100 protein-coding genes (2 of these 100 cut by a window edge) are annotated in these 115,343 nt (G+C 45.3%); 44 read left to right on the top strand and 56 right to left on the bottom strand.

What is annotated here, in order from left to right; all coding sequences use genetic code 11:
* Positions 1–351: the 3' portion of a GNAT family N-acetyltransferase gene (locus tag BSZ04_RS04010; protein WP_088879620.1), read on the top strand. 1,674 nt of this gene lie to the left of the window's left edge; only the last 351 of its 2,025 coding nucleotides appear in the window; its start codon lies beyond the left edge, outside the window; it ends in the stop codon at positions 349–351.
* A gap of 903 nt (positions 352–1,254) precedes the next feature.
* The gene (locus BSZ04_RS04005) at positions 1,255–2,931 is read left to right on the top strand and encodes a DUF342 domain-containing protein (RefSeq protein ID WP_088879619.1); all 1,677 of its coding nucleotides are present in this window, start codon (positions 1,255–1,257) and stop codon (positions 2,929–2,931) included.
* 321 nt (positions 2,932–3,252) lie between these two features.
* Here the strand turns inward: BSZ04_RS04005 and BSZ04_RS04000 are convergent, their stop codons facing one another.
* Positions 3,253–3,912, bottom strand: coding sequence for a CatB-related O-acetyltransferase (locus tag BSZ04_RS04000; RefSeq protein ID WP_088879618.1), 660 nt, complete (start codon positions 3,910–3,912; stop codon positions 3,253–3,255).
* A 92-nt stretch (positions 3,913–4,004) separates the two neighbouring features.
* Here BSZ04_RS04000 and BSZ04_RS03995 point away from each other — a divergent pair, with 92 nt between their 5' ends.
* The 3 genes from BSZ04_RS03995 (at position 4,005) to BSZ04_RS03985 (ending at position 6,085) form a co-directional block, all read left to right on the top strand.
* Positions 4,005–4,904: a LysR family transcriptional regulator gene (locus BSZ04_RS03995; protein WP_088879617.1), complete on the top strand. Its 900-nt coding sequence runs from the start codon at positions 4,005–4,007 to the stop codon at positions 4,902–4,904.
* A 48-nt stretch (positions 4,905–4,952) separates the two neighbouring features.
* Positions 4,953–5,288, top strand: a complete 336-nt coding sequence (locus BSZ04_RS03990; protein ID WP_231896291.1) for an outer membrane beta-barrel protein — start codon at positions 4,953–4,955, stop codon at positions 5,286–5,288.
* Positions 5,289–5,812: 524 nt separating this feature from the next.
* Entirely contained in the window at positions 5,813–6,085 is a 273-nt protein-coding gene (locus BSZ04_RS03985; protein WP_128826962.1) for a hypothetical protein, read from the top strand.
* A gap of 60 nt (positions 6,086–6,145) precedes the next feature.
* On the opposite strand, the gene BSZ04_RS03980 is transcribed toward BSZ04_RS03985, so the two are convergent.
* The 8 genes from BSZ04_RS03980 to BSZ04_RS03945 form a co-directional block, all read right to left on the bottom strand.
* A complete protein-coding gene (locus tag BSZ04_RS03980) occupies positions 6,146–6,712 on the bottom strand; it encodes a flavodoxin family protein (protein ID WP_088879616.1) in 567 nt (188 codons plus the stop codon).
* A gap of 151 nt (positions 6,713–6,863) precedes the next feature.
* Positions 6,864–7,451 (bottom strand): mechanosensitive ion channel family protein, encoded by a 588-nt coding sequence (locus BSZ04_RS03975; protein WP_010453717.1) that lies wholly within the window; start codon positions 7,449–7,451, stop codon positions 6,864–6,866.
* Positions 7,452–7,844: 393 nt separating this feature from the next.
* Positions 7,845–9,959 carry a type I secretion system permease/ATPase gene (locus BSZ04_RS03970; RefSeq protein ID WP_010453721.1) on the bottom strand — a complete coding sequence of 705 codons (2,115 nt, stop codon included), beginning with the start codon at positions 9,957–9,959 and terminating at the stop codon, positions 7,845–7,847.
* Between the two features lie 12 nt (positions 9,960–9,971).
* Positions 9,972–11,885, bottom strand: a complete 1,914-nt coding sequence (locus tag BSZ04_RS03965; RefSeq protein WP_088879615.1) for a bifunctional diguanylate cyclase/phosphodiesterase — start codon at positions 11,883–11,885, stop codon at positions 9,972–9,974.
* A gap of 5 nt (positions 11,886–11,890) precedes the next feature.
* Complete coding sequence (locus BSZ04_RS03960) at positions 11,891–12,574, bottom strand: transglutaminase-like cysteine peptidase (RefSeq protein WP_010453726.1); 684 nt, start codon at positions 12,572–12,574, stop codon at positions 11,891–11,893.
* 93 nt (positions 12,575–12,667) lie between these two features.
* On the bottom strand, positions 12,668–14,059 hold the full coding sequence (locus BSZ04_RS03955) for an HlyD family type I secretion periplasmic adaptor subunit (protein ID WP_088879614.1): 1,392 nt from the start codon (positions 14,057–14,059) through the stop codon (positions 12,668–12,670).
* Between the two features lie 99 nt (positions 14,060–14,158).
* Positions 14,159–15,382 (bottom strand): sigma-54-dependent transcriptional regulator, encoded by a 1,224-nt coding sequence (locus tag BSZ04_RS03950; protein WP_088879613.1) that lies wholly within the window; start codon positions 15,380–15,382, stop codon positions 14,159–14,161.
* A complete protein-coding gene (locus BSZ04_RS03945; RefSeq protein ID WP_088879612.1) occupies positions 15,375–17,252 on the bottom strand; it encodes a sensor histidine kinase in 1,878 nt (625 codons plus the stop codon). Before BSZ04_RS03945 ends, BSZ04_RS03950 begins: the two co-directional genes overlap by 8 nt.
* A 180-nt stretch (positions 17,253–17,432) precedes the next feature.
* On the opposite strand from BSZ04_RS03945, the gene pdxH reads away from it, so the two are divergent.
* Positions 17,433–18,068: a pyridoxamine 5'-phosphate oxidase gene (gene pdxH, locus BSZ04_RS03940; protein ID WP_088879611.1), complete on the top strand. Its 636-nt coding sequence runs from the start codon at positions 17,433–17,435 to the stop codon at positions 18,066–18,068.
* A gap of 63 nt (positions 18,069–18,131) precedes the next feature.
* Here the strand turns inward: pdxH and BSZ04_RS03935 are convergent, their stop codons facing one another.
* Positions 18,132–19,979 carry an ABC transporter ATP-binding protein gene (locus BSZ04_RS03935; protein ID WP_088879610.1) on the bottom strand — a complete coding sequence of 616 codons (1,848 nt, stop codon included), beginning with the start codon at positions 19,977–19,979 and terminating at the stop codon, positions 18,132–18,134.
* Positions 19,980–20,384: 405 nt separating this feature from the next.
* Between BSZ04_RS03935 and BSZ04_RS03930 the strand changes: the two genes are divergently transcribed.
* The gene (locus tag BSZ04_RS03930; protein WP_010453739.1) at positions 20,385–21,386 is read left to right on the top strand and encodes an arginine deiminase-related protein; all 1,002 of its coding nucleotides are present in this window, start codon (positions 20,385–20,387) and stop codon (positions 21,384–21,386) included.
* Positions 21,387–22,047: 661 nt separating this feature from the next.
* Here the strand turns inward: BSZ04_RS03930 and BSZ04_RS03925 are convergent.
* Together BSZ04_RS03925 and BSZ04_RS03920 are read right to left on the bottom strand one after the other, a co-directional pair.
* Positions 22,048–22,338: a hypothetical protein gene (locus BSZ04_RS03925; protein WP_088879609.1), complete on the bottom strand. Its 291-nt coding sequence runs from the start codon at positions 22,336–22,338 to the stop codon at positions 22,048–22,050.
* 112 nt (positions 22,339–22,450) lie between these two features.
* A complete protein-coding gene (locus BSZ04_RS03920; protein WP_088879608.1) occupies positions 22,451–23,758 on the bottom strand; it encodes an OprD family outer membrane porin in 1,308 nt (435 codons plus the stop codon).
* 369 nt (positions 23,759–24,127) lie between these two features.
* On the opposite strand from BSZ04_RS03920, the gene BSZ04_RS03915 reads away from it, so the two are divergent.
* Positions 24,128–24,937 carry an FCD domain-containing protein gene (locus BSZ04_RS03915; RefSeq protein ID WP_088879607.1) on the top strand — a complete coding sequence of 270 codons (810 nt, stop codon included), beginning with the start codon at positions 24,128–24,130 and terminating at the stop codon, positions 24,935–24,937.
* A 1-nt stretch (position 24,938) separates the two neighbouring features.
* Here BSZ04_RS03915 and BSZ04_RS03910 read toward each other — a convergent pair whose 3' ends face one another.
* Positions 24,939–25,469 (bottom strand): YgjV family protein, encoded by a 531-nt coding sequence (locus tag BSZ04_RS03910; RefSeq protein WP_088880236.1) that lies wholly within the window; start codon positions 25,467–25,469, stop codon positions 24,939–24,941.
* Positions 25,470–25,714: 245 nt separating this feature from the next.
* On the opposite strand from BSZ04_RS03910, the gene uidA reads away from it, so the two are divergent.
* The 3 genes from uidA (at position 25,715) to BSZ04_RS03895 (ending at position 29,884) form a co-directional block, all read left to right on the top strand.
* Positions 25,715–27,553 (top strand): beta-glucuronidase, encoded by a 1,839-nt coding sequence (gene uidA / locus BSZ04_RS03905; RefSeq protein ID WP_088879606.1) that lies wholly within the window; start codon positions 25,715–25,717, stop codon positions 27,551–27,553.
* Positions 27,554–27,973: 420 nt separating this feature from the next.
* Positions 27,974–29,332, top strand: a complete 1,359-nt coding sequence (locus BSZ04_RS03900; protein ID WP_088879605.1) for an MFS transporter — start codon at positions 27,974–27,976, stop codon at positions 29,330–29,332.
* Positions 29,333–29,503: 171 nt separating this feature from the next.
* On the top strand, positions 29,504–29,884 hold the full coding sequence (locus tag BSZ04_RS03895) for a hypothetical protein (protein ID WP_088880235.1): 381 nt from the start codon (positions 29,504–29,506) through the stop codon (positions 29,882–29,884).
* A 73-nt stretch (positions 29,885–29,957) separates the two neighbouring features.
* Here BSZ04_RS03895 and BSZ04_RS03890 read toward each other — a convergent pair whose 3' ends face one another.
* The 5 genes from BSZ04_RS03890 to BSZ04_RS03870 form a co-directional block, all read right to left on the bottom strand.
* Entirely contained in the window at positions 29,958–30,605 is a 648-nt protein-coding gene (locus BSZ04_RS03890; protein WP_088879604.1) for a hypothetical protein, read from the bottom strand.
* 106 nt (positions 30,606–30,711) lie between these two features.
* Positions 30,712–31,341: a bifunctional 4-hydroxy-2-oxoglutarate aldolase/2-dehydro-3-deoxy-phosphogluconate aldolase gene (locus BSZ04_RS03885; protein ID WP_088879603.1), complete on the bottom strand. Its 630-nt coding sequence runs from the start codon at positions 31,339–31,341 to the stop codon at positions 30,712–30,714.
* Between the two features lie 19 nt (positions 31,342–31,360).
* Positions 31,361–32,299: a sugar kinase gene (locus tag BSZ04_RS03880; protein ID WP_088879602.1), complete on the bottom strand. Its 939-nt coding sequence runs from the start codon at positions 32,297–32,299 to the stop codon at positions 31,361–31,363.
* Entirely contained in the window at positions 32,296–33,717 is a 1,422-nt protein-coding gene (uxaC, locus tag BSZ04_RS03875) for a glucuronate isomerase (protein ID WP_088879601.1), read from the bottom strand. The genes BSZ04_RS03880 and uxaC overlap by 4 nt, the downstream gene beginning before the upstream one ends.
* Before the next feature lie 50 nt (positions 33,718–33,767).
* Complete coding sequence (locus BSZ04_RS03870) at positions 33,768–35,228, bottom strand: fructuronate reductase (protein WP_088879600.1); 1,461 nt, start codon at positions 35,226–35,228, stop codon at positions 33,768–33,770.
* Positions 35,229–35,653: 425 nt separating this feature from the next.
* On the opposite strand from BSZ04_RS03870, the gene uxuA reads away from it, so the two are divergent.
* Positions 35,654–36,841 (top strand): mannonate dehydratase, encoded by a 1,188-nt coding sequence (gene uxuA / locus BSZ04_RS03865; protein WP_088879599.1) that lies wholly within the window; start codon positions 35,654–35,656, stop codon positions 36,839–36,841.
* A 62-nt stretch (positions 36,842–36,903) separates the two neighbouring features.
* On the opposite strand, the gene BSZ04_RS03860 is transcribed toward uxuA, so the two are convergent.
* Positions 36,904–37,794 (bottom strand): LysR family transcriptional regulator, encoded by an 891-nt coding sequence (locus BSZ04_RS03860; RefSeq protein WP_088879598.1) that lies wholly within the window; start codon positions 37,792–37,794, stop codon positions 36,904–36,906.
* A 149-nt stretch (positions 37,795–37,943) separates the two neighbouring features.
* Here BSZ04_RS03860 and BSZ04_RS03855 point away from each other — a divergent pair, with 149 nt between their 5' ends.
* The 3 genes from BSZ04_RS03855 to BSZ04_RS03845 all read left to right on the top strand — a co-directional run bounded on the left by BSZ04_RS03855 (position 37,944) and on the right by BSZ04_RS03845 (position 40,533).
* On the top strand, positions 37,944–38,480 hold the full coding sequence (locus BSZ04_RS03855) for a nuclear transport factor 2 family protein (RefSeq protein ID WP_045371379.1): 537 nt from the start codon (positions 37,944–37,946) through the stop codon (positions 38,478–38,480).
* Between the two features lie 109 nt (positions 38,481–38,589).
* Positions 38,590–39,132: a peroxiredoxin-like family protein gene (locus tag BSZ04_RS03850; protein ID WP_088879597.1), complete on the top strand. Its 543-nt coding sequence runs from the start codon at positions 38,590–38,592 to the stop codon at positions 39,130–39,132.
* A gap of 162 nt (positions 39,133–39,294) precedes the next feature.
* The gene (locus BSZ04_RS03845; protein WP_088879596.1) at positions 39,295–40,533 is read left to right on the top strand and encodes a DEAD/DEAH box helicase; all 1,239 of its coding nucleotides are present in this window, start codon (positions 39,295–39,297) and stop codon (positions 40,531–40,533) included.
* A gap of 79 nt (positions 40,534–40,612) precedes the next feature.
* On the opposite strand, the gene ompV is transcribed toward BSZ04_RS03845, so the two are convergent.
* The 3 genes from ompV to BSZ04_RS03830 form a co-directional block, all read right to left on the bottom strand.
* Positions 40,613–41,389 carry an outer membrane protein OmpV gene (gene ompV, locus BSZ04_RS03840; protein ID WP_071236364.1) on the bottom strand — a complete coding sequence of 259 codons (777 nt, stop codon included), beginning with the start codon at positions 41,387–41,389 and terminating at the stop codon, positions 40,613–40,615.
* Positions 41,390–41,677: 288 nt separating this feature from the next.
* Positions 41,678–42,370 carry an MOSC domain-containing protein gene (locus tag BSZ04_RS03835; RefSeq protein WP_088879595.1) on the bottom strand — a complete coding sequence of 231 codons (693 nt, stop codon included), beginning with the start codon at positions 42,368–42,370 and terminating at the stop codon, positions 41,678–41,680.
* 44 nt (positions 42,371–42,414) lie between these two features.
* Positions 42,415–42,657 (bottom strand): hypothetical protein, encoded by a 243-nt coding sequence (locus tag BSZ04_RS03830; RefSeq protein ID WP_010453774.1) that lies wholly within the window; start codon positions 42,655–42,657, stop codon positions 42,415–42,417.
* Positions 42,658–42,741: 84 nt separating this feature from the next.
* On the opposite strand from BSZ04_RS03830, the gene BSZ04_RS03825 reads away from it, so the two are divergent.
* Positions 42,742–43,557, top strand: coding sequence for an AraC family transcriptional regulator (locus BSZ04_RS03825; RefSeq protein ID WP_088879594.1), 816 nt, complete (start codon positions 42,742–42,744; stop codon positions 43,555–43,557).
* A 41-nt stretch (positions 43,558–43,598) separates the two neighbouring features.
* Here the strand turns inward: BSZ04_RS03825 and BSZ04_RS03820 are convergent, their stop codons facing one another.
* Positions 43,599–44,081 carry an Lrp/AsnC family transcriptional regulator gene (locus BSZ04_RS03820; RefSeq protein WP_005450000.1) on the bottom strand — a complete coding sequence of 161 codons (483 nt, stop codon included), beginning with the start codon at positions 44,079–44,081 and terminating at the stop codon, positions 43,599–43,601.
* A gap of 121 nt (positions 44,082–44,202) precedes the next feature.
* Here BSZ04_RS03820 and BSZ04_RS03815 point away from each other — a divergent pair, with 121 nt between their 5' ends.
* The 3 genes from BSZ04_RS03815 to BSZ04_RS03805 all read left to right on the top strand — a co-directional run bounded on the left by BSZ04_RS03815 (position 44,203) and on the right by BSZ04_RS03805 (position 46,918).
* Complete coding sequence (locus BSZ04_RS03815; RefSeq protein WP_088879593.1) at positions 44,203–44,802, top strand: LysE family translocator; 600 nt, start codon at positions 44,203–44,205, stop codon at positions 44,800–44,802.
* A 138-nt stretch (positions 44,803–44,940) separates the two neighbouring features.
* Positions 44,941–45,804, top strand: a complete 864-nt coding sequence (locus BSZ04_RS03810) for an AraC family transcriptional regulator (RefSeq protein ID WP_088879592.1) — start codon at positions 44,941–44,943, stop codon at positions 45,802–45,804.
* Between the two features lie 100 nt (positions 45,805–45,904).
* Entirely contained in the window at positions 45,905–46,918 is a 1,014-nt protein-coding gene (locus tag BSZ04_RS03805) for a zinc-dependent alcohol dehydrogenase family protein (protein WP_010453782.1), read from the top strand.
* A gap of 98 nt (positions 46,919–47,016) precedes the next feature.
* Here BSZ04_RS03805 and BSZ04_RS03800 read toward each other — a convergent pair whose 3' ends face one another.
* On the bottom strand, positions 47,017–48,102 hold the full coding sequence (locus BSZ04_RS03800; protein ID WP_088879591.1) for a methyl-accepting chemotaxis protein: 1,086 nt from the start codon (positions 48,100–48,102) through the stop codon (positions 47,017–47,019).
* 439 nt (positions 48,103–48,541) lie between these two features.
* Here BSZ04_RS03800 and BSZ04_RS03795 point away from each other — a divergent pair, with 439 nt between their 5' ends.
* A complete protein-coding gene (locus BSZ04_RS03795; RefSeq protein WP_088879590.1) occupies positions 48,542–50,575 on the top strand; it encodes a TonB-dependent receptor plug domain-containing protein in 2,034 nt (677 codons plus the stop codon).
* A 97-nt stretch (positions 50,576–50,672) separates the two neighbouring features.
* Here the strand turns inward: BSZ04_RS03795 and BSZ04_RS03790 are convergent, their stop codons facing one another.
* Entirely contained in the window at positions 50,673–51,368 is a 696-nt protein-coding gene (locus BSZ04_RS03790; protein WP_010453787.1) for a VC0807 family protein, read from the bottom strand.
* A gap of 381 nt (positions 51,369–51,749) precedes the next feature.
* Here BSZ04_RS03790 and BSZ04_RS03785 point away from each other — a divergent pair, with 381 nt between their 5' ends.
* The 9 genes from BSZ04_RS03785 to BSZ04_RS03740 all read left to right on the top strand — a co-directional run bounded on the left by BSZ04_RS03785 (position 51,750) and on the right by BSZ04_RS03740 (position 61,850).
* On the top strand, positions 51,750–53,033 hold the full coding sequence (locus BSZ04_RS03785; RefSeq protein WP_010453788.1) for a nucleoside permease: 1,284 nt from the start codon (positions 51,750–51,752) through the stop codon (positions 53,031–53,033).
* 68 nt (positions 53,034–53,101) lie between these two features.
* Complete coding sequence (locus BSZ04_RS03780; RefSeq protein ID WP_088879589.1) at positions 53,102–54,124, top strand: ADP-ribosylglycohydrolase family protein; 1,023 nt, start codon at positions 53,102–53,104, stop codon at positions 54,122–54,124.
* Positions 54,114–55,073 (top strand): PfkB family carbohydrate kinase, encoded by a 960-nt coding sequence (locus BSZ04_RS03775; protein ID WP_088879588.1) that lies wholly within the window; start codon positions 54,114–54,116, stop codon positions 55,071–55,073. Before BSZ04_RS03780 ends, BSZ04_RS03775 begins: the two co-directional genes overlap by 11 nt.
* A 98-nt stretch (positions 55,074–55,171) precedes the next feature.
* On the top strand, positions 55,172–56,386 hold the full coding sequence (locus tag BSZ04_RS03770; protein ID WP_088879587.1) for an L-lactate MFS transporter: 1,215 nt from the start codon (positions 55,172–55,174) through the stop codon (positions 56,384–56,386).
* 109 nt (positions 56,387–56,495) lie between these two features.
* Entirely contained in the window at positions 56,496–57,236 is a 741-nt protein-coding gene (locus tag BSZ04_RS03765) for a GntR family transcriptional regulator (RefSeq protein ID WP_088879586.1), read from the top strand.
* Between the two features lie 17 nt (positions 57,237–57,253).
* Positions 57,254–57,706 carry a GNAT family N-acetyltransferase gene (locus BSZ04_RS03760; RefSeq protein WP_088879585.1) on the top strand — a complete coding sequence of 151 codons (453 nt, stop codon included), beginning with the start codon at positions 57,254–57,256 and terminating at the stop codon, positions 57,704–57,706.
* A gap of 144 nt (positions 57,707–57,850) precedes the next feature.
* On the top strand, positions 57,851–58,390 hold the full coding sequence (locus BSZ04_RS03755; protein ID WP_088879584.1) for a CAP domain-containing protein: 540 nt from the start codon (positions 57,851–57,853) through the stop codon (positions 58,388–58,390).
* A 209-nt stretch (positions 58,391–58,599) separates the two neighbouring features.
* Positions 58,600–59,589 (top strand): prolyl aminopeptidase, encoded by a 990-nt coding sequence (gene pip / locus BSZ04_RS03750; protein ID WP_088879583.1) that lies wholly within the window; start codon positions 58,600–58,602, stop codon positions 59,587–59,589.
* Between the two features lie 860 nt (positions 59,590–60,449).
* Positions 60,450–61,850: a HEPN domain-containing protein gene (locus BSZ04_RS03740; protein ID WP_161493754.1), complete on the top strand. Its 1,401-nt coding sequence runs from the start codon at positions 60,450–60,452 to the stop codon at positions 61,848–61,850.
* Between the two features lie 173 nt (positions 61,851–62,023).
* On the opposite strand, the gene ahpF is transcribed toward BSZ04_RS03740, so the two are convergent.
* The 3 genes from ahpF to ohrR form a co-directional block, all read right to left on the bottom strand.
* Positions 62,024–63,592: an alkyl hydroperoxide reductase subunit F gene (gene ahpF / locus BSZ04_RS03735; RefSeq protein WP_005374617.1), complete on the bottom strand. Its 1,569-nt coding sequence runs from the start codon at positions 63,590–63,592 to the stop codon at positions 62,024–62,026.
* 334 nt (positions 63,593–63,926) lie between these two features.
* Complete coding sequence (gene ahpC / locus BSZ04_RS03730) at positions 63,927–64,484, bottom strand: alkyl hydroperoxide reductase subunit C (RefSeq protein ID WP_005374632.1); 558 nt, start codon at positions 64,482–64,484, stop codon at positions 63,927–63,929.
* A gap of 305 nt (positions 64,485–64,789) precedes the next feature.
* The gene (ohrR, locus tag BSZ04_RS03725) at positions 64,790–65,248 is read right to left on the bottom strand and encodes a transcriptional regulator OhrR (RefSeq protein WP_088879582.1); all 459 of its coding nucleotides are present in this window, start codon (positions 65,246–65,248) and stop codon (positions 64,790–64,792) included.
* Between the two features lie 137 nt (positions 65,249–65,385).
* Here ohrR and ohr point away from each other — a divergent pair, with 137 nt between their 5' ends.
* Entirely contained in the window at positions 65,386–65,808 is a 423-nt protein-coding gene (gene ohr / locus BSZ04_RS03720) for an organic hydroperoxide reductase Ohr (protein ID WP_005374640.1), read from the top strand.
* Positions 65,809–65,864: 56 nt separating this feature from the next.
* Here the strand turns inward: ohr and BSZ04_RS03715 are convergent, their stop codons facing one another.
* The 8 genes from BSZ04_RS03715 to amrS all read right to left on the bottom strand — a co-directional run bounded on the left by BSZ04_RS03715 (position 65,865) and on the right by amrS (position 75,236).
* Complete coding sequence (locus BSZ04_RS03715; protein WP_088879581.1) at positions 65,865–66,764, bottom strand: AraC family transcriptional regulator; 900 nt, start codon at positions 66,762–66,764, stop codon at positions 65,865–65,867.
* A 204-nt stretch (positions 66,765–66,968) separates the two neighbouring features.
* The gene (locus tag BSZ04_RS03710; protein ID WP_088879580.1) at positions 66,969–68,243 is read right to left on the bottom strand and encodes a S1 family peptidase; all 1,275 of its coding nucleotides are present in this window, start codon (positions 68,241–68,243) and stop codon (positions 66,969–66,971) included.
* A 240-nt stretch (positions 68,244–68,483) separates the two neighbouring features.
* On the bottom strand, positions 68,484–68,750 hold the full coding sequence (locus BSZ04_RS03705) for a DUF2999 family protein (RefSeq protein WP_010453805.1): 267 nt from the start codon (positions 68,748–68,750) through the stop codon (positions 68,484–68,486).
* Between the two features lie 74 nt (positions 68,751–68,824).
* Positions 68,825–69,640, bottom strand: coding sequence for a DUF4037 domain-containing protein (locus BSZ04_RS03700; RefSeq protein ID WP_088879579.1), 816 nt, complete (start codon positions 69,638–69,640; stop codon positions 68,825–68,827).
* A gap of 73 nt (positions 69,641–69,713) precedes the next feature.
* Positions 69,714–70,823 carry a lipocalin-like domain-containing protein gene (locus BSZ04_RS03695; RefSeq protein WP_088879578.1) on the bottom strand — a complete coding sequence of 370 codons (1,110 nt, stop codon included), beginning with the start codon at positions 70,821–70,823 and terminating at the stop codon, positions 69,714–69,716.
* Positions 70,823–73,333, bottom strand: coding sequence for an ABC transporter permease (locus BSZ04_RS03690; RefSeq protein WP_088879577.1), 2,511 nt, complete (start codon positions 73,331–73,333; stop codon positions 70,823–70,825). The genes BSZ04_RS03695 and BSZ04_RS03690 overlap by 1 nt, the downstream gene beginning before the upstream one ends.
* A complete protein-coding gene (locus tag BSZ04_RS03685) occupies positions 73,320–74,042 on the bottom strand; it encodes an ABC transporter ATP-binding protein (protein WP_088879576.1) in 723 nt (240 codons plus the stop codon). The genes BSZ04_RS03690 and BSZ04_RS03685 overlap by 14 nt, the downstream gene beginning before the upstream one ends.
* Positions 74,043–74,144: 102 nt before the next feature.
* Positions 74,145–75,236: an AmmeMemoRadiSam system radical SAM enzyme gene (amrS, locus tag BSZ04_RS03680; RefSeq protein WP_088879575.1), complete on the bottom strand. Its 1,092-nt coding sequence runs from the start codon at positions 75,234–75,236 to the stop codon at positions 74,145–74,147.
* 86 nt (positions 75,237–75,322) lie between these two features.
* On the opposite strand from amrS, the gene amrB reads away from it, so the two are divergent.
* Together amrB and amrA are read left to right on the top strand one after the other, a co-directional pair.
* A complete protein-coding gene (gene amrB / locus BSZ04_RS03675) occupies positions 75,323–76,117 on the top strand; it encodes an AmmeMemoRadiSam system protein B (RefSeq protein WP_088879574.1) in 795 nt (264 codons plus the stop codon).
* Positions 76,086–76,691 (top strand): AmmeMemoRadiSam system protein A, encoded by a 606-nt coding sequence (gene amrA / locus BSZ04_RS03670; RefSeq protein WP_088879573.1) that lies wholly within the window; start codon positions 76,086–76,088, stop codon positions 76,689–76,691. The genes amrB and amrA overlap by 32 nt, the downstream gene beginning before the upstream one ends.
* 68 nt (positions 76,692–76,759) lie before the next feature.
* Here the strand turns inward: amrA and BSZ04_RS03665 are convergent, their stop codons facing one another.
* The 3 genes from BSZ04_RS03665 to BSZ04_RS03655 form a co-directional block, all read right to left on the bottom strand.
* On the bottom strand, positions 76,760–77,005 hold the full coding sequence (locus BSZ04_RS03665) for a DUF3297 family protein (protein WP_010453814.1): 246 nt from the start codon (positions 77,003–77,005) through the stop codon (positions 76,760–76,762).
* Between the two features lie 119 nt (positions 77,006–77,124).
* On the bottom strand, positions 77,125–77,511 hold the full coding sequence (locus BSZ04_RS03660; protein WP_088879572.1) for a hypothetical protein: 387 nt from the start codon (positions 77,509–77,511) through the stop codon (positions 77,125–77,127).
* A 42-nt stretch (positions 77,512–77,553) separates the two neighbouring features.
* Positions 77,554–79,545, bottom strand: a complete 1,992-nt coding sequence (locus BSZ04_RS03655; protein WP_088879571.1) for a peptidase U32 family protein — start codon at positions 79,543–79,545, stop codon at positions 77,554–77,556.
* Positions 79,546–79,857: 312 nt separating this feature from the next.
* Between BSZ04_RS03655 and BSZ04_RS03650 the strand changes: the two genes are divergently transcribed.
* The 6 genes from BSZ04_RS03650 to fecE all read left to right on the top strand — a co-directional run bounded on the left by BSZ04_RS03650 (position 79,858) and on the right by fecE (position 87,932).
* Positions 79,858–81,894 carry a TonB-dependent receptor gene (locus tag BSZ04_RS03650; RefSeq protein WP_088879570.1) on the top strand — a complete coding sequence of 679 codons (2,037 nt, stop codon included), beginning with the start codon at positions 79,858–79,860 and terminating at the stop codon, positions 81,892–81,894.
* A gap of 121 nt (positions 81,895–82,015) precedes the next feature.
* The gene (locus BSZ04_RS03645; protein WP_088879569.1) at positions 82,016–84,133 is read left to right on the top strand and encodes a TonB-dependent receptor family protein; all 2,118 of its coding nucleotides are present in this window, start codon (positions 82,016–82,018) and stop codon (positions 84,131–84,133) included.
* Positions 84,134–84,233: 100 nt separating this feature from the next.
* On the top strand, positions 84,234–85,163 hold the full coding sequence (locus BSZ04_RS03640; RefSeq protein ID WP_088879568.1) for a Fe(3+) dicitrate ABC transporter substrate-binding protein: 930 nt from the start codon (positions 84,234–84,236) through the stop codon (positions 85,161–85,163).
* Positions 85,160–86,194: a FecCD family ABC transporter permease gene (locus tag BSZ04_RS03635; RefSeq protein ID WP_088879567.1), complete on the top strand. Its 1,035-nt coding sequence runs from the start codon at positions 85,160–85,162 to the stop codon at positions 86,192–86,194. Before BSZ04_RS03640 ends, BSZ04_RS03635 begins: the two co-directional genes overlap by 4 nt.
* Complete coding sequence (locus BSZ04_RS03630; protein WP_088879566.1) at positions 86,194–87,165, top strand: FecCD family ABC transporter permease; 972 nt, start codon at positions 86,194–86,196, stop codon at positions 87,163–87,165. The genes BSZ04_RS03635 and BSZ04_RS03630 overlap by 1 nt, the downstream gene beginning before the upstream one ends.
* A gap of 2 nt (positions 87,166–87,167) precedes the next feature.
* Positions 87,168–87,932, top strand: a complete 765-nt coding sequence (gene fecE / locus BSZ04_RS03625; RefSeq protein WP_088879565.1) for a Fe(3+) dicitrate ABC transporter ATP-binding protein FecE — start codon at positions 87,168–87,170, stop codon at positions 87,930–87,932.
* Between the two features lie 138 nt (positions 87,933–88,070).
* On the opposite strand, the gene BSZ04_RS03620 is transcribed toward fecE, so the two are convergent.
* Entirely contained in the window at positions 88,071–89,957 is a 1,887-nt protein-coding gene (locus BSZ04_RS03620; RefSeq protein ID WP_038885773.1) for a methyl-accepting chemotaxis protein, read from the bottom strand.
* Positions 89,958–90,263: 306 nt separating this feature from the next.
* On the opposite strand from BSZ04_RS03620, the gene BSZ04_RS03615 reads away from it, so the two are divergent.
* Entirely contained in the window at positions 90,264–93,014 is a 2,751-nt protein-coding gene (locus BSZ04_RS03615) for a M16 family metallopeptidase (RefSeq protein ID WP_088879564.1), read from the top strand.
* A 48-nt stretch (positions 93,015–93,062) separates the two neighbouring features.
* On the opposite strand, the gene BSZ04_RS03610 is transcribed toward BSZ04_RS03615, so the two are convergent.
* The 3 genes from BSZ04_RS03610 to BSZ04_RS03600 all read right to left on the bottom strand — a co-directional run bounded on the left by BSZ04_RS03610 (position 93,063) and on the right by BSZ04_RS03600 (position 94,897).
* Complete coding sequence (locus BSZ04_RS03610) at positions 93,063–93,449, bottom strand: DUF2541 family protein (protein ID WP_005429145.1); 387 nt, start codon at positions 93,447–93,449, stop codon at positions 93,063–93,065.
* Positions 93,450–93,587: 138 nt separating this feature from the next.
* Entirely contained in the window at positions 93,588–94,040 is a 453-nt protein-coding gene (locus tag BSZ04_RS03605; RefSeq protein WP_138942575.1) for a bactofilin family protein, read from the bottom strand.
* A complete protein-coding gene (locus BSZ04_RS03600) occupies positions 93,926–94,897 on the bottom strand; it encodes a M23 family metallopeptidase (RefSeq protein WP_088879563.1) in 972 nt (323 codons plus the stop codon). Before BSZ04_RS03600 ends, BSZ04_RS03605 begins: the two co-directional genes overlap by 115 nt.
* Positions 94,898–95,250: 353 nt before the next feature.
* On the opposite strand from BSZ04_RS03600, the gene BSZ04_RS03595 reads away from it, so the two are divergent.
* The 3 genes from BSZ04_RS03595 (at position 95,251) to BSZ04_RS03585 (ending at position 99,772) form a co-directional block, all read left to right on the top strand.
* Positions 95,251–96,984 (top strand): hypothetical protein, encoded by a 1,734-nt coding sequence (locus tag BSZ04_RS03595; RefSeq protein ID WP_088879562.1) that lies wholly within the window; start codon positions 95,251–95,253, stop codon positions 96,982–96,984.
* A gap of 236 nt (positions 96,985–97,220) precedes the next feature.
* Complete coding sequence (locus BSZ04_RS03590; protein WP_088879561.1) at positions 97,221–98,234, top strand: HlyD family secretion protein; 1,014 nt, start codon at positions 97,221–97,223, stop codon at positions 98,232–98,234.
* Between the two features lie 5 nt (positions 98,235–98,239).
* Positions 98,240–99,772 carry an MFS transporter gene (locus tag BSZ04_RS03585; protein ID WP_088879560.1) on the top strand — a complete coding sequence of 511 codons (1,533 nt, stop codon included), beginning with the start codon at positions 98,240–98,242 and terminating at the stop codon, positions 99,770–99,772.
* Positions 99,773–99,888: 116 nt separating this feature from the next.
* Here BSZ04_RS03585 and BSZ04_RS03580 read toward each other — a convergent pair whose 3' ends face one another.
* From BSZ04_RS03580 to BSZ04_RS03555, 5 genes are all read right to left on the bottom strand, one after another.
* Entirely contained in the window at positions 99,889–100,491 is a 603-nt protein-coding gene (locus tag BSZ04_RS03580; RefSeq protein ID WP_088879559.1) for a TetR/AcrR family transcriptional regulator, read from the bottom strand.
* A 143-nt stretch (positions 100,492–100,634) separates the two neighbouring features.
* Complete coding sequence (locus BSZ04_RS03575; RefSeq protein ID WP_088879558.1) at positions 100,635–101,396, bottom strand: iron ABC transporter ATP-binding protein; 762 nt, start codon at positions 101,394–101,396, stop codon at positions 100,635–100,637.
* Positions 101,397–101,407: 11 nt separating this feature from the next.
* On the bottom strand, positions 101,408–102,358 hold the full coding sequence (locus BSZ04_RS03570) for an iron chelate uptake ABC transporter family permease subunit (RefSeq protein ID WP_088879557.1): 951 nt from the start codon (positions 102,356–102,358) through the stop codon (positions 101,408–101,410).
* The gene (locus BSZ04_RS03565) at positions 102,351–103,307 is read right to left on the bottom strand and encodes an ABC transporter permease (protein ID WP_088879556.1); all 957 of its coding nucleotides are present in this window, start codon (positions 103,305–103,307) and stop codon (positions 102,351–102,353) included. The genes BSZ04_RS03570 and BSZ04_RS03565 overlap by 8 nt, the downstream gene beginning before the upstream one ends.
* A gap of 357 nt (positions 103,308–103,664) precedes the next feature.
* Entirely contained in the window at positions 103,665–104,585 is a 921-nt protein-coding gene (locus BSZ04_RS03555; protein ID WP_088879555.1) for a siderophore ABC transporter substrate-binding protein, read from the bottom strand.
* Positions 104,586–104,787: 202 nt separating this feature from the next.
* On the opposite strand from BSZ04_RS03555, the gene BSZ04_RS03550 reads away from it, so the two are divergent.
* Positions 104,788–105,729, top strand: coding sequence for a LysR family transcriptional regulator (locus tag BSZ04_RS03550; protein ID WP_088879554.1), 942 nt, complete (start codon positions 104,788–104,790; stop codon positions 105,727–105,729).
* Positions 105,730–105,865: 136 nt separating this feature from the next.
* A complete protein-coding gene (locus BSZ04_RS03545) occupies positions 105,866–107,884 on the top strand; it encodes a TonB-dependent receptor domain-containing protein (protein ID WP_088879553.1) in 2,019 nt (672 codons plus the stop codon).
* Positions 107,885–107,954: 70 nt separating this feature from the next.
* On the opposite strand, the gene BSZ04_RS03540 is transcribed toward BSZ04_RS03545, so the two are convergent.
* The 8 genes from BSZ04_RS03540 to asrA all read right to left on the bottom strand — a co-directional run.
* Positions 107,955–109,109 (bottom strand): winged helix-turn-helix domain-containing protein, encoded by a 1,155-nt coding sequence (locus BSZ04_RS03540; protein ID WP_088879552.1) that lies wholly within the window; start codon positions 109,107–109,109, stop codon positions 107,955–107,957.
* Positions 109,110–109,152: 43 nt separating this feature from the next.
* On the bottom strand, positions 109,153–110,337 hold the full coding sequence (locus BSZ04_RS03535) for a multidrug effflux MFS transporter (RefSeq protein WP_088879551.1): 1,185 nt from the start codon (positions 110,335–110,337) through the stop codon (positions 109,153–109,155).
* The gene (locus BSZ04_RS03530; RefSeq protein ID WP_088879550.1) at positions 110,334–110,963 is read right to left on the bottom strand and encodes a recombinase family protein; all 630 of its coding nucleotides are present in this window, start codon (positions 110,961–110,963) and stop codon (positions 110,334–110,336) included. The genes BSZ04_RS03535 and BSZ04_RS03530 overlap by 4 nt, the downstream gene beginning before the upstream one ends.
* Before the next feature lie 188 nt (positions 110,964–111,151).
* The gene (locus tag BSZ04_RS03525; RefSeq protein WP_088879549.1) at positions 111,152–111,388 is read right to left on the bottom strand and encodes a hypothetical protein; all 237 of its coding nucleotides are present in this window, start codon (positions 111,386–111,388) and stop codon (positions 111,152–111,154) included.
* A 315-nt stretch (positions 111,389–111,703) separates the two neighbouring features.
* Positions 111,704–112,849, bottom strand: a complete 1,146-nt coding sequence (gene cfa / locus BSZ04_RS03520; protein ID WP_088879548.1) for a cyclopropane fatty acyl phospholipid synthase — start codon at positions 112,847–112,849, stop codon at positions 111,704–111,706.
* A gap of 7 nt (positions 112,850–112,856) precedes the next feature.
* Complete coding sequence (gene asrC, locus BSZ04_RS03515; protein WP_088879547.1) at positions 112,857–113,858, bottom strand: sulfite reductase subunit C; 1,002 nt, start codon at positions 113,856–113,858, stop codon at positions 112,857–112,859.
* Between the two features lie 12 nt (positions 113,859–113,870).
* Positions 113,871–114,671 (bottom strand): anaerobic sulfite reductase subunit AsrB, encoded by an 801-nt coding sequence (asrB, locus tag BSZ04_RS03510; RefSeq protein WP_088879546.1) that lies wholly within the window; start codon positions 114,669–114,671, stop codon positions 113,871–113,873.
* A protein-coding gene (gene asrA / locus BSZ04_RS03505) for an anaerobic sulfite reductase subunit AsrA (RefSeq protein WP_088879545.1) crosses the window boundary here: on the bottom strand, positions 114,671–115,343 show its 3' portion. The gene runs 356 nt beyond the window's last position; the window shows 673 of its 1,029 coding nt (coding positions 357–1,029); its start codon lies off the right edge, out of view; it ends in the stop codon at positions 114,671–114,673. The genes asrB and asrA overlap by 1 nt, the downstream gene beginning before the upstream one ends.

Below are 115,343 nucleotides of genomic sequence, written 5' to 3'. Positions count from 1 at the left end.
GAAGAACTCATTTCGTTGAGCGCTTCTTCAATTTATCCTCGATTAGAACCTTCTTTAATCCGTAGTTTGTTTTTTCTGCCAATGGAAGTATCTCCATTAAATCAAACAAAGCTATCTCTGATCGAGCATTATGCTTGCGGAGGAAATAGTTTTGAATCTGTCTCTGTATGGCTTCAACAATGGCTTTGGCAAAATGGCCTCGGTGAAGCGTCTGATTTGATGATCAGTAAGCTGCTGTTAAATCAAGACTGGAGTCAGTGTGCAAGACAATACGGGCTATTGGGACGTAAACAAATAGAGTCGACACTTCGTTCTGAGCTACAAGTTATGCTGGCAAAATTTACAGTGTAAAGTAAAGGGGGCTATTAAATTTACAGTGTAAACGATATTTGAGTACTCTACTGCTGACGACTGGCAACGTTGATTTTACACTGTAAATCCAAACAAACTACTTAGGGCTCCTACTATCGCGATGGCCCCAAAATTCGCCGTTTATGCAGATCCAAATTTACAGTGTAAACGACCGAAAGGACTAATCGAATGGTCAAAACGGTACGCAAGTCTATGCTGTTAGAGTTCGCTCGTAAGTCGCTTTGCAAGTAATGTTCAAAGGGAAGGGGAGTGGGCTGTAGACTCGTTCGATGCGGAATTAGAGTCTTAGGTGCCTATGGCTATCATCTTTTAAATACATAGGCGAAGTGCATTACGCTCAGCTCTGAACTATCAAACCAGTTAAAAACAAATTATCTTCAGATCCTAACTTAAAATAGATTAAAACTTGCCACAATAGATCATCGCATGTTTCTTCCGGCCATGAGGTCCAAGCACCAGATTGGAATGTCACCGCTACGATAAACCTTGATGAACTGAACTGCTATGCAGACTGATTTTCTCCATTCTTTGGTTAGACTCGGCAATGAAAATCAGCATTTGAGCTATAACCGAAAGAACCTCCTATCAACTTATTACAGCCAGTTTAAGTAAACTTAAAATGAAAAGTTTTTGCAACGGCGATTACCGTTGAGCTCAATGAGAGATAATGTAAAAGAGCAACGATGCAAAGATGTTGGAAAAATCGTAAAGAGATTTACAGTGTAAAACGCAGTTCATAATAGTTTGCTGGCCTTAATACACGCTTACAAATCAGTGTTCACTCCTTTAGTGATGTGAGCCCGATTCTTGATGTTGAGAGTTTTGTTCCAAAAACGATTTTAGATAGACTGAAGCAGTAAATGTTTAGCTGGTGTGGCTGATATGTGGAAGCTCTGTCTTAAATGGTCTGAAGACCAAAAGAAGATTATTGCTCACATTCCCGGGGATGTAGATCTGGGTGGTGAGCTAAATCAAAAGGAATTGCCTGAGCAACTTGCTGAGATGGATGCAAGCAAGTTGTTTGTCGATGAAGCCGAAGTTGTGCGCTTTATTAATTGTGCTAGGGAGAGAAAAGCTGAAGCTTATGATGGCATCATCATTGCTGAATTACGTAATGCTGAAGTCTCGGTCGAACTTAGCAACAATGACATGCTAGCGAGTATGTGTGTTGTAGGCGCACATGGAGGTCGCGGCTTGCGTGGTCCCGAGATAGTGCAAGCGTTGGCAAATGCTAAGGTATCTAAAGGCATCAATAAATTGGCGCTAAAGAAAGTCATGGTAGTCAGCACGCAACTCAAGCCAGGGGAAACTTTTGTCCAACCTGTTGCGGTTGGTAAGCAGCCCATAAAAGGCAAAGACGCCATATTTACGCCGTTAGTTAAAGATATATCCAAGCGTGTACTCAAGCCCAAGCAAGCTAATTCAGACAGCGATAAGATTGATTTAAAAAATCTGGGTGAAACCATTACGGTTGATGCGGGTGATGAGGTTATGCGTCGGACTCCAGCAACGAAAGGGACGCCAGGATTTACTGTTCAAGGGAAAATAATCCCCCCACAGGCAGGTAAGGATAGCCCAATCAAGCCAGGTAAAGGCACTGAAATAGCAAAACATGATCCTAACTTGTTGCTGGCAACGGTCTCCGGCATGCCAATGATCAAAGAAAAAACCATCGAGGTAGACAATGCATTGTGTCTTAATGGCGTTGGTGTTAATACTGGGCACGTGAAGTTTAAAGGAAATGTGTTTATTTCTGGTGATATTGAGTCTGGTATGATCGTAAAAGCGACAGGCTCTGTCACCGTCGGTGGGTTTATCGAGTCGGCAGATGTGCAAGCACAAGGTGACATTGAAGTAGGTAAAGGCATTATTGGTCATACCGTGCCCGATGGTGAACCCAAGAGTTGCCATGTCAAAAGCAAGGGGTCGATCAAGGCTAACTACGCTCAGTTTAGTGAACTTCAATCTGGCCAAGATATTGAGCTTGCCGTACACAGCATGAATAATGATATTAAATGCGGCCATAATCTCACCGTCTTGGATGCTTCTGGGCGCAATGGAACCTTAAGTGGTGGGGTTGCAAAAGTAGGCGATAAGGTAAAATGTTTGCAGCTTGGTGTAGAGGGGGATACGGCTACAAAAGTGGAAGCCTTTGCTCGCTACACGGCATACAAAGAAAAAATCAGCGCGTTAAAAGAGGAATACAAACTCGCTCAAGAAGGTACGATGGAAGTCATTCGTAAGGAACTTGAATTTAAGAAGCGCCCAAAAGCGGAACGAACGGATGAGGAGCAAGCTCAAATTGATGGTCTAAAAGAGCGCAATAATAAGCATCTTGAAGACGTCAAATCTAAACTCAATACGTTAGAAACTGATTTCGAAGTTCTGCTAGAAGAAAATGTTGTAGAAGCCACTGAGCGAGTTTTTACGCGCGTAACGGTTCAGTTTGGTGATGAGCAAGTGATCACGAAGCGCACACATGGAGGCTGCGTTTTTAGCTTCAATCAGTACGAGATCAAAGTTGCAGCCAATCTAGAAGAGGAAGACGTCGCAGTATAAGTTGTCGTCGCTCGTTCAGCTTTAGGATTAGAGTAAATAACACTTAGCCCAGTTGAGAACTGGGCTATTTTATATCGTATACCCAGGTGCGATTTAAACGTCTCGCGGGCTTAAATAAAAAATCGGCAGAAAAGCAAGCAAACCAAGGCCCTTATTATTTGCAAAGGGAACCCTTTGGAAGCGTGTCATTGCTCCGATTACGGTTTCAAATAACTTGGTAAGAGCTCGCTACAACACGGTGTTGTTTTACTTGAACTTGAGCCAATGGCGACGCTCTGAATACTGCATCTGGAAGCTACTTGGGTTTAGCTAGCGACTTCTCTAACGTGACTGTATATGCTCAGCGTAGTAGGTAGCGAGCTTTTCTATATCACCGCTGCACATAATTTTCATCGCTTGTTTGATGTTCTCTAAAGGCCAGTCCCACCATTTTATTTCGAGTAGTGATCCAATTGCGCCCTCATCAAACCTTTTTCGGACGACATGGTTGTTTGCAACCACAATCGAATAAGGTGCCACATCTTTTGTGATGACAGCTCGTGCACCAATGACCGCACCATCACCGACAGTTACTCCTGACATTATCATTGCCTCTGTGCCAATCCAGACATCGTTGCCAATAACGGTATCGCCGGCACGCTCAAAGCCGCTTTGTGCCCCATCGCCAAACTCTTCTGGGGAAAAGGGAAACGTGGAAATCCAATCAATACGATGCCCCTGATTACCCGCCATCATAAAAGTCGCGCCAGAGGCAATTGAACAAAATTTGCCAATGATCAGTTTATCGACTTCTCCATATGCGCCGTTTTGCCACTCTTGTTGTGTCACGCTGTCGCCCATCAAATAACGAACAGCCTGATCTTCGAAGGTTTTCCCGTGATAAAACCCCGAATAGTAGCTGTAATCCCCAACTTCGATATTTGGATTCGTTACGTGATCTTTTATGACTTGGCCAGTTAACCAAGTTTCAAAAGCGTTCATCTGTATTCTCCATGCAAAAATTTAAGTTGTGCGAAGTGTAGAGCCTTTCTATTATTTCCAGTAGATTGATTTTAGAGATTCATAATTACCATATGGAAATAAACTGGCTCAGTTACGTGCCGATTTACATTGCATTGTGTGAAGAGAAAAGTATTGCTGGTGCTGCTAAGAAGCTGCGCTGTTCCAATGCACATGTTAGTCGTCAGCTCAGACAGTTGGAGGCAATACTCTCTGTTCAGCTTATCCAACGAACCACGCGACAATTTAACCTTACTTCCGATGGGCAGCGTTTCTATCACCAAGTGAAAGGCTTAATGGAAAACGTGGAACAGATTAATGAACAAGTGAAGGAAAGCGATAAGGTTGCTGGGCATTTACGTATTGCTGCTTCTGCCTCCTTTGGTGCCGAGTTACTCAACCCTTCATTAATCGCATTTCGTCAGCGATTCCCCGACGTAACGTTTGAGGTGATTTTCACTGAAACACCGCTCGATTTGATTGAGTCTGGATTTGATCTTGCGTTCTTTTTTACCGACTCTCCCCCTGAAGGGTATGTCGGACATCATCTGCGCTCTTTACACTGTAAACCATTCGCGAGCAAAGCGTATCTAGCTACAAAACCATCACCAAGCACGCCAGAAGATTTGCATCTTTTAGAACACATTACCTATCGCAATGCTGAATTGAATTTGGATACATGGCACTTTCATCACCAGCAAAATCAACAAAACATCAAGGTCACGTTATCCAGCGTGCTGTGCTTTAATCTTGTCCAATCGATGCTTGATGCGACAGTAGCTGGTTGCGGTGTCGCGATGCTGGATGAGTTTGCACTGGAAAAACTGAGTCCCAAAGAGCGAGCACAACTTGTCAATTTACTCCCCGATTGGCACACAAACGCGATACTTCCGCTCTATCTTCTATACCCTAAACGTGAACATCTACCGAAACGGACACGAGCATTTATTGAGTTTTTCAAAAACAACAGATGATTTGGTAGTTTTTATTCAATAACAACCGGTTGTGGTAACAATGGCCTTGTGAACACTGGTTCTTATGTTCCAACTATCGTTGAAGACAGTGCATCAATCGGTTATCTAGGCGCGCATGCAGAGGCTTCGCAAGCAAACCTTATGGTTGGCTATGAAAGCATGAGCGGTTGGCGTATTTTGGGTGGTTTAGCTGCTACTGATACGGAAGCGACCGTTTACAACGCATACACATCAGTCAGTGACTCAGATTCTTCGACTGGTTTCGCTGTGCAAGGTGGTTACGTGTTCCAAAATGGAATTACGTTGGATGCTCAAATTTCAGTTGTAGATTTTGCAGGTATCGATGCAACAACTTCTAGTCTTCTAGTTGGCTACAAGTTCTAATTCTTATTGGGGACATGAATTTTGTCTCCCCTGTGACTTTTCTGTTATTCGCATGCAACAGCAAACCGACTTCTTAATGGGAATTAAAGGTCTGGTTGGTGCCGCGCATAATTTTCATCGCTTGTTTGATGCTCTCTAAAGGCAGCCGTATTGGTGTTAGATACTTACCAACGCTTATTGAACTGTTTTTTAAAGTAATGAAACCAAACTAAGACCATTAGAAAAGTGTTAAAAATCAGTTGTTCAGTAGATTTTTTCTACCATGAATATTAAATCAGGCTCTCATTTCTCTTATAAAACACAGAATTGGAGGTGCGCAGCTATTTGCGCTTTAGTATCGTCATAAGACCGAATCAATTTGCGTGATTTATGAGAGGTTGGCGAGCATGTACAAAGTGGATGACTTTCGTATAGAGCGGGATCAGTTTTATGTGAAGAATGACGTCTATCCTCTATCACGAGTCCACGATATTGAAATTAAATGTCTGAGCATAAGAGAAAAGCTTTTTAAGACATTGTGTTGGATGTCTATCGCTTCCTCATTACTTTGGTTAGCGTGGGATACGAACTATCCCAATTGGTATTATTGGATAGCGCTAGCATCAGTGTTAATGGGTATTGGCTTCGGAGTTTACTTCGGTGCTAAGTACGAGCTCAGGATTGAGTTTGCTCTAAATGATGGTACTGGTTTGCACTGGGTGCCAGTTGCTAAGTGCCACAACGAACAATGTCTCGAACTGTTCGAGCGACAAGTTGCAGAGGTTCAGGCCGCTATTACCAAATATTTAATTACATGAGTCATGGTTTTTTGCCGAACTTGTAGCGATACTGGCTCGGCAAACGCTGTTCTAGACTCGCTATTCTGGATGAGCTAGTCGTTTAACCAGGTGAGCCACGCGGTGTCCTAGATAGCGCGCGGTTGCAGCATCTACTTCATGAAGTTGCCCATCTTCTGCCTTAGATACCACACCAAGCTGTGTTCCGAGGCGATTAATTCCTTTGTCAGCAAAACCATGAGCTGAGTCTAATCCTACCCAAATCATGCCATGTTGGCTTGCCAATGTAAGAAGATACTGCAATGTCGTTGATTGGTCGCCATTCAATGCTCTTCCAGACGTGAACCCTGCGGCTACTTTGCCCGACCATCCCTGCTCACCCCAGTATTCACTGCTAGCATCAGCAAATGCTTTAAACTGCGCAGCTACGCTGCCCATGTAGGTTGGTGAACCGAATATAATGGCATCACATTGTGCAATAGACTGAAAAAGATCAGAGTTTTGGTATCGACCTGTAATGATGTCGGTTCCCAAGATACGATAGGAAACGACGTTTATACCTTGTGACTCGACACCGGCAGCGACTGCTTGTGCAAGTTGGCCAGTAATATTGGTATTGGTGAAGTAAACAATTGCGACTTTTGGCATACAATCCTTCTCATGTTTTGTCGTTAGGGGCAAGACCCGAGTGTGTTGCTTGAAAAGGATGATAAAACCTCAAGCTAGATTGAGGTCAAGAGGGGCTTTAAAAAATGCGAGGAAACAAAAAGCCGATGTATCACATCGGCTTTGGTAAAGGTTATTTCTGTCTACGGGTATAAATACGAGCAGTAGCTTTTGGCTCTTCAGGTTTAGCTTTTTCTTTTGCCAGCTTTAACACCGCTTTTTGTAGCATCAGGTTGTTTGGGTAAGTGATCAGGTTGCCGTTGTCGTGCTTGATCAACACATGGAACATGCGGATCTCTTGAATCTCACCGCTGATGTCTTCATCTTTGTCTACGACTTTGATGCGATCACCAACGCGGTATGGGAAGACAAAGAAAATAAGAAAACTTGCTGTGATGTTACTGAGAATCGACCACTGTGCGATAAAGGCAACACCTAAGACCGCAAAGATCGATGATAGGAATAGAGAGACATCGCCATACCCAATTCCGGTTACGATAGCGAAGAGTGAGGCAAACAGAAATAAAAATGCGACGTTGAAACAGCGTTGAATAAAGCTCAAGCGTGCTTTGTTTACGCCTTTGGCTTCTGCCAAATTCAGAATCGCGCGGTTGGCAATTTTCTTTAGCAAGCGATAAGCGATCAGAATGATGACGCCCATCAACACTTTATAACCGATAGAGCCGGCAGTGAAATACTGGCCAATTTGCTCTAAGTGCATCCAATGATTCATTTCTTCAACTCGAGAATATTAAGAAGGCGCGTGTTATAGCCGATTTTCGCTCGCAAGTAATTAACTATTTTGAAAGCAGAGAGATAATTCTGTTGGACAAATTTTGACCTGCATCTCAGTTCCAAACGTCGATGGAATTAAGCCTGATCATCGTACTGCTGGCTGCTGCTAAGCTAACTATGTAGCTCACGTGTGTGGTGTAAAGTGGAAGGGATGCGATGGAAGAAGACGAAAGGGCAATCATGGGATTAGTCGCCATTGTTGGTTTTGTTCTCTTGTGGGTGTTTTTAGAAGAGTTCGCTTATTTTGGTTTAACTATGGCAAATAAATAAGCCCCGTCTGATGGGTATCAAACGGGGCTTGCATAAAAAGCCTGTCCTGTTAACTAACGGCTTTTACTTTGCCTTGTTTTAAGTCATTCAGTACTTGTGCTTTTGGACCGTCAGCAATAATGCTGCCTTTCTCCATCACGATAATTCGATCAACCACATCGAGCATCGAAGTTTTGTGAGTTATCAGGATTAAGGTTTCTGCAGGTTTTAATTGCGCCAATTGGTGTTTGATTTGCATTTCGGAGCGGTTATCCATAGCACTCGTTGGCTCATCCATAAGTAGCACTGGTGGGCGACCCAGAAATGCTCGTGCAATAGTGACTGCTTGACGCTGACCACCAGATAGCATCGCCCCACCTTCGCCAACTTGGCGTTCAAGACCCGCTGGATCGGCTTGAGTAAATACGGTCACTCCTGCACGGTTAGCCGCATCCATAACATCTCGGTCATCTGCTAGCGGGCGCCCCAGTGTAATGTTGTCACGAATTGAGCCATAGAACAGATTGCTGTCTTGTGGAACACAACCTATGTTGCGACGTACATCGACGTGGTGGAGTTGCTCCATGTCCGTATCATCAATACGAACATGCCCTTCAGTTGGCTTATAAAGCCCCATGATCAAGCGTTCGAGAGTCGTTTTACCTGAACCAATACGGCCGATGATTGCGACCTTTTCACCTGGGTTGATCGTCAAGCTAAGATCACGGATTGAAGCGACAGGCGCATCTGGGTAATGGAACGTGACACGATCGAGTTCTACCTTACCTTGAATAATTGGTCGGTGAATATAACGTTTACCTTCTTCTTGCTCATCGGGCATTTCCATCACCTGATTGATGATGGTCATCGAAGATTTTGCTTGGTTGTAACGAGTCGAGAGTAATGAAAGTTGCACTAGTGGGCCAATCGCTCGGCTACTTAACATGGTTGCAGCAATCAGACCGCCCATCGTCAAATCTCCATTGGCGATGAGATATACGCCTAAGATGATCATCCCCACGTTACTACTTTGCTGAACAAAACCAGCCGCATTTTGGATGCTGTCTGTGATGCGGCGACTCTTGATATTCCAGTTTGCCATGTGCGCGACCGCTTCTTCCCAGCGGTATTGAAACTGACCTTGGGCGCTTAGCAATTTAACGGTTTCTAACCCAGATAGGCTTTCAATCAAGTTGGCATATTTTTGTGAAGCAAGACGAGAGCCTTCTTCTATTGAGCGACGTAAAGGACCCTGAATCAATAGAGAGTGGATGATGAGAATCACGACACCGACAATTGGTACGTAGACCAAATCACCAGCCATAAGCCAAATTATTACCAAGAATAGAATCGCGAATGGTAGGTCAATCAACGCGCTTACTGTTGCAGAGGTAAAAAACTCTCGAATAGATTCGAACTCTTGTAAGTGACGGGCAAAGGCACCCACAGACGGAGGACGCGATTCCATTCGGATTCCCATGACTTTGCTAAACAGCTTAGAGGAGATAAGGATATCGGACTTTTTACCTGCTACATCGATAAAGTAGTTTCGAAGCGTTTTTAAGAGGAAGTCGAACAGGAAGACAACAAAAATACCACTAGCAAGAACCCATAGGGTTTCAAATGCAAGGTTAGGGACCACTTTGTCATATACCAAACGGGTAAACATTGGGGCCGCAATAGCAAAGATATTGATGAGCAAAGAAGCGATGAGAACATCGCGATAGATGCGTTTAGATTGCCACAGTGTCGACCAAAACCAGTGACCTTCTTTGGTTTTTAGTACCTCTGGAGAGCGCTCGTCATACCTAAACTGCTTTTTTACCAGAAAGTAACGACCAGTGTACTGTTCTAATAGCTCTTCTAGTGGGATTGCGATAGGCACCAAGCCACTTTCTAGTGTTGTGACTTCGGCTTCTTTTTTTTCTAAGTTAATACTGTTTAAGACGCAGGAATCGCCGCCTTTTAAAAGTAAGATGGCCGGTAAGATAAGGCTGGAGATATTCTCCAGCCCTGCACGGTTCTCTTTTGCGACAAGGCCAGCCCTTTCAGCCGCTCTAGGAAGCAAAAATGGGGTTAGCTTGCCATCGGATAACGGTAAGCCGTTGATCAAGGCCTCTGGCGAGTTTGCTAACCCATAGTATCGGCTAACGTAGATGAGCGAGTTTAATAAAGGGTCTTTCATCCTTAACCTTTTTTAATCTTTATCAACGATGAAGCCTTGGAATACTTCAACAAAATGTTCAGTTAGGAAATCTAGCTGAATTTGTGTTTCCACACGTGATGCAATCGTTGTGATGCCCAAGTTATGTGCGGTGCGAGAAATTGAAGTCAAAGTGAATTTCTGTTTCTCATCATGCAAGTTATGAGTGAATAAGTAATCTAGCTTCACATACCCAGGGCGGAACTCTTGAATGTAATCCAGTGATTGGAAGTTACGTCCATAGTTATCAACACCAAACTCGGCGCCCGCTTGGCGAATGGCATTACATAGCAGTGCGGTGTGGTGTGGGTGTTCAACAAAACAGTCTTCAGGTATCTCAAAGTGTAGCATTGACGCTGCTTTGGTATGCTTCTCCAGAATACTGGTTGTCCAACGAATAAAGGACGGTTGAGCCAAGCTGCTTTGTGCAATGTTGATGGCAACAGGCTCCGTGAGTTCTCCGCTTTCTAGCATCGTAATCATGGATTCGATGACGTACTGGTCGAAGATATTGGTTGCTTCAAGCTGCTCTAATGCAAACAGATATTGGTTCGCACGGTAAGTCTCACCATCTTTTTCAATGCTAGAGAACACCTCTTTATGGAAGACTTTACCCCAAGAGTTTTTCGCTTCTTGAAAACGGAATTTTATCCAACCGCTATGAATCGCTTCTTCTACCAGAGCTTTCCATTGCTGTTTACCCATCAAGCTTGAAGCGCTATCACTAGCGATGAAGCCGTAAGCTTTGTCTGGTTCTGACTTCGCTTTTGACAGCGCATTGTCCACCATAGACATAACTTCTGTTCTGGTTTTCTCTTCTTTACTGTGTGCTACACCCAGAGAGGCTTTTGGCTTAGCCATGCCTGTAGGGTCAGTATTTAGGCCATTCACACAGTTCATGATGCTATCAGCCATTAGGCGTAGTTCGCTTTCATCCATGTGTGGGAATAGCAAACCAAACTCATCACTAGATAAACGTGCGATTGTCGCTCCTGGGACATCAATGGTGTTCTTCAAACGCTGAGAAAGCTCTTTTACATGCGCATCTGCACGTTGGTAGTCCTTCGTTTCGTAGATATCACCAATGTACTCTGCATGTAGCAAGGCGATACCACCTTGAGTTTGTTCTGCTAGCCATTGGTCTACTTGGTTAATGTAGAATGAACGGTTACCCAGTTTTGAAATTGGGTCTAGGTAGGCTTGAGCACGCAGACGTTGGGCTTCTTTGGCTTGCTCTTTAAAAGAAAGCTCAATTTGCGCAGACATGGTATTAATACCATCAACAACGGCGATAAGATCTTTTGTCTTAGGACGTTTTAGCGGGTCACCAAACTGGTTGTTAGCGATTTCATGCATCTTCTTCACAATCGCATCGAGCGGCTTTAATGAGCGGCGTAAGATGTAAGAGATAGAGATTAGACCCGCTAGGAAAATCAAACCAAAGGCGCTTAGTAGACGAATAAACCCTTGCCACAGCTGCTCGTAAGCCGCACCTGGGTGGCTGATGATTTCAACTTCGGCTAACTGCATCCAGCCACTGGTTACCACACGCTTATCATGGATAGCTTTAAAGAGGTTTAGATCGATAAACCATTGTGGTACTGAGGTTGGCTTTACTGGGTACGAGCGTACGATTTGATAGTCTGAATCTAGCGCTGTTAAACGCACTACCGAATAGGTACTGCCGTCGAACAAAGCGTTGATTACTGACTCTACGGCAACCTTATCTTTGTTCTGTAGATAAGGCGCAAGAGCGAGACCTACCGTATTAATGGTATTGTTGACCTCTGAACGTTGCTGTTGCTCTAAGCTGTTACGAGTAGTGTTGAATTCGATTACGAATACTGATGTCATCAAGAGTATAAAGACCGTAACCATTCCCACTACAAGTTTCTTATAAAGGGTCATGTTTCTTACTCGTCATAGTTAATAATAGGTTTGTTTAAGTGCAACTTACGCTCGCGCGAACGTAAGTCATTCCAAAGGCTCAAACGTGATGATTTCCCGGCGAGTTCACCGTTACTGCCTGCAGATTTCATCAACCAAAGGTTTGAACCGTTAAAACTGTAAATCGGTAGCAAGTCGCTACGTTTGGAGGCTTTGACTACTTCTGGATTTATATTGTCCAAAATCAAAGGCTCTGAGCTTTGTGTTGGGTAATACGCGAGAACCATATGGAACTGATTCAGTTCAATGGCTTTAACGTACACCAAGCGCATTTTTGAATCAGGAACACCCAATTCAAGCAATGAGAAATACTTGGCGATAGTAAAATCTTCACAATCTCCGGCGCTACTACCTAAGAACTCTAAAGGTGTTGCCCAGTAGTCCTTTTTCCCCCAAAGCTTTATATCATCGACAAAATACATTTGGTTGAAAAAGTCATTGACTCCCGTCAGTTTTTCTTGAGTAGTAAGGTGTTGGTATAACTCAATGTTTTCCCGCCATGTTTTAACACGTAAGCCCGCTCTTTCACCGTAGGTGTTGGTGACCGCGTTTATCCATTTCTGCTCAAGTGGGCTCTGGGCTCCTCCGGGAAGAGCGAGCAAACTTAAACTCAACAGAACGCTAACTTTACGCTTTAAATTCAGTGGCATAATCGATATACATCACAACTGTTATCACGATCAATGTTCGTCATTGAGAACTTACTTAATTTGAGCTCGTTGATCGGATCTTTGCTTCGATGCTTACTCCTTTAATGCGTTATTTTTTGCGCTCAAAATTGGCTTCAATAGGTACTCCAATACTGTTCGCTTGCCTGTGATGATATCAACAGACGCGGTCATACCTGGAATAATCGGCAGATCGGCCCCCTTACCAAAATTGGTTTTATCAGTACGTACGCGTACGATATAAAAGCTATTACCTTCTTCGTCCTGAGTAGTGTCTGCACTGATGTGTTCGAGTACCCCTTCTAAGCCCCCATATTTAGTGAAGTCATAAGCGGTGAACTTAACGATAGCGTGTAAATCTGGACGTAAGAATGCAATATCTTGAGGGGCGATTTTCGCTTCCACCAACAAAGTATCTTCGGTTGGAACGATTTCTACAATGTCCATACCGGGCTGAATAACCCCGCCAACCGTATTGACGTTTAACGTTTTGATCGTGCCTGTTACAGGGGATACGACGATAGTCCGGTTAACACGGTCTTCTAACCCAACCGCAGACTCAACCAACGCAGACAACTGATCTTGAGTTTTATTGAGTTTCTCTTGTTGCTCCGAACGAAACTTAAGTGCCACATCTATCCGGTTCAACATTGCCTCTTTGATCGAAGATTTGATCACCGGAATTTTTAGTTCGCTTGATGTCATTTCACGGCGAGATTCGTTGACTTGACGATGTAGTTTCAATAGCTCAATACGTGGAACGACGCCTTCATCAGCAAGAGGTTTCGTGATATCCAGCTCTTTCTTGGCAAATGAGTAACTCTGACGCAAGTTGCGCACACGAGCTTCGATCTCAACGAGATCTTGCTGTTTCTGTTTTACCTGTTGATCAATGACCGATAATTGGTTGCGCAGGTTGTCTAGATCTTCACGGTACTCCGCTTTTTGGCGTTGAGTCAGTTTTGGCTGGTTTTCTTCTAATGTCGGTGGGAAGGTCAGTTTTCCGTAATCAAGCAGAACGCTTTTCTCCCAATCCTTTTCATCAAACTCTCGATTCACTTCGACACTACTAATAGAGGCGGAGAGCTGCAAAACTGACGCGGTTAAGTTCGCCACTTGCTGCTCTCGTTCACGAAAGTCAGAGCGAAAACGCGTGTCATCAATCAAAAGCAATTGCTGACCTTTTTCGACTTGTTGGCCTTCTTTGACAAGGATCTCTTTAACTAAGCCACCTTCTAAGTTTTGCACGACTTGTATTTGCGATGAAGGAATGACTTTTCCCTGACCAACCGTGACTTTGTCAATCTCTGCCCAAGATGCCCAGCCAATCGCGGCAGCGAAAAAAAGCACCATGACCCAAAGCATTAAACGGGCACTACTTGGTGTGTTGAGAAGCAATGCTGCGGTCTTGTCGTCAACAAAATCCAACTCTTCGTTGCTGAGTTTGTTGTAGTTATCTCGGCTCATTACATTCCTTGTTTTATAAAGAATAAATATCTTTTTGATTTTATTCTCATTTATTGACCATGTTAAGTAATAGCAACAGGATCAATAAATTAATTCTATCTAGGCCTTGAACTGTGTTTTGTCCAACTGATGCTTTTTTAGCTTGTCATACAATGTCTTGCGTGACACGTTCAATTCTAGTTGAACCTCTTTCAGCCTGCCTTTATGGCGTTGTAAAGCATCAAATAACAGACAGTATTCAAAGTGTTCTGTGCGCTGAGTCATACTTTGGAGTTCAATGCTGCGTTCGTTACTCCATTCACTCATAGGAAATGCTGCTGGTTTTAATGCTCGTAGCTCGGCGAACTGTCGTAGTTGTTTGATGTTCTCAGGCCACGACATTTGGGTTACTTGGTTTATTTCTTCCAATGTAATTTGTGGCGGCTGCAACTGATATCGGCTCGCGGAGTAGCGGACAAAGTGCTTATACAATGGAGCGATATCTTCTTTGCGTTCGTCCAGTGTGGGTAAGTGAATAACGAGAGCGGTGTTTTGAATATCAAAGCACGCACTGATGCCAGCACCTAAAACGCGTTTCAACCCAGGGTGCTGCACCAGTTTATCCCAACGATCGGCAGGGAGATATTCGAGACTGTGGACGTATAAACTGGATGATGATTTGCCTTGCGTAAGATAATCAATGCTTTTAGTAAATGCTTCATCAGAAAGTTCAGATAGATCGTACCCTGAAGCGATAAGTAGTTCGCTGTCTGGCGTTGCGTGAATATCGTGAGCAAACTGGGCAGCTAAGCGGCGGCCAGTTCCTTCTTTGCCTAAGAATATCATCGGTTTATTTGGTGTGCTGCTAATGATGGTTCGACGTATTGTTACCATTGCTTGGCTGTGACCGATCATTTTGGGACCAACATGAGTTTGCATGTCGAGCTCTTTTTTAAGCCATACGTTTTCTTGCAGGAGCAGCAGCTTGTCTTTGGCATTGTTCAGTGACTTCATTAGTTGCTCAGTCGAGAATGGCTTTTCCAAGAAATCATAAGCGCCTGCTTTCATCGCTTCCACAGCCGTTTTAACGTCACCATGGCCAGTGAGGACAATGACTTGAAAGTGTGCATTTTTGCTTAGTAGGGTTTTCATGAATTCGAGCCCATCCATGACGGGCATATGAATGTCCGTGATAACTACTGCTGGCGTTTGCACGTCAATTTCCCGGAGTGCTTCTATGGCATTTGGAAAGCAAGTAACGGTTAGTCCTTCAATTATTAATGCTTGGGAAACAGCATCACGAATGTGGGGCTCATCATCGACAAAATAGATTAGATCATTCATGAGGTTGCTCCGTAGGTTCTGTTACAAGAGGGACGGTAATCACGAAGGTCATGCCAGCTAACTCATGGGTACTTTTGTTGGCGTGATTAAATGCAGTCAAACTGCCGCCGTAGCTCTCAAGAATCCTTTTAGAAATCGTAAGGCCAAGCCCTAAACCTTCTGGTTTGGTCGTAAAGAATGGATCAAACACTTTTTCTAATGAAGAGTCTGACATTCCCGGGCCATTATCAGAGATTAAAATGTCACATAAATTATCGTGACATTGAACAGCCAGCGATATCTGAGGATCAATACGTTGTCCATCCATGGCTTGAGCCGCATTGTGAAAAAGATTAATCAACACTTGCTCAAGCTCGACACTGTGAATGGCTAAGCTTATGTTGCGGTGAATGGTTGGGACTTTCAGCGTGACGCCTTGTTTGATCAGTTTGTTGCTCAGTATGCTGGTGGCGTTGTGAACAGAGTTATGCAAATTAGCGATTTCATTATGTGTGTTTTGATCTGATTTACGAGTAAACACTTTTAAGCGAGCAATCACCTCTGAAATTGTATCATTCAAGCTCAGCATCTTGGCAAGATTAGCCGTGACCACAGGGTATTGTTCCATTGCCATCAAACGCTGAGAGTTTTCTGTGTATGTTCTCAGTGCGGCTAGAGGTTGGTTAATTTCATGGTTAATGCTGGCTGAAAGCTCTCCTAAAAGAGCGAGCTTTGCGGCTTGCGTGAGCTCTTGCTGGGTTTGTTTCAGCTCTTTTTGGCTCAGCTGATATTGACTAATGGTTTGTTGTAACTGTTGGTTTGCCTGACTTAGTACTACGGTTCGTTGTGTTACTTTTTCTTCCAAACTGACATTCATTTCAGCGAGACGAGCTTTGTTGACCATCATCTGAAACCAAGCAAGTGCGATTAAGCTCATTAAGCTGTAGAAAATCAGAAAGATGATGTCTGCTTGTAATGCAGCCATCAGAATTTGATTTTTCGTGACGATAGCAATGACTCGATAACCTTTTGCATGCAAAGGCTCGGCAAAGGCAAGGTAATGCTCTGATGGCAGCAAAGAAGAGTGTTCAAAATCCGTGAAGTCACCTTCTTGGGTTATATCGCCACGGTATTGAGGGAGTTGGTCACCATATTGTTGTGTGCGTGTGAGGTAGCTTGTTTGCGACTCTGTTAAGGGGAACAGCGCTTTGTATCGCCAGTTGGGCAAATTGCTCATAAACACAATATTGTGTTCATCTACCACGAGTATATCCGTCGATTCTTGAGCAAGGCTTTGTTCGAGTTGTTCGAGGTTTACTTTTACCGTGATAACACCAAGCACGTTTCCATCGGCGATTAGCGGGGAAGCAAAAAAATACCCTCTTTTATTTGAGCGAGCCCCAAGCGCAACATATTGAGCTTTCTCCCCTTTCATTGCGTTTTGGAAATAGGGTCTAAAGCTAAAATCTGCACCAACGAAACTGTCTGCTTGTTCAAAATTGCTTGATGCGATTACGGTTCCTGTTCGGTCATGAACATAGATCGTGTCGGCAAGACTTTGTTTAAGCCAGTCCGATAATAGTTGATTAAGCGATGATGAAGGTTCTTGATTTTTAAGTGCAGACAACAGGCGAGGATCGTGGCTTAGTACGTTGGGGATTTGTTCAAACTTTGCCAGTTCAGCGTCGATTTTTTGTGACACTTGATTTGATAATGTTGCAAGAAGTGATTGCCATTGGCGTTGCTGATATTGAGTCGCATAGTAGTGGGTAAGCAGTAACCCGACGAGTCCAACTGCGCTAATCAATAAAACAAAATGCCGAATGGCTTTAGGGTTGAGTATGTTCACGGCGAGCTCACTGGTTTTTAACGCCATGTTAGCAAAAGGCATTTAAAGGTACATTGAGCCACAACCACAACGAGAATTAGATCTGAATTTTGTGGGTTTGAACAAGGAATATCGGCGTATCAAAGAGTAGGGTGAGGCCCATTACCTTTGCGCTAACAAGGCTGACCTTGTAATTCCCCACCATCAAGCGCACAATCGAGAAAAAATAGTGAAGGAGTGAAGATGGAACTTTCCGACATCCGCCGTGAATACACAAAAGGTGGCTTACGCCGTAAAGACCTAAAAGCGGATCCAATCGACCAATTTAACTTATGGTTGGAGCAAGCAATCCAAGCTGGTTTGACTGACCCAACAGCAATGACAGTTGCAACGGTTGATGAAAACGGTATGCCATTTCAACGTATTGTTTTGCTTAAGAACGTCGATAAAGACGGCTTCGTTTTTTATACCAACTTAGGCAGCCGTAAAGCCCAGCATCTTGAGCACAACAGCAATATTAGCCTCCATTTCCCATGGCACCCGCTTGAGCGACAAATTCATATTACTGGTGTCGCAGAGAAGCTGTCACCAATGGAGAACATGAAGTACTTCACTTCGCGTCCGAAAGAGAGTCAGCTAGCGGCCATTGCAAGTAAACAAAGTAGCCGCATCTCTGCTCGTGGTGTGCTAGAAGGAAAATTTCTAGAGCTGAAACAGAAGTTTGCTAAAGGCGAGATCCCTGTACCTACCTTTTGGGGTGGGTTTAGAGTTAGGCCTAAGAGTATTGAATTTTGGCAGGGTGGTGAACACCGTCTGCATGACCGCTTCTTGTTCTCTCAGCATGATGGCGAGTGGGATATTGATCGCTTAGCGCCATAGCTTTGAACATCAGATAATAAAACACCGCCGAAAGGCGGTGTTTTGTTTTGAGGCATTTATTGCTTAAGCTCGCTTATCTTCTATCTCCTCACCAAGGAACCCCCCAGTTTGGTGAGCCCAAAGTTGAGCATAAATACCGTTGTTAGCGATAAGCTCTTTGTGCGAACCTTGCTCGACGATGTTGCCTTTATCAAGCACAATCAAACGGTCCATTCGCGCAATAGTCGACAAGCGGTGTGCAATGGCGATAACCGTTTTTCCTTGCATCAGCTCGTTCAAGCTTTCTTGAATAGCGGCTTCAACTTCTGAATCCAACGCAGAGGTTGCTTCATCAAGTACCAGCAACGGTGCATCTTTTAGTAATACGCGAGAAATCGCGATACGTTGACGCTGACCACCAGACAATTTCACACCGCGCTCGCCTACTTGTGCGTCGTAACCTACGTTGCCGAATGGGTCGGTTAGGGTATCGATAAACTCATGTGCATGCGCCTGCTTGGTTGCTTTTAGCAGCTCTTCTTCCGTAGCATCAGGGTTGCCATACAAGATATTGTCGCGGATAGAGCGGTGTAGCAGAGAAGTATCCTGCGTTACCATACCAATCTTTGAGCGTAGTGAGTCCTGAGTCACACTTGAAATTTCTTGGTCATCAATCTTAATACTGCCTTCTTCAACATCATGGAAACGAAGTAAGAGGTTCACTAAGGTTGATTTACCTGCTCCAGAGCGGCCAACCAAACCCACTTTTTCACCGGGTTTGATATTAAGGTCGAGGTTGCTGATGACGCCTTTTTTCTCACCGTAATGGAAACTGACGTTGTCAAAGTGGATACCACCTTCAGACACTTGTAGAGCTTTCGCATCCGGTTTGTCTTGGATATCAATAGGCTTAGATAATGTTTTCATACCATCGACAACAGTACCCAAGTTTTCGAACAGGGCTCCGACTTCCCACATGATCCACATCGACATACCGTTAATTCGCAGTGCCAAGCTGACGGCAATCGCAATTGCCCCGACACTGATGGCACTGTCCAACCACAAGTAAATCGACAGTGCAGCTACCGAGAACACTAATAGGTAGTTGGAGATTTCGACTGCTACATCAAAGCCTGTCACCAAGCGCATTTGACGATAAACGGTATTCAGGAAGCCTTTCATACCTTCTTCGGCATACTGCGTTTCTCGTTTGCTATGAGAGAACAGTTTCACGGTTTGAATATTGGTGTAGCTATCGACAATACGTCCAGTCATGGTTGAACGAGCATCAGCTTGCTCGGTTGCTACCTTTTTTAGTTTAGGGACAAAGTAAATCTGAATAGCAATATAAGCGGCTAGCCATACCAGCATCGGGATCATCAAGCGCCAATCGGCAGCCGCTAACATGACGATGATGCTGGTGAAGTAAACCGAGACGTAGACAAACACGTCCATTGTCTTCATGACGGTCTCTCGCACCGCTAAAGAGGTTTGCATTACCTTAGTAGCAACACGGCCAGCAAAATCATCTTGATAGAAGTTCAAGCTTTGATTGAGCAAGTAACGGTGTGCAAGCCAGCGTACTGACATTGGATAGTTACCCAGCAGAGTCTGGTGAATGAGTAGCGAGTAAACTACGACCAAAATAGGCATGACAATCAGCAATAAAGAGCCATAGAAAATAAGGTCGGCTTTATTGTCTTGCAAGAAGGTTTCTGGATTGCTGGTGGATAGCCAATCAACCAACTGGCCCATGGCACCAAACAGAGACACTTCGACGATCGCCACAATCGTCGACATTAAGGACATGATGATCAGCGGCTTTTCATATCCACGAGTATAGTGGCGTAAAAAAGCAAAGATCCCGGTAGGTGGCTGATCAGGGGTTGATTTGGGGAACGGCTCGGTAAAGCCTTCAAATCGTTTAAACATAACTCTTCCTAAAGTTAATAGTTGCCATCTCAGTAATTGAATCCATCAATTCTTCCTGCTTTGGACGAAGCAGTTAATACCGAGTATGAGACAAGACATATTGTGGTCTGCTAGCCAGAAAAGCAGACACTTTTGCGTATGTGTGAGAGGCGAAAAAATAGTCTAACCGATTGCCTTTTAAATGTAACTAGTTGGTTATAAAGAATTCGCTAGTGCATTATTCTTGAGATGACCATTCACGCGTCACAAAACAGTAAATCGACCAAGTGACAATAAAAAGTCGGACAATTTTGTATTTTGTCAGTGAATATTACTTTTGATTGATGGAATTGTTATTAAAAACAGCAAAACCGAGCTTAACAATAATTTTACAATCTCATCATTCTAGTGATAAGGATAAGATGGATGCTATTACACGAATCAGTGCCTCAGAATGCACGTGAACCAGAAGAAAGTACGCAAAGTGCTCAGCGTCATACCGCTAATTGTGTTGTGATGGTTCCGCCGAAAGAGTTTCGCTTTAATGAAGAAACCGCGCAAGACAACGAGTTTCAACACCAAGTGTCTCTGACTCAAGAAGAGGTCTCACGTAACACCATGGCTGAATTTTCCGCGATGGTTGAAACATTGCGTAAGGAAGGCGTGCAAGTCGTCGAGTTTGATTACCCTCAATCAGACACCGCAACTCCAGATGCCGTGTTCCCAAACAACTGGTTTAGCACTACTCCTCAAGGCTGCTTGTATACCTTTCCAATGGCATGTGAAAACCGCCAGCAAGAGGTTCGCCCGGATGCATTGGTTGCAGCACTTGCACAAGCGGGTCGAGAAGTGCATCAACAAGATTCATTAACCGAATACCTTGATGAAGAAGCCTACCTAGAAAGCACTGGCGTGATGGTGTTCGACCACTTCAACAAAACCGTTTATGCCGCGCTCTCACAGCGTTGTGATCGTCTGGTGTTAGAAGATTATGCCAAGCGCATTGATTACGATCGCGTGATTTCTTTCCAAACCCGTTTGCCTTCTGGCGCGCCGATTTACCACACTAACGTGATGATGGCGGTAGGTGAGCAGTTCTGCGTGATATGTGATGAAGTGATCCCTGAGTTTGAGCGTCGCTTTGTGCTTAAATCATTGGCGAAAGATAAGCAGGTGATCTCGATTTCTCTTGAGCAGATGAACCAGTTCTGTGGCAACATCCTTCAATTGGAAACGGTACGCGGCGATAAGGTGATTGCTATGTCTCAATCGGCTTACGATGCATTCTCTCCAGCACAAAGAAATCAACTCGCGACTCACGGTAAATTGCTGCCATTCGACGTTTCTACCATTGAATCGATTGGCGGTGGCTCTGTACGCTGCATGTTAGGCGAAGTGTTCCTACCAAGCCGCAAAGCCGTGCTATAAACCGCCCCCGAGTTTCCCCCAAAAAGCACCATGTTGAAAGATGTGGTGCTTTTTTGTGTCATTCTCGTCGTATCTAGTCTAAAGAAGGAGCTTCACTTTCCCGCGCGCTATCTGTTTTTTCATGACAACAACGAGCGTGCAGATCCTCATAGCCATCATAAGCGCATTCACCAATACTGTTTCTCGGACACACAGAATATTGGCTTCGACCAATGAGCTCTGTTTGACATATTGGACAGTACTTTTCCATAGCAACCTCCCACAATTAGCAATTGTTCATATCGTCCTTCGACACGAATTCAAAAGTAATTTTAGACCTTAGAGCATGACCAAGATGTGAACTTTTCATGTGCGCTGCGTGAGAAATAAGCATCTTTGTGAGGAACTGAGTTGAAACCGGCGGCAGGTAATGGTCTGGTTTTTGATTAAATTATTGATTTTTATGCCGGTTTATGAAAATGCGAAGGGGTATTTACTTGATGACTGGCTGTATAAGCAACGACTTTTGCAGTTACTTTTAGAAGTCATATCACAAAGATAGTTTGCATTCGGCGGCTATTTACAACGCAGGGCCCACTACTGGTTAAGAAATTACGCTCTATTAATTTAGATCTGATTTAGGAGGGGCAAAGCTTGGATTCGCCCTCCGGCTTTCATTGCATCACTTATACTTGATCGCAGAGTAAACGCTTATCCATTCGCTTTTCACTTCAACATAATTAGGCCCATCAACACATAACTCTGGGCTCCCTAACCCGGTCATTGCCATTTTCCAGCCAGCTCTTGCATCGCAACCTATTTTTGTTGTCGATTGAGTGGTGGTGTTTAGGGGATGAGCATCAACATACGACTGTACTTGAAAAGCCGAGAATATGAATTGATCGGCTTCTTTGGCGAAGGGAGCGGAGCTAAGGAAAAATGACAATATGCAGATTAAAAAAAACTTAGGCATAGAACCTCCATATCTATAGACGTCCCAGGATGACGTGCTTTAACTATAGCAGAGGGGATGAAGTGCAGGAGTGGCGAACTGAGTTCCGCCACTCTTAACAGGAGAGTTGAATCTAGAACAGATTAAAATCGTAGTGCGCGGTAAGTTTTATGTCGTAGTAATCTAACTTGTCGCCAAGTGCACTGCCTTCGCGATATTCTTGAGCCTTGTTAAGAATGGCTGATGTTTTAAATCCTTTAAGAGGCCCTTCTTGAACAGTATGACTTAGCACTAAGTTTGCACCTAAGCCTTCAATGTTGACGTCGTGGTCTCGATCTTCATAACCGTCGGTGACAACAAGCGCTAGGCCCATGTCGAAGGCGTCCGAAACTTTGTAGAAGCCGCCAAGCTGCCATGAGAACATGTCATAGTGGTTGCGGTCGATGCTCTGATCAAATGGGAAGCCAATATCGGTATCGATATCTGGGTTTCCAGGAAGCTTTTTACCTACTTGGCCAAATGAGCCCATAACCGTGACTCGATCTTTGTTCCACAATAGTTGGCCTGATACTGCATAAGTGTCATCATCGACATTTTGGTCTTGAGACAAGCCAATTGGTTGGGCATAGAAGCCAACGTACTCCGCTTTGAAGAATCCCGTTTCTGGGTTGATCCAACTGTGACTGCCACGGCTCATTAACTGCCACGATAAATCTTCCTGGTAGCTGGCACCAAGTGACAACATCGTTTCTTTGTTATCCCAAACCCCGGCAATGGAATAGCTAGGTTTCTTATCTACTTCAATCAAATATTTATCGCCGGATGGAGCAAGCTTAATATCTGTTCTGAATCCCTCATCTGTCCATTCTTGATAGTAGCCACCTGCGTATCTTTGGCTGTACATGCCATACAAATGGAAATTATTAAATGTCCCTTCATAGAAAACCCCTTCATTAAGTGATGGGACCGTGCGAACAGAAGAATATTCAATTAAAGGTACTTGGTATTCGAGTGAGCCATATCGGTAATCTGTACCGAATTGGCCGATTTTAATGTTGGCCCAATCACCAAAATCTAAACTGAGGTTGGCGTAGTTGATCGTAAAACTTTCATGGCCGTCTAAATAAAAACGTGTTGATTTATCGGGGTCTGCGCGTAGTTTTTCAATGTGGTATGTACCTGCTTGAATGCTTACGATATCCATGAACTGACCGGACTCGAAGTCAAACAAGAAACCTTGAACCCATGCATCGATCTCCGGGCCATAGACGCCATCACTTGCGCTTGGTCGCTCTGCGTTTCGGTACTCATTTCTCAATTTTACGCCTAAGGTTGAATCCTCGACGAAATTAGCTGATACAGGAGAGGTAAAAAATTGACATCCAAGCGCCACCGCTATGTATCCGGATATCGCTGTTTTTCGGGTAAGAAGTTTTGTCATTGTTATATTCCAGCGTAGGGTGTTATTTATGCATACCAATATATATATTGGTAGAATCCACCCCAACTTTGGTATGCCATTTTATTGATCAATAACACACAGAAATAATTTTTGGGTGACAATGATCACTAAGCTCCCGGTAGCTATTGCCAAAATTTGAACTCAATAAGAGTTTTAGTAGGGAATTTTGGTATTCCGAATGGTAGAATGTCGTTTTTGAGCCTGATTACAATTGCGTTGGTGTACATGAAAGTACAGAGCGCAGATGAATTGACCATATCGATCATTCAGACTAGTTATGTATTCAAATTTATAGGTATGGATAGTTCGTCGTGAGGAAACGCACGCATAAATAGGATAAAAGTGACAATGTCTAATGAAAGCAAAACAACACAAAATAGCCGTCGCTATGTTTCCATTGGTTTAGATTTACTTAAACAGTTGGAACAAGGAACCTATGAAATTGGTGAACGATTACCAACTGAGCGAGAAATTGCAGAACAGTATGATGTGAGTCGCACGGTTATTCGTGAAGCGATTATCATGCTTGAATTAGAAGGCTTAGTTGAGGTTCGAAAAGGCTCAGGTGTGTATGTTGTGGCACTACCAAACCAAGGCCGAGTCGCAGCCTCTGATGGAGTCGAGACGCTGTCTACATCAGCGTATTTTCTTGAGGGTACAGATATTGGGCCATTTGAGATGCTGCAAGGACGACAACTAATAGAAAGTAACATTGCTGAGTTTGCTGCTACACAAATTACTAAAGCTGAAATCATGAAAATGAGAAAGGTTTTGAACCTTGAGAAGCAAGCTCTTGAGTCTGGTGATTACGCTGAGGATTACGATAAAGAGTTTCATCTGCTCATCGCTAAAGCGAGTAAGAACACTTTTTTAATTGAAGTCTCTGAGCTTATGTGGCGTAAGCGTGCCGAAAGTAAAATGTGGGCGCAACTTCATAGCCATATTGATAGCTCAGAATACCGCCTAAAGTGGTTGGAAGATCATGCAAAAATTCTATCTGCACTTCAGCGTAAAGATCCGCAAGCGGCTAAGTTAGCTATGTGGCAACATTTAGAAAGTGTAAAGAACACGTTGCTCGATTTGTCTGATGTCGAAGATGAGAGTTTTGATGGCTACCTATTTGACTCATATCCGATTTTTAATACCAGCAATGGGTGATTTACCCCTTATTGTTATCTGACATTTCAACCATTGGATTGCGGCGGTAAGAGTTGTACATCGTCGCAATTACTTTCAGGTTCAATGCGATAAAAAGCCCTTCCGTTAATGTCCCACCAATTGAACCTATCAATAAGTTATTGGTAAACCAACAAGTTGAGTTTACTAGGATCAGTAATCGCATTTGTATTCCTTCGCAGCGATAAAGTGCATAGGTTCCAATGCTTGCCCCAATCATTGTGAGAATCTCATGCTCGTATTTCATTGTTGTGAGTCCAATGATCCAAATGATGATGATGAAGAAAATAGCTACCCTTAATGAGTGGGTTTTAGTCGAGAAATAGCTGCGCAGAGCAGCAATCAAAGTGACTGCTGCTGAAGCTAAGCTGCCGAGTAGAATGAAGTGCAACATAATGGTGAGTTGAAACCATGTAAGCCTTCTTTTGAACTGCTCCCCATTTGGATTCCAAAAAGCACTCGCGCCCAGGAAAAGGGCAATAAAACCTATGCATTGTGCTAAATCAATCATCATCGTCAGTTTTCTATTATCGTCTCTCAATTGATTTGCGACATTACCATAGTTCAGTTGGTATACAGGTTGAGCGAATTGGTTTTGTGATTTGGTGCACCAATTGCTGAAAAAACGGTTCTGATGTGATATAGATCGCGGAATTGTCAGGGGTTGGTCTCTATATTGGTATTCCAGTTGCTCGGGGAGATTACCTCGATACCAATATTCACAATAATAAAACTTTATAGATAACGATCGGAGCATTTATGACTGCGTTTTTGTACCCTCAAGAAACCATGACTCGTCGCGTTAAGGATATTAGCGGCATTTGGCGCTTTAAGCTGGATAAGCACAATGAAGGCAGAGAGAATGATTGGAAAGATGGCTTAACTGACACTACAGATATGGCAGTGCCATCAAGTTACAATGATATCTTCACAGAAAAAGAGATGCGCGACCATTGTGGTGATGTGTGGTACGAAACCGACGTGCTTATTCCATCAGAGTGGAAAGATAAAGATATCTTTGTTCGTTTTGGTTCAGCTACTCATAAAGCGACAGTATGGGTTAATGGTGTTGAAGTAGCTTCCCATATTGGTGGCTATATGCCATTCGCTGGTTTATTAAATGACTGCGCAAAATTTGATCAAAAGAACAAGATTGTCGTTGTGGTTAACAACGAGCTATCCCGAACTACTATTCCATGTGGCCACGTTGCAGAATACGAAGATGGCGTTAAAGAGGTGAAACCTTGGTTCGACTTCTTTAACTATGCAGGCATTCACCGCACGGTGAAACTGATGGCTCTACCAAAGCACCGCTTGAGCGATATTACTGTAATTACTGACTTTGAAGGAACAGTCGGTAAAGTTGATTACACGCTTGAAGCTAACTTGCCTGAAGGGGCGAAAGTTAGCGTAAAACTATACGACGCTCAAGGAGTGCCTGTTGCCGAGAGCTCGGGTGAGAAAGGCCAGTTAGTGGTAGAAAATGTGAACTTATGGAAGCCTGGGCAAGGTTACCTATACACATTAGAAACTTCGATTGAAGTAGCAGGTGCAATTGTAGACCAATACCCGCTTGAAGTAGGCATTCGTACAGTTAAGGTTGATGGAACTCAGTTCCTAATTAACAACGAACCTTTTTACTTCAAGGGCTTCGGTAAGCATGAAGATTCCGATCATCGCGGTCGTGGTTACGATCCGGTAGTGAATCTTCGTGATATGGAGCTGATGGATTGGATCAACGCGAACTCTATGCGTACATCTCATTACCCTTACGCAGAAGAATTTATGCAACTAGCAAACCGTCGTGGTTTAGTCGTTATTGATGAAACTCCTGCTGTTGGTCAGTGGGATATGATGTTGAGTGGCGGTGGTATCGCAGGGGCTGGCGCGGGTGCTGGTGGCAATGAAAAGCTGAAGTTCTTTGATAATGAAGATGTAAAAACAGAAGGCTTGGCGGCGCAAAAGCACGCAATTGAAGAGTTGTTTAAGCGTGACAAAAACCACCCTTGTGTCGTGATGTGGTCACTATCGAATGAACCTGATACATCTCAAGAGAGTTCAAACGAGTACTTCCGCCAAGTATTTGAATTTGCGCGTACACAGGACCCGCAAAACCGACCTTTGACCTTTGTTAACTTCATGATGGCTCCTTACGGAAAATGTCATGCTCATCAGCATGCAGACGTCATTTGTCTAAACCGTTACTACGGTTGGTACATCATGGGTGGTATTGAGATGCGTGATGCTGGTAAAGCATTTGCAAAAGAGCTAGCTGGTTGGGCTACCGAAGGCAAACCAATTATCATTACTGAATATGGCGCAGATACGACAGCTGGTGTACACAAGTTACCAAGCGTTCAATGGTCAGAAGAATACCAAGTGGAATACTTAGACCAACAGCATTTTGCATTCGATAGTTGTGATGCGGTTGTTGGCGAGCAAATGTGGAACTTTGCCGACTTCCAAACTTGGGAAGGTATTATCCGTATGGATGGTAACAAAAAAGGTGCGTTCACACGTAACCGTCAGCCTAAGATGGCAGCGCACCACCTACGTAAACGTTGGGCAAAAATACCTGACTTTAAATACAAAAAGTAATTTATCTAAAGAGGGGCTCATGTAGCCCCTTGTTTTTATGTGTGAAGGCTTATCCTGTTCTCGAGCAAGTACGTGTTGGGGATGCAGAATCACTATCTTATTATCAAACCGGCACACCAATTTTTGAAAGGCATAGAATTACGGAACCTTAGTCACAAGTCAGTTATTCCTTTTACCCAATATCAAAGGGCAGTTTTATACTGCCCTTTGTTGTATTTGCTTTGATCTCATTGAGTTCACGAGCACAAGTTTTATAGTGAGATGTGGTTCACCATTTTTTCATAATTGCAATTTTGGTATGCAAAGGGTGAGTTCGAGCACTTATTGGTATTCCAATGTCTTGTATAATTAATCGCATATAAAGCAAGTAGCGCTACTACTGCACCAACTCAAAATACAACGTGAACGTAAGGGAATAAGATGAAAACCATATCCGTATCAAACAAAGTTGGTTATGCCCTAGGGGACTTAGCTAACTCACTGACTTTTGGTATGAGCTCCATGTTTTTGCTGGCTTACTATACTGATGTTCTTGGTATTTCTGCCGCAGCTGCTGGTACGCTATTTTTAGTTGCTCGAATTTGGGATGCGATAAACGATCCTATGATGGGTGCGCTGTGCGATAAGTTATTTGCCAAGCGTCGAGGAGAGAAGTTCCGTCCGTTTTTGCTCAAAGGTAGCTGGCCAGTCATTATTGCTGCGATCCTAGTGTTCTGGGCACCTGAAGGACTGACAGATGTTCAAAAGCTTATTTGGGCATACGTTACATATATTGTTTTTGGTATGGCGTATACTTTTATTAATATCCCTTACGGTTCACTCGCGACGGTAATGACCAACGATCCAGCGGAACGTGCGGGCTTATCTGGTGCTCGTGCTTTCGGTGGCATGATGGGCATGGTCAGCTGTAACATGGTCATGCCTTTCCTACTGTCATTTTTTGCCGATGACCTGTCTAAAGCATACTTGTATGGCGTAACTGCGCTAGGTGTTATCTCGTTCGTTTGTTACTTGCTTGCATACCGAATGACAGAAGAGCATATCAAGCATGATCCAACTGACAATCCTGATTTTGGGTTCAAGGACACCATTAAAACTCTCGGTAAAAATGTTCCATTCTTGTGCGTCAGCGTCGCATCAATGTTGATGCTAACTGCGATGCTGGGCCAGGGAAGTGTTCTTTACTACTACCTATCACTTAACTTAGAGGGAGCGCTTTGGTTTATCTCTTTGACGGCTGTGGTACAAGTCGTAACGACCATCGTTGTTGCTCCAAGTGTTGGTAAATTATCGGCACGCTTTGGCACCAAGAGGTTGATGTTAACGGGCTTTGCTGGTGCTGGTATTGCTTCGATGGTTAGCTTCTTGCTCCCAACAAGCATCTACGGTGCACTCGTGTTTTACATTGTTGGTATGCCATTTATGCTGCTACCAAACATTCTGATCTGGGCGAATGTGGCGGACTGTATTGACTACAACTACGAGATCTCAGGTCAGCGCCAAGAGGGCATCATTTACTCAAGCTACTCTTTCATGCGTAAGATGGGGCAAGCTATTGCTGGTTTTATTGCTGGTATGGGGCTAAGTATGGTCGGCTACAATGCTTCGTTAGACGTGCAGGCTGAGTCAACTCTGATGGGTATCAAAGCCTTTATGTTTGCGATGCCAAGTATCGCAATGGCAGGATGCTTTATCTTGTATTACTTCTTCTGGAACCTTGAACCAAAAGTAGCTCCGGTTGAAGACAAGCCAAACGAGGCGGATGCGCAAACAGTTTAAGGATCCCCAAAAGGCACTGATTGCACCTGACATCAGTGCCTTTTTTGTTTCTAACCACATGCATAAGCAATGCATGGCTGAATAAAAAAGGTCTGGAAACGAACAAGTGAATGAATGGGTGCAAAAAGGATAGGTGCTCCTAATAGGCACACAAAATGGTTAGGACTGAAAATGAATAACTTTGCCAATGTACTGAACTGGACTGACGAACAGATTCCACATCGATTGTGGATTGAAAAACAAGAAGATGAAACTACACGTTTGTGTATGAAGATCGTAAAAGATACAGAGCCGGAGATGTTATATCTCAAATTAGATGCTAGCCAAACTTGCATTTTGAACGCGTGGCAAGGAGGAGCATTCCCCATCACTGAAGCATATGACGATGGCCGGGTTTACAGTCAAGTTCGTAGCTTGTTAAATCTACCCACTGGCTGTGTATTGTGGTCTCTGACTCATGTTTTGTTGCCGGATGGCAAAAAGATCTCTACCGATAAGCTCGGATTTATTCCGAATATGCATCAAAAAAATGGACACTTAATGCCTGTTTAACTTGATGCTAAAGAAAGCCCTTTTGCCATCGCCGATGACAAAGGGGCTTTTTAATGCCGGTTTTGCTCAGTCGTCAGTTTGCGAGTGACTGAACTCCCATTATGGGGCTAGCGATGACAGGTATGAATGGGTGGCTGAAGGTTGCGGCAGGAGCCATAGAAGCCTGAGCAAGTAGAATCACGCTATTGGAAGGGGCGCTTTCTAGTATTGATTCGATGGTGTTGGATATGGCGTCAATATACGCACCATGATCGCCGTTATTATAGTAATGCCAAGCGTTGGGTACGATTGTGACGTCTATCTTCTCACAAACTGAGAGGGGGTCATCTGCAGCACATTGGCACACCAGTTTATAGGTCGGCTCGACGGTACTCTCTGCCGTTGCAAGAATATGGATGTTTCTAAATTTGACCGCTTTCATTGCCATTGGTTTATCGATGCGGACTACCTTTGCATTCTGTACTGGGCTGGTTTCTGCATATTCACCAATACTTGAGCAAGTGCAAACAATGAGGTCAAAGCCTTGGTTATCGATGTTTCTGATTGCTGCATGAACGAGTTTTTCTATCTTTTTAGATGGCATATTACCCATAGCATGGTCGAGCAATGACTCATCAAGGAAGTTTTTTGTTTGTATGTCTGGTGAGCAGAGAAGTGTTTCAATATAGGGTTGGAAGAGAGTGATGTTGGCGCGCAATGTATATAAAAAAGCGATTTTCATAAGTTGTCTTGGGCAAAAAAGGCTTCCAATGAAAGTGGAAGCCTTGAGTGGAGCGAGATTACTAGGAAGTATTTTAAAATGAGCACAGCCACATGGGTTGTGTTCTTTATTGAGTGACCAGTTGAGCGGCTTCGCGAGTAAGCTTGGCAATTTCGTCCCAGCGCCCTTCATTGATCATTTTCTTGTCAACCATCCACGTACCACCACATGCGATGACTCGGTCAAGGCTTAGGTAATCATTTACGTTGTTAGGATTTATGCCTCCTGTCGGCATCACTTGGATCTGTGTATAAGGTGCTAGAAGCGATTTCAACATGTTGATACCGCCAGAAGCTTCAGCAGGGAAGAACTTAACGGTAGTAATGCCTAGCTCAAGTGCCGCTTCAACCGCGCTTGGGTTATTGACTCCTGGGACGATATCTATACCAATTTCCTGGCAGGCTTTAACCGTGTTTGGGTTCAAGCCAGGAGAAACAACAAATGTAGCGCCAGCTTCTTTGGCCGCGATTGCTTGTTCTCTGTTTAATACAGTGCCGGCACCGATTAACATGTCTGGTCGTGCTTCTCTTAATAGGCGAATAGCTTCTACAGCAGCATCGGAACGAAAGGTAATTTCTGCTGCCGGGAGGCCGTTTTCAGCCAGTGCTTTACCTAGAGGAATAATGTCTTCTGCTCGGTCGATGGCAATCACTGGAATTACTTTGATTTCAGCAAGTTGCTCTGTGATGGTTTTCATTTCTATTATCCTTTAAATATCATCGAGAAAACTGAATGTGCTGCATGGTGTCAGCCGGAATGATTGCACCTTTGTGTTGTATCACTAACCCTGCTAGTCGATGCCCTTGCTCTGAACAAATTGTCGGGGTCTTGCCCAGCAACCAACCAGCCAAAAAACCGGCATTAAATGAGTCACCAGCAGAGGTTGTATCAATAACTTTTTCTATCGGTTGAGTAGGAATTTCTAAGATTTCATTGTTTTTGAAATTACAGAAAATATTTCCTTTTGACCCCATCTTTAACGCAACTTGTTTTACGCCTTGGTCTTTTAATCTTTGGAGTGATGCTGTTTCATTTTTGTCACCCCAGAGGTTTTGCTCATCATCATTGGTAACCAAAGCAAGATCGGTAATCTCAAACATTTGACGATAGAAATAACGAGCTTCCTCTGCTTTTTCCCAAAGCGCTGGACGATAATTGGTATCAAAGGCTATTTCGACACCTTGCGATTTAAGTTGGGTTAACAGGCCTATCAATCGCGTTCGATCATCACGAGGCAACACCGCTAAGCTGATACCACTCAAATACACCATATCAACGTGAGGCAGAGCCTGTTCAACACAAGGAAAGTTAGGGTGTTGCAGTAGGTATCGAGCGGCGGATTGATTGCGCCAGTAGAGAAACGTTCTCTCACCTTCACTATCTAGTTGGATTAGGTATAACCCGGGTTGACGTTTGTCATCACGTAAGACTAAATCGGTGTTGATACCTTCGCGTTGCCATCGCTCGATCATGCCGTGGCTAACAGCATCTTGCCCAAGTGCAGAAACGTATTGAATATCGATCTGCTTGTCTGTAGTGCGAGCTAAATAAATTGCGCTGTTGAGTGAGTCCCCGCCGTAGGCTTGTTGCATGGGCCCAAAAGGCTCGCCATTCAACTCAATCATGCACTCCCCAATAATCGCGATACGTTTCATACTTGCTCTCCTGGTAGGGTGAAGTAACGCTTCGCATTGAAGTAACACACGTTTTCAACCATTTGACTCAGTAGCTTGATGTCATTTGGTACTTCACCTTTTACAACCCATTTCCCAATCAAATTGCATAGAATTCGACGGAAATATTCGTGGCGTGTGTATGACAAGAATGAGCGAGAGTCAGTCAGCATGCCCACAAAGTGGCTTAACAACCCTAGCTGAGAAAGCTGCTGCATTTGCCTTTCCATTCCGTCTTTTTGATCGTTAAACCACCAACCAGAGCCAAACTGGATCTTGCCTGCTACGCCACCGCCTTGGAAGTTACCAATCATGGTTGCCATCATCTCGTTGTCTCTTGGGTTTAGGCAGTACAGGATAGTTTTAGGTAGCTCATTGGATTGATCCATTTCATCAAGGATGTGTGCGAGCTCGAAAGCAAAAGGACGATCGCCAATGGAATCGAAACCTGCATCTGCTCCTAACAAAGCAAACATACGTGAGCTGTTATTGCGTTGAGCCCCAATGTGCAGCTGCATAACCCAACCGCGTTTAGCGTATTGCTTGCCAAGCCATACTTGAACAGCTGTGGTAAATTGGTTGATCTCTACTTCGCTGAGAGTTTGATTGCCGAGACGGCGGTTAAGAATCTCATCAAGATCACTTTCGTTAGGGATTGGAGCGTAACGAACCACTTCAATACCGTGATCAGCTGCGCGGCAACCATGCAACGCAAAATAATCAAGACGAATTTCAAGTGCTTGCAGAAGGTCTGAAAAGCGACGAATTTCGATGTCTGCAGTCTCACCAAGTAATGACATGTACTCATTAAAGCCATCTAGCTCTATTTTGAATGCTCGATCTGGGCGCCAACTTGGTGCAACCTCAATATCAAAGTTCTTCTCTGCTGCGATTGCTTTGTGATGTTCTAAGGTATGAATCGGATCGTCGGTGGTGCCCGCCATCACGACGTTCATTTGCTTCATAATGCCACGCGCGGAGAAGTCAGCCGACTGCAATAGCTCATTACCATGATGCCAAATGGAGTCGGCACTCTCTGGACCAAATAAGATGCCTGAGATACCAAAAGGGCGTCTAAGTTCAAGGTGAGTCCAATGATAAAGTGGGTTCCCTAAGGTTTGCGGGACAGTCTTGGCCCATGCTTGAAACTTTGCAAGGTCAGATGCGTCACCTGTAATTTGTGTTTCAGGGATACCGGCTGCACGCATTGCTCGCCATTTATAGTGATCGCCTTCTAACCAAATTTGGCTGAGGTTTTCAAATCGGCGGTTTTCGGCTACGTCTTTTGGATTTAAGTGACAGTGATAGTCATAAATAGGAAGGTGTTTCGCGCAGTTATGGTAAAGATCGCGCGCGACGTCTGTTTCTAACAAAAAGTCTTCACATAAAAAGGTTTTCATAAGAGATCTCCAGCCCAAGCAAAAATCAAAGTCTGCTTGGGCAGTTTGAATTAAAGCGTAGCGACCGCTGCACGAGCGCCTTTAGTCAGGATAAGCTGAAATGCTTTGGTCACTTCTTTAACAAAGCTTTCGTTTTTGATGAGGTCGGTGCCAAAAATCGCTTCGATAGACAACAGTTCTTTGACGATAGAAGTGTCAATGCCATGTTCGGCAAAGATAGTCTGGAATTTTTCTCTCATTGGATCTCTCACGTCGATTTCTTGACCTTTTTCATCAGTGCCTGCGGTATAACGCATCCATCCAGCGATCCCCATAGCAAGCCAGCGGTAATCAGTTTGATTGGCAAGGTGGAATCGTAGGGAGCCGCCCATGCGTTGAGGAATTTTTTGGCTTCCGTCCATCGCAATTTGCCAAGTTTGGTGTTTTAGGCTTGGGTTTGTGAAACGTTCAATTAGCAGTTTTGCGTATGCTTCAAGATCGGTACCTTCTGGCATTGATAGGGTTGGAGCCTGTGCTTTTAACATCATATCCAGTGCGGCTTTGCGATAGTTTTCATTGGTCATGGTGTCAGAGATGTGCTCATAGCCACCCAAGTAACCTAAATAAGCCAAGAATGAGTGGCTCCCATTGAGCATGCGAAGCTTCATCTCTTCAAATGGGACGACATCTTTAACAAATTCCGCGCCAGCGACATTCCATGCAGGGCGACCGTTTACAAAGTTGTCTTCGATAACCCATTGACGGAAAGGCTCACAGGCAATGCCGCATGGGTCCTGATGGCCAATCAGTTTGGCGATCTCTTGTAGTGTCTCAGGAGTTGCGGCTGGAACAATACGGTCAACCATGGTGCATGGGAAAGAAACATTTGCTTCAATCCATCCGGCCAGCTCAATATCTATGAGTTGTGCAAAATCTAGGATTGCAGCTCTTGCAACGTGACCGTTCTCTTGTACGTTGTCACAAGACATCACAGTGAATGGTTTAAGTCCGGCTTGTTTACGTAACCTTAGGGCTTCAACGATATAACCAATGGCTGAGCTTGGAGAGTGAGGTGTTGCTAGGTCTTGTTGAATCAGAGGATTTGTTTTGTCTAATCGACCTGTCGCAGGGTCTGCACAGTAACCTTTTTCAGTGATTGTCATGGATACGATGGCTACTTGCTCTTCGACCATTTTACTTAACACCGCTTCCTTACCGTCAAGAGTCGGGTGAAGAGACTCGGTTACTGAGCCTATCAATTTTACTTCGGTTGATTTCGCCCCTTTTTCTGCAACGGTGTAAAGGTGATCTTGTGCTCGCAATTGAGTGATAAGCTCTTCACCACCAAACAAATTGATTTCACAAATACCCCAATCACTGCCCGTTTTTTCAAGCATCTCATTTGTAAATAATGCCTGGTGTGCTCGATGGAATGCGCCAAAACCTAAGTGGACAATACGGCTCTTGAGGTTAGAGCGTGAGAAGGTTGGCTGAGTTAATTGAGTAAAACGGTCAGTAGAAAGCGTGGTCATTGTGTTCTCCATCTAAACACGGCATGCGGTCAGCGGTGCTAAAAGTGTCTTAAATCTAATTGTTAAACGCTCATTTTGATAATTGGTTTACCAAAATAAAATTGGTGATTTATTACTTCTATGAACCTTTAACTTCTTTTTATCGCTGGATATATATAGTCTGCCCAACGAAATTGATATCCCGCATTATAAGTTTAAATTGAATTTGGTATGCGTGATTGTGATCACAAATGCTTTGGTATGCCAAATTTGGGGTGTTTTTCGTGATTTTGGTCAATCAATTGTATGTTGGTGTTTGACTGATTATAGCCTAAGTATCAGTATTTCTGTGCGTTTGGGGGATGTTGTTATTGGTATACCATTAATCAAAGTACGGTAGGCATAACTCTTCTCCATGTTGAATAGTAAGAATGAAAGGTATCGATATGGAACAAACTTGGCGTTGGTACGGTCCGAACGACCCTGTATCTCTTGACGACATCCGTCAAGCTGGCGCAACAGGCATCGTGAATGCCTTACACCACATTCCAAATGGTGAAGTGTGGTCAAAAGAAGAGATTTTAAAGCGTAAAGCCATCATCGAAGAGAAAGGCTTAACGTGGTCGGTGGTTGAAAGTGTTCCTGTTCACGAAGAAATCAAAACTCAGACGGGCAACTTCCAACAGTGGATCGACAACTACAAACAAACGTTGCGTAATCTAGCAGAGTGCGGCGTAGATACGGTCTGCTACAACTTTATGCCAGTACTCGACTGGACACGTACTGACCTAGAATTTGAAATGCCGGATGGCTCTAAAGCGCTACGCTTTGACCAAATCGCATTTGCCGCATTTGAGCTGCACATTCTTAAACGCCCGGGCTCAGAGGCGGATTACACCGAAGCTGAGCAAGCTCAAGCGCTTGAGTACTTCAACAACATGACGGCGGAGCAAATTCAACAACTGACAAGCAACATCATTGCTGGTCTGCCAGGTGCAGAAGAAGGTTACACGTTAGAAGAGTTCCAAGCACAATTGGACCGCTACGCTGGTATCAGCAAAGACAAACTACGTGAGCACATGGCGTACTTCTTGGCGGAGTTAATGCCAGTGTGTGAAGCGCATGGTTTGAAGCTAGCCGTACACCCAGACGATCCACCGCGCCCAATTCTTGGTTTGCCGCGCATCGTTTCAACCATCGAAGACATCGACTGGTTAACCGAAAAAGTACCGAGCAAGATGAACGGTTTAACCATGTGTACCGGTTCTTACGGTGTGCGTGGTGATAACGACCTAGTTAAGATGATCAAAAAGCATGGCGATCGTGTTTACTTCACTCACTTGCGTTCAACCAAGCGTGAAGAAAGCAACCCGATGACATTCCATGAAGCCGCGCACCTAGATGGCGATGTGGATATGTACAACGTAGTGATGGCGATTTTGGATGAAGAACAACGCCGCGCAGAAGTAGGCGATCACCGTTTGATCCCAATGCGCCCTGACCATGGTCATCAAATGCTGGATGACTTGAAGAAGAAGACCAACCCAGGCTACTCAGCCATCGGTCGCTTGAAAGGCCTGGCTGAAGTGCGCGGTCTGGAAATGGCACTAAAACGCGCTTTCTATACCAAATAACGATTTACAATGTAAAACCACTTTTAAAAGCGCAGAGTTTTGGCTCTGCGCTTTTCTTGTTTCTAGTCGCCGTTGGGAAGCTTTTCTTTGAGATAATCAATCAAGCAACGAACCTTAAGAGGCGTATAACGGCTTTGTAAGTACACAGCATTGAACGGTAAATTTTGCCCTGTGTAGTCGCTCATCAATTGCGTCAGTCGCCCTTCTTTTAAGTGATGTTCAACCATCCAAATCGGAAGAATGACAATCCCCATTCCGGTTAACGCGACCTCTAGTAAGACATCCCCATTGTCGCTTTGAAAATTACCATTTACCGCGACGGCATGTTTCTGATTTTGCTTGGTAAAGCTCCATACATTAATGTCTTTCATCCGCGAATAAACCAAACAATTGTGTTGTTTTAAGTCTTCAGGAGTTTTGGGTTCACCGTGCTGTTGTAAATAATTCGGCGCGGCTAAAACGAGCATTGGGTTATCAAACAAATGGCGCGCAATCAGCGTCGAGTCTTCCAGTTGTTTAGCTCGAATTGCGACATCTATCCCATCACTGATCAAGTCGGTGTGCTGGTCACTGAGCTGTAAATCCATCTTGATATCAGGATAACGTTGGAAAAACTCTGCCATGATAGGGGCAAGCAGAATGCGACCAAACGCCACTGGTGCTGAGATGCGAATCGTTCCCTGTGGAGAAGCCACCTCCGATCTTGCCTCTGCTTCGGCTTCATCCAGTTCACCTAAAATATCCACGCAAGTTTGATAATACTTCGCGCCCGCAGGCGTTAAAGCATGATCGCGACTGCTTCGAGCGAGGAGTTTGACGCCGATTTTCTTCTCTAACGCTGCCACTTTTTTACTGATCGTCGTTTGTGAGGTATTCATCTCACGACCTGTGGCAGAAAAGCTGCCCGTTTGTACTACTCGAACAAATGCGCGCATTGCACTTAGTTGGTCCATTAGTGTTCTCAATTATTCCAAATAAGCATAGATGCTAGTCATTGTAGCTCAGTTTTAGTCGATATTGGTTGGTTCTAAGATACATCCCAAGCCGAGAGACAAATCGGTAAGAAAGATTAACCAAGATTGATTCGCCAATGGAGGCGCTTATGGACATGCAACAAAAACTGCAACTACTACTTGATAAACAAGATATTACTGAAGTGATTTTCCGTCATGCTCGCTCTTTAGATCGTATGGACGCAGATCTGATGAAGTCCACCTACTGGGAAGATGCCATTGAAGACCATCAAGACCCAATCTTCCCAGATTTGTTTTTCTATAACGACAATGCCCACGCTTTTGTTGAACCAGCAATGAAAGGGTTTGAAGCAATCAAAATTACACAGCACCGCATCAGCAACGTTCTCATCGAAGTAGATGGTGATACAGCAACTGCAGAGAGCTATGTGTGGGCGTACCACGTGCATGAAGAAGATGGCGTGGACAAAGAAGGCATTTTAGGTGGGCGTCACCTGTACCGTTTTGAACGTCGTGATGGTGTTTGGAAAATGGTACACCGTTTTACCGCTTTTGATTGGAACCAAAACCAAGATGCGAGCGCAGTGTGGTCCCCAAACTTTGAAGATAAGTACGTAGGTAAACGCAACAAATCTGACGAAAGTTACGAATACATTCAACGATAACTCCGGTCTGTTAGTTCGAGCGCGACATGTGAGGGCAACAATGCTCTCCACTCCAACCTGTGTCGCGCTCGTTTTATCTTAAACAACGTGAAGTAAATAGGACTGAATAATGACAACCACAAAATTTACCGCAGGTGACTTGTTCCCCTCTATCACTCTGCCAACGCTAAGTGGCGAAACTATCGAGCTGGGTACACCTTCTGAGAATGTCGATTGGCGCTTAGTGGTGGTTTACCGCGGCAAACACTGCCCTTTGTGTACTCGTTACCTCAACGAATTAGAGACACTAAAAGCGCGATTCTTACAACTCGGGATGGACATCGTGGCAGTCTCCGCAGATAGCCAAGCACAGCTAGAGCAGCATATGGAGCAACTGAGCGTCACGTTCCCAGTCGCTTTTGGTCTGACAGTAGAGCAAATGAAAACGCTAGGTTTGTATATCTCGGAGCCTCGCTCAGAAAAAGAGACAGACCATCTCTTTGCAGAGCCAGGTTTGTTTGTGGTGAACAGTAAAGGACAAGTTCAGTTAGTCGATATTTCCAACGGTCCATTCGCTCGACCTGACCTAGAAGTCTTGCTCTCAGGATTGGCGTTTATCCGTAACCCAGAAAATGATTACCCTATTCGTGGTACCTACCAAGCGGCAATCTAATCGCTGTTTTGGTTTGAGGCATTAAAAAACAACGATGTTTGCAGACTTCCTCTTCTAAAATGGGATTGTTCGTTGACTGGATTGTGGTAAAGTCCGCGCCTGCGATTTACCACATCTATATTGTTGTACTGTATCTTCAACCAAAAGCACAAGGTTAAGCTAATGCCATTTTTTACTCTCTCTTTGAGTTCTGAGCTGATTCACGCACTGCCAAAAGACTTCATTAAGCCAACCGATATTCAGGCTTTGGCAATTCCTGAGCTACTCAGTGGTAAAGACGTATTGGCATTAGCAAACACGGGCAGCGGCAAAACCCTTGCGTATGGTTTGCCTTTGTTGGAAAAGCTAAGTGTAAGTCCAGAGCAAAAAGCACTGATTCTAGTACCAACACGTGAGTTGGCGACACAAGTGAGCGAGGCGATTAACCAAGTTGGTCAATCTGTTGGTCTTAAAGCAGTATGTTTGTGTGGTGGCGTGGATAAAGAGTTGCAACTACAAGCGCTTGCGGCAGCCCCTAATATTCTTGTTGCGACAACAGGTCGTTTAGTTGATCTGGCGAACAACGGTTTGGAGCTGAGTAATATCCATTACCTAGTGTTGGATGAAGCGGATCGCTTGTTGGATATGGGCTTTTGGCCTGACGTGCAAAATATTGCAGGGCAGACTTCAAACCAGCGTCAAACTGCGATGTTCTCAGCAACGTTTTCAGATGAGTTGAAGGGCAAAGCCAAGCAGCTGATGCATGCACCAAAACAGGTAGCAGCGCATCAAGAAAACAGCACCAATCAAGATATTGCTGAGACGCTATATCTCGTCAACAAAGGCAGTAAAACCAAAGCCTTGATTGAACTTATCAAGCAAAATGCATGGGCGCAGGTATTGGTATTTATTGGCGCGAAAGAGAACGCTGATGGTTTGGCGAAGAAATTGAACAAAGCTGGAATTACAACCAATGCGCTGCACGGTAATAAGAGCCAAGCAGAGCGAGAAGAAGCGTTGGCGCAGTTTAAGTCCGGGCAAACACAGGTGTTGATCGCTACCGATCTATTAGCTCGCGGTATTCACATCGAGCAACTGCCGGTGGTGATTAACTTTGAGTTGCCAATGCACGCAGAGACTTACGTTCACCGAGTTGGACGTACAGCTCGTGCAGGCGAGCAAGGTATCGCAATGTCATTGGTCTGCCATGGCGAAGCCGAAGCGCTTACCGCGATTCGTAACCTGACTCAACGTGAATTGCCAACGCAAGACCTAGAAGGTTTCCCAGTAACGGATAAGCCATCAACAGGAGAAAGCAAACGCGCCCCACGTGATAAAAAAGCCAATCGTCGAACCAATGCCAAAAAGAGCATTAAGCAGTTCCAAGGCAAGCCGAAACGCCAAGCGCCTAAAGCGAAATGAACAAAACCAAATAAACAGAAAGCCATCGTAATGATGGCTGTTTAATTAAATGGAGTGAGTGTCTAAACAGGGGTAGTGCTTAGAAGTTGTAAGAAACTGTCGCGCCTACTGCCCATTGGTTTGCACTGTCTACGATAGAAGAATCGCTGATGCCGCTACCTAGACGCGTGTATTGTGATACTTGGCTGATTTGCCAGTGCTCAGTGATTGGCACTACCAGTTTGTAACCTAAACCGTAGTTTACGGTTGCGTCGCCTTTGTATGCTTTGCGGTTTGCACGTGCTTCTTTGTCTGTTACGCCGAAGTAGTAATCAACGTAATCTTTGCTTTGGTAAGACACGCTCGCAAATGGTACGAAATCAACATTACCGATATTCATGATATGGAAGTAAGTTGCCCCACCTTGGAAGCCTTTGTAAGCGCCTGATACATCATGTTGTAGATAAGTTGAAATCACGTTGTTTGGATCAAGTCTGAAATCTGCGTTCAAACCTAGATCGATCGCGATATCACGTCGTTTCGTTCCTTTTAAGCTCTTCGCTACATCGCTATCACGAGGTACACCGCTACCTACCACGTAAGCGCTCATGTTCAGTAGTTCATCGTTGTCACCAAGGAAACGGTAGTTGATACCACCTAAATCTGCGTTGAAGTCTTCACCGTGGTAGCCACCGTTTAGGACTGGTGCAGTGTTGTGTTTTTGGTCTTTGAAAAGATCGCTCGCGTGTACCACGCCAGCTTCTACCATCCAGCCGCCTTCGTTATTGTAGATGTTACCGTTACGAATGTAAGTGTCACCTGCAGTCGCTGTGCCTGCTGCAGTTAGCGTTAATAATGCGATAAGTGTTTTGTTCATTACTCTGCCCTAATCATTTGATTTTGAACAGTGTACAAAACGAGTGTGTAACTCTCTATCAGCAGAGCGTATGGAAGTGTCATGATGGTGTATGACTGAAGAATGTAATGGTGAAGATAATAGGAATGAATGGAGCTTCAAAATAAGAAAAACCATGCCCAGAATAATTGAGGGCATGGTGATAGGCTTGGCTATGAGATAAAGCTCCTCATAGCGGCATCAATGAACGTATATAGTGATGAATGGTTAATTATTCTCTTGTTGATGACTTTAGGGGAGTGCTTAAAACTACTTAGTCGTTGGACCAACCAAACGCATTTCCCAATCTTCTACTTCGCCTGTTTCTAAGCGGCGTTCGATCAGCTTGCCCCAAGATTCAACCAATGGAAGCTCCGCCAGTTGGCTTAGCTCTGTTTTATCTAGGCAACCAGTAAATACTGCGCCCATTATGCGAGCCAGAGACCAGTCTGGGTAAGGTCTTTCGCACAGAATAATCTCGTCACCTGCACCGATATCGCCTTCTTGTAACACTCGGAAGTACCAGCCTGTTCGAAGCGTGTCTTGCAGTCTTCTCGCCATGTCGTTTTGCTCGAAGCGGACGTTGAGTTTCCAGCAAGGCATGCGCCCTTGTGACACTTCCAATAAGGTTGAGCCGATGCGGATTTTATCTTTCAAGCAAATGGACGCTTCTGTTACGCCGCTTGAGCTTAAGTTCTCACCGAACGCGCCAGCTGATTGGAAAATCGCTTTGTCGCCCAACTCTTGTTGCCAAACCGGATAGTGCTCGCTTGGGTAAATATGAAGGGCTTTTTGAATCCCACCATGAAAGCGTGGATCGCCTTGTTCATCATTGGTAAAACCCAGTTCTGTTGCATGCTGACGCTGCGGCAGAACCTGTTTGTTAATCGCACTTTTCGCACCGTGTGCAAAGGCAACGGTTTTACCTGCTAATACGCTGTTAACTACGCCTAACTTCTTCATGTTCTTTCCTTATCTTTTGCCAAACTGCATGAGACAAAACCACGTTATCGTTCACCCAATGATTTGAATACCGGGATCGCTGCCAGTAGTTCAATGCGTTTTTCTGTGCTTTTTAAGTAGCGTGTTTCGCTATCTGAAACCAACACATGGCGTTGATAACCATCTGTTTTAGGGAACTTGGTCAACACGGTTTCGAGCGATGCTTCGCACTTGTCTTGGTTGATGTTATCAATATCGACTTTGAATAAGAGTTGGTTTTCTTTGGATATTTCAACTTGATATCGCATACGTCGCACCTCACGGCTTCATTCACTTTGCCGAGCATGATAGCCTAGTGAACTTGTGTCAGAGTAGGGATGTAAGGACAGTTAATGATGCTAACCCGCCAAATCGATTCTCACTCCGGTGTTATGACCTCCAATGAGATGATGGCTGCCAATCCTCACTCACCAGCACTGGTTAAGACCATCGACATGCCCAAAGGTTACATTGACGCGATGCACCAACACACGTGGCATCAAGTCATCTTCCCGCTCAAAGGGCTATTGCAAACCAAAACTGATCATTACCAGCACCTTGTGCCCCATACTTCTGCGCTGTTTGTGCCTGCGGGTATTCAACATGAATCCATCGCGCTAAGCCATACGACATTTGTAGGTATCTATCTGAACCCTAAGTTCGGTACTGAGTATGAGCATCAAGTTAGAACCATCACACTCACGCCGTTCTTAAACGAGCTGTTACAGGAAATACGCCGCCAATGTAAAGGGGTCGTGAGTGATGAGGAAGTATCGCGCTTGCTTGGCGTGTTGCACGATCAAATCATGAGAGACAACGTGCAGACCTTTCAGTTACTGCTGCCAGAAGATAGACGCTTAAAGCTGATATTTGAAGCGCTGACAGATACGCCAGCATTGGATTGGTCACTCAAACAGTGGGGAGAGAAAGTCGGTGCATCCGAGCGAACGTTGTCGCGCTTGTTCTCCAAAGAGTTCAACACCTCTTTTCAACTTTGGCGGCAACAAATTCGGCTGATTTATTCGCTCTCTTTACTGGATGAAGAGCTTTCTATACAAAGCATTGCCGATCAAGTGGGCTATCAAAATGACTCTTCCTACATCAAAGCGTTTAAAGCCTATTTTGATGTCACCCCACAGCAGTTTCGCGTTAATGGTCGACGGGGATAGCGAGTGCAATCTTGTCTACAGCATCAATCTCGTCCATCACACTACTCTAGTGGCAACTGGAAAGTACTCTTAATTTCCTTTACGGATACGTTGGATTGAATGGCGCTGATGCCTTTCACGCGGCGAATCGCACTGATGCGGTCAAAGTATTCGTCTAAGTCTCGAGCCACCACTTGCACCATATAATCCGCACTGCCAGCAATGCAGTGACACATTAAGATCCAGTCGGTTTCTGCGACGAAGTCTTCAAACGGCGTGGTGTTTTCTACTTCGTGACTGCCTAGAGTCACTAGCGTAAAACCAGAGACTTGGAAACCGAGTTTTTTGCGGTTCAACTTCGCGGCGTAACCCTCAATGTAGCCTTCCTCTTCCATCTTTTTCCAGCGTCGCCAGCAGGGTGTTTCACTTAGGTTGACGGTCTCGGCAAGCTTAGAATTGCTCATGCGACCATCTTTCTGAATATGGTCAAGGATGGCAAAATCAGTACTATCTAATTCAAAGTTGGTGGATTCTTTCTTTTTCATGGTTACTATGGAAATAGTCTGCTCAAATTGGCTTTTATCGTAGCGCAGATAGCAATTTTCTTTCTACCCAAATCGTTAGACTGTTTCCCATATTCGTTGATTACTTTTTGGGAGAGAGTGCATGAGTGCTCAATTGTTGGCGGCATTTTTGTTGTTTGCCGTTTCTATTTCTTTAACGCCCGGAGCAGGTAACGTCGCGCTGTTAGGTATTTCAAGTCGATATGGGTTTTCTGCGACTGTACCGTTCGTATTGGGTAATGCAGTCGGGGTGATCATCATGTTGGTTGGTGCAAGTGTGGGGCTTGTCAGTTTGTTTACCCTTTACCCTGAATTGTACACGGCGTTAAAGTGGATTGGTGCGGCGTACCTGCTGTATCTCGCATGGTCGATTGCCACAATGGAACTCGACAATGATTCGAATGCGAAAAAGTCCGGCTTTTTATCTGGCGTTTGGGTGCAAATTCTTAATCCGAAAAGTTGGGTTGCCTCGCTAACGGTGTTCTCTCAGTTCATCTCACCAAACAATGATTACCTGACACAGGTGGTGATCATTATCAGCGTGATGGTGGGAACTGGTGTACTGGGGATGTTTGCGTGGGCGTACTTTGGCACCGTATTGAACCGGTTTATTCAGTCACCACAAAAGGTAGTGTGGGTAAACCGATGCATGGGCAGTAGCCTAGCGTTAGTAGTGGTGTTTATGCTGAGCCAACCCGTTTAGGGCAATGCGTCTTGTGGTGTGATGGGAAGACTCACTATGATTGGGTTAATCATCTCGTAACTGCGCAATTTCAATCAGGCGGAGTGATTTGATGGTCGGTATGATTCTTCCCACTTCCTAACTGAGAAACCAAGAAAAATGACAGCCGCAACTCTTCAACAAAAACGGATTAAAGCCGTTTGTGATTTCATCGATGAACATTTAGATGAAACTTTAACGCTAGAATCGTTGAGTGAGGTAGCGGCATGTTCCAAATATCACTTTCACCGTATCTTCAAATCCTTCACAGGTATTAGCGTCATGCAATATGTGTTGCTATCACGCATGAAACGCGCTTCGTTTCGTTTGGCATTTGAGCCTCAAGTGAGTGTTACCAATATTGCTTTCGAGGCAAGTTTTGAAAGTCTCGAAGCTTTTTCTAGAGCGTTTTCTCGGTTGTTTAAGCAGACACCGACTCAGTTTAGAAAGCAGCCAGAATGGAAGGTTTGGCACAAACAATTTGAGTTTAAGTCGCCAACGATTGGAGAACATCCTATGAACGTAAGAATCATTGACTTTGCGAAGAGAGACATTGCTTTTATCACGCATAAAGGTAGCCCTGAACTAGTTTACGAAAGCTCGGCCAAGTTTATTGCTTGGAGAAAAAGCAGCGGACTCTCGCCAATTAAATCGAGTGAGACATTTGGTATTCCTTATTCTGATCCGAACGACACGCCGGAAGAGGAGTTTCGATTTGATATTGCTGGCTCGCATCAAGGTGTGGTGCCAGAAAACACCTATGGTGTGCAATCAGGAACAATTCAAAGTGGGCGTTGCGCTGTCGTGATACATAAAGGCAGCCATCACTCGATAGGGGATTCTATTCGTTACCTTTACCAAACATGGTTACCGGAAAGCGGTGAAACGCTGCGAGAATACCCATGCTTCTTCAAGTACTTAAACTTTGTTCACGAGGTGGATGAGTGTGATTTATTGACGGAAGTTTATTTGCCTATCCAATAGCTTATTAAACACTTAGGTTTGACGTGCGCGCCGAGAAAACGTTATATACCCGTTTCGCTATGGCGCGCCATATTCTCTCTAGCAATTCAGTGGTATCCAGATGAGCTTAACTAAGACCAACTCGACCAAGACAAACACTCGCGTTAATCAACTGAGCTTTGGTTCGCCAAGTGTGTCGCTGGTGTTGGATCATGTTGAACTAGAGCCACTGGCTTTGGGTAACGTTCGCGTGCAAATCGAAGCTACGAACATCAATCCAAGTGACCGATTGTCGATTCTGGGAGTAGGGCAGTATCGTCGTACCCATGTACCGCCGCGAGTGCCCGGCTTTGAAGCGGTAGGGCGTGTGGTTGAGATAAACGATCCGCACCAATGCGAGTTTTACACTGGGCAGAAGGTGCTGGTGGCACAGAGTGGGGCGTGGCAAAGCTATGTCGATGCGCCTGCGGAGAATGTCTTTGCAGTGCCGAAAGAACTTGAGAATGGCTACGCTTGCCAGTTATATATCAATGCCCTGACGGCTTGGGTGATCACCACTCAAGTTGCCAAGTTAGGCAAAAAGGATGTGGTGATCATCAACGCGGGTAATTCTGCGATTGGTAAGATCTTTGCTCAGTTGTCGCACTCGCTTGGATTTACTTTGATTGCAATAAGCTCTGCGCCAGAGCGTTATCCATACGACTCCATTGCAGTGCTAAATAGCAAGCAAGATCTGCAATCTCAAATTGATGCCCGAAAATTACCTCTACCCAATATCGCGTTCGATGCCATTGGAGGCAAGTTGGGGACAGAACTCATCCAAGTTTTGCGTAGTTCAGGAACGTATATTAATTACGGAACGCTTTCTCTAACTCCTTATGAGCCTGCTTTCTTCGCTTGTATGAAGCAGCACAATATCGACTTCAGTACGTTCTTTTTGCGCTATTGGGAAGACTCGGTTGGTAAGACTGTTCGCAAACAAATCTTTGCTGAGATGCTAGAACACTTTATTGAGCACCAGATACAACTCGATGTAGTTCGCTACCTTCCGTTGGAACAATTTCAGAGCGCATTTGAGCTGATAGAGGATGAGTCGGTCGTGCTGCAAGGCAAAATTATTCTGACCATGCAGTGATGATATTCAAGCAGATGTTGCTGGGTAAATTGAAGAATAAAAAAGGGGTGGTATTTACCATCCCTTTTGCGGTTTAGTTAGGATTCATCGAGTTGCGTTTAACTCGCGATAATCTCATCCATCAAGCGATCGATTTGCACCACCACTTGTTCGCTGGCGTCTTCCATGGCGTTAATTGCAGTCACCATCGCTGCCATGTTGCCAGATTTGGCTTGGCTCATTGCTTCACGTCCACCGTCATGCACGCCTTTGTGTGGTTCTTCAAGCAATGCATAGCTTCTTAAGTGGCTGTAGGCCTTTCCATCACCACGGTAGTACCATTGACCCAATCGACACTCAGTGTGGCTATTAATGCTTTCACCAAACGCCCCTTTTTGTAGTAGGCGATAGATGTTGTTCTTCCAAATTGCGTGGTCGAGCTTAACCGTATCTAAGAAGGCACGCGTTGAAGCAATATGAATCACTTGCTTCATGTGTTCCGATTTCACGACCACTTCGTTGACAATAGAGCCAATCTGCGCAGAAGAAGCAGACACTTCCTCGGCACAAGCTTGGTTCTCATCAATAGAGGCTTTAATTGCGTTTACTTGGGTGAGTACTTGATTCACCAAAGAATCAATCTGTTCACTAGCTTCGCTGGCTTTACCGGCAAGGCCTCTGACCTCGTCGGCGACCACAGCAAATCCACGTCCAGCTTCACCAGCTCGTGCGGCTTCAATAGCGGCATTTAGAGCAAGCAAGTTGGTTTGGTCAGAAATCTCTTGAATAGTAGATACAAGGTGGGAAATAGAAGTGGCGGTGTTATCTAATATTTGTACAGATTCAATACTTTGAGACGCTTGCGTGCTGATCTTCACTGCTCGGTTATCAAGGCGAGCAAGTGCTTGATGGGTTTGCTTAAACATCTCATCCAGTTGTTGCAGCTCTTGGTTTTCATGCGCCATAGATTGCGCACTCTCCACCATCTCTGTTCGAATGGTTTGGAGCATATCTCCACCTTTCAAACTGCTCGACATCAACTCATCACTATTGCGGTGTTCCTGTTGAGCGGAGCGAACAAGCTGTTGAGCCTCTTGGAGCTGATTTTCCAGAGCGGCAACGTCAGTTTGGTACTTCTGTTTGAGATCTGCTAACTCTTGCTTTAGCGCCTCATTTTCTGATTTGATTCGTTTTAATCCAAACATAGCTTTTATAAATGTGACAGGATGTTAAAAAATCCATGCTAATCGAGTTGGATATCGAATACACGATCACTTTCATATCTTTGCTTGGTGTAATCACACTTTTTCGGTAGGGCTTTATACAAACAAGAGGTCTCAGATTTTGATGCTTACCTGATAACCTCTACTCTTTCTATCCGCTCATGAGCTGTTTTTAAAGCTCTTGCATCAGTCGGATGTAGTTACCACAGGTATCTTCAAGCACCGCAATCAAAACCGCACAATGCTCTTTCCTCGTGCTTCCTTGTTCTTTTCTGTTGCCCCATTTTATGGCGATACATTGCTCATCCTGAATAAAAATAAATCACTCATTAACGTAAAGAATGTAAATGAGATTAATTATCATTAATGTTGTGTATTATGCTTCGCACCACGTTGTTGTTTATAAAATATAAGTAGTATTATGAAACTGAAGTCACTACCAGCAGCCATCACCGTTGCCATTGCCTCTTTTGCTGCTCACGCTTCCGATGAAAATATTGTTGTTGTCGGTTCTGCCCTTGATCAACTTGTTCAAACTGAGATTAACGCTGAAACGTTAGAGCTCAAACAAGCGTCGGATATTAAAGACGTATTGAATACCATGCCGAGTGTTACTGTAGACGGTAACGCACGTTACTCTCGTAAAGTTTACATTCGTGGTATGGAAGATAAATACTCTGTCGTGACCATTGATGGTGCGCGCCAAGAAGGCCAGTTATTCCACCACTCGGGCGACCAAACGTTCGATCCAGCGATGCTTAAGTCAGCTGAAATCACGCTAGGCGGTAACTCTGTATTGTCTGGTGCTGGTGCGATTAACGGCTCATTCAGCTACGAAACAAAAGATCCCAGCGACCTTCTCGCGGAAGACGAAAGCATCGGTGCTCGTGTTAAAGCGGGGTATCAAACGGCTTATGAACGCTTCACGACGAACGTTGCGGTTTACGCGAAGCTGAATGATGAACTTCAGTTGATGGGTATTCTTAACTACTCAGAAGACGGCGACCTTTACGTTCCTGGTAAAGATGACGTGACTTCAAAGCAGGGTGAACTGAAATCTGGTTTAGTGAAGCTCGTCTTCGTTCCAAACGATGCTAACGAGTTCAAACTGACTTTCGACACTTACCAAGATGGCGGAAAACGTCAGCTATCGGGTGAAAAAGCCGGTGCGCTTTACGCAGATGATGAACACAACTATAACTCACTCAACCGTGATACCGTGACGTTTGTACACCGTTTCGATAACGGTAGCGACTTAGTGAACCTAAAAACCAACCTGTACTACAACCGTCAATACATGGAGCGTGACGCATTAACTGAAGAGTACGGTGAATGGAATAAAGTGAACGGCGCTTGGGAATTCACCAAAGATGGCGACCTATCTATTCCTGATCGCGAGTACAATGTGACGACCATCGGTGGTGACATCCGCAACATCTCTTGGGTTGGTAATCACGAGCTGACTTACGGTTTCGAGGGCTACAAAGCAGAGCAGTGGATTGACTCTGGCCTCGGTCATTACACGTCTGGTTCGAAACTAGGTGAGACGAAGAACTACGATATGGATGGCGGTACTGTAACAGCTTACGGTGTTTACGCTCAAGACGCGTTCGAGATTAATGACTTCCGTTTTGTCACTGGTCTTCGCTACGATGTGCATAAGTTAGGCGGTGTGTTTACGGGTAAATACGATCAACTATCGCCTAAATTCCAAGGTGAATACCAAACGACTGAGAATCTAAGACTGCGTATTGGTTACGGTCGTCTATTCAAAGGCGCTTCACTGCCAGAAACGCTAACCATGAAAGCGGCGAGCGATGTTAAACAGTCTGATACCAAAGCGATGACGGGTAACAACTACGAAGCAGGCTTTGACTACGATATGTCTGGTTTGCTGATGGCGGATGATGCGATTCTTGGCTTCACTGCTTACCAGTATGACCTAGACAACCAAATGCACCCAACCAAGAACAACACAACCTTGGCAAACCAATACGATGTTGAAGTTTGGGGTGTAGAGACCGTGTTTACTTACAGCATTGAAGATTTCGCGCTTTACGCAAACCACTCATACTCTGATGGTGACCAAACAAACCTGAAGAATGGCAAGAAGAGCCAAATGAACAAAACGCGTATCCATAACATCAAGGCTGGCTTCAAGTACGATCTAACCAATGAATTTGTGTTTGGTTGGGATTCTCGTTTCGTTCCGGGTAACGACTATAAAGACGAAGATGGCGACAAGATTGAACGTGCAGGTTTCGCAACGCACAACTTGTGGGCCGCTTACGTACCAGATTTTGCAAAAGACTTGTCGCTTAACCTAGCGGTAGACAACCTATTCAACAAGCAATACGCAGAGCACACAGGCTTTGGTATTTCTTGGGGTTCAGATAAGTACACCAGCTACGAAGCAGGTCGTAACTTCAAAGCATCAGTGGCTTACAGCTTCTAATCAATAACCCCCCACAAAACAAAACCCCGATAATTGGCTCTCAATTATCGGGGTTCTTTTTATCTGACTTTTGCTGATGAAGGCTGCTGAGCAAGGATTACTTTGTATGAAAAATCTGCTCGGTCTCTAGCGACGTCATTGCGCGAACTTGGCGCCAGATGTAGTAGAAAATACCAAACATCATCAACATACTTGGGATCGCAATCATCGGGTAGCTATAAAGGGTTAGCTTGCCCAACTCTTCATTGAATGCCGCTGTGCCCGCTGGGCTAGTCACAATCCAAGTTGCTAGGAAGTAGTTCATCGCTGATGAGAACGCGAACGTGCTAGCGAACAGGTAGTTAGAAGACATCAGGCAACGCTCAAATGCTTGAGTTTTGCCATTTTGCTCCAAGCGCTCGTTAATCAGCGGTAGGTTTAAAACCGTGTCGTTCAATAGCATCTTCTGCATTAACGGGTAGCGCGTAAAGGTGGATCCCAATACTGCAATACCAATTAAGCCCGGGATCAAGGCTTCTTTCAACGCCAACCAACGAGTGTCTAGTTCTAATAGACCAATACCGCCAGTCAAAAGCACGCTGATAAAACCAAGCGCAGAAATGAAGTTGAATTTTTTATTACGGATTAGATCCATACCGCCGTAAACCACCGGGAATAGCAAGGCGACAACTAATGCCATGGCTGTTCCTAGGTGCTCTTCACCACTGAACTTCATCAAAATGAATGAAGGGATGATGACGTTAAACAGGATCTCGACTAATGGATTCGACTTTTTCGCCGTGGTGTTACTCATAATTTTACTGACTCTACTATGTCGGCTTCGATTTTACTTTGGGAGAAGTGTTCTACTCCTAGCGCCAGATGTAAAGCCCTAAAGCCCCGAGTTGTGTAACGACTTATGAAATGGGCTAGAAAACACGGTGATATTGAGCGTTAGCTGAGCTTCAAATTGGGCGACTCCCTGCTAGTGATGTTTCGCCGTGAAAGTTGGTTAGGACTACTGAAAATAGTTGCTTACTGCTGTTTTGTGTCTCGCCAGTCGTCTATGTTTTCAAGATTGATGAAGTATTTTTTACCTGATACAAAGATCACAAAAGAATTACATTGGTATTGTATTGGTATTATTTTAGATCGTACCATTTGATCCGTACCCTACAGTACCTAAGGATAAAAAATGAAAACGACTAACATCAAACTATCTTCAATGATGTTCATTGAATGGTTTATATGGGGCGCTTGGTTCGTTCCGTTATGGCAAATTCTTAATACCAATGGTTTTACACCAACGGAGATCGCTTGGTCTTACGCTTGTACTGCTATTGCGGCGATTTTGTCGCCTATTCTGGTTGGTTCGATCACTGACCGATTCTTCCCAGCACAAAAAGTACTCTCAGTCATGTTGCTTGCTGGTGCGGTGCTGATGTATTTAGCGGCACAACAAACCGAGTTCGCCACTTTCTTCCCGCTCTTGCTTGGTTATTCTTTAACGTACATGCCAACCATCGCGCTGACCAACAGTATTGCTTTTTCTAACGTAGACGACGTTGAACGTGACTTCCCACGTATCCGTGTAATGGGCACGATTGGTTGGATTGCGTCAGGCGTTGCAATAGGCTTCTTGCCATCTTGGTTGGGCTATGGCGATATTTCTTCAAGCAACATTCCTCTAATTATTACGGCTCTGAGCTCGGCACTATTGGGTGTCTTTGCGCTAACGCTACCAAACACACCACCGAAGAGTACGGGCAAGCTGAACCTGAAAGTGATGCTGGGTCTGGATGCGATGGTGCTTTTGAAAGACAGAAACTTCTTAGCATTCTTCGTGTGTTCATTCATGTTTAGTATGCCTCTTGCGTTCTACTACATCTTTGCAAACGGCTTCCTTACGGAAGTGGGTATGAGCAATGCAACAGGTTGGATGACGCTGGGTCAGTTCTCTGAAATCTTCTTTATGCTTGCACTTCCTTTCTTCACCAAACGCTTTGGTATTAAAAAGGTATTGCTACTTGGTCTTGCTACAGCTGCTATCCGTTACGGATTCTTTGTCTACGGTAGTGCGGACACTTGGTACCTGTACTCATTGTTGTTCTTGGGCATTTTGTTACACGGCGTGAGCTACGACTTCTACTTCGTAACGGCATACATTTATGTCGATAAGAAAGCGCCAGCGCACATGCGTACTGCGGCTCAAGGTTTGATTACGCTGGGTTGTCAGGGCATTGGTAGCTTACTGGGTTACCGTCTTGGCGGCGTGCTAATGGAAAAAATGTTCGCCTACGATACACCGCAGAATGGCTTAACGTTTGATTGGGCTGGCATGTGGGGGTTCGGCGGCATCATGATTGCGATCATCCTCGCTATTTTTATGTACTTCTTCCGTGAGCCTAGTGGCGAGATCAAACCAATCAAAATGGACGATCAACCAGACGCTACTGCACAACAGAAAGCACAAGCTTAAGTTTTAACCCTGCCCAATATTTCTATGTCAGTTGGGCAGGATATTTAACCCCTATTTTGGTAAGTAAGATGACAATTTCAAAACAAGACAGAATCCTCGGCACTTTTTATGGTCAAGCACTTGGTGATTCAATGGGGATGCCATCTGAATTGTGGCCTCGTAGCCGAGTAAAAGCCCACTTCGGCTGGATTGACCGCTTCCTTGATGGTCCTAAAGAAAATAACGCGGCTTGTTATTTCACTGCTTGTCAGTTTACCGATGACACTTCTATGGCTTTGGCACTGGCGGACGCCATCATCGAGTGCGATGGTGAGATTGTTCCTGAGGTGATCGCTAGAAACGTGCTGACTTGGGCGGAAGGTTTCGATGCATTTAACAAAAACATCTTTGGTCCGAGTTCAAAAGCGGCAATGCGTTCAATCAAAGAAGGTGTGGCAATCAGCGAGCTAGAAAACAACGGCGTCACTAACGGTGCAGCAATGCGTGTGTCACCGATGGGCTGTCTGTTACCAACCAACAGTTTGGATGACTTTATCGAGCAAGTGTCGTTAGCCTCTAGCCCGACGCACAAATCTGATGTTGCTATCTCTGGTGCCGTAGTGATTGCTTGGGCGGTATCGAAAGCCATTGAAGGGCACACTTGGGGCGCTATCAAAGACCAATTACCTGCGATTGCTCTTGCGGCTCAAACCAAGAACATCACCACTTTTAGTGCCTCGATGGCATCTCGTGTTGAGCTCGCTCTGATGGTGGCAAGCGAAGACAGTGGTATTGAAGATCGCATGGAGAAAATCTACAACCTAGTGGGTGCAGGAGTCAGTACCATTGAATCTGTCCCTGCAGCGATTGCGATGGTCGAGTTGGCTGAAACTGATCCGAATCGTTGTGCGATTTTGTGCGCAAACTTAGGTGGTGATACCGACACTATTGGCGCGATGGCCACTGCAATTTGTGGTGCGCTAAATGGTATTCAAGCGATTGACACAAAATTGAAGAAGCAGTTAGATGATGAAAACCAACTAGACTTTGATGAATACGCGCGTAAATTCCTTTCTCTGCGAGAAGTTAAGGAGCAGGGCTATGCCTCATAATGCATTAATCGAGTTAATTCCTACGCTTAGCAACAAGCGCCAACTGTGCTTAATTGGTGCTGCTGTGGTTGATATCGTGACGGAAACGCCATGCTTACCGCAGCGAGGTGGCGATCTAGAAATGCAAGAAAAAGGCATTCACGTTGGAGGTTGCGCGCTAAATATTGCGATTGCGGTAAAACGACTGGGTCTTCAATCGACCAATGCTCTGCCGATAGGGAATGGTAAGTGGGCGGAGCTGATTCGTCACTCTATGGAAGAGAAAGGTCTAGAAAGCAGCTTAGCGGATCCAAGCGGCGATAACGGGTGGTGCTTGGCTCTGGTAGAGCCGGATGGGGAAAGAACCTTCCTGTCTGTCAGCGGGGTCGAAAACAACTGGAATCAAGAAACCTTGAATCAGTTATCGATCAATGACGATGCGATTATCTACCTATCTGGTTATCAATTGGCGTCTGCTTGTGGCGCTGAAATCGTCAATTGGTTGGAAACCTTACCAAGCACAGTCCAACTGTTTATCGATTTTGGACCTCGTATTGCCGATATTGACGCCACCTTACTTGAGCGCCTACTTGCAATTAAACCCATTATTTCGCTTAACCGCCAAGAAGCGGAGCACCTTGGCATGCAAGACAGCCCAAGCTTTGTTGAGCAATGGTACTCCCGTTATGGCTGCCCTTTGGTGCTACGCATTGATAGTGATGGCGCACTGTTTAACAACGGAGAATCAAACGGTATGGTCGCGCCATTTGCTGCTGAAGTGGTCGACACCATTGGGGCTGGTGATACGCATGCCGGGGGCGTACTTGCAGGCTTAAGTTCTGGTTGGGAACTGGCGGATGCCGTACTTCTTGGCAATGCTGTTGCATCGTATGTGGTGAGCCATGAGGGTGGAGACTGTGCACCGAGTGTGGCGCAAATTTCTGACTACCTTCGCCAATACGGAATCTAATTTTCTATGAGGCTTAACGCTCTGTTAAGCCTCAATGTTTTCTCTTACATATCAATCGAATATCGCTTGCCTGACAGCGATGCCTCTAAGTAATGATCATGAATAACAAAGCGATAAGAATTCTCGCCGCAGGTTGTGGGATCAACCTGTGCATCGGCGTGCTTTATACATGGAGCGTATTTAAAAACGCCCTCATTGATTTAGGGTGGAGCCACACTCAAGCTTCTCTGCCCTATACCATTACCATCGTTACTCTGTCTCTCGCATTGCTGGTGGCAGGACGTATACAAGACCAATTCGGTCCTAAGAAAGTGCTCATGGTTGGTACGCTCATGGCAGGGATTGGTATGGTGTTATCCAGCCTATCGATTAGCCCAATAAACTTGTGTTTGAGCTTTGGGGTGCTTACTGGAACGGGTATTGGCTTTTCTTATGCGTGCTTAAACCCAACCGCGATGAAGTGGTTTCACGCTTCTCGAAAGGGCATGGTGAATGGCGCGTTAGCCACCGCGTTTGGCTTGGCTGCGCTTTATCTCGCGCCGCTAACTAGCTTCCTGATTAGCAAATTTGACCTTCAAGTGAGCTTGCAAATGTTGGGTGTCGGTTTGCTCGTGATTGCGTTTCCGCTAGCGTGTTCTTTTACTAATCCGCCAACGGATTTCAAACCCGTTCCGGCAAGAGCGAAGCAAAAATTACAAGCCGTCAAACCGAGTGATGACGTGTCTTGGCGAGACATGCTTTGCACACGTCCATTTTATTTACTCTGGTTTGCTTATGCTTTCGGGGCTTCTGCCGGGCTGATGATCATAGCTAACATTACCTCCATCGCAGCAGCGCAAGCGAGCATTATGGATGGCGCTTACTTGGTTGTTGCTTTAGCGATTTTCAACTCTGGTGGACGATTAGCGACAGGGTTATTGAGCGACAAGATTGGTTCGCTTAAAACGCTAAGTCTTGCCATGTTGCTGCAAACCGTAAACATGTTGTTGTTTTCCCAGTTTGATTCCTCACTTGCTTTGATCATTGGCGCTGGTCTTGCGGGCATTGGGTATGGCACTTTGCTTGCTGTTTTCCCTTCCGTGATGGCTGATCTTTATGGATTGAAGAACTTTGGTACTAACTATGGGATCTTATACACCGCTTGGGGTGTTGGCGGATTCATTGGGCCTGTTCTCGCTGGCTGGTCGGTGGATACTTTTGGTCGCTACGATCTTGCGTATTCGCTTTGCGCAGCCCTTGTTTTTGTTGCGGCAATATTGCTGTTTTTTGTTAAGCCAGGCGCGAAGTCACAACAAGCTATTGCGCTAACATGAGGTAAAAACTAGGGCTGAAGCGTGGTGTCTTTCGCTTTTTGCTTCGCCCTATCTATCCCATTCTAATATCGGGTATAATGCAAAAATTGCTGATAAAAATAAGAACCTTATGACAACCTACCAGCCCCTTATCGAACTCATAAAGGCTCGCATCGAGCAAAAAGACAAGTCACCGCTATATATGAAGATTTCTGAATCAGTAAAAACAGCAACTGAGCAGAAAATCTTAAAAGGCGGAGACTTTATCCCAACAGAGCGCGAGTTTAGCGAGTTGTTAGGCGTTTCTCGAATTACGATTCGTAAAGCGTTAGATGTTCTCGATAAGGATGGTGTTATTGTTCGCTCTCGTGGCTTAGGTACCATGATCAGCGACACAGTCGAATATTCGGGTAAAGCCGCAACTGGGTTCTCTCAGCAAGTGGTTCTAAAAGGAAAAAAACCAGATACGTTGTGGATTAAGAAGGACACCATGCCTTGTTCTGCCGAAATCGCAGAAACGCTCAACCTGAAAGAAGGTGAGGAAGTGTTTCTCCTAAAGCGTGTTCGTTATATTGATGAACAAGCCGTATCAATCGAGGAATCTTACGTACCTTCCGAGCTGATTCACGATCCTGACGACATCCAATTGTCACTGTATGACTACTTCCACAGTCAAAACATCACCCCTTCAAAAACTCAAAGTCGCGTATCCGCGAAAATGCCAACAGAAGAGTCACTTGAGAAACTGAATATCGACTCGACCACGCCAGTCCTTCTTATCGAACAGACCGCGTTTGATAGTTTAGGTCGTCCAATTGAATACAGTATCAACCATTGTCGTGGTGATCTGTATGTATTTGTAAGTGAGTAGCCTGTAGGAGCGATTTTATGACCAACAACATAAGTTTCAGAGCCTTCTTACCGAGTGATAAAGAGCGCTGCCTGCAAATCTTTGATGAAAACTGTCCTAAGTATTTCGCGACTAACGAAAGAGACGATTACGCGGAGTTTCTTGATAGTGGCCCACAAGGTTATGAAGTGTGCTTTCTAAATGGTGAACTCGTTGGTGCTTATGGTTTGAGTGGCAAAACAAAGGCATTTCATAGCTTGAACTGGATTTTAATCTCACCTAAAGCGCAAGGCATGAAGATTGGTCATGAGTTTATGCGCCGAGCGATTCACCGAGCTGAGCAGTTGAACATCCCACAAATCAAAATCGCCGCAAGTCATTTATCTGCCCCGTTTTTTGCCAAATATGGTGCCGTAGAGCTGAACTACATCCCTGATGGTTGGGGGGGCGATATGCACCGTATCGATATGGAATTGAACCTCCAGCCGTAAGCAAATTCGAGCTATGAAAGCGTAGCGTGAGTATTTGGTTAAAACACCTTGCATCATATGGTGCTTTTATTGGTTTTTGTTAGGTTATTGGACTTAGTTATCGAAAGCGTTTATTACCTTTCGTCACACAGATAAGGACAGATAATGCCAACAAAGATCTTAGTACCTGCTTTGGCGCTACTTCTCAGTGCATGTGGCGGCGACGGAGATTCGTCAGCATCCGCGAATAGCGGTTCACAATCCCCTGATACACCACCAACATCAACCACTTTTGCCGAGCAAATGCTTGCCGCAGTTAACAATGCTCGTTCTAAAACTCAGCAATGTGGCTCTAAAACGATGCCTCCCGTTGGCGCGCTTACTTGGAGTTACGATTTAGAAAGCGCTGCGTATGGACACTCCAGCGATATGGCAAACAGCGATTTCATGAGTCATACCGGCTCTGATGGGAGCACGCTTTCCAGCCGAGTCAATGCCACAGGTTATGCTTGGAGCAGGTTAGGCGAGAACGTCGCTGCAGGGCAAAGCTCAATCGATGCGGTAATGAACTCTTGGCTATCGAGTGAAGGACACTGCCTCAACATCATGAACGCGGACTTCGACCAGATGGGATCATCTATGGTGGAGAACCAGTCGGCAAGCTATCGTTATTACTGGACCCAAGTCTTCGCCAAGCAGCGTTGATCGCTTTCTAATACATTAACTAGGGCGGCGGTTTTGATCGCCCTATCTTTATTGCAGATGAAGAAGCAAATTACAGCTCTTTTGTACAAGCCTTTGATAGCGGTCTAAATTAATCGCCAAGTTAAAGCTCTTCAATTAACTTCCCCTGCCTTGAAACGATACAATCACTTCTTTTATTTCAGGCACTTTGCTTAAAAAGTGAGTGCTTGATGAGACAAGCACAATGGATGGCAAAGAAGTATATGGATTTTCTCTACTCGCCTATCGAGCCTTTTGACACAGGGTTATTAGAAGTTGATAAGGGCGTTTTTATTTACTGGGAAGTGACAGGAAACCCGAACGGAATTCCGGTGCTTTATCTTCATGGAGGCCCAGGCGCAGGGCTTAAAACGGGCTATCGTCGGCGTTATGACCCAGAAAAGCATCTGATCATTTCTTTTGAGCAGCGAGGATGTGGTCGCAGCTTACCTTTGATCATTGACTCTCTTGATCGTATCCAAGAGTTTAATACTTCTAATTTTATCGCAGATATTGAGAAATTAAGGCAGCACTTAGATGTTTCTTCTTGGCTTGTGACTGGTATTTCTTGGGGTACGACGCTGGCTCTTGCCTACGCACAAGCTCATCCATCACGAGTCCAAGCGCTTGTCTTAGCAGCCATTAACTTGGCTACATCCGCTGAGGTGAAGTGGATTACCGAGGATATGAAGGTAATTTTCCCTGAAGAGTGGGAGGTGTTTCAGCGAGCGGCTCAAGCTCTGCCTGATGATTCGCTCATTGATGCTTATTACCGTGCGATTCTAAGTAAAGATGCAGAAGTTAGATTTAGTGCATATAGAGCTTGGAGTCGATGGGAGTCTGCACACGTCTCTATCGACCCAATGGCTATGCCAAATCCTTCATTTGAAGATGAACAATTCAGGGCTGTTTTCTCTACGCAGGTCATTCACTTTTGGAAGCATGCTGCATTCCTAAGTGAAACACATATTTTGGACAATATGTCGAAGCTACAGGGTATTCCAGGGGTACTGATTCATGGCCGGTTAGATGTCAGTTCTCCAGTGAAAACTGCATGGGATTTGAATAAGGCTTGGGATACAGGAAGGTTGATAGTCATCGAAGATGAGGGGCACGGCGGTCCTAAAATCATTGGAGCCTTTGTCGACGCGGTTAAAGAGTTAACGCCAAGGTTTGAATAAGACTACCCACAAATACTGACCAGTCCCTCCCCTTTGAGCTCGTTGCTTTGAGAGCTTCGGAGTTTGATACAAGGGGAGGTTAGGTGGGGTTGGTAGTTTGAGGTTGAATGTTGGGTTATGTGCTTGCAACCCCCTCCAACTCCCCCTTTTCTCGACATGGTTTGCTACGCATTTGGATGTGGTTATCAAGGGGGAGAGTTTTCTTTGCTGCTGTGAGCTCAGTGCTTTCCCATTGTCACTTTGAAGGAGCCTAAGCGAGTATTCAGAATCTACTTTCAGCGTGTTGTAATGTTGCATTGTGAATTGAACTTTCTGCGATTGCAGAACCCGTTCCTCCCATTTGATCTCGGAGTATTGAGAGCTTTGGAGTTTGATACAAGGGGAGGTTAGGTGGGGTTGTTGGTTTGAGGTTGAATGTTGGGTTATGTGCTTGCAACCCCCTCCAACTCCCCCTTTTCTCGACATGGTTTGCCCAGCATTTGAATGCGGTTATCAAGGGGGAGGGTTATTCTTTGTTGTTGTGAGTTTAGCGCTTTCCCATCGTCATTCTGAAGGAGCCTAAGCGAGTATTCAGAATCTAATTTCAGCGCGTGGTGATGCTGGCAGTGTGAATTCAATTACCCGCGAATACAGAACCAGTCCCTCCCCTTTGAGCTCGGAGTGTTGAGAGCTCTGGATTAAGCATTTTGTTCCCTCCGTATTATCTCAAACCGTAGTATCGCGTTGTTTTTTATGCGAATGGCCAATATTTTATAACAATAAATTGACCTGATTTGATTAATTCGTATAACGTATTGGTTGATTTCTAACAGTGCGGTGCACACAAGAGTGCATGATATGTAAATAAAGGATAGGACTGAATGCAATTATCTGATAAGGGTCTGAAATTATTTACAGAACTATTAACTGAACTGGCGCATACACAGAAAATATGGGCAGATGATCCCAAAGAATATTTTAATAAGGTAAATAAAGACAGTTTAATAAGTTCTATAGATGCGCCTAGCGATTTAAGTCGTGAGATGAGAGCAAAATGGCAAAACCAGGAGCCTTGCTTTTATCAGTTGCATCACACTGCGAGCTCTCTATCTATCGTCAGAGAATTAGCTGTTCTTGTACAAAAGGTTAATAATATTAATTGCTTGCCATACGAGTTGAACAAAGTCATAGAAGCAATAGTATACGAGTACGTCAACTCTGATCTTTATGGATTTGCTCGGAGTGTTATGCAAAATGGCGAAGAAGTTAATGTTCAGTCTGAAACTTTAAAAACAATTACGATCACTAGACTATCTAATTTTAAAAAAAGCTTTTCTGCTTCAGTTTTTCAATTTCCGGTAACAATGTTCAATCTAAACGAAGAGCTGGAAATAAGCCCAAGTATTAGGCTTTTTCCGGTAGAACGTTCTGATTTAACAGAAAAACAGTTAATGCAATTTAAAGCAACTAGAGCATTTGACTATAATTATTACCTTGAAGTTCATGTGCAAACGCGATGCAGTAAGAAGTTGGCACAGCAGCTAGCTGAAAAGGCTAGGGATGCTACTTATAACATTTTAAAGCTTCTAGGTACTCGCTTATCAAGAAGGGCAATTCCTTTACTTGCTTCAAATGAGAGAAATAGTCACTTATTCGACTTTTATAGATATGGAATAGACAATAAAAGTATGGGCAATGACTCATCAATTAGATTTGCGTCTTTTCAATTTGACTCAGAAGTGTTTTGGAAAGAATTTTACAAAGGCTATCTTTCTGATGAAAGTACCATACACATCGCATTTGAAATACCAGAGTTGCTCTTGATTCCCAACTTTTCTAATCAAAGAGTCGTTGAGCGGTTAGAGCGCTCGTTACTGTGGTATGGAGATGCATCAACAGAGCCCAACTCGTACCAGCAACTACTGAAATTGGTTAGTTCACTAGAAGCATTGGTTAATTTTCGAGAGGAGAGCGTTACAAAAGTATTTATAAGAAGAATTTCTCACTTAAACATTAACCATAATGGTCTTAGTGATGTAGTTGAAAGTAAGGCTAAGCTCCTATACAAAGCACGATCCAGAATCGTACATGGGGGATCAATAGATGAAAGATTAGATTTCTGCGCGATTGATTTTTGCTCAGATACTTTACTGAGAGCTATATATTGGTTTCACCGTTTTGGTTTTGAAAAAAGAGGATTTAATAATACATTGCCCGGATTTTTGGATGATTTGCCAAACAGTATTAAAAGCGATAAACCTGACCTATCTCCATCTACCTGAATGTAACTTATTCCCCAAAAACCAAAAAAGCCAGCAGTTAATACCTGCTGGCAAAGTCTTTGGGCTTCTAGGTTTTTGCTTTTTTTTTGCCACTCCGTTCTACACAGTGCCCCGATTGGCCTTCTGGGGAAGAAAACACAGCACTGTGCGATTTGTGCTCAAGAAATTGGAGATTAACCTTGCTTACGGATTAGGTAGTCAAATGCGCCTAAGCTTGCTTTTGCACCTTCACCCATCGCAATGATGATCTGTTTGTAAGGAACGGTTGTTGCGTCACCGGCTGCGAAAACACCTTCTAGGCTAGTATCGCCACGGCTGCCGACTTCGATTTCGCCGCGCTCAGATAGGGCTACTTCTGAATCTTTTAGCCATTCTGTGTTTGGTACTAGACCGATTTGAACAAAGATACCTGACAGTTCAATCTCTTTGATTTCGTCTGTGTTGCGGTCTTTGTACTTCAAGCTTGTTACGCGAGTACCGTCGCCCACTACTTCGGTAGTTTGCGCCATTGTGATGATGTCTACGTTCGGTAGTGAGTTCGCTTTGTCGATAAGCACTTGGTCTGCGCGAAGTACGTCTGCAAATTCAAGAACCGTTACGTGCTCTACGATACCAGCAAGGTCGATAGCTGCTTCGATGCCTGAGTTACCACCACCGATAACTGCGGTTTTCTTGCCTTTGAACAGTGGACCGTCACAGTGTGGGCAGTACGCGACGCCTTTGTTGCGGTACTCTTGCTCACCCGGAACGTTCATTTCACGCCAGCGTGCACCAGGGCTAAGGATGACACTCTTACTCTTCAGCGTTGCGCCGCTTTCAAGTTGGATGTGAATCAAACCATCTTCAGTGTGTGCTGCACCCATTAGCTTCTCAGCTTGTTGCTCGGTCACGACATCTACGTCGTATTCTTTTAGGTGTTCTGCTAGGTCAGTTGCCAGTTTTGGACCTTCAGTACGTTTTACCGAAATGAAGTTCTCAATTGCCATGGTGTCCATAACCTGACCACCAAAGCGTTTAGCAACAACGCCAGTACGAATACCTTTACGAGCAGCGTATAGAGCAGCTGCGCTACCACCAGGGCCACCGCCGACAACAAGTACGTCGTATGGGTCCTTTTCGCTCAGTGCTTTCGCCGCTTTCTCGCTTGCGCCGTCATCCACTTTGTTTAGGATTTCAGTCAGAGACATACGACCTTGACCGAATAGCTCACCGTTCACGAATACGCTTGGTACAGCCATGATGTCGCGTTGTTTCACTTCATCTTGGAACAACCCACCGTCGATCATGGTTGCTTTTACTTTCGGGTTGATCGCCGCCATCATGTTGAACGCTTGAACTACGTCCGGACAGTTTTGACACGACAGTGAAATGAAGATTTCTACGTCTAGATCTTTGTCTAGTGCTGCGATTTGCTCAATCACTTCTGGTTCTAGTTTGATTGGGTGACCGCCAGAGTGAAGCAGTGCCAATACTAGAGAGGTAAATTCGTGACCCATTGGCAAGCCTGCAAAGCGTAGTGCTGTGCCTTTTGCTGGGTTAGTTACCGCCATCACTGGTTTACGTGCGCTTGCGTTGTCGTCACGTTCAACGGTGATGAGGTCGCTCATCTCTGCGATTTGGTTCGCTAGAGACAAGATGTCATTCGATGCTTTGCTTTCATCTAGACTAACCACTAAACGAACTTCTTCTTTTACATTAGCCAGATATTGTTTGAGTTGTTGTTGGATCGCTTGGTCTAACATAGTTGTTACTACCTTAATTAAATAGTTACCAATCAAAACAAGTATTTGTTCATTCTTGCTAGCTAAAATCGTTGATAACTGAGTTATAGATTTTGTAGTTAGGGGAACTAGCTATCGAAAATCTATGCCTGGTTCTAAACGATTTTTTCTACGCAATTACTGCACACCTACTTATTCAGATAAGTAATAAAAAGTGGTTACTGTAGATAAAACCTGAGGGGGAGAGAGCAAATCAGGCAGAAGGTCGTCAAGGTATCTAACCTGAAGTGCTCTCTAATTCAGTTCTAATCAGAAAAAGGAAATCGGAACTGATTAGAACTTAAATTTCAGTGGCTTAGATTTTGCCAACTAGGTCTAGTGATGGAGCTAGTGTCTCTTCACCTTCTTTCCATTTAGCTGGGCAAACTTCGCCTGGGTGCGCTGCTACGTATTGAGCTGCTTTCACTTTGCGTAGTAGGTCTTCTGCATCACGACCGATACCTTCAGCAGTGATTTCCATTGCTTGGATAGTACCTTCTGGGTCGATTAGGAACGTAGCGCGGTCTGCAAGACCTTGACCTTCACGCATCACACCGAAGTTGTTTGTGATGTTGCCTGTTTGGTCGCCAAGCATGTAGTACTGAATCTTACCGATTGTGTCTGAGCTGTCGTGCCATGCTTTATGAGTGAAGTGTGTGTCAGTTGATACTGAGTAAACTTCTACGCCACGTTTTTGTAGCTCTTCGTAGTGGTCTGCTAGGTCGCCCAGTTCTGTTGGACATACAAACGTAAAGTCTGCTGGGTAGAAGAAGAATACTGCCCATTTACCTAGAACGTCTTGTTCTGTTACTTCAACGAATTCGCCGTTTTTGTACGCTGTAGCTGCAAATGGTTTGATTTGAGTATTAATCATAATTTACTTTCCTTTGAATGTTTTAAGCTGAGCTGTTGTTGCTTTCGGAAAGTATATTCTCATCGGAGTGTGTTTAAGGAAAATCGCTTGTAACTATCCTATTGATAGCCATTTCCTATTTCACTTGATAGGGAAATCCGATGTAAGTGAGTTTGCTTTGATAGGTTTTATTGAAGATGAACGCAGATTAGTAATAGAGAATATCGATGATTACTTTGAGTAGATCGTCTAGCTAAGATCGAAAGAGCCTGCATCTCGGCAGGCTCTTTCTAATAGGAAGTGGAGAAGCGGATGCTTCTATTTTGTTAGCTCAGATTGTCGAGCACTTTGCCACACAACCTCTTCAGCATGATCATTTCATCCAACTCTAAGGTGATTTTACACATCATGGCGTTTGGCACCGACTTAGCTTGCTCTTTAAGGGCACGACCTTGCTCGGTTAGATTGAGTACGCGAACGCGCTCATCGGTTTCACTTCGGCCGCGCTCTACATAGCCTTTTGCTTCTAAGCGTTTAAGCAGCGGTGTGAGTGTGCCTGAGTCCAAATGCAGTTGAGACCCCAATTCTTTCACGCTGGCACCGTCTTTCTCCCACAGTACCATCATCACTAAGTACTGCGAATAAGTCAGATCAAGCTCGTCCAGCAACGGGCGGTAAGCTCGGATCACTGCATTTGCTGCGCTGTAGAGCGGGAAGCAAACTTGGTTTTCGAGTAAGAGTTTATCGTCGTCGGTCATGGTGTTGTCGGTGTAACACTGGCTCATTGGCGTTGCCTACCTGCTCACGGAGAAAGAGAGTCATAAAATAAATTGTGCACAATATAGTTGCAAACGATCTTTACTTCGATATAAGATTGCAAGCAATTAAATTGCGCACAACTTAAATTAAGAAGGACACTCGCATGACTACTCTATACAAAACTCAAGCTACCGCTTTGGCTGGTCGTAATGGTCAAGTAAAAACAGATGATGGTCTTCTCGATCTAGAGCTGTCATACCCGAAGGAAATGGGCGGCACAGGCGCAGCAACTAACCCAGAACAGCTTTTTGCCGCGGGCTATTCAGCGTGTTTTTCTAACGCGATTCTGCACGTAGCGCGTGAAGGTAAAGTAAACCTGAAAAGTGCACCCGTAACAGCGGAGGTGGGCATTGGTCCGAATGATAACGGTGGCTTTGCACTGACAGTGAGCCTAGCGGTAGAGCTAGACATGCCACAAGAACAAGCGCTAGAACTAACGCGCATCGCACACCAAGTTTGTCCATACTCAAACGCAGTTCGTGGCAACATTGATGTGGCAGTAACGGTGAACGGCGAAGCAATTTAAGCGGTTATAACCACTGCACAAATACAAGAAAGCCTGCATTGACGCAGGCTTTTGGTTTATTTGATGGATGTACAGAAGCTGACGTCTGCATGATGCGTTTGTGGATCGTAGCTATGATAAAGTTCGAAGCAAGGTCGACAGTCGTTTTCAATACCAGATTCAACTACTTTGCTCATCAAATCATCCCATGCTTTAGGGTATTGGCTGAATTCGGTAATTTGCTGACGTATCACCGCGTATTGACCGCCAGGGAAGTCTTGTAGCTCAATGCCTTTTGGTACTTCGGTATCTTCTGGCACCATCAAGCAGATATCAGTACGACACTGCTCGTCTGGCGTGATTTCTGGGTTGTCGTGATAAATGAAGATACAGGTATTGCCCGCCAAACCTTTCATTCCTGCCCATTGATACAAACGACCTGATGGTTCTTCATAACCTTGGCCATAAGGGCCGTTCACGCGAACGTAGGCCAATTTTGCTTTATCAAAGTTTTGCGTTTCCATATTGTTGCTCCATGTTGTGAGTTCAGAGCCAGTATATGAATCGCTTCGGGTTCGTTCGTTTCCATTCTTGCGCAGTGCGTGTCCAATCTTGCTGTTTCGCGCTAGCTCAGAAAATTGCTGGTAGTTTTCGCAGTCGCGAAAGGCCGTAGGTGTAACGCCATAATGTTGCTTGAAGGCTTTGGCTAAGCTCTGCGAGCTAGAAAATCCGTACTCTAGGGCAATGTTTAATACCGGTTGCTTGGATTTGAATAATTCGTCCGCAGCCGCTTCTAAGCGCAAGCGTCGAATGAAATCCGCTAGTGTCTCGTCTTGCACGGCTTTGAAGGTACGGTGAAAGTGATAAGGGGAAAGGTTCGCCAGCGCGGCCACTTCTGGCAGGTTGAGCGGTTCATTAAAGTGTTGTTCTAAATAACGAATCACACGAACCAGTCGTTGGTGGTAGTCGACGCGCATCGTGCTCTTTCCTTGTTCTGTTCAGCTTGTTTTCTCTGCTCAAAGCCTACCGCATAGCCATGCAGAGTCAAAATAAGAAGTGGAAACGTTGAGAGCTACTCTGATTAATCAATAAATAAAAGGCCGCGAACACCCCTCAAACTGAAGAGATAGCGGCCTTTGAATTGGACAAAATCAATAACTTTTATTAACCATGCTGTGAGTTTATTTTGATGTTGCATTCGGTTTTTTGAAATGACGTAGCCAGAATCTTCTAGATAGCACTAACAATAGAGCATAGAGCCAATTGATTGCACCACCATTTTCTCCTGACTCACAGGCAAATGTTCCTTCAGAGGAGCCAATTACAAAATCACCGTTGGAATCACACTGCTTATCGTTTACCGATGAGTCATCTTCATTATCACCTGTTTCCGACTCATCTCCGGTGTCCGTAGTATCGTCACTTTCTTCTTGTAACAAAATGAACTTAGGCTTGGAGACGACTTCTTCCGGTGGTTGTGGAGCTGACAAATAGCCAGATAGCCAATCCAGATAAGTGTTTACATTGGCGTACCATGTTGGGAGGGTAACAGAGCTACAAACTGAGTTTATGATAGGTCCGGCACTAATAATACCGACTAAGAAACTTACACCATCTGCTTGATAGAGCAATGGACCACCAGTGTCACCTACGCATGCTCCATTTCCGTAAATATTATCGCCAATTGGTTGGTATTCCGTAGGAAGGGTACATAACTTAGTATCATCAAATGGCGAGGCGATGTATTTTGGTAGATCTTCTGCCGATTCTAAGCGTTCAAAACACACTTCGATAGGAAGGTAAGAAATGCTTGTTTGTTTTAATACTGTATTTGTTTCTCCAGTACCCCAGCCCGCAACCATGACATTGGGTACTGGTGCTGCGGGATTCCACTCTTCATCCAGCGCCATTAGCTTTTGGTAAGCTTCGCTATCAACAAGTTCTATATTAGGCGTGATAGGGATTGCTCGTTCAACATAAAGCAAGGCGATATCATTTTGATATGCGGTTGTTACTAGCTCTTCTATTGTATTTTCATCTCCCGATTCATCCGTTGGGTAATCTTTCGATGTAGTCGTTAGAGGGTGGTAGTCTGGGTGGATCACGACATGGGTAACATTAAAAACATCAGCAACCCCGACCATCATAAGATCTCGCTGTCCAACCGTAACCGATATTTCTTTTGGCTTTGCAACATCATACAGTGTGAAATCTTCTGGGTTGTCGGTTGAGTCCTCTAAACTCGATTGTGAAGCAACTAAACAGTGGGCCGCTGTTAGTATCCAGCGCTCTGTTAATATGATACCGCCACAAGCATGATCTTCGGCAAACACGCTTGAGCGGACAGATGCCATGAAATTGAAGTTTTCAAACTCCCCGTCTTCAACATCATTTCCCATAAAGATTGCTTTTGTGGGAAGCGAAACAATGCATAGCACCAATAAAATCCATTTCATCTGAGTACTTCCTTAGCATTTGTATGAGCAATGGTTAAACATATAGCATATAGTTTGATTATTGACGAATGAGGGCGCGTTTGTGATTTGTGAATATTATGTAGCCGTTTTATCGGGTCAAGAATGTAAGTATTCTCATGTAAAGTATGCATGTTGCAGAAGAAAGTGATCAAAAAAGGCCGTTAACCCAAATGTTCGGGTTAACGGCCTTTTCTATATTCAGCGCTAAATGGCTAAGACTTAGTTGCCTTGATTTTGGCTTTGAAGCTTCTCTTTTGCTTCTTCAACCTTTGAGAAATCCAATCCCAACTCGTTTACGGCTTCTTTGATTAGCGCAGGGTTTTGCATCACTTGCGCCATCAGCATTTGTAGCTTGTCTTGTGGCAAACCTAGTTGGCTGATTGTTGCCATTGCCGCTAGAGGGTTTTGCGTCAGAGTCTGAAAAATCTCATTGATTTGTTCGTCGCTGATATTGTTCTCTTTCAGCAGCGCAATAATCGGGTTCATCGCATTTCCTTTTAATCACAGAATGAAATAGAGACGGAGTTTATCATTTGGCTGAGCTTGGTTGAACTCTACTCTCAATCAATATTTTCCGTGAAACCCGATTCTTTAATCGCCGTGATTAAGTTTCGAGTTGCTAAATCGAGCTCAGATGAGAGCTGGTCATATTTCATCCCGTCTAAACAAGTTAAGTTTTTCATTGAGTCCTCAAAACCAATAGGTAGAACTTTGCACCATTTCTTAGCGAGCTGAACTAAACGCTTTTCGCCAGGGTGAGGAATAAAGTTGATAGCAAACAACACATCAAAGTAGCTGGCTAAATAGGCACTTAAGCGGTGTTGGACACTGATGTAATCATCCCGTTTAATGGCTTTGGCAATTTGTTTGGTATAGGCAGGCGCGGCGTGGTGAAGAAGCGGTAAGTTTTTGGCGATCACGGCTGCTGAAAGCGCTTTGCTGTAATCAATACGATATCTTTCTTGAAGAGACGAAAGCTTCTCATGTCGGTCAAATAGGATTTTTGAGTGGATTAAATTTGCCCAAAAGCAGGTGCTATAGCCAACATTCACTTGATGATCAATCACCACGCGCTGGAGTTCTTGTGCAAGCCAGTCAATATTTCGATATATCAGCTCTATTTCTGTTCCGTTGTTTAACTGTCCATTATCTTCCGTTTCCCAGAATTGGTTGTTTAACTCCATATGGCTGCAGTATTGGGATGTGATGGCCTTTCTGGTGGCAACCGGAATATCGCTTGTTGTGTAGATATAAACATCATAATCAGAGAGTGAGTCGTTGGTTTGAGTACTATTGGATCCGGCTAGGGCAACGGCTTCTACCTGTTCTAGCTTGGCAAACTCAGTAATTAAAGCGCTTAGCAGTGCATCGTTCATGTTTGGTTCTCCATGTAATATGCAACAACATAATCGCTATCAATTCCCCCTAATGGGTGAGATGTCACAATTCTCAATACCCCGTCAGCTCCATATATCCCGTTCCAGAATGAGAGCCATCAATACGTACTGGGCCTTCCCAATAAGGCACAGAAAGTGGCATTTTTGCGTTCGGGTTGAGTGCAGAAACGGTAAGTTCAATTTGCTGGTTAGGAATCGATACTTGCCACTCAGTTGGATAATTGCGGCCTTGAATTTCTGTTTGCTTGGTCGCTTCTAACTGAATGTCTTTTTGTGGGATAGCTATGCCCGAACCATCTTGCTGCATCAGTTTTGCGCTGGAAAAACTCGCTTTTCCCGTTTTGGTGTCACGCAGTTGGAATACCACCAAGCTGGTTTCTTCGCTTAACCTCAGTGCGAACCAATCCCAGCCTTGTTGTGAGTCGAGTAAGAACTGCGAGCTCCACTCTCGGTCTATCCAACCTTTGCCTGATACTTGATGGGTTTTGCCGTCGATCGTGACTTGACCGGTGACATCAATAAACGGTTGGCTGTAGTAATACGAAGCCACCTGACCATCGGTACTTTTGGTGCTGTAACCTTGTTCACCTTGTTTTTGATAAGGTGCGGAGCTGGTTAGTTTGAGTGAGTAACCAAACTGCTCTGAATTGGCATTTAGCGTGGCGGGGAAGAGATCGTCGGTTGAAGAGGTCCACTGCCAATCATCGAGATAGACTCGAAATGGTGATGCGTCGACGCCCGCTAGTGCGGCTTGGTCACGAGACCACTTTTCATCAGCATAATGTTTGTCTTGCGTTGTAACCGCGCTATGCGCCATGTAGATTTGCTGAGTTTTCCACTCGGTTTTCTTCACTTCATTTTCGCCTGTTGGCGGCGCAGCAGCGAAGCGAAATTGAGTCCACTGTATTCCGAGAGGATTACCTTCTTCATCAGATAAGTTTGCAGTCAAATACCACCACTCATGGCGAAAGTTTGGGTGCGCTTGATGGTCGTTAGGAAAGGTGAGTTCAACGCCCTTCAGAACAGGCGTGAATGGATTACTTTCGGTTTGCGTGTCTCCACTGCCCAACAACGTGCCCATATTTTGTTGCTGCGTATCTTCACAACCGAACAGGAATAAGCTGCTTATGAGTAGAGTAAGTTTGCTTGCTGATTGACTCATTACAACACCTCGCTTTGCAAACTGGAGACGACAGGTTTGCTGACCAATCGCCACAGCGGAATCAAGGTTGCGATCACTGCCACCAAGATGGTGATCGCCGCGATGCTAAGGGCATCACTCCAATTCCACAGATAATTTAAGCTCCAACCAAAAGCGCGTAAGGTGACGATGTCTGTCAGTACATAACCCACCATAGCACCGAGGGGCAGGGCGATAACCAGAGTAAAACTGACCAAAGCGACGATCTGTCCGACCACCATGGTCATTAATTTACGACGGCTGACGCCAAGGGCATACAGCCTTGCAATGGCGGCTTTGCGCGCGTCGAGTAACATGAAACAAGCACTGAACAAACCAATCACCGCCACCATCAAAGTCACGCCGTTGAGAGCCCGCGTAATGGCGAAGGTCTGCGAGAATATATCCAACGCGATGGATTTGATTTGCGCCTGATCGTAGAGCTGACTTGGATGCAGATTCAGTTGCTGGCGCAGTTGGTCGTATACGATTTGTGGGTCACCCGAAACTTTAATGCCGAGGCTTGTCGGCAGGTTGGTAAAACCGCTTTCTCGCCACAACTTTGGAGCTAGCAATACTTCGCCATTGGGCGAGCCATAATCATGGAAAATTGTCCCAACTAGTAGAGTCTTGCTTGGAATTGCATCAAGCGTGAGTTCGCTACCTAGTGATAAACCCAGTTTGACCGCAGTAGGTTCACTGATGGCGACCAATTCCCCTTGGTAAAAGCGCTGCCAGAAGTTCTCCAAATGCGATTTGAACACCATGGTTTGTTCTAAAGTATCTTTGTCTTTGGTGCCGAGTAAAATGGGTAAGCCTTGCAGGTTATCGTCGACGTAGTATTGCTTGTAGACGGTTTCGACTTTGTCGAACTGTTGCAAAGCACGCTCCACATTAGCGATTTCACCCTGTGCGGGGCTAACGTAAATATCGGCATGTAGCCTCTGTTCTAGCCACTGTTTTAACGTCGACTCGAAGCTGCCAACCAAGGTATTCATCCCCATATTGGCCGTAACAGCGAGTAGCAGCGCCATCATGGCGAGAGAAAGCGGAGAAATCAGCTCGCGCAACTCAGCAAACAGATACTGCATCAAACCGGAAGTGGTGCGCTTCTCACTCCAGTTTGCTAGTACGCTGAGTGTTTTGGGTAGATATAAAGGAATCGACACCACAAGCACGCCGAGCCACGCCATGGTGAAGCGGTGATGCTCACTCAGCCACAACCCTGCGAGAGCAATAGCCGTCAACGCAGTACCAATTAGGAACAATTGATTTTCATTAGAGGTTTCCGGCGCTTGATAAAATCCGCCATGAGATGAAAGCGGCTGGCGTACTCGTTGCTTAAAGTGCTGCCAACACGCAAGTAGTGTTGCAGCTAAGGTTAACAGCAGAGCTTGCATCCACCATTGCCACTGCCAAGTCCCGGGAAGGAGGGTCGCACCATAAAGCTGCTCTAAAGTCAGTGCAACGGTGGGATGCAGCCAATGACTAAGCTGCATGCCCAATACAAAACCAACTGAAGCGCCAATGGTGACCAATATAGTTAGCTCAATGAGCAGTGCAGTAAACACGATCCTCGGTGCAATACCTGCTTGTTGAATTTGTACTAGCAACCTATTACGTTTGAGCAAGCTGTATTTCACGCCGTTGTAGGCGATAAACAATCCAACTAAAAATGCCAACAAGCTCATCGCAGTTAGGTTGAGATGGAAGCTGTCGGTCAGAGAACCAAGATCAGTGCTTTGATTATTGGTGACCCATTGCCCTTGCTCGCCGATAAGGTTCTGCCATTTTGCTTGCTTGTCCTTACCTACTTTATCGCGAGTATGGAACACTGCAATGTAACTGAGCTGGCCTTGCTTATTGAGCAACTGCTGGGCAAAGCCAATGTCCATCAACATTCGGCTGCCTAATTGCCATTCGTCAGGCAATACCACCACTTGAGTTGGGATGTCGTCCAGAGTCAGTGTTTCTACTTCGCCTAAGTTTTGATGTTGCGATTGGCTCATCATTACAATCGGCTTCCCAACTAAAAGCTCAGGCAGCGGTAATGCGCTGTCGAACAAAGACACGTTTTGTTGGCTGTCTGATGAATAGCGATAGCGTGACGAAATGGCGGCAATCAACTCGCTACCTTGTACTGACCAGCGACGACCTTGTTCGTCTCTCACTCGTCCTTCGATTACAGGCAAGGTTGCACTGAGACCGTTTTGTCTGAGAGTGAAGTAGAGTGATTCGCGCAGATAGTTTTGCCCGGCTGGTGGAATAATAAGGTTCTGCGCTTGACCACTGAGTTGCTCTGTGGATTCGGCGTAGCTACGTTTCGCATTGAGGTTGATGGCTTGCACTGCAACGAAAAGAGTCACCGCTAGTACAATGCCAATTAGAATGGCCGCGGCCTGAAGAGGAGCTTGTCGGTAATGCGCCGCAAACAGGTTCAATGCGAGTTTGGTGTGTGTGAGCCCTGCGTTCGAGCGTTTAACCTGCTTCATGGCGACGCTCGCGTGTATTCTGCTCTGGAACAGTGGAGGTACCGTTTTGCAAAGTACCGTTTTTTAGACGTAAGCGAGTCTGCATAAACTCAGCACATTCGGGGCTGTGAGTCACTAAGAGCACTGCAGTGTTGCCTTGGGTGGTGATTTCACTTAACAGCTTCATCACTTCTAAACCGGCTTTTTGGTCAAGGTTACCTGTGGGTTCATCAGCAAGTAGAAGTTTAGGTTTGTGAGCTAATGCTCTGGCGATGGCGACCCGTTGTTGTTGGCCGCCGGAAAGGGCAGAAACATGTCTATCGAGCAGTTGGCTGATGCCCAGAGTCTCGACCAAGTAATCGCACCAGTCATTCCATTTCTGTTGATTCAAATGCAGAGGGAAGGCGATGTTCTGCTGCACGTTGAGCGGTGTTAATAGGTTGAATTGCTGGAAGATAACACCGAGTTTTTGGTATCGAAATCGGCTCCATTGCGGATCTTTCCAAGCTGCAGTGTTATCACCATCTAACCATAATTCGCCACCTGAAAGTGGCTCAAAGCCAGCAATAACATTGAGTAAGGTGCTTTTGCCACTGCCACTTGCGCCCGTCAAAGCTACGCTTTCGCCCGTGGCTAGCGTGAAGTTGACACTTTGGAGAACGCAATGTGTTTGTTTGCCATCGATGAAGTCTTTTGAAGCGTGACGGAGTTTTATTAGCGGCCCATTCATGCCATATCCTTATGCCATTTTTAAATGCTTACGAGTTTTCATTCGTTGCGGTTTAACTTAGCGTTGATAAAGCTCATTTACCACGCAAAGTATGACTTATGACTAGCGGATCACGACGGGAATCCGTTTTCTGCCAAATGGGTGGCTGAGTGCTCCAAATCGGCCCGCAAGCTGAAAACCACAGTATTCACACTGACCATCATTTGTTAGATGGCACTCTCCGAGTTGATACCAGTTCCGAGCTAAGACTTTCTGGTGGCATTTGGGGCAATACGTGCTATCGCCATCTTCGTCACTTACGTTACCCACATATACGTAGTTAAGGCCGTTGTTGAGTGCGATTTGTCTGGCTTTTTGGATTGTGCTGAGCGGCGTTTTCTCTGTACTCAGCATTTTAAAATCTGGATGAAAGGCACTGAAATGAATCGGAATGTCGCTGCCTAAGTTGTCATAAATCCACCGAGTCATCGCTTCTAGCTCAGCAGTGCTGTCATTCTCTCCGGGGATTAGCAAGGTGGTGATCTCAAACCATACATCCGTTTCGTGGTGTAAGTAGAGCAGCGTGTCCAATACTGGAGCGAGGTGGCCGCTACAGAGCTTATGGTAAAAACGCTCTGTAAATGCTTTTAAGTCTACATTGGTGGCATCCATATGGCGGAAAAACTCAACTCTAGGCCTATCGCAAATATAGCCTGCGGTGACTGCGACACTTGATATGTCGAGTTCATGGCAAGCTTGAGCAGTGTCTACAGCGTATTCCATAAAAATGACAGGGTCGTTGTAGGTAAATGCGATGCTTTTACAGCCATGTTGCTTGGCTGCTTGAGCTATCTGCTCGGGCATGGCAGGCGCACCAAGTGTATCGATTTGCCGCGACTTACTGATATGCCAATTTTGGCAAAACTTACAACCTAGGTTGCACCCAGCGGTACCAAATGAGAGCACGGAGCTACCCGGAAAAAAGTGGTTAAGTGGTTTCTTTTCTATAGGGTCAATGCAAAACCCGCTCGAACGCCCATAGCTGGTCAGGGATATTTCACCGTTGTGAGCTTGGCGCACAAAGCATGCCCCTCGTTTCCCCTCTCTTAAGCGACATTGCCTTGGGCACAAATCACAAATGACGCGACCGTCATCTAATCGATGCCAATATAAGGTTGGAAAAAATTCAGGAGGGGATGCAGGAACGGATGGCATGGTGAACTCCCAACGAAATCTGCTTCTATACTTAATGTTAAGTATGGCACTTCACTGACTTTTGTGAGCACGATAAGGGGCTCGGTATGCATGTTCGTCCTCCAGCGGTGGCGGGGCGCTTTTATCCACATTCGCCGCAACAATTAAGCTCAATGATCCAAAGTTGGGAGAAGCCGAGTCCGTGTCGTTTCCAGCCTGTGATTAGAGCTATGGTGGTGCCTCATGCTGGTTATATTTACTCTGGTGAAGTAGCAGCATGTGTGTGCCAGTTTTTAAAGTCGCAAGCCGATAGAATTCATCGGGTGATTTTGCTTGGCCCAAGCCATCACTTCTCTTTTTTGGGCTGTGCGTTGCCCAGTGTGGATTGGTTTTCGACCCCTTTAGGTAATATCGAAGTCGACCGTGAAGGGCGTGCAATATTGGCTCAGCAGCAGGATGTGGTGGTGTCTGATGACGCGCATGCCCCAGAGCACTGTCTTGAAGTACAGTTACCGTTGTTGCAAACCTACCTCGGGGCATTTCGTATCTTGCCTATATTAACCAGTCGAATTTCGCCAGCTCGTATGGCGGAGTTACTTGCTCCAGTTTGGCTCGATGAAGAAAGTTTGCTGGTTGTGAGCAGTGATTTAAGCCATTACCACTCTTACCGGCAAGCCCAGAGGCTCGATCAGCAGACGTGTGAGCAAATTGAAGCTTACCAAGCGACACTGAAACCAGATCAGGCTTGTGGTTCAACGGCGATTAACGCGCTATTGCTGTTGGCTAAAGGGAGAGGCTATCAACTCTCTAGGGCCATGTTAATCAACTCCGGTGATACCGAATACGGGGATCAACAACGCGTGGTGGGTTATGCCAGTTATATCGTCTCAGATCCTGAATGAACCAGAACTCACGCAGTTGTTCAACATTGCTTGTGATGCTATTCGTTGCCGATTCGCTGGTCAACCAGCCACGCCACCAAGCCTTGGTGAGTGCCTACCAAGATTAAGGGAAGTTGGGGCGAGTTTTGTGACCTTAAAAGTACATGGAGAGCTGCAAGGTTGCATTGGCACTATTGTCGCTCATCAGCCTCTTGCGCTCGATGTGCATGACAAAGCATTAGCGAGTGCGTTTCAAGACCCAAGATTTACCCCTCTAAGTAAAAAACAATTATCGTCACTTTCTGTGGAGGTGTCGGTGTTGTCATTACCTGAGGTATTGGTTGTTGCATCAGAGCAAGCATTGCTTGGCTATTTAGCGACACATAAGGTTGGGCTTATTTTATCGTGTCGGCAGCGTCGAGCTCTGTTTCTACCTCAAGTATGGGAGCAGTTGCCAAACCCGATTGATTTTGTTCGTCACTTAAAACACAAAGCTGGTTGGTCAGAGTCGTTTTGGGATGACGAGATGGAAGTGAAAACGTTTGTGGTGGATAGTATTGAAGGGCAGTTCAATGTGGAGAGTACACTCTCCTAAAGCAGTTTTATTGGGAACAAATAAAAAAGCCTGAGAGTATTTCTCAGGCTTTGTAATCATTGGCTAGCTTATACGTAGTACGCTTCAACTTCGCCTTTAAGCTTGATAAGCATTGGGTTACCGAAGCGGTCTTTTGCTTTAGGAGAAGCAATTTTCACCCAACCTTCGCTAACACAGTACTCTTCAACGTCAGTGCGCTCTTGGCCCTTGAAGCGAATACCGATTTGGTGATCGAAGCACTCTTTTACAAAGAATGGGCTGCGTGGGTTGCCTGATAGGTGATCTGGTAGAGCTGGTTTAGCTGTATCTGTCATTTTGTGTGACCTTGAAGTCCGTAAAAAAAGTGCGCCATTGTAGTCAGTGCAAGGCGAGTGTTCAAGATGTCTAAGTCGTAGTTTGAGGCGATTAACATTAACCAACCCAAGATGCGGTCTTAAGCCCGATAAAATTTACTGTCGTTGAACACGTCACGATCACGCGGGTCGTTCGAGAGGAACATCCATATCTCTTTCATGCTTTGTTCAAAGAACTCTTCCTCATACACCACCATGGAGCAATGTTCACCAAGCCCAACAACGAAAGGTTCGAGTGCTTCAAAGCCGATGTTTTCAATGTCGTCAATATCGATGAAATACAGCTTCTTATCGGTTTTTTGCTCGCTTTCTGTGGGTAATTCGCCTTTACCAAGCACTGAAAAGTTAAGCTCAACAGTTAAACCCGTACGGTTTTGTTTGAGCTCGTAAACTGCTTCTGACTGTGTCACTACGCTGTAGTTCAAATCATCAAAGTAGCTCAGTGTTTCTTGCTTCATAGGGTGCATAAGTCTTCCATACATTTTGCAGTTGAATCTGATGAGATTCGTTTACAAGCCTTTCAAGTATTGAGCGTTTGCCGTCGGGTGAACCGCAGCATTAAGGACTTCAGTATTCTGCTGATTGTGTTCATTAAGCAGGGCTGTAAAGGCATCAATCAACTCAGGCTTGGTCATCGTGACTTTAGTTTCTGTCTGGATCTCGCGCAGGTCGATCAATACGTCAGTTAACAGTTGCGGCAAATCTTGCAGAACTTTTAGGTTCAACACGTTGTGCTCACTGTAGATCGAGTTGTGACTGCCTTTTTGTTTTTGCACCACATACGGGTTGTCTTTTAAGTTGATGATCGATGTGCGCTTGTCACAACGCTTCAAACAGCCTTTATTTACCTTAATCTTGCGGCAACCTTCGGTTTGTTGGAACAAACATTGGCGACTAGTCAGCAGAGTGTTCGGGTGGTAAATGCTGTAGTAGCTGCGCATATTGTGCGGGCGCTTAATGTGGCGCATCTGCTTCATGTTCAGCTCGTTAGAGATAAACGCACCGCTTGCGGCGAACTCTTCTTGCAAACATTTGAACGAGTAGGAGTTCACGGTGTTCATCTGCGGGCCAGCAACCCAACCTAATCCCAGCTCTTGAGCCAACATGCCCACGCCAGAGTTATTGGTGATCGACAATTCTGGTTTCACTGCTTCTAAGAATGCACGTGAGGCTTGGTAATCGTCACCAATCAAAATTGCAGGGAACCAAGGCTTCAATGTCGGATTTTTTTGGAACAACTCGATCATTGTATTCAGTTCACTGGCCAATCCCATTGGTAGCTGGAAGTACACGTCCACATCACTGTATTCGCATAGTGCTGCGTCTTCTACTGATGAAATCAATACAGATAGCTTAGGTGCACCTTCGCGCAATTGTGGTTGAGGCAGTGTCGGCAAAGTCGGTACATCAATCGCACCTTTTAGGCTGCTGCCAGAGGCTTGTGTAGAGGTCACATCGAAATCTTGTGTCTTCTCTGCTACCTTCTCAATGATTGCGGTTTTGTCGTCGTAGAGTTTCTTCTTCACGCCTTGCACATCATCGGCAGATTCGCATTTGTAGATCTTCGAGAAGTGTTTTACGGCGTGATCGCGAGGGTTGTCGATGTACATCGCTTTACCGAAATCACCTTGCAAAAACGCGTTGGAGAAATCGCGGTTAAAGACGGTGTACAACTCTGTGGTGTCGTTCGACAGCTCGACGCCATCACACAGACGATCAATCTGTTTACGCCAGTTATCGACCACGGTGTACACGTAGTGGGATTTCTTAATGCGGCCTTCCACTTTCAACGAATACACGCCTGCATCAGCGAGTGCTTCTAAATCGCCAAATGCCGAGTTGTCCTTCATGTTGAGTGGGTAGCTGTTGCCTGTTTTGGTGGTTTCGTATTGCTCACGGCAAGGCTGGCTGCAACGCCCACGGTTGCCCGAAGCGCCGTTACGCGCAGAGCTGATGTAGCAAATGCCAGAGAAACCAATGCAGTAAGAGCCGTGCACAAACACTTCCATCATCACGTCATGCTCACGACCAAACTGAGCAAGATGCTTGATCTCATGAATATTCAGTTCACGAGAGAGGTTTACACGGCTTGCCGTTAACTGATTCAGGAACAGGATTTGCCCTTCGTTGTGCGTGTTGAGCTGAGTTGAAGCGTGTACGTCTAAATCTGGAAAGTGGTTCTTGAGAATGTAAGCCAAACCCAGATCTTGCACTATCACGCCATCAATCGCTGTGGTGTTTAACTGGCTGAGCAAACGCACGATAGCAGGGATTTCACTCTCCAGAATTAACACGTTGAGAGTCAGGAAGATCTTACAGTTATGCTGATGCGCAAGCTGTAACACGCCATTCAAGTTATCTAAGGTGAGGTTGGTTGCTCGGTTGCGTGCATTAAAGCGGTCTAGTCCGCAGTAAATGGCATCGGCACCCGCAGCAATGGCCGCTTTGATGGAATCCAGGTCGCCACCTGGCGCTAATAACTCAAATTGATCGCGTGTCACTCTTTCACTCTTATTCAGCTAGAAATTCAGCACGTATTCTACGGGGTTCAAAAGTGTGATCTAGCGCTAGTTAACGCTTTATTAATCTGAATCAATTATTGAACGCGTCAAAAAAGCCTACAGAGAGGAGTGGCTCATAAGAGGCGTGTATCAAATGCATCACGATAGCATATTTTTCTATTGATTGTTTTGTAAGTATTTACGACTCATAAATTCCATAAATATAGTTCAATAAATTTATATTGCAAATGTAAATAATATTTGTTCTTATTCGCATCTGTTGGCAGTTTTATAAAAAAATGGAATTAGAAAATGAACATGAGATTGACCTTGTCCCCTCTCGCATTAGCGATTGGAGGAGCATTGACCGCAGCAGCAGTGGCTTCGAATGTGCAGGCGGAAGAAGGTGTTGTGGCAGATGAAACACAACAAGTGATCGGTCATCAATACGAAGGCTACGCAGAACACATGCCGCAATCGGGCACTAAAACTGACGTGGAGTGGTTAGATGTGCCGCAAGCCGTTTCGGTGGTTACTAAGACGGAAATGCAAGATCGCGGTGCAGTTCGTTTGGTAGATGCTTTGGATGGTGTTGCTGGTGTGAACAACACGTTAGGCGAAGGTAGCCGAGACCAGTTTGTTATCCGCGGATTTGATGCGCTTAATGATATGTACCGTGATGGTATGCGTGATGATGGCACACTGCAATCATATCGTAGCCTAGCAAATATCGAACGTGTCGAAGTGGTGAAAGGCCCAGCTGGCGCGTTGTATGGTCGAGGATCTGCTGGTGGTGTCATCAACTTGGTGACGAAACGAGCAAATGGTGACAAGTTCACTAGTGTTAATGGTAGTGTTGGCAGTAATAGCCAATTTGTTGGGCAGATCGATAGCTCAATGGCCTTTAGCGACAAGGTCAATGCACGAATCAACTTAGAATATCGACAAGCGGATTCTTACGTTGACCATGTTGATTCGAATGATTTCTTCATCGCTCCGACTATCCGAGTTTTACCTGCGCAGGGGCATACCGTTGATTTTGATGTCGAGTACGCACACCAAGAGCTTGTCCCTTACCGTGGGGTACCATCGAAAAATGGTAAGCCAGTAGATGTTTCCGAAAGCACCTTCTTTGGTGGCACCAATGACTACCAAAAGTCTGACAGCATTCGCATTGCGGTTAATTATGAATGGCGTTTGAATGATGAATGGGCATGGACTAACCGTGCGTCTTACAACCATATTGAACTTAAGCAAAAGGGTACGCGACAGGGAACCGTAACTGATAACGAAGTTTCTCAAACTGTGAATAACTTTGGTTATGACCCTCGCACCACGACAACGCTACAGTCAGAATTGGTTTGGGAGACAGAATCAAACCAATTGATGATCGGTGCCGACTTTAACCAGATCAATATCGATCTCACCTTGGCGAGCAACAAAACATTACCACCCAAAAATATCTATGACCCTATCGTAGGGCCAACGCCAGATCCAGGTTTCAAGCCTTTCCGAGACAACACAACAACCACGACAGGCATTTACATTCAGGATGTATACACCTTTGGTGACTTGTCAGTGATCGGTAATGTACGTTACGACTCGATGGATCTTGAGCAGCAAAAAGCGGGCGCTACAAAAGAAGATTTGGATGACAACAAGGTTAGCTACCGTGCAGGTCTGGTCTACCGTATTAACTACGATATGTCGGTATATGCAAGCTTAGCTCGCTCATGGCAATTGCCTTACTCGGGCATTTACATCAATCCCAAACTGGCGGAATTTTTCCATACTGATCTGAAAGAAGTCGGCGCAAAAGCTTACTTGTTGGACAACGCTTTAATGCTAAATGCGGCGATCTTCCAAATTGACCAAGAGCAACCACAAACCAACGTTGATGGTGATGTGATCGATAAGATTGAAGCTCGTCACCAAGGTATTGAGTTGGAAGCTCGCGGTCAGATCAATGAGCAATGGGATATCTCGGTAGGGTATAGCTACCTTGATGCTGAAGATAAAGATACGGGTAAAAAACCAAATGATGTATCTGACCACTTGTTCTCACTTTGGAGTACTTATCAGCTCGACGATAACTGGCGTTTGGGTGGTGGTGTGAAATACGTTGGGGACCGTTATGCGGGCAATGACGAAGCTGTCGCTTTGGGTGATTACACCACGGTTGATTTGATGGCTGCGTACACAACTGGTCGTCATAAAATTCAAGCCAACGCTTACAACATTTTTGACGAGAAATATATCCTTGGCGCGACCAATGGCAAATCTGGCTTAAATCAGATTGGTTACGGTGCTCCTGCAGAATTTATGCTCACTTATGGATACCAGTTCTAAGGCCTCATTGGTTTTTTGACGACTCAATCGTCGATGTTTCCCCTCATTTCGAGGTTATTTAGCCCATCGGGTCAAAACAAGATTATTACTTTGACCCGCACCTATCTCAAAGGAGATTCCCATGCTTTACCAGAATTTGGATGGTAAACCTCAAGCGCAGTTGCGCCTTAGCGTCCTTGCAACGGCCATTGCATCTATCACATCCATGAGTGCATTTGCCGCTTCAGAGCCTCAAACAAAAATCATGGAAACCGTTGTTGTAACAGGGAGTGTTATTGGTAATTCAGAGTTGGAAGATGTGAAAGAATACCCAGGTGCCCGCACTGTTCTGACTAGCAAACAAATCGAAAAGACGGCTGCGCATTCTATTGATGCCGCACTGCAGAGCGTGCCGGGGATCAAAGTACAAGATGAAACTGGTACTGGGGTACTGCCAAACATTTCAGTACGTGGTTTAAAAGCGAGCCGCAGTGGCCATGCTCAATTCTTGATGGATGGCGTGCCACTGACTCTTGCTCCCTATGGTCACACTGGGCAATCTATCTTCCCTGCAACGTTATCTATGTTGGATCGAATCGATATTGTTCGCGGTGGTGCCGCAGTGCAATATGGCCCGAACAACGTAGGTGGTGTAATTAACTTGGTTACCAAACCGATTCCAAACACTTGGCAAACTGAAATCAGTAACCGCCTGACAATTTTTGAAGCAGGTGACACTCCGCTCAACGATTTCTATCTACGAACTGGAGGTTGGCTGACGGACACTTTCGCTATTCAACTCGAAGGTAACTTTTTAAAAGGCGAGAGCTTCCGAGAGCATTCTGATACTGACGTAAAGAACTTCCAAGCCAAGGCGCAATGGCTACTAAGCGATACGCAAGAGCTACAAGCCTTCATTCAACGTTACGATGCGGATACGCAAATGCCGGGCGCACTGTCTCCGGAAGACTATAAGAAAGACCGCACTCAATCGAAACGTCCGTACGATGAGTATCAAGGAAAATCAACGCGTTGGAGCGTGAAGTATCTGCAGGATCTAAATATTGCTGATAGTGCAGAGCTAGAGGTGCTGACATTTGGACACAATTCTGAGCGTTTCTTCCAATGGGGCTTTAACAGTGCAGGAGGGCATTGGGCCGATCCATCTCTGCCATCAACCGATATTCGTACCTCTCCGCGTGAGTTCCGAGTTTATGGGGTTGAGCCAAAGTTGGCGATGTACTTCGAAGGAAAATCTGTTACGCAAAACTGGATTGTGGGTGCTCGTTACGTCAATGAAGACATCGACTACAAGCTGACTCAAACTCCAATTGAAGGCGGAGAAACCAAAGTACCGCGCGATTGGCATTTGGAGACGGATGCATTTGCGGGCTACATCAGCAATGAAATTGGTCTGTTTAATGATGCGTTAAAACTTACGCCAGGTGTCCGTTATGAATCTGTCGACATGACGTTTGATGATTTAGGCAAATCTCAGAGCGCGGACAACAAGGTAACGGAATGGCTTCCTGGCTTGACGGTGGCTTACCACTTGACGGATCAGTGGGTAGGGTATGCCAATGCTCAGAAATCACTGCGTGCTCCGCAAATTGCTTACATTCGTGGTCTCGGTGAAGAGGGCAGTGAACTAGCATGGAACTATGAGTTGGGAGCGCGCTACAATCAAGAGACTACTAGCTTTAATGCCGCACTTTACCGCATTGATTTTAAAGACCAACTGCAATGGCAAAGTGCAACTCAAACCTTCGATAATATCGGTAAAACCCTTCACCAAGGTATCGAACTTTCTGGCCGTTATGTTCCGAAAGCGCTACAAGCTCTGAGTTTAGGTGCGAGTTACAACTACTTGGATGCAACCCTAGAAGAAAACGGTCCAAACAAGGGTAACCAGCTGGCTTACACCTCTAAGCATCAGCTTAGCTGGGATGCGACCTACACCTTTACTGGCATTGATACAACCTTGTCAGGCTACTACTTCAGCGATGCATACGCAGACAATGCGAACACCAGTGATGAAGATGTAACGGGTGCTAAGGGCAAAGTGCCCGCTTATATGGTTTGGAACTTCAATCTTGGTACCGATTTGTACAAGGATGACAAAGGCAAGTTGCGTATGAATGTTGCGGTGAACAACCTGTTTGATGAGGACTATTACTTCCGTGGCATTGATACCAGCCCAGTTGGCCGTTATCCAGCGCCGGGACGTTCTTACACATTGGACCTAAATTACCAGTTTTAAGACATCGAACTTTGAAGATTAATTGCCTTAAATCTTTGGGCATAAAAGTCGCCAATTGACGTTGGCGACTTTGACGATCTTGGCGTTGGAGAAAATAAATATGATAAATGTAACTCGACTCCCGTCTGCACAGCGGTGGGCAATGGCCTTTGCTTTGTTGCTACTGAACTTGCTCTCTTTCTCAAGTACAGCAATGACACGAGTCGTAGAGGATGAGCAGGGGCAGGGGCAGTTTGAGATAGCTACTACGCCGCAACGAGTGGTGGTTTTGGAGTTTTCTTTTGTGGATGCGCTCGCAGCTGTGGGTGTTTCACCTATTGGGGTGGCAGATGATAACGACGCTTCTCGCGTGATCCCCGCAGTACGCGATTTAGTTGAACCATGGCAATCGGTCGGAATGCGCTCGCAGCCAAGCTTAGAAGCGATTGCTATACTCAAGCCGGATTTGATTATTGCAGATGCCGAGCGGCATCGCACCATCTATCAAGATTTGCAGCAAATTGCACCAACATTACTGCTTAAAAGCCGAGGTGAGACGTATCACGAGAATTTGGAATCCGCTCGCAAGGTGGGCGTTGCTCTTAATAAACAAGCAGAGATGGAGCTGCGCCTGCAATTGCATCGTCAAAGCATGGCTGAGTACAAGCAGCAGCTCTCTCTGAAACAAACCATCCAATTTGCAGTGGTCTCGGACAAAGGTATGTGGCTGCACAGCCCTGTATCTTATGCCGGAGGGGTGCTAACGGCATTAGGCATAGCCAGTCCAATCACTCAACCAAGTGAGCAAGCCTATCTTCCGACCAGTTTTGAATTACTGCTTAAAACCAATCCTGATTGGTTGCTTATTGGAGCGTATTCGCACCCTAACGTGGTGGATGATTGGCAGAGCAACCCGTTATTCAAGCTACTCACGTCAGCGAAAAAGCAACGTATTATAGAGGTGTCCCCTGAGTTGTGGTCACTCAATCGAGGCATGCTCGCTGCGGAGCAGATGGCGATAAATCTAAAACGGATTGTGGACGCGCCATGAGTGATATAACGATGCCTAGCGGCCGCTCTCGTCTATCTGTGTTTCCATGGCAAGCGGTTCTATTTATGCTGGTGCTACTGGGCTTGGTGCTCTCCGGTTATCTCGTGTCCATGCTGGGGTGGTCGAATTTTTCGCTCACTCTGCATGATTTAACAGAAGTTTGGTTGGCCTTTGATGAGAGTAATATGTCCCATCAAATCCTCGCCACATTAAGAGCGCCAAGAGCTTACGTCAGTTTGATGGTTGGAGCCTGCCTTGCCGTTTCTGGATTGTTGATGCAAGGTTTAACGCGTAACCCTTTGGCTTCACCATCGATTCTTGGCATCAATGCAGGTGCGGCCTGTTTTATGGCCTTAGCTGCTATTGGTGTACCGGTGTTGAGCGGCTTACCTCCCATCTTCAATTCAGTTTTTGGCGCTTTACTTAGTGGCTTGGTCGTTATGCTACTCGGCGGTTTTTTCTCAGCTCGTTCTCATCCATTGCGCTTGGTCTTAGCGGGAATTGCTGTTAGTGCGCTACTTATTGGCCTTACCCGAGCTGCACTTATCCTTGCCGACGATATGGCTTACAGTGTGCTGCATTGGCTTACGGGCTCACTCTCTAGTGCCGACTCAAAACAGTGGCAGCAACTCTGGCCGCCAGCTGTGCTGGGTTTGCTTTTGGCCATGAGTTTGGCTCGCAATCTCAACCTGTTAGCGTTGGGAGAAGATGTAGCGATTGGGCTTGGAAGTAATATTAAGCTTACACGTTTGTTGAGCGGAATGACCATTGTTTTGCTTGCTGGTGCTAGCGTGGCGGTCGCAGGACCAATCGGTTTTGTCGGTTTACTTATTCCTCATTTAGTCAGGCCTATAGTCGGCCAAAACTATCACCTATTAATCCCCATTTGTGCCTTGGCTGGTGCAGCACTAGTTACGTGGTCTGATGCACTATCTCGAGCAATTGCGTTCCCAACAGAAACTCCAGTTGGTGTTATTACGGCCTTGCTTGGTACGCCTTGTTTTATTCTGATCGCGATGAGGAGAGCATAATGTTTGATCATATGAAGCTTTTGCTTTTGACAGGGTTTCTCATCACTGTGGCTATTGCAGGTTTGTTGGTTGGTGCCGCTTCTCTCTCTGTTTCTCAGGTGATGGAGCAACTCATAGCGTTTTCGAGTGATGATTTTGTGATTAACCAATATCGTCTACCACGTATGTTGCTCGCTATTGGAGTCGGGGCGGGGTTAGGGCTTTCTGGCATGCTGGTGCAAGGCGTCATTCGCAATCCACTCGCCTCACCGGATCTCATGGGGATCAGTGCCGGAGCAGGGCTTGCAGCAACGGCAAGTCTGGTTTGGTTCCCGAATGCACCTGTTAGCTGGCTGCCGTTAGTTGCAATGATGGGCGGGTTGTTTGCAGCTGGTTTGATCGCAGCTTTGGCATGGCGATCAAAGCCAACTCCAGCAAGGTTGGCGTTAATTGGTATTGCTGTCAGTGCCTTTCTGGCGAGTGGCATCGACTTTTTATTGATTACTCATCCTCTTGAAATTAATACCGCAATGGTCTGGCTAACGGGCAGCTTATGGGGACGAAACTGGCAGCAAGTGCCATTTATATGGAGCGCGTTAATCTTACTATTACCCTTGGCATTTTGGTTGGCTTGGCGGCTGGATGTCATGGGGCTAGGTGAGGAGAGTGCGACCACGCTTGGTATTCAGCCGAAGCAAGTTCAAGTAATGGCTCTGGTTGCGGCGGTCTTGCTAGCAAGCATGAGTGTTTCTGTTGCGGGCACCATAAGTTTTGTTGGTCTATTGGCTCCTCATTTGGCTCGCTTGTTGTTCGGTCATAACCATAAGTTACTCATCCCTGCTTCTGCGCTTTTAGGAGCGTCACTAGTGACTTGCGCTGATGGATTAGCCAGAGGGTTGCAACCTCCGATTGAGCTACCAGCAGGCGTACTTACCTCTGTAATTGGCGCACCGTATTTCATTCTTCTTCTTTATCGTTATCGAGGTTGGTAACTATGCTTGAAACGCAGCACCTTTCCGTCGCGTACGGCAAACACATCATCATTCCTAACTTGTCGGTCTCCATTCCAAAGGGCAAGATTACCGCGTTGATCGGCCCGAATGGTTGCGGAAAATCGACGTTGTTAAAAACCTTGGTAAGAATCAATAAGCCAACATCAGGTGAAGTGATGTTCGAAGGTAAACCTTTATCGAATTATGCTGATAAAGCACTAGCTCGCTCGTTGTCGCTGCTACCACAAATTTTGGTCAGCCCCGAGGGGATAACAGTGAGAAAGTTGGTTGAATATGGCCGTTCACCCTATGTGTCACATTGGGGAAAACTAGGGAAAGAGGATCAAGTTATTGTCGAACAAGCGATGCACGACACTGGGGTCTTTGAATTTGCCGAACAGTTCGTTGAGTCGTTATCTGGCGGTCAACGCCAGCGAGCATGGATTGCGATGGTGATGGCACAAGATACGGAAGTAGTCATGTTGGATGAGCCGACGACTTATCTCGATATGTCGCATCAAGTGGAGTTGATGAACCTAATACAACAGATGAACAGCAAAGGAAAAACGGTAGTCGTAGTACTGCATGACCTCAATCAAGCTTGTCGATATTGCGACCATTTGGTGGTACTTGAACAAGGGCAACTAGTGGCGCAAGGTACTCCGGATGAGGTATTTACCGAGACGTTATTAAGTGATGTTTTTGACCTCAAAGCTCGTGTTTTCCGTGACCCTATCTCAAACACGCCGATGTGTGTAGCGATTTAAAAAAGAGGGACTGACTCTAGGGTCTGTTCATCTTCGCTGCAAAAATCAGCTTGAGAGGTCAACAGGCGCTATTAGCTAAAACAAACCCCGCAATGTGGCGGGGCTTGGAGTTTAGAGTTCTTAGAGTTGAATTAGTGTTTACGCCAGTTTAAACGTCGCCACTTTTGAGTTGAGATCTTCTGCTTGCGATTTTAGCTGTGAAGATTCGTGTTTTGACTCTTCTGCCCCAACAACTAACTGATCAGTAACGTCTTTAATCGTGGTGACATTTTGTGTGATTTCGTTAGTTACGTGGGTTTGCTCTTCAGCAGCGGTTGCAATTTGTGTTGCCATATCACTGATGAGGGCAACGGCGGCGTTAATTTCGTCGAGAGCCATTGCTGCTTGATCGGCATCGGCTACTGAGCCAATTGCAAGCTCTGAGCTTCTTTCCATTATCGCCACTGCACGTTGAGTGGTTTGCTGCAAGGTTTCGATGGTCGATTTTATCTCTTCCGTTGAAGTATGTGTGCGTTGCGACAGTACGCGAACTTCATCAGCAACTACAGCAAAACCACGACCTTGCTCACCTGCTCGCGCCGCCTCAATCGCTGCGTTGAGTGCTAGTAAGTTAGTCTGCTCAGCAATATCACGGATCGTTGACAGCACAGTGTTGATGTCTTGTGCGTGTTGATTCAATTCGCCAATGACAATACTTGCTTGATTAACTTCAGACGACAAGTTGTTGATCGATTCTTTGGTATTTACTACCAAGCCGTGGCCATTTTGAGTGCTGGTCGAAGAGTCAATCGCCGCTTTTGCCGTCTGTTCTGCGTGTGAAGCGATTTCTTGTGTCGCAGATGCCATCTCGGTTACTGCGGTCGCAACCATGGTGATTTCTTGTTGTTGGTGGTTTAGTTCGTCAACAGATTGAATTGCTCTTTGAGTACTTGCCTCAGAGCGTTGGTTTAGATCGACCGCTTGATGACGGATATGGCCAATCAACTCCTGCAAGCTAGCAACAAATAGGTTGAAGTTTTCCGCTAGCTCACCAACTTCATCGCGATTTTCTACCTCGATACGTTGAGTCAAATCACCGCTACCATTGGCGATTTGCGATAGCGCATTAGAAACGTTGTAAAGTGGACGGAAAAGGATGTTACACAACAAGTTAAATAGAGCGACACAAAGAATAACCACGATACTGGTTGCGATGATTTGTCCCCAAACAGCGTCATAAAGTGGTTCGATCAAAGAGTTGTGGTCGATGACAGTCACAGTCGTTAACTCAGTGCCTTCAATCTTCTTCGCAAAAACAACGAAGGTGTTTCCATCTACACTGACTTGACGGTCATTACCTGATTGAGAAATAGCGGCAATGTCCTGAAAACTTAACCCTAACTTACTGATTGGTTGATTAAGGAATTTGCTGTCCTTATGAATGAATACATTGCCCTGCTCGTTGGCAATGAACATGTAGCCCTCACCTGGAAGAATGACTTTATCAAGGCTATTGATGATATCGCCAATCTCTACATCTGCACCAAGTACTGATGTCTGACCGTGAAGGTTAATGGCTTTACCCAATGAAACAACATTTGCTCCGGTCGCTGCAGCTACCGTTGGGTTATCAATGAAGACTTGTGATGGATTTGCAATGGCGTTGGTGTACCAACCCCATTTTCGAGGGTCGTCATTGCCCGGTGGAAGTACAACACCGTTTGCGTTGTCTTGAGTACCGTCAGGGTAAGCAAGGAAGACGTTGTCAAAAGCGGCGGAGTCCTTTACCTGTTTTAGGTGGGTGACGATTGCTGACTTTTCGGCATCCTGAGACAGTGACTTTAACGCTCTCTCTTTTGATAGTAACCAGTCGCTAACGTATTGGTTATAGGAAGCACTTGTACTTTCAAGGCGCTGCTCAACTTCGACATCTAGTCGTTGCAGTGCATCTCGAAAAGACAACCCTTCTACCAAAACTCCCCCGAGGATAATGGCAGCGCTGGCTGAGATGGCCAGCTTGTTTTTTAAAGATAGATTTTTAAGCATAAAGATATCGCTAAGTAATTATTATAGATTTATTAAATGTATTGCTTTTGCATTATATTTTACTGGTCGAAATAAATGCAGATCTGAGTCTTATTATTGAGGTTTAGTTAAATTTATAAAGCAAAGTGAGGCATAGATCCTATGAATCGAGCTGTATGAGCGTAGTAAGCTTGCTTTCTTAAATGATTATCATTTTATAAAATGCGATCTAGATCAAACAAATTGTGCTGAAATGTCATATTAAATATCACGCATACATCACGAACGATATATTTTGCTTAGTTATCAATATCTAGGGCGATATTTATGCGTAATATGTTGTTATTCCCCGCACTTTTTTTGTCAGGCTGTGCGCTGACTCCTCCTTCAACCCCCATACAACCAGATGCTAATTGGCATGTTGATCAACTGGCGAATGGGATGAAATACCACATCTATCCGACCCAAGACAAAGAAGTGTCTATTCGTTTAAAGATGAATATTGGCTCATTTCAGGAAAGCGCAGATCAGAAAGGTTATGCGCATTTTATTGAGCATATGGCGTTTAATGGCAGCCAGCATTTCTCTGGCAATGACGTCATCAAGTTCTTTGAGCAGTCAGGAGGGAGTTTTGGTGCTGATATCAATGCATTTACCTCCTACGAGGAAACCACCTATAAGCTCGACCTTGCCAATGATGAAATGCTCAAAGAGGCATTGACATGGATGCGAGATATTAGTGATGGCATCGCATTTGAGCCAGAGCAGGTTGAACAAGAGAAAGGCGTTATCTTAGGTGAATGGCGAAGAGCGACTCCTGATGATAAATCATTAGCTTACAACGCGTACGATGCTGCAATAAAAGGCACTCCTTTTGAAGGCAATGATCCCATAGGTACCAAGGTATCGATAGAGCAGGCTACAGCCGAAGGACTGAAAAACTTTTACCAACAGTGGTATCAGCCTCAATATGCTGAACTGATAATCGCTGGTGATGTGGATGTTGCGCAGCTGAGTGAGACCATTCAAAAGCATTTCTCTGATTGGAAAAGCACTGCTGATGAAAACATCGTGAAGAGACGTGATATTCAACTTAAGCCTGATGATTTGCTATTAGAAAGCAGCTCAATGGAGTCTCCGAGTCTCCACTATTCGATTTATAGAGGGCCTATCGGATACCAAACTCGTGAGGAGCAACATCAAGCATGGGCAGATGATGTTCTATCACAATTGATTCAACAAAGAATGTACTCCGTGCTAAATGACGCTGCTCAGCCGTACCAATACGTTTATGCACAGACTTATTTTAACAATTACAGTCGCCTGTCTACTGGTGGAATATCATTCTCACGTGAACAAAGAGATGAGATGCACCCGCTATTCATTGGTACTTTGGCTTCCCTTCGAGATCATGGGGTCTCTTCTGAGGAGTTGGAGGCCGTCATCGCGGGGTATCGCAATGAACTGACCAATATTGACAGTGATTGGGATAAGCGTAAGCCACATAGTTACGTTGATGAGCGCGTGTATGAGCTTGAGCAGAATTTGGTCAGCCAATCAAAACAAGACTATCAAATGAGCTTAAGTGACTTCGTTGAGCACTTTGATGTTAAAGAGGCCAACAAGCACTTAGCGCAACTATTAGACAACGATCCAGCCTTTATTATTGGTTTGGCTCAAGGGGAAGCGAAGCAACAGTTTACCAATGTCTTTGTAGATCTTGATTCGAGCTACGCAAAACTTGGTGAAAAACCGTTGGCAATGTATGCCAAGAATGAAGGCTTTGTTCAGCCAAGCAATGAGGGTGACATCGTTTCAGTGCAGCCGCATCAAGGTGGCTTCGAAATATTTACACTGTCGAATGGTATTGAAGTTTGGTTCCAACAAGATCAAAAAGCAGGCGAACGTGCTCACATCTTCTTTGCAAGTCAGGGCGGAAAAGCAGCACTGGATCCTTCACTTTACGCCGCATATGAGCTGGCAAGTCTAGTTGGTGCAAGAAGTGGTTTAGGTGACTTCTCGGGACCAGAATTGGACAACTTTTTACGCACACACGAGATGAGTATGTATCCTTTGCTGGGCGATACCCATCATGGCGTTGAGATGGTTGCACCGAAACAGCAATTAGCGAATGCACTCAATGGCGTGTACAACGTTGCGACAGAAATTAAGGTAGATGCTCGTCAGTTGTCAGCGGTGAAGAGAGAATATAGCCAAGAAAGCACCACCTTTCTGAACTCACCTATTGGTAAATGGCTAAGAGCAGTCAACCAAAATGCTTATATTCCGAATAGTCGCCATCGAATGGTGTTGCCTGACGATGTAGATGGGGTGACTGCTGAGCAAATTCTGGCGGTTCACGACACCCTATTCTTAAAGGATAGAGGCTTCAAAATGGTGATTGTAGCGGATTTAGACGCTCAATCTATTGCCCCTCTGTTACGCAAGTATGTTGCGTCAATACCACTCGAGTCAGCCTCACCTGTTGATTACAGTGTGAAATACAATCCAGATGCGACGTCACATATAGAGTTTACTGATGGGCATGAACCGTCCGCATTCTTTTTGTTAAGGCTGACTAACAGTAGTGAGCAACCGACTTCGACAAGAACGATTTTTATCGAAGACGTGTTGCAACGCATCAGTTCTACTAGAGTTCTTGACCGTCTACGTGAAGAAGCGAGTTTAGATTACAACCCGGCGGTTTATTCGATCGTACAAGACCGAGAAAAGGTAACTGACTGGCTCTTTGAAGCACAGGTTGATCCGAAGGCAGTGTCGAAAGTAGAGCAAGTGTTTGATGAAACAATTGATGAATTGTTGGTCAATATTACTCAAGATGAACTGGATACGGCGGTGAAGCAACTTGTTTTAGATATGAGTGAATTGGCTGACCTCCCAGGGGATAGAGGTTGGGCTTACACTAGGTACCTTATCCAAGGTTACGATATTGATGTACTGTCTGATGTGGAGCACATGGCAACATCGCTCACCTTAGAAGAAGTGATGAATCAGGCGCGGCACTCTTTTGGTAAGGGTGCGAAACGAAGTACGATTATCCTAAATCCTAAATCCTAAATCCTAATGAAAAAGGACGACCATTTGGCCGTCCTTTTTAGTTGATATCTAGTCGTTCTTCTCTTTACCGTAAACACGAACGCCAGCTTTTGAGCCTTCTGAGTTACCATACACCTCGATGTTTTTCACACATCGGCGATAGCCAAAGTAGCGCCAGTCGGTCATTTTGTCTTTCTTCAGGTCACGATGGAATCGAATGGTTTTTTCATCACCATTTTGGAATCTCACAACGACTTTTCTTAATTCTAAGTCTTTCTCTGCTTTCACTTTGATCGCGTTAGTGTTGCGGCAAATGACCATCGGGATCTTTGCTGCAAGGTTACCGTGTTCTAACAAAATAGTACGACCCAAAGTGAATTTATCGTCCGCATGAGCTGGCGCGATAAGTGTTGTTGCGGCTAGGGCTGCCGTGATAATAGCGGTATAGATTTTCATTCAAATAATCACCAAAACACAGAAGCGCGAATCATAGTCGAGCTTAATGAAAATCAGCTAGCAATATTTCTCATTGTGAATGAAATTTCACAGTCCGCTGACTTTGTATTTGTGCATGAAAATCTATATTTGCTGTTGTTATGCTTGCTTACGAGATATGGACTTGTTATCAGAACTTTGATTTTTTTGCTGGTTTTGGTGCTCTTGTGTTTTGCTCTTTAGTGAAATGACTTCTTTTTCTGGTAACTCTGCGGCTTCTCCGAAGAACTTGCCACCAGGTTCAATGCTCAGGTTATTGCTCCAAACTTTTCCAGTAATACGTCCTTTCTCGAGAACCTGAATCTGTTCGGCGTAACAGTTGCCTTCGACGATACCATTAATAATGAGTTTATTCGCGTATACGTCGCCTTTTACACGGCCACTTTCAGAAACGATCAGCGTACTATCGACATTCACTTGACCATTTACTATGCCATCTACTTGGATGTCATTTTCAAGTTTGAGTTCTCCGCTAACAGCACATCCTTTGGCGATGAGAGTTGAAGTTGCTTGGCGACTCTCTGTTCCACGGTGTTGACTAAAGATTCCCATCTTATACCTCGTTCTTTACTGAATATTGCTTCGAATTCGTTTACGTTCCAATCGACAAATGGTCTTGGGTTTAGAGCTCGCCCTACAAATCGAATTTCGTAGTGTAGGTGCGGGCCCGAAGATAACCCGCTATTTCCGGACATCCCGATAAGTTGGCCTTTTTTGACAAACTCACCACTTTTTACTTTAAAGCTTTTTAAGTGTGAGTATGAGCTAGAAAAACCGAATGAATGTTGCAAGCGAAGAAAGTTACCTGATCCTTTTTTGCTTCGGCGGGTGACCTCAGCAACACCATCCGCGGGTGCATAGATTGGTGTTCCAATGTTGACGGCAAAGTCTAAGCCGCGATGCATTTTTGCTGTTTTGGTTATCGGGTGGATACGCTTACCAAAACCAGAGGATATTCTTTCCTTTCCCACCGGTGACCCGCTTGGGATCTGAGTTAGCATTGCGATACGTACATTAGATGCAATAGCAGCAGTGTCTAGGCGAGATTCTAGGTTCGCCAAATCTACCCCTGTCTCCATTCCAAGTGAAGACTCTAAATCTGATAAACGTTCTGAGACTGTTGTGATTTGTTCTTCTCTTTCTGAAAGATCGTTTTCTAGCTCAGATTTGAGTTGTTTTAACTGTGCCAACTCTTCAGATAGACCCACAGAGTGCTGAGCTAACTCAGCTTGTTTTAGCTCCGCGCTATCGACGGCTGAATATAGATAAAACACCAATCCTGTCGTTGCACATATCCCAATAGACATAGCAGCCAGCAAACTTTTTAGGCGAGTTTGCATTGCTTTTGTAACGCACCAATGCCTCGAGCCGTTGATGGTAGAAACGGATATGGTTAACTGGTCTTTCATAGATTTAATCTGCAAAGATTGTTCATATATCGAGCGAGTCTAGACTCTACGAAAACACAGTCGAATTCTCCAGTACAACACGAAGTTGGGTTGTGAGATCGTGATGTTACGTCAAAGCTTCAACAAAAGGCGAAAATTTGATTTAACGAATGAGATTTATCGGTCGAGGGGGAATGCTGCACCTGCAACTTTCACATGAGATCACGTTTTATCTTATAAATTCTGAGATATCCATTAATAAGGTTGATTGTTAATTGAATCAGGGCTTGGTCTGTTTATGATGTTGGTTTTATATGTCAAATTGGCTAGGTCTCTGAAGGGCTCCTTCATGCCGCCATAAAGTGGAGTAGAAAGTGAAAAAATTATTATTGGCGGCTGCCGTCGTTGCAGCAGCGGGTGGGGCGGGTTATCTGTATCAAAACGAAGTTGCCCACAGCAGCGGTTCAGATGCATTGCTTGGTCAAGTTCCTGCGGATACGTTGTTGCTAACTTATCAAACAGAAGCATTTAATCACTATGAGTACTTAAATGCATTTGGTACTGCAGAGCAAGGCTCTTTTTCTGACTTGTTTGTGGGGGAAGAGTTAACTCCCGGACAGCAATTTGTTCTAAATTTCATTGATGCTTATTTGGAAAGCGCATCTTCGCCAGAAACGTTAAAAGCATTTCTAGGCACAGGCGATAAGATAAACCCAATTATTTACACTCTGGGTGCGGTTCCTGTATACAAGCTGCCGATTGAGACTCCTCAAGCCCTATGGAACACGCTTGATCAACAAGAACAAAAAGCAGGAATTAGCCATCAGAAAGTTAAACTCGGTACAGTGGAATATCGTCGTTATGAAGTCGCTGATGTACAAGATCCTCAAAAAGGTATGGGGCTTGTTGTCGCTGTTATTGATAACGTGTTAACCATCACTATCGATGTTCCGATGCTTGGTGAGGCTAATCCACTAAAAATGGCTTTAGGACTAGAAGCTCCAGCCCATAATATCCTCGACACAGGCCGACTTGCTGCGCTGCAATCAAAATATGGTAAAAGTGCAAACTCGTTCGGTTTAATTGATCATCAGCAGATCATCAAAGGCCTGACAACGGCAGATGGCAACTTGATGGCTCGTCAATTGAAGCTGTTCGAAAATGAACGAATGATGAAAGAGCTGCGCTCGCCTGCTTGTCATGCTGAATTTACCCAAATTGCTCAAAACTGGCCTCAGTCAGTAGTTTTTGCTGAATATACAGTAGAAAACGATAAAGCGCGCATTGATGGCGGTTTTGTCGTTGAATCTAAGAACCAAGTGATTCTTGAAGCACTACAGTCAATGCGTGGTGTCCTAGCTGAATCAAATGGTGAAAAGAGTATGTTTAGCGTGGCGCTGGGCTTGGATGTTGCAACGCTCGCGCCTGCGATTGGTAAGATTTGGACTGACCTAACGACTCCACAATATCAATGTTCAATTCTGGCAGAAGCGCAAAGAGAAATGCGTGGCCAAAACCCAGCTCCGGCTATTAGTATGGGCGCTGGTATGGCAAATGGCCTGAAAGGCTTAAGTATGGAAATGTTTGGCCTTGACGTGGATATGAACGGCCAATATGGCCCTGAATTAGGCCAATTGGATGCGCTTTTCTCTATCTCCGCAGACGATCCAAATATGTTGCTACAAACAGCACAAATGTTCATGCCGGAGTTGGCACAGATCCAAATCCAACCAGATAACCAACCAGTGAACATCGGTGGCTTGCTTGAACCATACGCAGGCAAACCAATGAATGTCTTTGCCCGCCTTAATGGTAGCCATCTAACACTTTACAGTGGTGATTCCGCAGCGGCGGCAAGTGAAAAAGTAATGGCTCAGCCGCTAACAGCGAATGGTCTACTGAGCTTCACTATGGACTCCGAGCGAGTATTGGAAGTGATTGAAACAGCATCTCAAGTTTCTGGAGAGCCTGTTCCTGAAGATGTAACAATGAGTCTGCAAAACCAATTAGTAGGAGGCATGGCAATAGATATCACTAAAGATGGTATTGCATTCGATTTTGATTATGTCAGCTCAACTAAACCACCAGTGAAAGTTGTTCAGCAGTAAGCTTTATTGGGCAAGTATTTATTTCCTTAATCAAAAGGCGACCTCAGTGTCGCCTTTTTTGTTTTTCTCAATATACGTACTTCAATTCTCTTCCTTTCATTCAAAAGTGGACACCAAATAAGATCGATAAAAATCAGTGGGATGGATCTTTTCTTCTCCTCAATGATCAAATGTGCCTTTACTAAAACTGTACGGTACAGTACAGTTTGTAAAAATCATTAAGTTGGGTTTCAAAAATGAAGAAGAAAGTCATTACGTTGTCGCTTGTTATTGGTTCGTTAGTCGCTGCAGGTTGTGCGTTATACCAACCTAATACAGTGACCACTGATAACGCTTATGTTCACTCGGATGTGACGGCGATTTCTCCGGAAGTCGGTGGGCAGGTAAGCCAACTTTTTGTCGAAGATAACCAGTGGGTAAGCAAAGGCGCACCACTGTTTTCGATTGATGATGAAGATTTCATTGCCAATCAAGAAATTGCGAAGTCGGCGTTAGATGTCGCAAAAGCTGCGCTGACCGCAAACCAAACCAAAACCGAAATGCAGCTGGTAAAGATCGAGCAGGCGAAGCAGGGCATTCACAGTGCAAGTGCAAACGCGGAACATCAAGCGGCGGAGTTCAAACGTCTGTCTCGTTTGGTACAAAAGCAGTCGGTGAGTAAAAACCAATTTGAAGCGCAAAGAACGCGTTCTATTGAAGCGGACAGCAACCTTGAAACTGCCAAGCTAGCGCTAGCCGCTGAACAGAAGCAGCTTGACGCGCTCGTGACAGAAAAGATGCAGCTAACCGCGCAACGCAAACAAGCCGAAGCGAACTTGAGACTGGTGAATATCGCCCTTGAGCGAACTATCGTTCGAGCACCTTTTGATGGTTATGTGGCAGACAGACAAGTGCAAGTGGGTAAGTTTGTTCAACCGGGCATGGGGTTGATTGTGATGGTGCCGGATTACGTTTGGATTGAGGCAAACTTCAAAGAGACTCAATTGGAAAACGTTGCACAAGGGCAAGACGTGGAAGTGGTGTTAGACATGTTCCCTGATCATCCATTGCATGGTCGTGTAACTTCCATAACCCCAGCAACAGGCGCGCAGTTTAGTTTACTGCCACCGCAAAATGCGACCGGTAATTTTGTGAAAGTAGTACAGCGCGTGCCAGTGCGTATCGAGTTGGATATTCCACAAGAGCTGAAACAGCGCATCTACCCTGGCTTGTCGGCTGAAGTGTCGATTGAGACCGCAACGCAAGGTTAATCGCCATGAAAACACGTTCACCATTGCTGATTTTTGCGCTGTTCGCCATTGCGGCTTTTGGGATCAATTCAGTGATGTTTACTGAGTTGTCCCACGAGATGGCAGCCACATCCGGCTTGTCCGCAGATGAAGTCGAGCTAGTAAAAATCGGCTTTATGATCACCCAAGTGTTGGGGTTTATGTTTACCCCAATCTTGGTGCGTAAGCTTGGTACGTCATTGCCATTACACTCTGCATTGCTGGTGGGTTTGGGAGCAAACCTTGCGCTCTATTGGACTGGTCAGCATGCGCTGCTATTCACGCTAACTTGGTTAGTAAGCGGCTTTTTCATGAGCATGTTATTGGTGGTGGTGAATCTTTATCTACTCAATACCTTTGAGCAGCGTTGGTTGCCTGCGATTATTGCGCTGACACTGATCTTCTCAACACTGTTACCAATGGGCGCTTATCCGTGGTTGGTGGCTGAGATTGTCGAAGTGTTTGGCTGGTCGTTTTTGAACGTTGTCTCGGCTTGGTTGTACTTTTCAGCTCTAGTGATGATCGGCCTGTACAAGCCTCAGGCGATTGAGATTGAAGCCAAGCCAAAATCTTCAGCTTCAGTTTACCTCGTACTCGCGTTAACGATGAGTTTGGTGGTGTTCCTACTAATGCGCGGCAGCTACTACAACTGGTTGGATTCAGACTGGTTTGTACAGGCTTCTTCTGTCGCTGCGGCACTGGTTTTGTTGGCGGTGTATCAGTTGGTGAAAACGCGCCATTTGGATACTGCCTCGATGCAATTGCACGGCAAGTTGAAGACCAACGTGTTTATGTACAACGCCTTTCTTGCGGGCTTTGCCGTGATGGCAAGTACAGTGCTGTTTGCCAACTTCCTAAAAATGGCGATGCACTATAACAGCCTCAATGCGGGCTATGCACAGTTGCCATCGTTTTACGCCATGTTGGTCGGCATGCTGGTGAGTGTGTTGGTGTATTATTTCCGCCGTCCGCTAGCGGATGCAGTGGTGCCTTTTGGCGTGCTGATGATTCTGCTGTCGGTACACGAGTTCAGCCAATTACCAAGCTTTGTTGGTACTGAGTCACTACCCATTCCAATGCTGCTGCGCGGTTTTGGTGTTGGCTTGTTGAATGTGTCGGTGACGATTGCGGTGTTGATGTACTTCCAAGTAGGACAGCGCTTAGAGGGCATTGCTAACTTCTATCTGTTCCGAACCATGGGCGGGGTGATTGGCGGGGCGTTTTTTTCTCGTGTGATTCAAAGCCACAGCGCACAAGCATCGGGTGAAATCGGTCGCACACTGGACGGTTCAAACCATGTGTTTTCGGCTTACGAACAGGCATTGAGCAGTGCGATTTTGACTCATGGTCGCTTACCTAATCCGGCGCTCGGCATGAGCCAGATTAGTGCTGTTGTGAAGGAGCAAGCAACGACATTGGCGCTGAGTAATTCGTTGGTGATGTTTATTGTCTCTATTTTTGCCCTTGCGCCAATCTTGTTGATTGGTAAGAAACTAGCTGCAAAACAAGAAGCGCACTGAGGCTAAGTAAAATAGCCCTGACAGCTAGGTAACCAGACAGCTAGGTAACTAGGCAGCGCAGTAAAAGTAACAAAGGGAGCCAATGTGCTCCCTTTGTGTTTTTAGGTTTGAGATTCTTATCGCTGGTACAACGTGAGGAATGCCGCCACGGCTTTTTGTGTATGCGAATCCAATTCTGCGTCGCTTAAGAAATCAAAGCCCATCAGTGCCATATTCTGGTAATCCATTTTGATCAGCGCGAGTAGCTGACCACAGGCTAGATCGGCATCGTCGATGTGAAGCTGCTGGCTAATGGTGTCGGTTTTTAAAAACTCAATTAAGTATTGGTGAATACGTTGCGGTCCGGTTTGCCAAAACTGATTTGGAACCGAGTCATGTTTGTTGAAGTCGGCAGACACGATGCGATAAAGCGATAAGATTGGGTTAGAGCAAATGCCACGTAGATACTTTTGGGCGAAGTCTTCTAAGGTATCTCTTAGTGGTTCATTCTGTTTATCGGCAAGTTGGAAAACGGATTCTAGGCTGATCTTGGTGTTATGCGCGAGCACTTCAACAAACAACCCTTCTTTATTGGAAAAGTAACGATACAGGGTCTGTTTTGAACCACCACAAATTGAAACGATTTGATCGAGTGACGTGTCCTTGTAACCCTGTTCAATAAACAGTTCGGTCGCTACTTCGATGATTCGAGTTCTTTTCTTTTCAGTAGATGCGCGCATAACTAAATCAGCCTAAATAAAACTGTTCAGTACAGTACCATTATTGCCGCTGAGACACACCGCTTTTCCGCGTTTAACGCTTCTTCTGTGACCAAAATTAAAAAAGGCGACACGAGGTCGCCTTTGAAATCAAACTGGTTACGTTAACGTCGGTAGTACAACGAAATACGGTTGCCGTTAATCTCTTGCACGATAAATGGAATCTCGTAAATGTCGCTCAGCACTTCGGCATCAATCACTTCTTCAACCAAGCCCGCTTTAATGACTTCACCAAGTTTCATCGCTACGATGTGGTCGGAATAACAAGAGGCAAAGTTGATGTCGTGAATTACGATTACTACGGCTTTGTTCTTCATTTCTGCTAGCTTGCGAAGCGTACTCATGATGTCGACGGAGTGTTTGATGTCGAGGTTATTCAGTGGCTCATCCAAGAAGATGTAGTCGGTATCTTGCGCCACCACCATAGCAATAAATGCCATTTGACGTTGCCCGCCCGACAGTTGGTCGATAAAGCGATCTTTCAAATGGTCGATTTCTAGATGTTGCATTGATTCACCAATGATGCGGTGATCTTCTTCTGTCAGACGACCTTGCGAGTATGGGAAGCGACCAAACGCCACCAAGTCACGTACCGTAAAGCGCATGTTGATGTTGTTTGACTGGCGCAGCACTGATAGGCGCTTTGCCAAGTCTTCGGTGTTCCATTGATCAAGCGGTTTATCACCAATCACGACGCTACCAGCATCGCTTTCTGTTAGTCGGCTCGCCATCGACAGTAGGGTACTTTTACCCGCGCCATTCGGACCAATAATGCTAGTTACTTTACCCAGTGGAAAAAGGGCATCGGCGTTTTTTACCACGTATTTTTCGTTGTATTTTTTGCTAAGACCTTGAATACGGATCATGTGATAAACCCTTAATCGAATTTGTTTTTCATAAGCAGAAGCAAGAAGTAGCCGCCGCCGATAAAGTTGATAATAACGCTGATGGTGGTGTCGAAATCGAACAGGTTCTCTACCACCCATTGACCGCCTGACAGCAGTACAACTGACAGTACTGAGCTTGCGACAATCAATAAGCGATGCTGGTAGCCTGTGAAGATTTGGCGAGCCAGAGCCACAACAATCAAGCCAAAGAACAAGATTGGACCAATCAACGCGGTCGAGATAGACACCATCAAAGTAATGATGAACATGACTTGCATGGTCAGTTTGTGGGTATCCACACCTAGGCTTTTCGCATTATCGACACCAAGCCACATTACGTCTAATTTGTGGGCAATACGCATTAGGTACGCGCCACACAGCAGCATCGGAACCACACACCAGTACACCAATTCACTGTTGATGTTGTTAAAGCTCGCGAACATAGAACTTTGGATGAAGGTGAACTCATCTGGGTCGGTGATCATGGTGAAGAAGCCGGTGACGCTATTGAACAAGCTGCTCAGTACGATACCAATCAACAACAAGGTGAAGATATTGCGCTGACGACCACGGAAGTAGAAGCTGAACAAGGTCATTGCACAAACAATCATGATGCCAGTCGACAACACGAAGTTGAGTTTGCTGTTGATGACTAAAGTACTCAAGCCGCCAAACATTACTACAAGCAGCACTTGAATCATCACGTACATGGAATCAAAACCCAGAATCGAAGGGGTGAGGATTCGGTTGTTGGTGATGGTCTGGAAAATCAGTGACGACGATGCAATCGCCATCGCTGCCAAGACAATCGCCAGTACTTTCGGGATGCGACGTGACAAGAAGAACTGGTAGTTATCTGGCGTTAAGCCCTTGCCGATGAACACAGCACAAATCAAAACCGCCGCGATTGCCAGCAGCGTTACTTTCATAGAATCACGCATTTGATTTGTCTCTCAGAACTAGGTAAATGAAGATTGAGCCACCCAAGATGCTGATGATCATCGAAATTGGAATCTCGTAAGGGAAGATAATGAGGCGACCGAGGATGTCGCAAGTAAGCACCAAAATCACGCCTGCGTATGCGGTCCAAGGTAAGTTGCGACGCATGTTGTCACCAATGAACAGCGACACAAGGTTTGGCACGATAAGCCCAAGAAACGGGATCATACCAACGATCATCACCACCGATGACGACAGCACAGCCACAAGAATGACACCGACTAAAACAATGCGTTGGTAGTTCAAACCGATGTTCTTAGCAAAGCTCTCACCTACGCTTGCCGCGCTAAAGCGGTTGGCGTAAGCGTAAGCCAGAACCGAGACCGGAAGAGCGAGATATAAGAATTCGTAGTTACCACGCAATACCGATGCGAAGTTAGCCACCGTCCAAGAACCAAGGGTCTGTACTAGGTCGTATTTGTAGGCAATAAAGGTGGTCATGGATGACACCACGTTGCCGTACATGATGCCTATCAGCGGGACGAGCACGGTGTTCTTAAACTTCAAACGTTGCAAGAAGCGCACGAAGATCACCGTACCAATCACAGAGAAGGCGAAGATGGTGATCAGGTGCACCCAACTGCTCATGTCTGCAAACAGAATCAGCGCGACGATGTAGCCGAACATCGCCCAATCGACGGTACCCGTAGTAGATGGGGCAGCAAAACGGTTTTGTACGATCTGCTGCATGATCAAACCAGCGATACTCAAGCCTGAGCCAGCTAAGACGATGGCCAACAAGCGGGGTAATCGGCTAACCAGCAAGATGTTCAAACTGTGGCTGTCACCGGCCAAAATCTGCGAGAGAGAAACGTTCGCCACTCCAACCAGCAAAGAGGCGCAGGCGAGTACGACGAGCAACAAAAAAGCCAAGATATGATGTAATTTCATGGTGTATTTATAGGGTGATAAAAACAACAATGACCTTTCGCACCGTGAAGCGGGAAAGGTCATCTTTTAGAGTGAGCAAGAACCTAATCTATTAGGGTCTGTTGACCTTTCGTGATGATTTTTGCAGCAATTTGTAGGTGTTTTATACAAGGCAGAGGCTTTGATATGTAGCTGTTCTACCTGATAAGCCGATAACGCAGTAGAAAGCACCTACAAACGCTGCCCAAAGGGTTCGGTTAAAAGCGTTTTACTCTTTGTTGAGTCAATTTTACTTAGAACTACTAGGCTTCAATCGACTCGCCGCGATTAAAACGCTTTTATCTCGAACAAAATTTAACCACGAAAGATAAACAGACCCTAGTTAGCAATGACTTGGTTCAGCTCTTTAATCATGGTTTGCGTCGATTGGTAGCCACCTGCGGTTAAGTACCAAGCCGCTGGGTCCATAAACAGCACGCGGTTGTTTTTCGCCGCTGGTGTGGACTTCACGAGATCGTTGTCGAACAACTGTTTTGCTTTACCACTGCTCTGACCGATCGCTTGTTCGCGGTCAAGGATAAGCAGTACTTCAGGTTGGGCATCAGCGATGTATTCGAATGAAATCAAGTTACCGTGAGTACGTGGTACAGATTTAACGTTCTCAGAAGTCGAAGTCGCAAAGCCTGCTTCTTCATACACGAATGAGAAACGGCTGTTGGTGCCAAACATCTCCAAGCTGTTACCGCTGTTTGAGACCGTTAGTGTGCGTCGTGGTTGTTCTTCTACTTTTGCGTGAAGATGGTCGATTTGCTCTTGAACATCTTCGATTAACTGCTCTGCTTGTTCTTCTTTGTCGAAGATGTCACCTAGCGTGCGCCAGTGTTCTTGGGTTGTTTTCCAGTAGTCGGTGGTGTCGATACGGAACATGTAAGTTGGTGCTATGTCGCTCAGATCTTTGTAGATATCTGCCATGCGACCTTCAGCGATGATCAGGTCTGGCTTGAGCGTAAACAGCGTCTCGAAGTTCACTTCTTTCACGCTACCCGTATTCACAAACGAGTCGATTTGGAATTTTTCTAGTGATTTTGGCAGCAGTGTTTTTGGCATGCCGACAGGTGTTACGCCCAAAGCATCGATGTAGTCTAAACTGCCGTAGCCTAGAACAACGACGCGTTGTGGAACGCCATCAATGTCTACAGTGCCCAAGCTGTGTTGGTAGGTTTTAGCCATTGCCCCCATAGGAGCCAATGCAAGCAGCAAAGCTCCCGTTGCTACGCGAAGAGAAGTTTTACCCAACATAATGATTTCCAAAAGGTGCGGTGCAATCTCGCATTAGTGCTTTAAAAACAAATAGTGCTTTAAAAAATCGAGCGCGAGATTAGTCGTAAAGCGGTATAACTTATTTGATTAAAATCAAATAAGAATGATTATTGATTGCAGACACATTAGCAGATAGTCTATATGCAGCAACAGAATTAGCGGAATAGTGAGTATTCAAAAAATGAATTTAGCTCAAGTCGACTTGAACTTATTGTTTATTCTCAAACACCTACTTGAAGAGAAGCATGTTTCTAACACCGCGGTATCGCTCAATATGAGCCAACCGTCGGTGAGCCGCTCTTTACAAAAACTCAGAAACTTGTTCAACGATGAGCTGTTAGTACGTACTGCACACGGCTACGAATTGACCCCAAAAGCCGAAGTGATCAAGCAAGATTTGAACACCGTTCTAACCGGGCTAGAAAAGCTGATGTACGGTCAGTCATTTGTGCCAGAAAAGAGCAACGGGACGATCCGTTTTTACGGCTTGGTTCCGCAGGTGATTTTCTTACTACCACCGATCGTTTCACGCATCCGAGAAGAAGCGCCGAACATGATTGTCGATATCGATTCCATCCCGAAACGCCACTTCGATGGCTTGATCGCAGGGGATGTGCATTTTGTGCTCTCAACTGCCGAGCCACCTAGCTCTGAGCAGAATTTGTACCGCATGAAAATTGCCAATCGCGACTACCGATTCTTGATGAGCGAAACCCATACACTTGCCCATGTTGAAGAACTGACGGTAGAGATGTTACTTGATTGCAACTTCGGTCAAATCTCACTTCAAGGGGGCAAAACACTGTCGATTTATCACCGTTTTGTCGAGCTTGGCGTGGTGGATAAAAAACGCCAATTATCGATTCCTGTTCAGCTTTCAAACTTCAATGCTGCGCCAGCGATTGCTGAGCAAACGGATGTGATTTTCCACTTGCCAACGCCGTTTGCGGAAGACGCTTGTCAGGGAAGAAAGCTGATCACGAAAACCGTACCGAAAGCGATTCGAATGAGTGAAGAGTCGGTCTATTTGTACTGGCATAAGCGCTATCATAACGACCCGATGTGTAATTGGGTTAAGTCATTATTTAAAGAAATATATGGCTCAACTGAGAGTGAATGGTAAAGAATATTATTATTCATAATTGACATAGTCGTAATAGCTTCGGCAAATGCTCGGTTGCTTGTCTTCGCCAAACAAAGGCTATTTAATGCGAACCATTATCATTATAAGTTCCATTAAAAGTTTATAGGTTTTTACCATGTCGAAGACGACTCCGTTTGCGCCAAAACCATTAGCAGTGGTGATCGGTGCGCTATGTACCTCTTTTCCCGTCTTTGCTGATACAACGCCAATCGAAACCGATGAGCAGCTTGTTGTAACAGCAACTCGTACCCAGATGGAGCTGAAAGACGCTCCAGCTTCTATGTCGGTGATCACCGCTGAAGACATCGAAAACGATCCAGGTGTCACGCTGGCAGACATCGTGTCTAACGCAACCAGCGTTGAATCGGATTTTGACAGCACACGTGCAGGCCGTCAGCAAATCTCGATTCGTGGTATGGACTCTAAGTACACACTGATCATGGTAAATGGCCGTCGTATGAGCTCGGCAAGTGCGATTGTACGTGGTAACGACTTCGATCTTTCTGCCATTCCAATGGATTCGATTGAGCGAGTAGAGATCATCCGTGGTCCTATGTCGGCGCTTTACGGCTCTGATGGTATGGGCGGTACGATCAACATTATCACTAAGTCACCAAGCAACGATTGGAGCTCGCAACTTAGCTTAGACAACACAACGCCAAACGATGGCAATGGTGGTCAAGAGTACACAGTGGGTCTAACAACGTCTGGTGCATTGATTGACGACAAGCTATTCGCACGCTTCTCTGCATCTCAAACGAGCCGTAACGCATGGCAACCATATTCTGGTGAGAAAGGTGGCATCGATCGCGAAGAGGTGACGGCATTAGAAGGTCGTGACAGCTTAGCGTTGTTTGGTACGCTTTCTTGGCACCTTGCGGATAACCAATTTATCGATCTTGACCTTGGTTACAGTGACGACGAGCGCGATACCGCAGCAGAAAGTGGCACAACGATTCTATTCTCTGAATCTCGCGTTAAACGTAACAGCCAAGCCTTATCTCATACCGGTTTTTGGTCTTGGGGTGATACGCAAGTTCGTTACTCACGTGAAAATGTGGAGAACATTGAAGCGGCGAACAATGGTGCTGATTCGATTGAAGAGCTGACACAAATCTTTGAAGCATCAGCCTCGACGGACCTCGGCGATAGCCACACGGTAACCTTTGGTGTGGATTACCAAACTAGCCAGCTTACTAACCCAGAGCATATTAAGGGCAACAAAGCAGAGGCATACCAAGGTGCCGTATTCGTTCAAGACCAATGGGAAATGACCGATACGCTGATGGCAACGATTGGCGGCCGTCTCGATAAGCACGAGCACTACGGCGAAGAGTTCAGTCCGCGTGTGTACCTAGTACACCAAACAACGGATGACTTGGTACTGAAAGGTGGTGTAGGTAAAGCGTTTAAAGCACCAACCATGACGCAAAACCATCCGGATTTCTCGATGAACAGCTGTAAGGGCAACTGTAACATCGTAGGTAACGAAGATCTGGAAGCAGAAACCAGCGTGAACTACGAGTTCTCGGCATTGTATAGCGGTCGTAACTGGAACCTAGAAGGTGCCGTATTCCGTAACGAAATCGAAAACTTAATCGAACAAACGGATATTTCTTGTGAAGTAGGTACGTGGTCGAGTGCAGTAATGAGCTGTATTGATGACATTGGCGACCCAATTGATCGTGAACTGTCTAACCCGTACAAGTCTTACCAAAACGTATCGAAAGCCGTTATTCAAGGTGTGGAGCTAACCGGTAGCATTCAGTTCAATGAGCAATGGGCAATGTCAGGTAACTACACTTACTTAGACACAGAAGATAAGTCGACAGGTGAAGAGTTGAATGAGCGTTACAAACATTCTGCGTTTGCTCGTCTAAACTGGTACCCGATTCAAGACTTGAACCTGTTTGCCAGCGCGCGCTACCGTGGTGAGCGTAAGATTGATTCTCAGCTAACCCAAGACGCTTACACCACAATGGATTTGGGCACGGTTTACCATGTGAACGATGCGCTGCGCATTCGTGCGGGGATCACCAACCTAACCGATGAAAGTGTCTCTAGAGAGCTAGAAAACATTGGTTATGTCGAAGCGCCACGTACTTACTACGTCGGTATGACGGCAGATTTCTAAGCTCTTAGTTGAGTCCTTAAGAATTAGTTTGAAAGTAAATACGCCCACTCGGCTTGAGTGGGCGTTTTCATTAAGTTCTTTGAGCCACTTTCTGAATCACAAACGCTTGGCACTGATTAAACTCTGCGAAAGCTTGTAACTCTTCTTCTAATGCGACGAAAAACGCTTCTCTACCTTTGAGCGAAGGCTCGGTGACTAGGTTGACAACATTCAGCGTCGAACTCGCTTTATCCACTTTGCAGTCGGCGCGCGCGACCAGTGTCCCATCCCACAATATTGGCAAACAAAAGTAACCGAACTGGCGTTTTGGCTCAGGAACATAGCACTCTAGCAAGTAATCAAAGTTGAAAATTGCACTGGCGCGTTTTCGTTGGATAAGCAGGTTGTCAAATGGTGAGAGGATTTTAGCGCGTTTGCGATTGAGCCGTTTGTCGAGCAAGTTCAGTGCATCGCTACAGGCATAATAAGCTGAATTGTTGATGCTAATGACTTCTATTTCACCCAAATCGACCAATTCGGACAGAGCTTGTTGAACCTGCTTCTTAACCCCTTTCAGTAGGTAAACCATTTCAGGTAAAGTACCGAACCCATGAGATTTAAGATAGTTGAGGACTAAGAATCGCGCGTGTTCTTGCTCGGTTGGCATTGATGTATCAACGTCTTGAGGCAGAACATGTGAGGTCAGGTCGTACACTTTCTGGAAACCGCGACGTTCGCTTATCATCAAATCGCCCTGCATGTATAAGTTCTCTAGGGCGCGTTTGGTTGGCTTGGTGTTCCAGCCATCGGTCTTATAGTTGGCGGATTCGAAGTCCTTTGCCATAAGCGGACCTTCTTGCGAGATTCTCTCCAAGATAGACGCCATCAAGTCGTGGTCTTTTTTGTACCAATGCTTTTGCTGATCAGATTTGATCGCCGCTTTGCGAGGTAAGCTATGACGGTATTGCGACATCGGTAAATACGCCGCCGCATGAGACCAATATTCGAAGACTTTCTTCTCTGCTACCAGTTGGTCTAAGTGCTCAAGTTGGTAGCTTGGGTTTCGGCTCCACAAAGTATGATGATGAGCGCGTTGAACTACAGAAATCGTATCAATCTGCACATAGCCCAGCTGTTCAAAGACGGCTAAGGTTTTAGCTTTAGCGCTGCCTTTGTTGCTTGCTAATGGCAATCCTTGAGAGATTAATGCCAGTTTCTGTGCTTGGGCGAGAGTGAGTGATTTCATGTCGTTATCTGTCTTCCTTGTTACTTTCTCTATTGCCCGGGAGCTATTGCTCTGAAGGTTGCTCAGTGGCAAAGCCACGTAAGATGTTAGTCAGCGTAATAGTCGCGAAGACCACAATCACTAATGATAGGTGCCATGCTTGGCTTAAACCCAACTGTACGAGTGCCATACTCACTACTGATGACACCACCATTTGGCCGCCGCCCGACATCGCTGCAGCTGCCCCCGCTTGCTTCTTATAGGGTTGCATTACCATGGCTTGAGCACAAGGTAGAGCGATAGCATTGCCTAAAATCATTAGCAGCTGACCAAGCATTAAATACAACGGCTCAACAGGGCAGAAGAACAGCCACATTGCCGAGCTTAAGTGCAGGATTGGTGTTGCTAAGAGCATCTTCTTCGTTCCGATGATTGGGCGCACACGGTTACAGATACTGGTGCCGCAAATCATGCCGAATGCTGGAATCAGCGCCCACATCGCGTATTGATCAGATGTCATGCCAATTTGGTTTTGCATGATAAAAGGCATTACCGAAACGGTGGTGATCATCAAGCTGAAGTTAAGCCAACCAATACTGGCAAAGCTCATAAAGTAACGAGATGTCAGCAGATCACGATATTGCAGCAGCATTTTCTTTGGTGAGGGCAGTGCCGAGGTTTGTGTAACGGTTTCTTTAAAGCGCACGACAATCACAATCCAAGCCAGCGACACATAACCCAGTAATGAAATGAACACCATGGTCCAGCCGAAGTGGGCGTTAATAAAACCACCAATAACGGGTGCAACCAACGGTGTGATCGAAGCAGCCATCGCAATGTAGGACAGTGCGATTGGCAGGTCAGGACCATTGAAGCGGTCACGAGTTGACGCACGGGCTAGCACCGCACAGCAGCCAGTCCCCAACCCTTGCAGAAAACGGCCTGCAATCATGCCTGTGAATGTGTGGCTGAGGAAGATGATCATCAGCAGACCGAGCATGGCAATTAACAGCCCAGCCAACAACACCTTTTTACGGCCCAACGCATCGGATACTGGGCCATAGATAAACTGTGAAGGACCGAAGCCAAGTAAATAAACACTGACTAGGAGCTGAGCTTGGTCGAGGGAAATATCGAAATCTTTCGCGATCCAAGGTAGAGATGGAAATACCAAGCCCATGCTGAGCTGACCAACACTGATGATCAAACACGCTAGCAAGATGGTTTTAAATTCGAACGGTCGACTCATGATTTTTCACCATCACCACGGCGACGCAAGCTCCCTTCTTCATCAAAATCATTCAGTTTTGCTTTCACTCGCTTTACCGTGGATAAGCTCACGTCACACTGTTCTGCCACATTTTGTAGTGTGTTACCTTCCAGAAGAAGAGTAGCGATATGTTGATGTTTCGCTCTGTCTGCTGGACGACCACGGAACTTTTGTTTCCACATTTCAGGGTTGTCTTTAAGTGCCTTACGGCCTTGTGCTGCGGCAAATAAACGGTGTTGAGTTTGCACTTGCCCATAACCAGAAAGCAGAGAGAGTAATGTTTGGGTTTGAACTGAATTTGGTTCAAATGTCAGTGGTTCACAAACGGTTTTTAGGATGACACCTTTATCAAGCAGTGTCTGAATTGTGCTCAATGCTTGGCTGAAGTCCCGGCCAAAGGCGGTTAGCCACCAAAGTACCACCGTGTCACCGGATTGAGTGGTGTTTAAGAGTTGTTGAAAGGCTTGTCGCTCGGCTGGTGGTGTGCAGCCGCGAACTTTATCTTCAAGAAGTGTCGCTTCTGGGGCAACGGTTTTAAGAGCTTCAAGTTGCTCGGGATAAGCTTGGTTTTTGGGTGAGCGGCGCGTATAGATAAAGGTATTCATGGTCGTAAAGTGCCTCTTATGAATGGTTCATATACTGTGATGGCTCATAAATATACATTGGTTCATTAATCCTTACAACACCAAATGAACCAAATTGAAAGTGGTAGAATCGTATCTCTATGATCAATAAATAAAAACTAGCCGAAAAAACAGGCTAGTTTTTGTTTTCGAGATTAGACGGCTACGGTTTATTGCAATAAGAAATAAGGAGTATTGACGTAAGCGTGTCCTGCTGAAATCGCATAAGGTAATACGACTTTACCAACGGAGACCGCCGTGTTGACCAGTGGTTGAACGTTAATATTGGCATTCATCAAAGTAGGACGAACGTTGGGTGCCAAGCGATAGTGACCGGGCGTTGAAACGCACCCAGAAAGTGTCGATGTAAGCAGTAGTGCGATGATGATTGATTTGATGGCTTTCATAGTGCTGACTCTCAAAAATGGTATCTTGGCTCTGGTTTTGATTGTTGGGATGAGCCTTGGTTGAGAGCAAGATTGCCTGAGTCGAACAAACGGCACCATCAATGCTCAAAAAGTCATAGCGCACAAGACTAAAAGTAACACTAGGCGTTACTAAGCATTAGGTTTTGCGAGGGGAGTCCCTATAAAAGCCCCCTAAATGAGATTTTTCGGGCTTTGGAAGGGAGCGGAAAACAGTAAAAAAAGCCAGAATGAAACCGCCCATTCTGGCTACGAGCCAAACGAAGGTGCTCAAAACACAATCTGGAGGCAGATTGCTTACATGGAACGTACGGTCAGTGGTCGGCGGCGACCAATCTTAGTTAGGGCGAGTTGCCATAAACTCAAATCTCGTGAGCGAAAGGCGCCAGCACAGCTGAGCAAGTAGTATTTCCACATGCGGTAGAAATCTTCACTGTAATCGCCTTTGATATGATTCCAAGATTGTTGGAAGTTGGAGAACCAGCACATCAGGGTTTTGTCGTAGTCTTCACCGAAATTGTGCACATCTTCGATGTTGAATCGGTCTTCCATCGCCTCTGCGAGGTTCTTCATCGATGGAATAACGCCATTTGGGAAGATGTATTTCGAGATCCACGGGTCCGATGCGGTAGTGCTGTGGTGTGAACCAATGGTGTGCAGCAAGAACACGCCATCGTCTTTCATGAAGCGCTCTGCACACTCGAAGTATTCTGCGTAGTTCTTCGGTCCCACGTGTTCAATCATACCGATAGACACGATACGATCGTATTGCACGGTGGGCTTGAACTCGCGGTAGTCCTTCAAAATGAAGTTCGCGACTACGCCGTTTTCTATTGCCAGTTTGCTGCCGAGCTTTTTCTGCTCTTTGGATAGAGTCAGACCATCGCAAATCACGCCATACTTCTTCGCTGCGTAAATCATAAAACTGCCCCAACCACAGCCAATATCGAGGATACGCATTCCCGGTTGCAGATCGAGCTTACGACAAATCAAATCCATTTTATGTTCTTGCGCTTCGTCTAACGTTGCAGCTCGGTTCCAATATCCGCAGGTGTAGGTCATGCGTGAATCGAGCATCTTTTGGTAAAGCTTATTGCCGATGTCGTAATGGTGCGGTACATCGAATTTACAACGCTCAATGCTTTGTGGGTTAACCCAGCTTTTCAATTTTAGTTTCGCAGCGGAAGAGGCGAACTTGAGCTTTTCAGCCAGTCCTAATTTGCCTTCAATATCGTTTAAAAGTACGCGTTCAAAGAACTGATCCAAGCGGCTGCAATCCCACATCTTGGACATGTACGCTTCCCCTAAACCCAAGGAGCCTGACTGCATCACAAGCTCATACACTTTTGGGTTAAACACTTGGATATCCCACGGTTTAGAACCATTGATGGTGATACCTGCTGGGGCTAACGCCTCTTTAAATATTTCTTCTAGTTTGTTCATACTATGCCTATTTCACGTGCATGTTCGCTACGTATTCATCTTCTGCCCAATACATACGTTCGGCGACTTTGGCTTCCGGATTTAGGCTAACGCCATCTAAGACGCGCTCTCTAAAACGCAAGTAGCCGCCTTTATCAATCAGATGTCCCATGTGGAGGTAAATCGGCTTACCGCCCAACATCTCTTTTTCAAATTCGAACAGATTGTCGATGACAGGGTGTAGGACGTCTTCCGTTACCCAATTGAGGAACATCTTGCCAACGCGAGGGGTCTTCTTCGAAGTTCGACCGCCCAGTTTGACCATATAGAATTGTTTTGGATCTCGACGCCAAGCCAGTGTTGGACAAGCAAGCACACATTCGCCGCAGCCAATGCATTTGCTTTCTTCCTTCACCGCTTTACCGTCTTTGAGTGACAAGCAATCTACTGCGTGGTGCGTACAAGCTTTGACGCAGGCGCCGCAACCAATACAGCGATGACTTTCGAAATTAATCTTGGCGATACCTAAGATGCCAAAATCCGCCATATTGGCTTTGGCACAGTCGTTCGGACAGCCTGCCATGACCATTTTTAAATGGTATTTGCTAGGGTAAACGTGACGCTCCATTCGCTGCGCCAAACCAGTGGTATCGGTATTGGCTTTCTGACAGATTCGACTGCCCTGACACGCGACAATATTGCGCCCACCAATCGACTGATAACCTGCTTGTGTGTCTTCGACATCAATGCCGCATGTATCAACGGTGATGTCTTTGATGAAGGGCTCAAGCGCTTTATTGACCTCTGGAATGTCTTCATAACGAATGCCGGGCATCGCCAGTTTTTGTCGTGTGGTGAGGTGAATGACACCATTGCCCCATTTTTCGGCGATCTCTTGCGCAGCACCGAGTAAGTAAGCGGGCATGATGCCGCCCGGAATGCGCACGCTGATCATGCACTCGCCACGGACTTTCGATAGGCGGTAATCGCCATTGGCGCGCATTTTGATGATATCTACGTCCACCGTCATAGTGATTCCCTCCTAATCGATCATGGTTCTGGCGTGGTCATAACGGAAAACCGGACCATCCAAGCACACGTATTTGTCGCCAATTCGGCAGTGACCGCATTTACCCACTGAGCAAGCCATTCTGCGTTCGTAGTCGACCCAAATCTGTTCTTCTTGAATGCCTCTGGATAAGAAGTCCTGCACGACAAACTTAATCATGATCGGTGGTCCCACTACGATGGCGCGGATGTTTTCTTTGTCTGAGAGGTCGAGCTTGCTGATGTGCTCGGTGACTAGGCCGCTCTCATAGAAATGCTCATCGCCACCATCATCCAAGGTGGTGATGACGTGATTGGAGTAAGACCAATTCAGCAAGTCGTTTTTGTACAACACGGCATCTTGGTTTTTGAATCCGAGGATCAAAGACATCTTTTTCACATCACTTGGGTTGGTGTGAAAGTAGTTAATCAGCCCTTTAACCGGAGCAACGCCAGTGCCGCCCGCAACCACAATGAGGTGTTTATCTTGGTATGCTTCCATCGGGTAGCCGTTGCCCATTGCGCCGCGCATCATCACGCGATCACTGGCGTTTAATTGGAACAGCTCGCTGGTTACCTTGCCGACATTACGTATCAGCAAGTCGACGTAACCTAAGCCGTAATCAGAGACGGAAATAGGTGCTTCGCCCACAAGGGATAGACCCACTTCGACAAATTGTCCGTAGTGCACCGGAAAGTCGCACGCAACGCGAAAGTTCCATTCCAGTTCTGTGTGCTTCTCGATATGAATAATCGGGTAGCTTTGCGGCAGCATTTTGTTTTCACAATCGCACATTAGAGCGCCTCCTCTACAATCGATGTCATCTTGTTGATGATGTTGCTAAATGAGATGTAGTGAGGGCATCGGTCGTCGCAGCGCCCGCATCCGACACACATATGGTGTTCGCCTTGGCGAGACTTAAAGTCGTTGACCTTGTGTAAGGCGCGATAACGTAAACGCTCTCCAGTTTTATGACGGAAGCTGTGACCGCCTGCCATATCCGAGAAGCCATCAATCATGCAACTGGCGTGTTGGCGGCGACGTTCACCCACTTTGGCTTCTTGGTTGTAAACCACATCAAACACGTTGAAGCAGGCGCAAGTCGGGCATGAGGAAGTGCAGCGACCGCAACCAATGCAGCGTGAATCGTATTCTGACCACACCGGATGGCTGAGTAACACTTCACGTATTTTCGTTGGGTCATCGCAAACCGAATCTGGTGTGCGGACTTTGACCGGATTGGACTTGACGAAGCTGACGCTGTGCTCAACGTCTTTGCCTTGTGAAAAATACGGTGTCAGTTCTGGATCTTTAATGGTGACAATGGCGCCGTGGTCACTAAATTGCACTGAAGCGGCGAAGTTGTCAGTTTTGTTGGTACCCATAGAGACACAAAAGCAGTTTTCGAAACTTTCGCTGCATTCAATTAGTACAAGTTTGAGTTTCTGACGCAGACGTTTGTAATAG

Origin of the sequence: Vibrio rotiferianus, from assembly GCF_002214395.1 — a bacterium.
GTDB classification, from domain to species: Bacteria; Pseudomonadota; Gammaproteobacteria; order Enterobacterales; family Vibrionaceae; genus Vibrio; species Vibrio rotiferianus.
This window is presented reverse-complemented; position numbering and strand designations above follow the sequence as displayed.

Coding starts and splice junctions, on each gene's coding strand:
- BSZ04_RS03535 (WP_088879551.1), bottom strand. CDS start 110,337: ATGAGTCGACCGTTCGAATTTAAAACCATCTTGCTAGCGTGTTTGATC.
- BSZ04_RS03795 (WP_088879590.1), top strand. CDS start 48,542: ATGAAACTGAAGTCACTACCAGCAGCCATCACCGTTGCCATTGCCTCT.
- BSZ04_RS03870 (WP_088879600.1), bottom strand. CDS start 35,228: ATGACCACGCTTTCTACTGACCGTTTTACTCAATTAACTCAGCCAACC.
- BSZ04_RS03550 (WP_088879554.1), top strand. CDS start 104,788: ATGAATTTAGCTCAAGTCGACTTGAACTTATTGTTTATTCTCAAACAC.
- BSZ04_RS03690 (WP_088879577.1), bottom strand. CDS start 73,333: ATGAAGCAGGTTAAACGCTCGAACGCAGGGCTCACACACACCAAACTC.
- BSZ04_RS03530 (WP_088879550.1), bottom strand. CDS start 110,963: ATGAATACCTTTATCTATACGCGCCGCTCACCCAAAAACCAAGCTTAT.
- BSZ04_RS04000 (WP_088879618.1), bottom strand. CDS start 3,912: ATGAACGCTTTTGAAACTTGGTTAACTGGCCAAGTCATAAAAGATCAC.
- BSZ04_RS03770 (WP_088879587.1), top strand. CDS start 55,172: ATGAATAACAAAGCGATAAGAATTCTCGCCGCAGGTTGTGGGATCAAC.
- BSZ04_RS03775 (WP_088879588.1), top strand. CDS start 54,114: ATGCCTCATAATGCATTAATCGAGTTAATTCCTACGCTTAGCAACAAG.
- BSZ04_RS03575 (WP_088879558.1), bottom strand. CDS start 101,396: ATGATCCGTATTCAAGGTCTTAGCAAAAAATACAACGAAAAATACGTG.
- BSZ04_RS03910 (WP_088880236.1), bottom strand. CDS start 25,469: ATGATGATTGATTTAGCACAATGCATAGGTTTTATTGCCCTTTTCCTG.
- BSZ04_RS03880 (WP_088879602.1), bottom strand. CDS start 32,299: ATGAAACGTATCGCGATTATTGGGGAGTGCATGATTGAGTTGAATGGC.
- BSZ04_RS03605 (WP_138942575.1), bottom strand. CDS start 94,040: ATGGGAATCTTTAGTCAACACCGTGGAACAGAGAGTCGCCAAGCAACT.
- BSZ04_RS03945 (WP_088879612.1), bottom strand. CDS start 17,252: ATGCCTTTTGCTAACATGGCGTTAAAAACCAGTGAGCTCGCCGTGAAC.
- asrC (WP_088879547.1), bottom strand. CDS start 113,858: ATGACGGTGGACGTAGATATCATCAAAATGCGCGCCAATGGCGATTAC.
- amrS (WP_088879575.1), bottom strand. CDS start 75,236: ATGCCATCCGTTCCTGCATCCCCTCCTGAATTTTTTCCAACCTTATAT.
- BSZ04_RS03825 (WP_088879594.1), top strand. CDS start 42,742: ATGATGCTAACCCGCCAAATCGATTCTCACTCCGGTGTTATGACCTCC.
- BSZ04_RS03885 (WP_088879603.1), bottom strand. CDS start 31,341: ATGAAAACCATCACAGAGCAACTTGCTGAAATCAAAGTAATTCCAGTG.
- BSZ04_RS03920 (WP_088879608.1), bottom strand. CDS start 23,758: ATGACAAAACTTCTTACCCGAAAAACAGCGATATCCGGATACATAGCG.
- BSZ04_RS03695 (WP_088879578.1), bottom strand. CDS start 70,823: ATGAGTCAATCAGCAAGCAAACTTACTCTACTCATAAGCAGCTTATTC.
- fecE (WP_088879565.1), top strand. CDS start 87,168: ATGCTTGAAACGCAGCACCTTTCCGTCGCGTACGGCAAACACATCATC.
- BSZ04_RS03565 (WP_088879556.1), bottom strand. CDS start 103,307: ATGAAATTACATCATATCTTGGCTTTTTTGTTGCTCGTCGTACTCGCC.
- BSZ04_RS03600 (WP_088879563.1), bottom strand. CDS start 94,897: ATGAAAGACCAGTTAACCATATCCGTTTCTACCATCAACGGCTCGAGG.
- BSZ04_RS03570 (WP_088879557.1), bottom strand. CDS start 102,358: ATGCGTGATTCTATGAAAGTAACGCTGCTGGCAATCGCGGCGGTTTTG.
- BSZ04_RS03700 (WP_088879579.1), bottom strand. CDS start 69,640: ATGAACGATGCACTGCTAAGCGCTTTAATTACTGAGTTTGCCAAGCTA.
- BSZ04_RS03925 (WP_088879609.1), bottom strand. CDS start 22,338: ATGCCTAAGTTTTTTTTAATCTGCATATTGTCATTTTTCCTTAGCTCC.
- BSZ04_RS03820 (WP_005450000.1), bottom strand. CDS start 44,081: ATGAAAAAGAAAGAATCCACCAACTTTGAATTAGATAGTACTGATTTT.
- BSZ04_RS03665 (WP_010453814.1), bottom strand. CDS start 77,005: ATGACAGATACAGCTAAACCAGCTCTACCAGATCACCTATCAGGCAAC.
- BSZ04_RS03540 (WP_088879552.1), bottom strand. CDS start 109,109: ATGAAATCACTCACTCTCGCCCAAGCACAGAAACTGGCATTAATCTCT.
- BSZ04_RS03640 (WP_088879568.1), top strand. CDS start 84,234: ATGATAAATGTAACTCGACTCCCGTCTGCACAGCGGTGGGCAATGGCC.
- BSZ04_RS03740 (WP_161493754.1), top strand. CDS start 60,450: ATGCAATTATCTGATAAGGGTCTGAAATTATTTACAGAACTATTAACT.
- ohrR (WP_088879582.1), bottom strand. CDS start 65,248: ATGAGCCAGTGTTACACCGACAACACCATGACCGACGACGATAAACTC.
- BSZ04_RS03610 (WP_005429145.1), bottom strand. CDS start 93,449: ATGAAAATCTATACCGCTATTATCACGGCAGCCCTAGCCGCAACAACA.
- BSZ04_RS03715 (WP_088879581.1), bottom strand. CDS start 66,764: ATGCGCGTCGACTACCACCAACGACTGGTTCGTGTGATTCGTTATTTA.
- ompV (WP_071236364.1), bottom strand. CDS start 41,389: ATGAACAAAACACTTATCGCATTATTAACGCTAACTGCAGCAGGCACA.
- pip (WP_088879583.1), top strand. CDS start 58,600: ATGAGACAAGCACAATGGATGGCAAAGAAGTATATGGATTTTCTCTAC.
- BSZ04_RS03710 (WP_088879580.1), bottom strand. CDS start 68,243: ATGAAATGGATTTTATTGGTGCTATGCATTGTTTCGCTTCCCACAAAA.
- BSZ04_RS03650 (WP_088879570.1), top strand. CDS start 79,858: ATGAACATGAGATTGACCTTGTCCCCTCTCGCATTAGCGATTGGAGGA.
- BSZ04_RS03975 (WP_010453717.1), bottom strand. CDS start 7,451: ATGCACTTAGAGCAAATTGGCCAGTATTTCACTGCCGGCTCTATCGGT.
- BSZ04_RS03800 (WP_088879591.1), bottom strand. CDS start 48,102: ATGTTTGGATTAAAACGAATCAAATCAGAAAATGAGGCGCTAAAGCAA.
- BSZ04_RS03630 (WP_088879566.1), top strand. CDS start 86,194: ATGTTTGATCATATGAAGCTTTTGCTTTTGACAGGGTTTCTCATCACT.
- BSZ04_RS03645 (WP_088879569.1), top strand. CDS start 82,016: ATGCTTTACCAGAATTTGGATGGTAAACCTCAAGCGCAGTTGCGCCTT.
- ahpC (WP_005374632.1), bottom strand. CDS start 64,484: ATGATTAATACTCAAATCAAACCATTTGCAGCTACAGCGTACAAAAAC.
- BSZ04_RS03980 (WP_088879616.1), bottom strand. CDS start 6,712: ATGCCAAAAGTCGCAATTGTTTACTTCACCAATACCAATATTACTGGC.
- uxuA (WP_088879599.1), top strand. CDS start 35,654: ATGGAACAAACTTGGCGTTGGTACGGTCCGAACGACCCTGTATCTCTT.
- BSZ04_RS03900 (WP_088879605.1), top strand. CDS start 27,974: ATGAAAACCATATCCGTATCAAACAAAGTTGGTTATGCCCTAGGGGAC.
- BSZ04_RS03850 (WP_088879597.1), top strand. CDS start 38,590: ATGACAACCACAAAATTTACCGCAGGTGACTTGTTCCCCTCTATCACT.
- BSZ04_RS03815 (WP_088879593.1), top strand. CDS start 44,203: ATGAGTGCTCAATTGTTGGCGGCATTTTTGTTGTTTGCCGTTTCTATT.
- BSZ04_RS03985 (WP_128826962.1), top strand. CDS start 5,813: ATGTCTATCGCTTCCTCATTACTTTGGTTAGCGTGGGATACGAACTAT.
- BSZ04_RS03660 (WP_088879572.1), bottom strand. CDS start 77,511: ATGCACCCTATGAAGCAAGAAACACTGAGCTACTTTGATGATTTGAAC.
- cfa (WP_088879548.1), bottom strand. CDS start 112,849: ATGAACAAACTAGAAGAAATATTTAAAGAGGCGTTAGCCCCAGCAGGT.
- BSZ04_RS03765 (WP_088879586.1), top strand. CDS start 56,496: ATGACAACCTACCAGCCCCTTATCGAACTCATAAAGGCTCGCATCGAG.
- BSZ04_RS03590 (WP_088879561.1), top strand. CDS start 97,221: ATGAAGAAGAAAGTCATTACGTTGTCGCTTGTTATTGGTTCGTTAGTC.
- BSZ04_RS03525 (WP_088879549.1), bottom strand. CDS start 111,388: ATGAAAGCCATCAAATCAATCATCATCGCACTACTGCTTACATCGACA.
- BSZ04_RS03835 (WP_088879595.1), bottom strand. CDS start 42,370: ATGAAGAAGTTAGGCGTAGTTAACAGCGTATTAGCAGGTAAAACCGTT.
- BSZ04_RS03970 (WP_010453721.1), bottom strand. CDS start 9,959: ATGAAAGACCCTTTATTAAACTCGCTCATCTACGTTAGCCGATACTAT.
- uidA (WP_088879606.1), top strand. CDS start 25,715: ATGACTGCGTTTTTGTACCCTCAAGAAACCATGACTCGTCGCGTTAAG.
- BSZ04_RS03860 (WP_088879598.1), bottom strand. CDS start 37,794: ATGGACCAACTAAGTGCAATGCGCGCATTTGTTCGAGTAGTACAAACG.
- BSZ04_RS03855 (WP_045371379.1), top strand. CDS start 37,944: ATGGACATGCAACAAAAACTGCAACTACTACTTGATAAACAAGATATT.
- BSZ04_RS03555 (WP_088879555.1), bottom strand. CDS start 104,585: ATGTTGGGTAAAACTTCTCTTCGCGTAGCAACGGGAGCTTTGCTGCTT.
- BSZ04_RS03545 (WP_088879553.1), top strand. CDS start 105,866: ATGTCGAAGACGACTCCGTTTGCGCCAAAACCATTAGCAGTGGTGATC.
- amrB (WP_088879574.1), top strand. CDS start 75,323: ATGCATGTTCGTCCTCCAGCGGTGGCGGGGCGCTTTTATCCACATTCG.
- uxaC (WP_088879601.1), bottom strand. CDS start 33,717: ATGAAAACCTTTTTATGTGAAGACTTTTTGTTAGAAACAGACGTCGCG.
- BSZ04_RS03935 (WP_088879610.1), bottom strand. CDS start 19,979: ATGTTTAAACGATTTGAAGGCTTTACCGAGCCGTTCCCCAAATCAACC.
- BSZ04_RS03580 (WP_088879559.1), bottom strand. CDS start 100,491: ATGCGCGCATCTACTGAAAAGAAAAGAACTCGAATCATCGAAGTAGCG.
- BSZ04_RS03705 (WP_010453805.1), bottom strand. CDS start 68,750: ATGAACCCGATTATTGCGCTGCTGAAAGAGAACAATATCAGCGACGAA.
- BSZ04_RS03635 (WP_088879567.1), top strand. CDS start 85,160: ATGAGTGATATAACGATGCCTAGCGGCCGCTCTCGTCTATCTGTGTTT.
- BSZ04_RS03615 (WP_088879564.1), top strand. CDS start 90,264: ATGCGTAATATGTTGTTATTCCCCGCACTTTTTTTGTCAGGCTGTGCG.
- BSZ04_RS03780 (WP_088879589.1), top strand. CDS start 53,102: ATGACAATTTCAAAACAAGACAGAATCCTCGGCACTTTTTATGGTCAA.
- BSZ04_RS03810 (WP_088879592.1), top strand. CDS start 44,941: ATGACAGCCGCAACTCTTCAACAAAAACGGATTAAAGCCGTTTGTGAT.
- BSZ04_RS03965 (WP_088879615.1), bottom strand. CDS start 11,885: ATGACCCTTTATAAGAAACTTGTAGTGGGAATGGTTACGGTCTTTATA.
- asrB (WP_088879546.1), bottom strand. CDS start 114,671: ATGTGCGATTGTGAAAACAAAATGCTGCCGCAAAGCTACCCGATTATT.
- ohr (WP_005374640.1), top strand. CDS start 65,386: ATGACTACTCTATACAAAACTCAAGCTACCGCTTTGGCTGGTCGTAAT.
- BSZ04_RS03950 (WP_088879613.1), bottom strand. CDS start 15,382: ATGAATGATCTAATCTATTTTGTCGATGATGAGCCCCACATTCGTGAT.
- BSZ04_RS03955 (WP_088879614.1), bottom strand. CDS start 14,059: ATGAGCCGAGATAACTACAACAAACTCAGCAACGAAGAGTTGGATTTT.
- amrA (WP_088879573.1), top strand. CDS start 76,086: ATGCCAGTTATATCGTCTCAGATCCTGAATGAACCAGAACTCACGCAG.
- BSZ04_RS03805 (WP_010453782.1), top strand. CDS start 45,905: ATGAGCTTAACTAAGACCAACTCGACCAAGACAAACACTCGCGTTAAT.
- BSZ04_RS03760 (WP_088879585.1), top strand. CDS start 57,254: ATGACCAACAACATAAGTTTCAGAGCCTTCTTACCGAGTGATAAAGAG.
- BSZ04_RS03790 (WP_010453787.1), bottom strand. CDS start 51,368: ATGAGTAACACCACGGCGAAAAAGTCGAATCCATTAGTCGAGATCCTG.
- BSZ04_RS03930 (WP_010453739.1), top strand. CDS start 20,385: ATGCTATTACACGAATCAGTGCCTCAGAATGCACGTGAACCAGAAGAA.
- BSZ04_RS03785 (WP_010453788.1), top strand. CDS start 51,750: ATGAAAACGACTAACATCAAACTATCTTCAATGATGTTCATTGAATGG.
- BSZ04_RS03915 (WP_088879607.1), top strand. CDS start 24,128: ATGTCTAATGAAAGCAAAACAACACAAAATAGCCGTCGCTATGTTTCC.
- ahpF (WP_005374617.1), bottom strand. CDS start 63,592: ATGTTAGACCAAGCGATCCAACAACAACTCAAACAATATCTGGCTAAT.
- BSZ04_RS03895 (WP_088880235.1), top strand. CDS start 29,504: ATGAATAACTTTGCCAATGTACTGAACTGGACTGACGAACAGATTCCA.
- BSZ04_RS04005 (WP_088879619.1), top strand. CDS start 1,255: ATGTGGAAGCTCTGTCTTAAATGGTCTGAAGACCAAAAGAAGATTATT.
- BSZ04_RS03685 (WP_088879576.1), bottom strand. CDS start 74,042: ATGAATGGGCCGCTAATAAAACTCCGTCACGCTTCAAAAGACTTCATC.
- BSZ04_RS03995 (WP_088879617.1), top strand. CDS start 4,005: ATGGAAATAAACTGGCTCAGTTACGTGCCGATTTACATTGCATTGTGT.
- BSZ04_RS03585 (WP_088879560.1), top strand. CDS start 98,240: ATGAAAACACGTTCACCATTGCTGATTTTTGCGCTGTTCGCCATTGCG.
- pdxH (WP_088879611.1), top strand. CDS start 17,433: ATGGAACTTTCCGACATCCGCCGTGAATACACAAAAGGTGGCTTACGC.
- BSZ04_RS03620 (WP_038885773.1), bottom strand. CDS start 89,957: ATGCTTAAAAATCTATCTTTAAAAAACAAGCTGGCCATCTCAGCCAGC.
- BSZ04_RS03960 (WP_010453726.1), bottom strand. CDS start 12,574: ATGCCACTGAATTTAAAGCGTAAAGTTAGCGTTCTGTTGAGTTTAAGT.
- BSZ04_RS03845 (WP_088879596.1), top strand. CDS start 39,295: ATGCCATTTTTTACTCTCTCTTTGAGTTCTGAGCTGATTCACGCACTG.
- BSZ04_RS03830 (WP_010453774.1), bottom strand. CDS start 42,657: ATGCGATATCAAGTTGAAATATCCAAAGAAAACCAACTCTTATTCAAA.
- BSZ04_RS03755 (WP_088879584.1), top strand. CDS start 57,851: ATGCCAACAAAGATCTTAGTACCTGCTTTGGCGCTACTTCTCAGTGCA.
- BSZ04_RS03890 (WP_088879604.1), bottom strand. CDS start 30,605: ATGAAAATCGCTTTTTTATATACATTGCGCGCCAACATCACTCTCTTC.